117 protein-coding genes, 2 tRNA genes and 1 pseudogene (1 of these 120 running past the window's edge) are annotated in these 111,020 nt (G+C 56.3%); 78 read left to right on the top strand and 42 right to left on the bottom strand.

The annotated features are described in order from the left end of the window. The 4 genes from rpsC to ACR0NF_RS19790 all read left to right on the top strand — a co-directional run. Positions 1-197: the 3' portion of a 30S ribosomal protein S3 gene (rpsC, locus tag ACR0NF_RS19805; protein ID WP_008758042.1), read on the top strand. It extends 514 nt beyond the left edge of the window; the window shows 197 of its 711 coding nt (coding positions 515-711); its start codon lies beyond the left edge, outside the window; the stop codon is at positions 195-197. 12 nt (positions 198-209) lie between these two features. Beyond that, entirely contained in the window at positions 210-623 is a 414-nt protein-coding gene (rplP, locus tag ACR0NF_RS19800; protein WP_480471830.1) for a 50S ribosomal protein L16, read from the top strand. 160 nt (positions 624-783) lie between these two features. After that, positions 784-1,332 (top strand): amino acid synthesis family protein, encoded by a 549-nt coding sequence (locus tag ACR0NF_RS19795; protein WP_480661064.1) that lies wholly within the window; start codon positions 784-786, stop codon positions 1,330-1,332. Between the two features lie 40 nt (positions 1,333-1,372). Further along, positions 1,373-1,993 carry a 2OG-Fe(II) oxygenase family protein gene (locus ACR0NF_RS19790; RefSeq protein WP_480661062.1) on the top strand — a complete coding sequence of 207 codons (621 nt, stop codon included), beginning with the start codon at positions 1,373-1,375 and terminating at the stop codon, positions 1,991-1,993. Between the two features lie 105 nt (positions 1,994-2,098). Here the strand turns inward: ACR0NF_RS19790 and ACR0NF_RS19785 are convergent, their stop codons facing one another. Continuing rightward, a complete protein-coding gene (locus ACR0NF_RS19785) occupies positions 2,099-2,425 on the bottom strand; it encodes a hypothetical protein (protein WP_480778824.1) in 327 nt (108 codons plus the stop codon). A gap of 291 nt (positions 2,426-2,716) precedes the next feature. On the opposite strand from ACR0NF_RS19785, the gene rpmC reads away from it, so the two are divergent. From rpmC to ACR0NF_RS19635, 30 genes are all read left to right on the top strand, one after another. Further along, positions 2,717-2,923 (top strand): 50S ribosomal protein L29, encoded by a 207-nt coding sequence (gene rpmC, locus ACR0NF_RS19780; RefSeq protein ID WP_037311745.1) that lies wholly within the window; start codon positions 2,717-2,719, stop codon positions 2,921-2,923. A gap of 4 nt (positions 2,924-2,927) precedes the next feature. After that, the gene (gene rpsQ / locus ACR0NF_RS19775) at positions 2,928-3,158 is read left to right on the top strand and encodes a 30S ribosomal protein S17 (RefSeq protein ID WP_008757253.1); all 231 of its coding nucleotides are present in this window, start codon (positions 2,928-2,930) and stop codon (positions 3,156-3,158) included. Between the two features lie 76 nt (positions 3,159-3,234). After that, complete coding sequence (rplN, locus tag ACR0NF_RS19770; protein ID WP_008757934.1) at positions 3,235-3,603, top strand: 50S ribosomal protein L14; 369 nt, start codon at positions 3,235-3,237, stop codon at positions 3,601-3,603. 2 nt (positions 3,604-3,605) lie between these two features. Further along, positions 3,606-3,917 (top strand): 50S ribosomal protein L24, encoded by a 312-nt coding sequence (gene rplX / locus ACR0NF_RS19765; RefSeq protein WP_010437096.1) that lies wholly within the window; start codon positions 3,606-3,608, stop codon positions 3,915-3,917. Continuing rightward, complete coding sequence (gene rplE, locus ACR0NF_RS19760; RefSeq protein WP_480471834.1) at positions 3,910-4,470, top strand: 50S ribosomal protein L5; 561 nt, start codon at positions 3,910-3,912, stop codon at positions 4,468-4,470. Before rplX ends, rplE begins: the two co-directional genes overlap by 8 nt. A gap of 19 nt (positions 4,471-4,489) precedes the next feature. Next, entirely contained in the window at positions 4,490-4,795 is a 306-nt protein-coding gene (rpsN, locus tag ACR0NF_RS19755; RefSeq protein ID WP_010437098.1) for a 30S ribosomal protein S14, read from the top strand. Between the two features lie 13 nt (positions 4,796-4,808). Further along, positions 4,809-5,201 (top strand): 30S ribosomal protein S8, encoded by a 393-nt coding sequence (rpsH, locus tag ACR0NF_RS19750; protein WP_010437099.1) that lies wholly within the window; start codon positions 4,809-4,811, stop codon positions 5,199-5,201. A 12-nt stretch (positions 5,202-5,213) separates the two neighbouring features. Beyond that, positions 5,214-5,747 carry a 50S ribosomal protein L6 gene (rplF, locus tag ACR0NF_RS19745; protein WP_010437101.1) on the top strand — a complete coding sequence of 178 codons (534 nt, stop codon included), beginning with the start codon at positions 5,214-5,216 and terminating at the stop codon, positions 5,745-5,747. A gap of 11 nt (positions 5,748-5,758) precedes the next feature. Next, on the top strand, positions 5,759-6,118 hold the full coding sequence (rplR, locus tag ACR0NF_RS19740; RefSeq protein ID WP_039523386.1) for a 50S ribosomal protein L18: 360 nt from the start codon (positions 5,759-5,761) through the stop codon (positions 6,116-6,118). Between the two features lie 116 nt (positions 6,119-6,234). Further along, positions 6,235-6,804, top strand: a complete 570-nt coding sequence (gene rpsE / locus ACR0NF_RS19735; RefSeq protein WP_058283505.1) for a 30S ribosomal protein S5 — start codon at positions 6,235-6,237, stop codon at positions 6,802-6,804. 12 nt (positions 6,805-6,816) lie between these two features. Next, complete coding sequence (rpmD, locus tag ACR0NF_RS19730; RefSeq protein ID WP_170402795.1) at positions 6,817-7,005, top strand: 50S ribosomal protein L30; 189 nt, start codon at positions 6,817-6,819, stop codon at positions 7,003-7,005. A 166-nt stretch (positions 7,006-7,171) separates the two neighbouring features. After that, positions 7,172-8,677: an ArnT family glycosyltransferase gene (locus ACR0NF_RS19725; RefSeq protein ID WP_480778823.1), complete on the top strand. Its 1,506-nt coding sequence runs from the start codon at positions 7,172-7,174 to the stop codon at positions 8,675-8,677. A gap of 150 nt (positions 8,678-8,827) precedes the next feature. Further along, entirely contained in the window at positions 8,828-9,043 is a 216-nt protein-coding gene (locus ACR0NF_RS19720) for a DUF1127 domain-containing protein (protein WP_480471837.1), read from the top strand. A 200-nt stretch (positions 9,044-9,243) separates the two neighbouring features. Next, entirely contained in the window at positions 9,244-9,717 is a 474-nt protein-coding gene (gene rplO, locus ACR0NF_RS19715) for a 50S ribosomal protein L15 (RefSeq protein ID WP_170592313.1), read from the top strand. A 109-nt stretch (positions 9,718-9,826) separates the two neighbouring features. After that, positions 9,827-11,191, top strand: coding sequence for a preprotein translocase subunit SecY (gene secY, locus ACR0NF_RS19710; protein ID WP_480471838.1), 1,365 nt, complete (start codon positions 9,827-9,829; stop codon positions 11,189-11,191). After that, entirely contained in the window at positions 11,188-11,832 is a 645-nt protein-coding gene (locus ACR0NF_RS19705) for an adenylate kinase (RefSeq protein WP_480471839.1), read from the top strand. The genes secY and ACR0NF_RS19705 overlap by 4 nt, the downstream gene beginning before the upstream one ends. Before the next feature lie 200 nt (positions 11,833-12,032). Beyond that, the gene (rpsM, locus tag ACR0NF_RS19700; RefSeq protein WP_008757392.1) at positions 12,033-12,401 is read left to right on the top strand and encodes a 30S ribosomal protein S13; all 369 of its coding nucleotides are present in this window, start codon (positions 12,033-12,035) and stop codon (positions 12,399-12,401) included. 15 nt (positions 12,402-12,416) lie between these two features. Then, positions 12,417-12,806, top strand: a complete 390-nt coding sequence (gene rpsK / locus ACR0NF_RS19695) for a 30S ribosomal protein S11 (protein WP_008757289.1) — start codon at positions 12,417-12,419, stop codon at positions 12,804-12,806. Between the two features lie 114 nt (positions 12,807-12,920). Further along, positions 12,921-13,937 carry a DNA-directed RNA polymerase subunit alpha gene (locus ACR0NF_RS19690; protein WP_010437127.1) on the top strand — a complete coding sequence of 339 codons (1,017 nt, stop codon included), beginning with the start codon at positions 12,921-12,923 and terminating at the stop codon, positions 13,935-13,937. A gap of 163 nt (positions 13,938-14,100) precedes the next feature. Further along, positions 14,101-14,523 (top strand): 50S ribosomal protein L17, encoded by a 423-nt coding sequence (gene rplQ / locus ACR0NF_RS19685; protein ID WP_170613748.1) that lies wholly within the window; start codon positions 14,101-14,103, stop codon positions 14,521-14,523. 158 nt (positions 14,524-14,681) lie between these two features. Continuing rightward, a complete protein-coding gene (locus tag ACR0NF_RS19680) occupies positions 14,682-15,737 on the top strand; it encodes a TauD/TfdA family dioxygenase (protein WP_480471840.1) in 1,056 nt (351 codons plus the stop codon). 79 nt (positions 15,738-15,816) lie between these two features. Continuing rightward, on the top strand, positions 15,817-17,202 hold the full coding sequence (locus ACR0NF_RS19675) for a trypsin-like peptidase domain-containing protein (RefSeq protein ID WP_480471841.1): 1,386 nt from the start codon (positions 15,817-15,819) through the stop codon (positions 17,200-17,202). A 3-nt stretch (positions 17,203-17,205) separates the two neighbouring features. Further along, a complete protein-coding gene (locus ACR0NF_RS19670; RefSeq protein ID WP_480778822.1) occupies positions 17,206-18,519 on the top strand; it encodes a replication-associated recombination protein A in 1,314 nt (437 codons plus the stop codon). A 109-nt stretch (positions 18,520-18,628) separates the two neighbouring features. Then, positions 18,629-19,672, top strand: coding sequence for an RluA family pseudouridine synthase (locus ACR0NF_RS19665; RefSeq protein WP_480778821.1), 1,044 nt, complete (start codon positions 18,629-18,631; stop codon positions 19,670-19,672). Beyond that, positions 19,669-20,343 (top strand): HAD-IA family hydrolase, encoded by a 675-nt coding sequence (locus ACR0NF_RS19660; protein ID WP_480778820.1) that lies wholly within the window; start codon positions 19,669-19,671, stop codon positions 20,341-20,343. The genes ACR0NF_RS19665 and ACR0NF_RS19660 overlap by 4 nt, the downstream gene beginning before the upstream one ends. 1 nt (position 20,344) lies before the next feature. Next, positions 20,345-21,052, top strand: a complete 708-nt coding sequence (locus ACR0NF_RS19655; protein ID WP_480778819.1) for an ATP12 family chaperone protein — start codon at positions 20,345-20,347, stop codon at positions 21,050-21,052. 206 nt (positions 21,053-21,258) lie between these two features. After that, positions 21,259-22,275, top strand: a complete 1,017-nt coding sequence (locus ACR0NF_RS19650) for an amino acid ABC transporter substrate-binding protein (protein ID WP_480471846.1) — start codon at positions 21,259-21,261, stop codon at positions 22,273-22,275. A gap of 125 nt (positions 22,276-22,400) precedes the next feature. Further along, positions 22,401-23,633 carry an amino acid ABC transporter permease gene (locus tag ACR0NF_RS19645; RefSeq protein ID WP_480471847.1) on the top strand — a complete coding sequence of 411 codons (1,233 nt, stop codon included), beginning with the start codon at positions 22,401-22,403 and terminating at the stop codon, positions 23,631-23,633. 3 nt (positions 23,634-23,636) lie between these two features. Beyond that, entirely contained in the window at positions 23,637-24,935 is a 1,299-nt protein-coding gene (locus ACR0NF_RS19640) for an amino acid ABC transporter permease (RefSeq protein WP_480471848.1), read from the top strand. 12 nt (positions 24,936-24,947) lie between these two features. Then, complete coding sequence (locus tag ACR0NF_RS19635; RefSeq protein WP_269149813.1) at positions 24,948-25,739, top strand: amino acid ABC transporter ATP-binding protein; 792 nt, start codon at positions 24,948-24,950, stop codon at positions 25,737-25,739. A gap of 46 nt (positions 25,740-25,785) precedes the next feature. Here ACR0NF_RS19635 and ACR0NF_RS19630 read toward each other — a convergent pair whose 3' ends face one another. The 11 genes from ACR0NF_RS19630 to rpmH form a co-directional block, all read right to left on the bottom strand. Beyond that, positions 25,786-26,283 carry a SixA phosphatase family protein gene (locus ACR0NF_RS19630; RefSeq protein ID WP_480471849.1) on the bottom strand — a complete coding sequence of 166 codons (498 nt, stop codon included), beginning with the start codon at positions 26,281-26,283 and terminating at the stop codon, positions 25,786-25,788. Further along, on the bottom strand, positions 26,280-26,963 hold the full coding sequence (locus ACR0NF_RS19625; protein ID WP_480471850.1) for a ferredoxin: 684 nt from the start codon (positions 26,961-26,963) through the stop codon (positions 26,280-26,282). The genes ACR0NF_RS19630 and ACR0NF_RS19625 overlap by 4 nt, the downstream gene beginning before the upstream one ends. 19 nt (positions 26,964-26,982) lie before the next feature. Beyond that, positions 26,983-27,846: an acetylglutamate kinase gene (gene argB / locus ACR0NF_RS19620; RefSeq protein ID WP_480471851.1), complete on the bottom strand. Its 864-nt coding sequence runs from the start codon at positions 27,844-27,846 to the stop codon at positions 26,983-26,985. Positions 27,847-27,906: 60 nt separating this feature from the next. Then, positions 27,907-28,560 carry a ribosome biogenesis GTP-binding protein YihA/YsxC gene (gene yihA, locus ACR0NF_RS19615; RefSeq protein WP_480471852.1) on the bottom strand — a complete coding sequence of 218 codons (654 nt, stop codon included), beginning with the start codon at positions 28,558-28,560 and terminating at the stop codon, positions 27,907-27,909. Further along, a complete protein-coding gene (locus ACR0NF_RS19610; RefSeq protein WP_480471853.1) occupies positions 28,557-29,294 on the bottom strand; it encodes an MOSC domain-containing protein in 738 nt (245 codons plus the stop codon). Before ACR0NF_RS19610 ends, yihA begins: the two co-directional genes overlap by 4 nt. Beyond that, on the bottom strand, positions 29,291-31,114 hold the full coding sequence (yidC, locus tag ACR0NF_RS19605) for a membrane protein insertase YidC (protein ID WP_480471854.1): 1,824 nt from the start codon (positions 31,112-31,114) through the stop codon (positions 29,291-29,293). The genes ACR0NF_RS19610 and yidC overlap by 4 nt, the downstream gene beginning before the upstream one ends. A gap of 126 nt (positions 31,115-31,240) precedes the next feature. After that, on the bottom strand, positions 31,241-32,779 hold the full coding sequence (locus ACR0NF_RS19600; RefSeq protein ID WP_480778818.1) for a putative bifunctional diguanylate cyclase/phosphodiesterase: 1,539 nt from the start codon (positions 32,777-32,779) through the stop codon (positions 31,241-31,243). A gap of 71 nt (positions 32,780-32,850) precedes the next feature. Then, positions 32,851-33,744 (bottom strand): tRNA 2-thiocytidine(32) synthetase TtcA, encoded by an 894-nt coding sequence (gene ttcA / locus ACR0NF_RS19595; RefSeq protein ID WP_480471856.1) that lies wholly within the window; start codon positions 33,742-33,744, stop codon positions 32,851-32,853. Between the two features lie 38 nt (positions 33,745-33,782). Beyond that, entirely contained in the window at positions 33,783-34,013 is a 231-nt protein-coding gene (yidD, locus tag ACR0NF_RS19590) for a membrane protein insertion efficiency factor YidD (RefSeq protein ID WP_480471857.1), read from the bottom strand. Further along, a complete protein-coding gene (gene rnpA / locus ACR0NF_RS19585; RefSeq protein ID WP_480471858.1) occupies positions 34,010-34,432 on the bottom strand; it encodes a ribonuclease P protein component in 423 nt (140 codons plus the stop codon). Before rnpA ends, yidD begins: the two co-directional genes overlap by 4 nt. 25 nt (positions 34,433-34,457) lie before the next feature. Then, positions 34,458-34,592 (bottom strand): 50S ribosomal protein L34, encoded by a 135-nt coding sequence (rpmH, locus tag ACR0NF_RS19580; protein WP_005980833.1) that lies wholly within the window; start codon positions 34,590-34,592, stop codon positions 34,458-34,460. A gap of 269 nt (positions 34,593-34,861) precedes the next feature. Between rpmH and ACR0NF_RS19575 the strand changes: the two genes are divergently transcribed. The 4 genes from ACR0NF_RS19575 to ACR0NF_RS19560 all read left to right on the top strand — a co-directional run bounded on the left by ACR0NF_RS19575 (position 34,862) and on the right by ACR0NF_RS19560 (position 38,585). Further along, positions 34,862-35,620, top strand: coding sequence for a TVP38/TMEM64 family protein (locus ACR0NF_RS19575; protein ID WP_480471859.1), 759 nt, complete (start codon positions 34,862-34,864; stop codon positions 35,618-35,620). A 3-nt stretch (positions 35,621-35,623) separates the two neighbouring features. Next, positions 35,624-37,042, top strand: coding sequence for a dihydrolipoyl dehydrogenase family protein (locus tag ACR0NF_RS19570; RefSeq protein ID WP_480471860.1), 1,419 nt, complete (start codon positions 35,624-35,626; stop codon positions 37,040-37,042). Between the two features lie 18 nt (positions 37,043-37,060). Continuing rightward, positions 37,061-38,443, top strand: coding sequence for an ATP-binding protein (locus ACR0NF_RS19565; RefSeq protein WP_480471861.1), 1,383 nt, complete (start codon positions 37,061-37,063; stop codon positions 38,441-38,443). A gap of 65 nt (positions 38,444-38,508) precedes the next feature. Continuing rightward, positions 38,509-38,585: transfer RNA gene (locus ACR0NF_RS19560), tRNA-Arg, on the top strand. Positions 38,586-39,143: 558 nt separating this feature from the next. On the opposite strand, the gene ACR0NF_RS19555 is transcribed toward ACR0NF_RS19560, so the two are convergent. From ACR0NF_RS19555 to ACR0NF_RS19540, 4 genes are all read right to left on the bottom strand, one after another. Next, positions 39,144-39,704: a hypothetical protein gene (locus tag ACR0NF_RS19555; protein ID WP_480778817.1), complete on the bottom strand. Its 561-nt coding sequence runs from the start codon at positions 39,702-39,704 to the stop codon at positions 39,144-39,146. Continuing rightward, the gene (locus tag ACR0NF_RS19550) at positions 39,701-40,048 is read right to left on the bottom strand and encodes a hypothetical protein (protein ID WP_480778816.1); all 348 of its coding nucleotides are present in this window, start codon (positions 40,046-40,048) and stop codon (positions 39,701-39,703) included. The genes ACR0NF_RS19555 and ACR0NF_RS19550 overlap by 4 nt, the downstream gene beginning before the upstream one ends. Positions 40,049-40,229: 181 nt before the next feature. Then, a complete protein-coding gene (gene darG, locus ACR0NF_RS19545; RefSeq protein ID WP_480778815.1) occupies positions 40,230-41,267 on the bottom strand; it encodes a type II toxin-antitoxin system antitoxin DNA ADP-ribosyl glycohydrolase DarG in 1,038 nt (345 codons plus the stop codon). After that, positions 41,267-41,980, bottom strand: coding sequence for a DUF4433 domain-containing protein (locus ACR0NF_RS19540; RefSeq protein ID WP_480778814.1), 714 nt, complete (start codon positions 41,978-41,980; stop codon positions 41,267-41,269). The genes darG and ACR0NF_RS19540 overlap by 1 nt, the downstream gene beginning before the upstream one ends. A 376-nt stretch (positions 41,981-42,356) precedes the next feature. Between ACR0NF_RS19540 and ACR0NF_RS19535 the strand changes: the two genes are divergently transcribed. Continuing rightward, the gene (locus ACR0NF_RS19535) at positions 42,357-42,569 is read left to right on the top strand and encodes a hypothetical protein (protein WP_480778813.1); all 213 of its coding nucleotides are present in this window, start codon (positions 42,357-42,359) and stop codon (positions 42,567-42,569) included. A gap of 96 nt (positions 42,570-42,665) precedes the next feature. Then, positions 42,666-42,980: a hypothetical protein gene (locus ACR0NF_RS19530; RefSeq protein ID WP_480778812.1), complete on the top strand. Its 315-nt coding sequence runs from the start codon at positions 42,666-42,668 to the stop codon at positions 42,978-42,980. Here ACR0NF_RS19530 and ACR0NF_RS19525 read toward each other — a convergent pair. Both ACR0NF_RS19525 and ACR0NF_RS19520 read right to left on the bottom strand, forming a co-directional pair. Next, positions 42,894-43,514 carry a helix-turn-helix domain-containing protein gene (locus ACR0NF_RS19525; RefSeq protein WP_480778811.1) on the bottom strand — a complete coding sequence of 207 codons (621 nt, stop codon included), beginning with the start codon at positions 43,512-43,514 and terminating at the stop codon, positions 42,894-42,896. The genes ACR0NF_RS19530 and ACR0NF_RS19525 overlap by 87 nt on opposite strands. Positions 43,515-44,874: 1,360 nt before the next feature. Then, the gene (locus ACR0NF_RS19520; RefSeq protein ID WP_010442296.1) at positions 44,875-45,108 is read right to left on the bottom strand and encodes a hypothetical protein; all 234 of its coding nucleotides are present in this window, start codon (positions 45,106-45,108) and stop codon (positions 44,875-44,877) included. Positions 45,109-45,243: 135 nt separating this feature from the next. Here ACR0NF_RS19520 and ACR0NF_RS19515 point away from each other — a divergent pair, with 135 nt between their 5' ends. The 12 genes from ACR0NF_RS19515 (at position 45,244) to ACR0NF_RS19460 (ending at position 55,156) form a co-directional block, all read left to right on the top strand. Continuing rightward, entirely contained in the window at positions 45,244-45,996 is a 753-nt protein-coding gene (locus tag ACR0NF_RS19515; RefSeq protein WP_170403708.1) for a Crp/Fnr family transcriptional regulator, read from the top strand. 445 nt (positions 45,997-46,441) lie between these two features. Then, positions 46,442-46,750 (top strand): hypothetical protein, encoded by a 309-nt coding sequence (locus ACR0NF_RS19510; protein WP_170329073.1) that lies wholly within the window; start codon positions 46,442-46,444, stop codon positions 46,748-46,750. A 3-nt stretch (positions 46,751-46,753) separates the two neighbouring features. Further along, a complete protein-coding gene (locus ACR0NF_RS19505) occupies positions 46,754-47,107 on the top strand; it encodes a hypothetical protein (protein WP_170329075.1) in 354 nt (117 codons plus the stop codon). 79 nt (positions 47,108-47,186) lie between these two features. Next, positions 47,187-47,951: a hypothetical protein gene (locus ACR0NF_RS19500; RefSeq protein WP_480778810.1), complete on the top strand. Its 765-nt coding sequence runs from the start codon at positions 47,187-47,189 to the stop codon at positions 47,949-47,951. A 93-nt stretch (positions 47,952-48,044) separates the two neighbouring features. Beyond that, a complete protein-coding gene (locus ACR0NF_RS19495; RefSeq protein WP_480778809.1) occupies positions 48,045-49,244 on the top strand; it encodes an N-acetyltransferase DgcN family protein in 1,200 nt (399 codons plus the stop codon). Further along, positions 49,241-50,362 (top strand): alanine/ornithine racemase family PLP-dependent enzyme, encoded by a 1,122-nt coding sequence (locus tag ACR0NF_RS19490; RefSeq protein WP_480778808.1) that lies wholly within the window; start codon positions 49,241-49,243, stop codon positions 50,360-50,362. Before ACR0NF_RS19495 ends, ACR0NF_RS19490 begins: the two co-directional genes overlap by 4 nt. Positions 50,363-50,527: 165 nt before the next feature. Next, the gene (locus tag ACR0NF_RS19485) at positions 50,528-50,662 is read left to right on the top strand and encodes a hypothetical protein (RefSeq protein ID WP_269149748.1); all 135 of its coding nucleotides are present in this window, start codon (positions 50,528-50,530) and stop codon (positions 50,660-50,662) included. Between the two features lie 79 nt (positions 50,663-50,741). After that, entirely contained in the window at positions 50,742-51,314 is a 573-nt protein-coding gene (locus ACR0NF_RS19480; protein WP_170596899.1) for a hypothetical protein, read from the top strand. Between the two features lie 557 nt (positions 51,315-51,871). After that, positions 51,872-52,504 carry a tyrosine-type recombinase/integrase gene (locus ACR0NF_RS19475; RefSeq protein WP_170403722.1) on the top strand — a complete coding sequence of 211 codons (633 nt, stop codon included), beginning with the start codon at positions 51,872-51,874 and terminating at the stop codon, positions 52,502-52,504. A gap of 1,502 nt (positions 52,505-54,006) precedes the next feature. Next, complete coding sequence (locus ACR0NF_RS19470; RefSeq protein WP_170613979.1) at positions 54,007-54,144, top strand: hypothetical protein; 138 nt, start codon at positions 54,007-54,009, stop codon at positions 54,142-54,144. Beyond that, on the top strand, positions 54,144-54,833 hold the full coding sequence (locus tag ACR0NF_RS19465; protein ID WP_480778807.1) for a hypothetical protein: 690 nt from the start codon (positions 54,144-54,146) through the stop codon (positions 54,831-54,833). The genes ACR0NF_RS19470 and ACR0NF_RS19465 overlap by 1 nt, the downstream gene beginning before the upstream one ends. A 74-nt stretch (positions 54,834-54,907) precedes the next feature. Continuing rightward, positions 54,908-55,156, top strand: coding sequence for a ParB N-terminal domain-containing protein (locus tag ACR0NF_RS19460; RefSeq protein ID WP_170447556.1), 249 nt, complete (start codon positions 54,908-54,910; stop codon positions 55,154-55,156). Here the strand turns inward: ACR0NF_RS19460 and ACR0NF_RS19455 are convergent. From ACR0NF_RS19455 to ACR0NF_RS19445, 3 genes and pseudogenes are all read right to left on the bottom strand, one after another. Further along, positions 55,148-56,119: pseudogene (locus tag ACR0NF_RS19455) on the bottom strand (fatty acid desaturase). The gene ACR0NF_RS19460 and the pseudogene ACR0NF_RS19455 overlap by 9 nt on opposite strands. 118 nt (positions 56,120-56,237) lie before the next feature. Beyond that, a complete protein-coding gene (locus tag ACR0NF_RS19450; protein WP_480778806.1) occupies positions 56,238-56,444 on the bottom strand; it encodes a cold-shock protein in 207 nt (68 codons plus the stop codon). 503 nt (positions 56,445-56,947) lie between these two features. Beyond that, positions 56,948-57,337 (bottom strand): MerR family transcriptional regulator, encoded by a 390-nt coding sequence (locus ACR0NF_RS19445; protein WP_480778805.1) that lies wholly within the window; start codon positions 57,335-57,337, stop codon positions 56,948-56,950. Positions 57,338-57,435: 98 nt separating this feature from the next. Between ACR0NF_RS19445 and ACR0NF_RS19440 the strand changes: the two genes are divergently transcribed. From ACR0NF_RS19440 to ACR0NF_RS19430, 3 genes are all read left to right on the top strand, one after another. Further along, on the top strand, positions 57,436-57,759 hold the full coding sequence (locus tag ACR0NF_RS19440) for a hypothetical protein (RefSeq protein ID WP_170499188.1): 324 nt from the start codon (positions 57,436-57,438) through the stop codon (positions 57,757-57,759). A 4-nt stretch (positions 57,760-57,763) separates the two neighbouring features. Then, complete coding sequence (locus ACR0NF_RS19435; RefSeq protein ID WP_237217120.1) at positions 57,764-57,982, top strand: GDCCVxC domain-containing (seleno)protein; 219 nt, start codon at positions 57,764-57,766, stop codon at positions 57,980-57,982. 569 nt (positions 57,983-58,551) lie between these two features. Then, positions 58,552-58,815, top strand: coding sequence for a hypothetical protein (locus ACR0NF_RS19430; RefSeq protein WP_480468815.1), 264 nt, complete (start codon positions 58,552-58,554; stop codon positions 58,813-58,815). A 146-nt stretch (positions 58,816-58,961) separates the two neighbouring features. Here the strand turns inward: ACR0NF_RS19430 and ACR0NF_RS19425 are convergent, their stop codons facing one another. The 3 genes from ACR0NF_RS19425 to ACR0NF_RS19415 form a co-directional block, all read right to left on the bottom strand. After that, positions 58,962-59,219 (bottom strand): hypothetical protein, encoded by a 258-nt coding sequence (locus ACR0NF_RS19425; protein ID WP_480468816.1) that lies wholly within the window; start codon positions 59,217-59,219, stop codon positions 58,962-58,964. Positions 59,220-59,630: 411 nt separating this feature from the next. Beyond that, on the bottom strand, positions 59,631-60,074 hold the full coding sequence (locus ACR0NF_RS19420) for a hypothetical protein (protein ID WP_480468817.1): 444 nt from the start codon (positions 60,072-60,074) through the stop codon (positions 59,631-59,633). 37 nt (positions 60,075-60,111) lie between these two features. Then, positions 60,112-60,480, bottom strand: coding sequence for an antibiotic biosynthesis monooxygenase family protein (locus ACR0NF_RS19415; RefSeq protein WP_480468818.1), 369 nt, complete (start codon positions 60,478-60,480; stop codon positions 60,112-60,114). A gap of 139 nt (positions 60,481-60,619) precedes the next feature. Between ACR0NF_RS19415 and ACR0NF_RS19410 the strand changes: the two genes are divergently transcribed. Continuing rightward, positions 60,620-61,072 carry a MarR family winged helix-turn-helix transcriptional regulator gene (locus ACR0NF_RS19410; protein WP_480778804.1) on the top strand — a complete coding sequence of 151 codons (453 nt, stop codon included), beginning with the start codon at positions 60,620-60,622 and terminating at the stop codon, positions 61,070-61,072. 631 nt (positions 61,073-61,703) lie between these two features. On the opposite strand, the gene ACR0NF_RS19405 is transcribed toward ACR0NF_RS19410, so the two are convergent. Further along, on the bottom strand, positions 61,704-62,477 hold the full coding sequence (locus tag ACR0NF_RS19405) for a DUF4145 domain-containing protein (protein WP_480468820.1): 774 nt from the start codon (positions 62,475-62,477) through the stop codon (positions 61,704-61,706). A 163-nt stretch (positions 62,478-62,640) separates the two neighbouring features. Next, a tRNA-Gln gene (locus tag ACR0NF_RS19400) sits at positions 62,641-62,715 on the bottom strand. Positions 62,716-63,067: 352 nt separating this feature from the next. On the opposite strand from ACR0NF_RS19400, the gene ACR0NF_RS19395 reads away from it, so the two are divergent. Further along, the gene (locus ACR0NF_RS19395; protein WP_480468821.1) at positions 63,068-63,577 is read left to right on the top strand and encodes a ferritin; all 510 of its coding nucleotides are present in this window, start codon (positions 63,068-63,070) and stop codon (positions 63,575-63,577) included. Here ACR0NF_RS19395 and ACR0NF_RS19390 read toward each other — a convergent pair whose 3' ends face one another. Beyond that, a complete protein-coding gene (locus ACR0NF_RS19390; protein WP_480778803.1) occupies positions 63,578-64,081 on the bottom strand; it encodes an SH3 domain-containing protein in 504 nt (167 codons plus the stop codon). Positions 64,082-64,238: 157 nt separating this feature from the next. Here ACR0NF_RS19390 and ACR0NF_RS19385 point away from each other — a divergent pair, with 157 nt between their 5' ends. The 4 genes from ACR0NF_RS19385 (at position 64,239) to ACR0NF_RS19370 (ending at position 70,710) form a co-directional block, all read left to right on the top strand. Then, positions 64,239-65,225: a 2-hydroxyacid dehydrogenase gene (locus ACR0NF_RS19385; RefSeq protein ID WP_480778827.1), complete on the top strand. Its 987-nt coding sequence runs from the start codon at positions 64,239-64,241 to the stop codon at positions 65,223-65,225. Positions 65,226-65,250: 25 nt separating this feature from the next. Further along, positions 65,251-66,648, top strand: a complete 1,398-nt coding sequence (locus tag ACR0NF_RS19380; RefSeq protein ID WP_480778802.1) for an FAD-binding oxidoreductase — start codon at positions 65,251-65,253, stop codon at positions 66,646-66,648. Between the two features lie 86 nt (positions 66,649-66,734). After that, positions 66,735-68,063 carry a hypothetical protein gene (locus tag ACR0NF_RS19375; RefSeq protein ID WP_480778801.1) on the top strand — a complete coding sequence of 443 codons (1,329 nt, stop codon included), beginning with the start codon at positions 66,735-66,737 and terminating at the stop codon, positions 68,061-68,063. A gap of 139 nt (positions 68,064-68,202) precedes the next feature. Next, entirely contained in the window at positions 68,203-70,710 is a 2,508-nt protein-coding gene (locus ACR0NF_RS19370) for a GcvT family protein (protein WP_480468824.1), read from the top strand. 36 nt (positions 70,711-70,746) lie between these two features. Here the strand turns inward: ACR0NF_RS19370 and ACR0NF_RS19365 are convergent, their stop codons facing one another. The 4 genes from ACR0NF_RS19365 to ACR0NF_RS19350 form a co-directional block, all read right to left on the bottom strand. Further along, on the bottom strand, positions 70,747-71,178 hold the full coding sequence (locus ACR0NF_RS19365) for an EF-hand domain-containing protein (protein ID WP_480778800.1): 432 nt from the start codon (positions 71,176-71,178) through the stop codon (positions 70,747-70,749). Between the two features lie 71 nt (positions 71,179-71,249). Further along, on the bottom strand, positions 71,250-71,588 hold the full coding sequence (locus ACR0NF_RS19360) for a carboxymuconolactone decarboxylase family protein (protein WP_480656893.1): 339 nt from the start codon (positions 71,586-71,588) through the stop codon (positions 71,250-71,252). Positions 71,589-71,659: 71 nt separating this feature from the next. Continuing rightward, complete coding sequence (locus ACR0NF_RS19355; protein WP_480778799.1) at positions 71,660-72,313, bottom strand: DUF938 domain-containing protein; 654 nt, start codon at positions 72,311-72,313, stop codon at positions 71,660-71,662. Continuing rightward, positions 72,310-73,377, bottom strand: a complete 1,068-nt coding sequence (locus ACR0NF_RS19350; RefSeq protein ID WP_480778798.1) for an NAD(P)/FAD-dependent oxidoreductase — start codon at positions 73,375-73,377, stop codon at positions 72,310-72,312. The genes ACR0NF_RS19355 and ACR0NF_RS19350 overlap by 4 nt, the downstream gene beginning before the upstream one ends. A 176-nt stretch (positions 73,378-73,553) precedes the next feature. Here ACR0NF_RS19350 and ACR0NF_RS19345 point away from each other — a divergent pair, with 176 nt between their 5' ends. Genes ACR0NF_RS19345 through ACR0NF_RS19330 form a run of 4 tightly spaced genes read left to right on the top strand, consistent with a single transcriptional unit; the run spans position 73,554 to position 75,602 of the window. Further along, entirely contained in the window at positions 73,554-73,952 is a 399-nt protein-coding gene (locus ACR0NF_RS19345; protein WP_480668128.1) for a hypothetical protein, read from the top strand. Positions 73,953-73,955: 3 nt separating this feature from the next. Further along, the gene (locus tag ACR0NF_RS19340; RefSeq protein ID WP_480468830.1) at positions 73,956-75,188 is read left to right on the top strand and encodes an HlyD family secretion protein; all 1,233 of its coding nucleotides are present in this window, start codon (positions 73,956-73,958) and stop codon (positions 75,186-75,188) included. 55 nt (positions 75,189-75,243) lie between these two features. Then, positions 75,244-75,417, top strand: coding sequence for a hypothetical protein (locus ACR0NF_RS19335; protein ID WP_480468831.1), 174 nt, complete (start codon positions 75,244-75,246; stop codon positions 75,415-75,417). Beyond that, on the top strand, positions 75,372-75,602 hold the full coding sequence (locus ACR0NF_RS19330) for an NUDIX hydrolase (protein WP_480485046.1): 231 nt from the start codon (positions 75,372-75,374) through the stop codon (positions 75,600-75,602). The genes ACR0NF_RS19335 and ACR0NF_RS19330 overlap by 46 nt, the downstream gene beginning before the upstream one ends. 156 nt (positions 75,603-75,758) lie before the next feature. Here ACR0NF_RS19330 and ACR0NF_RS19325 read toward each other — a convergent pair whose 3' ends face one another. From ACR0NF_RS19325 to xdhA, 7 genes are read right to left on the bottom strand one after another with little or no spacing between them, the layout of a single operon-like run. Then, the gene (locus ACR0NF_RS19325; protein ID WP_480468832.1) at positions 75,759-76,832 is read right to left on the bottom strand and encodes a BMP family ABC transporter substrate-binding protein; all 1,074 of its coding nucleotides are present in this window, start codon (positions 76,830-76,832) and stop codon (positions 75,759-75,761) included. Between the two features lie 31 nt (positions 76,833-76,863). Continuing rightward, positions 76,864-77,784 carry an ABC transporter permease gene (locus tag ACR0NF_RS19320; protein ID WP_480468833.1) on the bottom strand — a complete coding sequence of 307 codons (921 nt, stop codon included), beginning with the start codon at positions 77,782-77,784 and terminating at the stop codon, positions 76,864-76,866. A gap of 1 nt (position 77,785) precedes the next feature. Then, positions 77,786-78,868, bottom strand: coding sequence for an ABC transporter permease (locus ACR0NF_RS19315; RefSeq protein WP_480468834.1), 1,083 nt, complete (start codon positions 78,866-78,868; stop codon positions 77,786-77,788). 38 nt (positions 78,869-78,906) lie between these two features. After that, the gene (locus ACR0NF_RS19310; protein WP_480668129.1) at positions 78,907-80,424 is read right to left on the bottom strand and encodes an ABC transporter ATP-binding protein; all 1,518 of its coding nucleotides are present in this window, start codon (positions 80,422-80,424) and stop codon (positions 78,907-78,909) included. Next, a complete protein-coding gene (xdhC, locus tag ACR0NF_RS19305) occupies positions 80,421-81,356 on the bottom strand; it encodes a xanthine dehydrogenase accessory protein XdhC (RefSeq protein WP_480668130.1) in 936 nt (311 codons plus the stop codon). The genes ACR0NF_RS19310 and xdhC overlap by 4 nt, the downstream gene beginning before the upstream one ends. After that, a complete protein-coding gene (gene xdhB / locus ACR0NF_RS19300) occupies positions 81,356-83,758 on the bottom strand; it encodes a xanthine dehydrogenase molybdopterin binding subunit (protein WP_480778797.1) in 2,403 nt (800 codons plus the stop codon). Before xdhB ends, xdhC begins: the two co-directional genes overlap by 1 nt. Then, positions 83,755-85,116, bottom strand: coding sequence for a xanthine dehydrogenase small subunit (xdhA, locus tag ACR0NF_RS19295; protein ID WP_480468838.1), 1,362 nt, complete (start codon positions 85,114-85,116; stop codon positions 83,755-83,757). The genes xdhB and xdhA overlap by 4 nt, the downstream gene beginning before the upstream one ends. 342 nt (positions 85,117-85,458) lie before the next feature. On the opposite strand from xdhA, the gene dnaE reads away from it, so the two are divergent. From dnaE to ACR0NF_RS19280, 3 genes are all read left to right on the top strand, one after another. Next, entirely contained in the window at positions 85,459-88,959 is a 3,501-nt protein-coding gene (gene dnaE / locus ACR0NF_RS19290) for a DNA polymerase III subunit alpha (RefSeq protein WP_480468839.1), read from the top strand. A 62-nt stretch (positions 88,960-89,021) separates the two neighbouring features. Then, a complete protein-coding gene (locus tag ACR0NF_RS19285; protein WP_480468840.1) occupies positions 89,022-89,255 on the top strand; it encodes a YMGG-like glycine zipper-containing protein in 234 nt (77 codons plus the stop codon). An 11-nt stretch (positions 89,256-89,266) separates the two neighbouring features. Beyond that, positions 89,267-89,629: a hypothetical protein gene (locus ACR0NF_RS19280; protein WP_480778796.1), complete on the top strand. Its 363-nt coding sequence runs from the start codon at positions 89,267-89,269 to the stop codon at positions 89,627-89,629. Between the two features lie 4 nt (positions 89,630-89,633). Here ACR0NF_RS19280 and ACR0NF_RS19275 read toward each other — a convergent pair whose 3' ends face one another. Next, a complete protein-coding gene (locus tag ACR0NF_RS19275) occupies positions 89,634-89,828 on the bottom strand; it encodes a SlyX family protein (RefSeq protein WP_480468842.1) in 195 nt (64 codons plus the stop codon). A 125-nt stretch (positions 89,829-89,953) separates the two neighbouring features. On the opposite strand from ACR0NF_RS19275, the gene hisS reads away from it, so the two are divergent. The 3 genes from hisS to hisG are packed head-to-tail and all read left to right on the top strand — an operon-like array spanning position 89,954 to position 93,219. Beyond that, a complete protein-coding gene (gene hisS / locus ACR0NF_RS19270; RefSeq protein ID WP_480468843.1) occupies positions 89,954-91,441 on the top strand; it encodes a histidine--tRNA ligase in 1,488 nt (495 codons plus the stop codon). Between the two features lie 3 nt (positions 91,442-91,444). Then, positions 91,445-92,533 (top strand): ATP phosphoribosyltransferase regulatory subunit, encoded by a 1,089-nt coding sequence (locus ACR0NF_RS19265; protein WP_480468844.1) that lies wholly within the window; start codon positions 91,445-91,447, stop codon positions 92,531-92,533. After that, on the top strand, positions 92,530-93,219 hold the full coding sequence (gene hisG / locus ACR0NF_RS19260) for an ATP phosphoribosyltransferase (RefSeq protein WP_480778795.1): 690 nt from the start codon (positions 92,530-92,532) through the stop codon (positions 93,217-93,219). The genes ACR0NF_RS19265 and hisG overlap by 4 nt, the downstream gene beginning before the upstream one ends. On the opposite strand, the gene ACR0NF_RS19255 is transcribed toward hisG, so the two are convergent. Continuing rightward, positions 93,216-93,647 (bottom strand): DUF1489 family protein, encoded by a 432-nt coding sequence (locus tag ACR0NF_RS19255; protein WP_480468846.1) that lies wholly within the window; start codon positions 93,645-93,647, stop codon positions 93,216-93,218. The two genes, hisG and ACR0NF_RS19255, sit on opposite strands and share 4 nt — an antisense overlap. A gap of 129 nt (positions 93,648-93,776) precedes the next feature. Here ACR0NF_RS19255 and ACR0NF_RS19250 point away from each other — a divergent pair, with 129 nt between their 5' ends. Next, positions 93,777-96,059: an adenosylcobalamin-dependent ribonucleoside-diphosphate reductase gene (locus ACR0NF_RS19250; RefSeq protein WP_480468847.1), complete on the top strand. Its 2,283-nt coding sequence runs from the start codon at positions 93,777-93,779 to the stop codon at positions 96,057-96,059. A gap of 419 nt (positions 96,060-96,478) precedes the next feature. Here ACR0NF_RS19250 and ACR0NF_RS19245 read toward each other — a convergent pair whose 3' ends face one another. Further along, a complete protein-coding gene (locus ACR0NF_RS19245) occupies positions 96,479-99,934 on the bottom strand; it encodes an autotransporter domain-containing protein (RefSeq protein ID WP_480778794.1) in 3,456 nt (1,151 codons plus the stop codon). Between the two features lie 755 nt (positions 99,935-100,689). Between ACR0NF_RS19245 and ACR0NF_RS19240 the strand changes: the two genes are divergently transcribed. The 3 genes from ACR0NF_RS19240 (at position 100,690) to ACR0NF_RS19230 (ending at position 104,317) form a co-directional block, all read left to right on the top strand. Continuing rightward, a complete protein-coding gene (locus ACR0NF_RS19240; protein ID WP_480668135.1) occupies positions 100,690-101,085 on the top strand; it encodes a hypothetical protein in 396 nt (131 codons plus the stop codon). A 482-nt stretch (positions 101,086-101,567) separates the two neighbouring features. Then, positions 101,568-102,647 carry a Hint domain-containing protein gene (locus ACR0NF_RS19235; protein ID WP_480778793.1) on the top strand — a complete coding sequence of 360 codons (1,080 nt, stop codon included), beginning with the start codon at positions 101,568-101,570 and terminating at the stop codon, positions 102,645-102,647. Between the two features lie 302 nt (positions 102,648-102,949). Next, positions 102,950-104,317 (top strand): dipeptidase, encoded by a 1,368-nt coding sequence (locus ACR0NF_RS19230; protein ID WP_480468869.1) that lies wholly within the window; start codon positions 102,950-102,952, stop codon positions 104,315-104,317. A 17-nt stretch (positions 104,318-104,334) separates the two neighbouring features. Here ACR0NF_RS19230 and ACR0NF_RS19225 read toward each other — a convergent pair whose 3' ends face one another. Then, on the bottom strand, positions 104,335-105,162 hold the full coding sequence (locus tag ACR0NF_RS19225; protein ID WP_480468870.1) for a LysR family transcriptional regulator: 828 nt from the start codon (positions 105,160-105,162) through the stop codon (positions 104,335-104,337). A gap of 81 nt (positions 105,163-105,243) precedes the next feature. Between ACR0NF_RS19225 and ACR0NF_RS19220 the strand changes: the two genes are divergently transcribed. The 3 genes from ACR0NF_RS19220 (at position 105,244) to ACR0NF_RS19210 (ending at position 110,813) form a co-directional block, all read left to right on the top strand. Then, entirely contained in the window at positions 105,244-106,230 is a 987-nt protein-coding gene (locus tag ACR0NF_RS19220; RefSeq protein ID WP_480778792.1) for an aldo/keto reductase, read from the top strand. Between the two features lie 197 nt (positions 106,231-106,427). Beyond that, complete coding sequence (locus ACR0NF_RS19215; protein ID WP_480778791.1) at positions 106,428-108,665, top strand: tetratricopeptide repeat protein; 2,238 nt, start codon at positions 106,428-106,430, stop codon at positions 108,663-108,665. Positions 108,666-108,917: 252 nt separating this feature from the next. Further along, positions 108,918-110,813: an adenylate/guanylate cyclase domain-containing protein gene (locus tag ACR0NF_RS19210; RefSeq protein WP_480778790.1), complete on the top strand. Its 1,896-nt coding sequence runs from the start codon at positions 108,918-108,920 to the stop codon at positions 110,811-110,813. The last annotated feature ends 207 nt before the right edge of the window (positions 110,814-111,020 follow it).

Genomic DNA, 111,020 nt, shown 5'->3' with positions numbered 1-111,020 from the left:
GCGTGCCTCTGCACACCCTGCGTGCCGACATCGATTACGCACATGCCGAAGCGATGACCCCCTACGGGATCATCGGGATCAAGGTCTGGATCTTCAAAGGTGAGATCATGGAGCACGATCCGCAGGCACGTGACCGTAAAGCACAGGAACTCCAGGACGGCCCTGCACCTCGTGGTGCTGGTGGCGGTCGTCGCTAAGGAGGGAAAGATATGCTTCAACCAAAGCGTACTAAATTCCGCAAGATGCACAAAGGCCGGATCAAGGGTCTCGCCAAAGGCGGCTCTGATCTGAACTTTGGCACCTACGGCCTGAAAGCCATCGAGCCTGAGCGTGTAACTGCACGCCAGATCGAAGCTGCACGTCGTGCCATGACGCGTCACATGAAGCGTCAGGGTCGTGTCTGGATCCGCATCTTCCCCGACACTCCGGTCACTGCAAAGCCGATCGAAGTTCGTATGGGTAAAGGTAAGGGTTCGGTCGACCGCTGGGTTTGCAAGGTCAAGCCCGGTCGCGTGATGTTCGAGATCGACGGCGTCAATGACGACATCGCCCGCGAGGCCCTGCGCCTGGCCGCGATGAAGCTGCCGGTCAAGACACGCGTTGTGATCCGCGAAGACTGGTAAGCGATTGGGGGCAACCCCGTTCGTGACAAGATCGACCCCCCGTCGGGAAACCGGCGGGGGTTTTCTTTTGGCTGGACGGTCTGTGATGTTGTGGGGGGTGAAAACCGTCGACCTGCCCACGTGACGCGCCTAGGCTGCTGGACAGGAATGGGAGGGTCTTATGATTCAGCTGCGCAAGAAGATATTCGTCAAAGAAGTCATAACCACCGACCAGTTGGGCCAGCGTTGCGATCCGATCAGTCGGGTCGCGGCGTTGGCAGTGGTACAGAACCCGTTGGCTGGGCGGTTCGCCGACGACCTTTCAGAGCTGTTCGAAATCGGTGGCTCTTTAGGTGCGGAACTTGCAGCCGAAGCGATCTCGCAACTGGACGGACCGCCGATCTCTTACGGCAAAGCGGCGATCGTTGGCATGAACGGCGATCTTGAGCAGGGCGGGGCAGTGATCCACCCCAAGCTCGGCGCTCCCATGCGGGCGGCGGCCGGTGGGGGTGAGGCGGTGATCCCGTCAAACGCCAAGCTGGGCGCGCCGGGTTGCGCAATTGATCTGCCGCTTGGACACAAGGACAATCCTTGGTCGTTTGACCATTTCGACACGATGACGTTGAACATCCCGGACGCACCAAAACCGGATGAGATCGTGCTATGCCTCGCCTATGCAGATGGCGGTCGCCCTATCCCGCGCTGTGGCAAAGGGCCCGTCAAGACCTAAGCGTCTGGTCTTGCCGAAAGGGCTGGGGTATGCCCGGCCCATGGCACAGATTGAATCACTCTTCGTTACCCGTCTTTATCGCGCAGCTTTGTCCGAGTTCGATCCCAAGATCGACGCGGAAGAGTTGGAAAGCTCCTGCCTTGTCATCGCCGAGGATGATGAGGCCGGGCAGGACTGGTGTGAGGAGAACGGCTATCCGGGCTACACCAGCTATGCCTCGCTGACCGATCTGCCCTGGCGGTTCCCGATCTTCGCCGATCTGGTCAAAGTGCTGGACCAGCACGTGGCGGCCTTCGCCAAGGATCTGGAATTCGATCTGGGCGAGGGCGAACTGAAGCTTGAAGACCTCTGGATCAACATCCTGCCCGAGGGCGGCATGCACTCCAGCCACCTGCACCCGCACAGCGTGATCTCGGGCACGACCTATGTGGCGATGCCCGAAGGGGCGAGTGCGTTGAAACTGGAAGACCCCCGCTCAGGCCGCATGATGGCGGCACCCACGCGCCTGAAAGGCGGGCGGCGGGATTTGCAGCCGTTCATCTATATGAAGCCTCAGGTGGGCGATGTTCTGCTGTGGGAAAGCTGGTTACGTCACGAGGTGCCGATGAACATGGCTGAGGATGAGCGGATCAGTGTCAGCTTTAACTACAAATGGGAATAACCTAGTTCGAGTGACCCAATGCAGTGTTTGGGTCACTCACGCGAGGTGGGGTGTGTAGATTAGTGTGACACACCGATGACTTCCAGGTTGCCTATCGGCGAAAAGCTAATTTAGACCGCACTTCTTTTTGGATAACCGCACCGTCTTTTTCATTTGGTTCACGGTTTTCCTTTGAGATTGCTTTAGGGCAAGCATCTCGTTTTCTCGGGACTCACCTGAGTACATTGCTTCCGTCCATAGAACATAGAGTTCAGGTGACAAGTTTTGCTGAGCAACCGTTGCCATGCAGAGACATTGATCAACAGATGCACCATTCAAGCGGTTGTCTGTGTGGGCCCGGTCGCAGACTTTCTTGCTAGGAATAGCCTGAGCCTGAGCCTGCGCAGAGCCGACAATAAATATCAGTGAAATAGACCAGAGTATTTTCTTCATTATTCTATTCACCTGTGTAGTACATTAGTGATTTCCGGTTACTTTAACCCTGTTTATCGCGCAAGTTATGAGCGAAGATTTGACCGCCCGTTCGCCTTTCCTGTCTGTGTGTCAGTAGTTCTGGGCTCTGTCTGAATCTTTCCCTTGCCACCCACCCCCCAAACCCTTATACGGCGGCATCCTGCGATCTCCCGGCGTTGTCGGGCGATTCGTATGTCTATCATTCATCCACCAGGTCAAAGGTGACCCTGTAAGGGGGCCTTCTGGTGTTTTGAGCAAAGGAAAAAGGCGATGAACGCCCAAGAACTGCGTGACAAGACCCCGGACCAGCTCCGCGAGGAACTGGCCAACCTGAAGAAAGAAAGCTTTAACCTGCGCTTTCAACAGGCAACCGGTCAGCTGGAAAGCACCGCCGGCATCAAAGCGGCCCGCCGCAACGCTGCCCGCGTCAAAACCATCCTGAACGAAAAGGCCGCTGCTGCGGCATCGGAGGAGTAATCCTATGCCCAAGCGTATCCTGTCCGGCACCGTAACCAGCGACGCCAACGAACAGACTGTAACCGTATCCGTCGAGCGCCGCTTTACGCATCCGGTTCTGAAGAAAACCATCCGTAAGTCCAAGAAATACCGGGCTCACGATGAAAAGAACGCCTTCAAGGTCGGCGACACCGTACGCATCATCGAATGCGCGCCGAAATCGAAGACGAAACGTTGGGAGGTTCTGGAGGCGTAAGCCCCCAGGACTTTTCCATTTGTCGAAACCCTGGGGGATTTAACAAGACCAGCCCCCACAGGTCGGGAGAAACCACATGATCCAGATGCAGACCAATCTGGATGTCGCTGACAACTCCGGCGCGCGCCGAGTTCAGTGCATCAAGGTCCTGGGTGGTTCCAAGCGTAAATACGCCTCCGTCGGCGACATCATTGTCGTCTCGGTGAAGGAAGCCATCCCGCGCGGCCGCGTAAAGAAAGGTGACGTCCGTAAGGCCGTCGTCGTACGCACCGCCAAGGAAGTCCGTCGCGAAGACGGCACCGCGATCCGTTTCGATCGCAACGCCGCCGTCATCCTGAACAACAACAACGAGCCCGTAGGTACCCGTATCTTTGGCCCCGTTGTTCGCGAATTGCGCGGCAAGAACTTCATGAAAATCATCTCGCTGGCTCCGGAGGTGCTGTAATCATGGCTGCTAAACTCCGCAAAGGCGACAAGGTCGTCGTGCTGGCCGGCAAGGACAAGGGCAAAGAGGGAACTATCACCTCGGTTGACCCCAAAGCCGGTAAAGCTGTTGTAGACGGCATCAACATCGCCATCCGCCACACCCGTCAGTCGCAAACCTCGCAAGGTGGTCGCCTGCCTCAGGCAAACCCGATCGAGCTGTCGAACCTGGCGCTGCTGGACAAGAACGGCAAAGCAACCCGCGTTGGCTTCCGCATGGAAGGCGACAAGAAGGTCCGCTTCGCCAAGACCACAGGGGACGTGATCGATGCTTGATAACGCAACCTACACCCCGCGTCTGAAAGCTCAGTACGTTGAAACCATCCGTGCCGCTCTGAAAGAAGAGTTCGGCTATAAGAACGACATGCAGCTGCCTAAGCTGGACAAAATCGTTCTGAACATCGGTTGTGGTGCTGAGGCCGTCAAAGACTCGAAGAAAGCGAAAGCTGCTGTCGAGGATCTGACTGCGATTGCTGGTCAAAAGGCCGTTTCGACCAAGGCGAAGAAATCGATCGCGGGTTTCCGCGTCCGTGAAGACATGCCGCTGGGTGCGAAAGTGACCCTGCGCGGTGACCGGATGTACGAATTCCTGGATCGTCTGATCACCATCGCGCTGCCGCGTGTGCGTGACTTCCGCGGTGTTAAGCCTTCTTTCGATGGTCAAGGCAACTTTGCCATGGGCATGAAAGAGCACATCGTGTTCCCGGAAATCGACTTCGACAAAGTCGACGAGGTCTGGGGCCTGGATATCGTAATTGCCACCACAGCGAAAACCGACGCTGAAGCGAAGAGCCTGTTGAAAGCATTCAACATGCCGTTCAACGCGTAAGCGCCGGGAGGATTGAGACATGGCTAAAAAAGCAATGATCGAACGCGAGAAGAAGCGCGAACGCCTGGTGGCCAAATATGCCGCAAAGCGTGCCGAGCTGAAAGAAATCGCGAATGACGAGAGCAAGCCGATGGAAGAGCGTTTCAAAGCGCGTCTGAAACTGGCGAAACTGCCGCGCAACAGCTCGGCTACCCGTCTGCACAACCGTTGTCAGCTGACCGGTCGTCCCCACGCTTACTACCGTAAGCTGAAGGTCAGCCGTATCGCGCTGCGCGAGCTGGGTTCTGCTGGTCAGATCCCCGGCATGGTGAAATCGAGCTGGTAAGGGAGACATAGATATGAATGATCCTATCGGCGATATGCTCACCCGTATCCGCAACGCGCAAATGCGCGGCAAGTCCACCGTTTCCACCCCGGCTTCCAAGCTGCGCGGCTGGGTTCTGGACGTGCTGGCGGACGAAGGTTACATCCGTGGCTACGAAGCGACGACCGGTGAAAACGGTCATCCGGCCATCGAAATCAGCCTGAAATACTACGAAGGCACCCCTGTTATTCGCGAACTGAAGCGGGTCTCGAAGCCCGGTCGCCGCGTATACATGGGCGTCAATGACATCCCGCAGGTCCGTCAGGGTCTGGGTGTGTCGATTGTCAGCACTCCGAAAGGTGTGATGTCGGATGCAAACGCTCGCTCCAACAATGTTGGCGGCGAAGTGCTCTGCACCGTCTTCTAAGGAGGTCTGTCAATGTCTCGTATTGGTAAAAAACCGGTCGAGCTGCCCAGCGGCGTTTCTGCCTCTGTGTCCGGCCAGACCATCGAAGTGAAGGGTCCGAAAGGCACCCGCAGCTTCACCGCAACCGATGACGTAACGCTGTCGGTCGAAGACAACGTTGTGCAGATCAACCCTCGTGGGATGTCCAAGCGCGCGCGCCAGCAGTGGGGCATGAGCCGCACCATGGTTGCCAATCTTGTTGAAGGCGTGACAAACGGCTTCAAAAAAGAGCTGGAGATCCAGGGTGTTGGTTACCGGGCTCAGATGCAGGGCAACACCCTGAAGCTGAACCTGGGTTACAGCCACGATGTTGATTTCACTGCCCCGGAAGGTGTCACAATCACCGCGCCGAAGCAGACCGAGATCGTTGTGGAAGGTATCGACCAGCAGCAGGTGGGCGAAGTCGCGGCGAAAATCCGCGAATGGCGCCGTCCCGAGCCGTACAAAGGCAAGGGCATCCGCTATAAGGGCGAGTTCATCTTCCGCAAAGAAGGCAAGAAGAAGTAAGGACGCAAACAATGGCAAACAGCAAAAGAACCCTGTTTCTGAAGCGCCGCCTGCGCGTTCGGAACAAACTTCGCAAAGTCAACGCCGGCCGTGTACGCCTGTCGGTTCACCGTTCGAACAAGAACATCAGCGTTCAGCTGATCGACGACGTTCGTGGCGTGACCCTGGCATCGGCCTCGACCCTGGAAAAAGATCTGGGTGTTGTTGGCAAGAACAACGTCGAAGCGGCCACCAAAGTGGGCGCGGCCATCGCCGAGCGTGCCAAGAAGGCAGGCGTCGAAGAGGCCTATTTCGATCGCGGTGGCTTCCTGTTCCACGGCAAGGTGAAAGCAGTTGCCGACGCCGCGCGTGAAGGTGGTCTGAAGATCTAAGACTTGCGGGCGGGTTTCGATCCGCCCCGATGATCCGGGGGCCTCGGCCGCAGTCGGGGCTCACTTGGATTGAACAAACGGCGCCGAGAAGCGCCACATGAGAAAAGGGATGCCAAATGGCAGAACGTGAAAACCGCCGGGGCCGTGGTCGTGACCGCGACGAAGCACCGGAATTCGCAGATCGTCTGGTTGCGATCAACCGTGTGTCGAAAACCGTAAAAGGTGGTAAGCGCTTTGGCTTCGCCGCTCTGGTGGTTGTCGGCGATCAGAAAGGCCGCGTCGGCTTTGGCAAAGGTAAAGCGAAAGAAGTACCTGAGGCCATCCGTAAGGCAACTGAGCAAGCCAAGCGTCAGATGATCCGCGTGCAACTGCGCGAAGGTCGTACTCTGCACCACGACATCGAGGGCCGTCACGGCGCCGGTAAAGTGGTTATGCGCACCGCGCCTGAAGGTACTGGTATCATCGCCGGTGGTCCGATGCGTGCTGTGTTCGAAATGCTGGGCGTTAAGGACGTTGTGTCCAAGTCGCTGGGCTCGCAGAACCCGTACAACATGATCCGCGCCACCATCAACGGCCTGCAGAAAGAGCAGAGCCCGCGTTCGGTTGCACAGCGTCGTGGCAAAAAGGTTGCTGACATCCTGCCCAAGCGGGACGAAGCGCCAGCTGCTGCTGAAGCAGAAGCATAAGGAGAGCGACCCATGGCAAAAACCATCGTCGTCAAGCAGATCGGCTCCCCGATCCGCCGCCCCGCCGAACAGCGTGCAACCCTGATCGGTCTGGGCCTGAACAAGATGAACAAAACCCGCGAGCTTGAGGATACCCCTTCGGTCCGCGGCATGGTCAATAAGATCCCGCATCTAGTAGAGATCATCGAAGAACGCGGCTAAGCGCCAGCTTCTAAAAGAACAAACGCCTCCGATATTTTCGGAGGCGTTTTCTATTTTGGCGACAGCTTTTGAACAAGAGCGATACCGCGCACATATCGCCGTAAGTGATTGCGGGCCCGTCCAACCAGATATACTGAACGCATGCAGATATATTTATGTTGGCACTATGGCTCAGATTGAACAAAAGACCTTTGGACCTCACTACGCAAGCATTTACGCGGCGCTGATCTGTGTCACTATCGTCGTCGCCGCTATCTTCTGGCACGCGCAGAATCTGGGGGGCGGCGACCTCTGGCGATATGACGAGTTCTATACCCACGACCGGACCCTGGGCTTTGCCGCGTTTCAGGACTGGTTCACCGTCTACAGCCTTGGCAAGCCCACGCTGGAAAAGCCGCCGCTTCAGTACTGGATTTCGGCCGGTCTGATCGAGGCGGGGGTAACAGACCTTGTCGCGCTGCGCATTCCATCCCTGATCTTTGCTGCCGGTGCGATGATCACCACGGCCGCGCTCGCCTGGGTCATGTTTCCGCGTCAGGTGTGGTTGATGCCCGCCTCGGTGCTGCTGTTGTCGACCTCCGACCAGTTCTGGCAGTATTCGACCTCGGCCATGCTAGATGCAGGTGCTGTGTTCTTCACGACGCTGGGTGTGCTGTCGCTGTTTTTGTCTTTCAGGAATCCGCGCTATTGGCCGACCTTCCCGTTGGCCGTCGTTCTGGCGGGGTTGCAGAAAGGTCCGACACCGCTGGCGTTTCTGCTGATCGCCTTGATTGGGGTGGCGCTCACTTCGCGGATTCACGGTGACCGGGTGCGCGACATCTGCAGTGACCGGCGCTTCGCCTATTCGGTTCTGGCGGCGTTCTTTCTGGGGTTCTTCTGGCAGATTTTCCAGCACGTCAAATACTGGGGGCAGGACCGGCTGAGCGGTTCTATAGAAGGTGAGATGCTAAATCGCTTCATCCCTGAAAACATGGAGTTCGTTTCGCGCCTGATCGCCGGTTTCGATGCGCTGATTCTGTATGACGAACCGGTGATCAGGCTTGCCGGTTTGGCGGGGCTGCTGTTGATACCGTTTGTTGCCAGGCGATCGGCCTATTTTGCCATGTCTTCCATCGCGTTCTTTTTTGTGCTGGTCATGATCCTGGCGCAGGAAAACGTGTATGATCGTTATACCCTTACGATTTTGCCGCTGCTGTGCGTCGCGGCTGCGTGGCTGATCTTTTATGTCTGCCGCAAACCGGTGGTCGGCATCGTCGCAACCATCCTGATCGCGGTCATGCTGGGTGGTCCCTTGCGGCCTGCAGATGTTCTGGCACAGTCCAAATCGCGAAACTACGGGATGCCGATTGGCGAAATCCTTGGGCAGTTGAACGCGACATTCCAACCCGGTGAGACGCCTGTTTTCTGCAGGCTTGAAAACAAGCTGTTTCCCCGGGGCGCGGTTCATGTCCATGCGCCAAAAGCGGGGGCCGGGCAGCATATCTATATCAAAAGTACTGACTCGGTCGAACGAGACATGCGTAAATACAAAGGCGGGCCGATACGCGGGCTATGCCTCAAGACCGAGATTGATGCGCTGCGGCCCTATTTTGCGGACGTGACAACCGAACCTGCGGGTGGCGCGTTTCACATCTGGACGGCTTCGGCATTTCGCCCGGCACCTGCTGATTGACGGGCTGCCCGGGCCATTCCCCAAACGCATACCGGCTAGACCAAAACCTTCGTTGTTAGCGGTACCCAACACTCCTATCTGAGCGTTGTCCACAAAGGAACACATGGAAACGCCCGGGGAATACGCCTCGGTACAGAAAGGATTAGAAACATGGCACATACAGCTACTCTGACACATGGCGGCTTCAATCTGCGGGGCCGTATCGCGGCCTTCGTTGAAGGCATGAAAGAAACCCGCGCGCGCGCGATCGAATACAACCGCACCTATTCCGAGCTTCAGCGCCTCAGCAATCGCGAGCTGGACGATATCGGTATTCGTCGGTGCGACATTGCTGATATCGCGCGTGAACACGCGTACTGCTCGTAAGACACCTACCACTCACGAAGAAAGGGGCGCCGGACCGGCGCCTCTTTTGGTTTTGGCAGTTGTAATACAACAAACCTTGCAACCGAAGGCGCGACGCTGTAGAGCGCTCCGGTGGCATCGCGCCACGAGAATCAAAACCAAGAAACGCCGTGGTTGGCCCATCACGCTTCGGGGGTCACATCCGGCATAGGAGAAGCGATATGAAACTGAACGAATTGCGCGACAATCCCGGCGCCGCACCGAAACGCACTCGCGTTGGCCGTGGTCCCGGTTCCGGCAAAGGTAAAATGGGTGGCCGTGGTATCAAAGGCCAGAAATCCCGTTCGGGTGTGGCCATCAATGGCTACGAAGGCGGCCAGATGCCGCTGTACCAGCGTCTGCCTAAGCGTGGCTTCAACAAGCCGAACCGCAAGGAATTCGCCGTTATCAATCTGGGCCTGATCCAGAAATTCGTCGACGCCGGCAAGCTGGATGCCAAAGCTGCGATCACCGAGGACGCGCTGGTTGCATCCGGTCTGGTCCGTCGCAAGCTGGACGGTGTCCGCGTTCTGGCGAAAGGCGAGATCAGCGCGAAAGTGAACCTGGAAGTCACCGGTGCTTCGAAAGCTGCTGTTGAGGCAGTTGAGAAAGCGGGCGGTTCACTGACGGTCACAAAAGCTGCTGCGGCAGAGTAAGCGCTTGTGAGCGGGCCAAGACCCGCTTACATAGACCTCAGAGTTTTCCAAGACGCCGCCCGAGCCGGAAAACGGTTCCGGGCGGTGTTTTCATAAGAGAGACCGATTTATGGTATCAGCAGCAGAACAAATGGCAGCCAACACAAGCTGGGCTGCTTTGGGCAAAGCTACCGATCTGCGCAACCGCATCCTGTTCACGCTGGCCTTGCTGATCGTCTATCGTCTGGGCACCTTCATTCCGGTTCCGGGCATCGACGGGCAGGCTCTGCGCGAGTTCATGGAGCAGGCAGGGCAGGGCATCGGCGGCATGGTTTCGATGTTCACCGGTGGGGCGCTGGGTCGGATGGGTATCTTTGCCCTCGGCATCATGCCCTATATCTCGGCCTCGATCATCGTGCAGCTGCTGACATCGATGGTCCCCGCGCTCGAACAGCTCAAGAAAGAGGGCGAGCAGGGGCGCAAGAAAATCAACCAATACACCCGTTTTGGTACCGTCGCGCTGGCCACCGTTCAGGCTTATGGTCTGGCCGTATCGTTGGAATCCGGTGATCTCGCGACCGATCCGGGCATGTTCTTCCGGATGTCGACCATGATCACTCTGGTCGGTGGTACCATGTTCCTGATGTGGCTGGGTGAGCAGATCACCGCACGCGGCATCGGCAACGGTATCTCTCTGATCATCTTCGTCGGCATCATCGCCGAAGTTCCCGCCGCTCTGGCGCAGTTCTTCGCAAGCGGACGCAGCGGCGCGATCAGCCCTGCCGTGATCGTGGGTGTGATTGTCATGGTCATCGCCGTGATCACCTTTGTGGTGTTCATGGAACGCGCTCTGCGCAAGATCCATATTCAATACCCGCGCCGTCAGGCCGGTATGAAAGTCTATGAAGGCGGCTCCAGCCACCTGCCGGTCAAAGTGAACCCGGCGGGCGTGATCCCGGCGATCTTTGCCAGCTCGCTGCTGCTGCTGCCGGTGACGATCTCGACCTTCTCTTCGGGGGCGACCAATGGACCGATCATGTCATGGCTGCTGGCCAACTTTGGCCCCGGACAGCCGCTCTATCTGCTGTTCTTCGCCTCGATGATCGTGTTCTTTGCCTATTTCTATACGTTCAACGTGTCGTTCAAACCGGATGATGTGGCGGACAACCTGAAAAAGCAGAACGGATTTGTTCCCGGCATTCGTCCCGGCAAGAAAACGTCTGAGTACCTGGAATACGTGGTCAACCGCGTGTTGGTTCTGGGTTCAGCTTATCTGGCAGCCGTCTGTCTGTTGCCGGAAATCCTGCGGAACCAGTTTGCCATTCCGTTCTATTTCGGTGGCACCTCGGTTCTGATTATCGTCTCTGTGACCATGGACACGATCCAACAGGTCCAGAGCCATCTGCTAGCGCATCAATACGAAGGTCTTATCGAAAAGTCCCAGCTGCGTGGTAAGGGGAAGAAACGTAACAGGAAGGGACCTTCTCGTAGATGAACATCATTCTTCTCGGCCCCCCGGGGGCAGGCAAGGGGACGCAGGCACGTCACCTGGTTGAAACACGCGGCATGGTACAGCTGAGCACAGGCGACATGCTGCGCGAAGCAAAAACCTCGGGCACCGAAATGGGCCAGAAGGTTGCGGCCATCATGGACGCAGGCAAGCTGGTCACCGATGAGATCGTGATCGGCCTGATCGAAGAGAAACTGACCTCGGAAACGGGTGCCGGTTTCATCTTTGACGGCTTCCCCCGCACGCTGGCGCAAGCCGACGCGCTGGCGGCGCTTCTGACCAAGCTGGGGCAATCCCTGCACACCGTGATCGAAATGCGCGTGGATGACGATGCATTGGTAGATCGTATCACCGCACGCTCGACCTGCGGCGGATGTGGTGAAGTCTACAACGACATCACCAAACCGATCCCGGCCGATGGCAAGTGCACCAATTGCGGTAAAGAGAATGACTTCCAGCGTCGTGCAGACGACAACGAAGACAGCCTGCGCACGCGTCTGATGGAATACTACAAGAAGACGTCGCCGCTGATTGGCTATTACTATGCCAAAGGCGATCTGCGTCCGGTGAACGGACTGGCGGATATCAAGGAGGTCACGGCGTCGATCGAAGCCATTCTTGGCTGATTTTGATATGGGCTTGACGCCAACGCCAAAAGCCCATATCGACCCCCATCCCTAAAGGGAATCAAGACCGCATGCGGGATTCGTCCCAACTGCCCCGACCACCTCGAATAATGCTGAACCCTCTGGCCACACTGCCACGGTAAAGCGTTGTGAAAAAAGGTTCTGGAGCTACGGAACCGCAACGAAAAGGAAAGTGACACGTGGCACGTATTGCCGGCGTAAACATCCCGACTGCAAAGCGGGTACCAATCGCCCTCACATATATCACCGGTATCGGAAACACCTCGGCCAAAGCGATCTGCGAAGCCGTAGGTATTGAAGCGCACCGTCGCGTCAACGAACTGTCCGACGCCGAAGTTCTGGCCATCCGCGAGCACATCGATGCAAACTTCACCGTTGAAGGTGACCTGCGTCGTGAAGTTCAGATGAACGTCAAGCGCCTGATGGACCTGGGCTGCTATCGCGGTCTGCGTCACCGCCGCAACCTGCCGGTTCGCGGTCAGCGTACCCACACCAATGCTCGTACCCGCAAAGGCCCCGCAAAGGCCATTGCCGGTAAGAAGAAATAAGGGAGGGTCTGACCGATGGCACGTGACAAGACTCGCGTTAAGCGCAAAGAGCGTAAGAACATCGCATCGGGCGTTGCCCATGTGAACTCGACCTTCAACAACACCAAGATCCTGATCTCGGACGTACAGGGCAACGCCATTTCGTGGTCGTCTGCAGGTACCATGGGCTTTAAGGGATCGCGGAAATCGACACCCTACGCCGCTCAGATGGCTGCAGAAGATGCAGGCAAAAAGGCGCAGGAACACGGCGTCAAGACGCTGGAAGTCGAAGTTCAGGGCCCCGGTTCGGGTCGTGAATCGGCTCTGCGTGCGCTGGCTGCAGTGGGCTTCAACATCACGTCGATCCGCGACGTGACACCGATTGCTCACAACGGCTGCCGTCCGCCGAAGCGTCGTCGCGTCTAAGCGATTTTGAATTAGGCTGGGGCTGTGTTTTTGCACGGCCCCAGCACGTCATTTTGAACCTCGGGCGTCTGCACCTTGTTGGTCATGGGGCGCGGACAGGAATGGAGGGATTACATGATCCACAAGAATTGGGCAGAATTGATCAAGCCGACCCAGCTGGACGGCAAGCCGGGCAACGACCCTGCACGTCAGGCAACCCTGGTTGCCGAGCCGCTTGAGCGTGGCTTTGGTCTGACCCTGGGCAACGCGCTGCGTCGCGTTCTGATGAGCTCGCTGCAAGGTGCGGCCATCACCAGCGTTCAGATCGACAACGTCCTGCACGAGTTCTCCTCGGTTGCAGGCGTTCGTGAAGACGTCACCGACATCATCCTGAACCTCAAAGGCGTGTCGCTGCGCATGGAAGTCGAAGGGCCCAAGCGCCTGTCGATCAATGCCAAAGGCCCCGCCGTTGTCACCGCTGGCGACATCAGCGAAAGCGCTGGCATCGAGGTTCTGAACCGCGATCACGTCATCTGCCACCTGGACGATGGCGCGGACCTGTTCATGGAACTGACCGTCAACACCGGCAAAGGTTACGTCTCGGCTGAGAAGAACAAACCCGAAGATGCACCCATTGGCCTGATCCCGATCGACGCGATCTATTCGCCGGTCAAAAAGGTTGCCTATGACGTTCAGCCGACCCGTGAAGGTCAGGTTCTGGACTATGACAAGCTGACCCTCAAGATCGACACCGATGGTTCGATCACGCCGGAAGACGCGCTGGCCTTTGCCGCTCGGATCCTGCAGGATCAGCTGTCGATCTTCGTCAACTTCGACGAGCCGGAATCGGCTGGCCGTCAGGACGAAGACGATGGTCTGGAGTTCAACCCGCTGCTGCTGAAGAAAGTGGACGAGCTGGAGCTGTCGGTCCGTTCGGCAAACTGCCTGAAGAACGACAACATCGTTTACATCGGCGATCTGATCCAGAAGACCGAAGCCGAGATGCTGCGCACCCCGAACTTCGGCCGCAAGTCGCTGAACGAGATCAAGGAAGTGCTGTCCGGCATGGGTCTGCACCTCGGCATGGATGTCGAGGACTGGCCGCCCGACAACATCGAAGATCTGGCGAAGAAGTTCGAAGACGCCTTTTAAGTCAGTGCCGGGCTGAAGCCCGGCCTGCAAGGTTGTACAACACGGACGCTCCGCCCATTGCGGGGCGTACAACACGAAAGACCCGGGCAATCCTGCCCCAAGGAGAGCCGGTGACACGCATCGCCGGCCAGACAAAGCAAAACGCGAAAGAAGGAATTAGAAAATGCGTCACGCACGTGGTTACCGCCGCCTGAACCGTACTCATGAGCACCGTAAAGCTCTGTTTGCAAACATGGCTGGCTCGCTCATCGAACATGAGCAAATCAAAACAACTCTGCCCAAGGCAAAAGAACTGCGCCCGATCATCGAAAAGCTGGTCACTCTGGGCAAGCGTGGCGACCTGCACGCCCGCCGTCAGGCTGCATCGCAGCTGAAAGAAGACAAAGATGTCGCCAAGCTGTTCGAAGTTCTGGGCCCCCGCTACGCCGAGCGTCAGGGCGGTTACGTCCGCATCCTGAAAGCAGGCTTCCGCTATGGCGACATGGCTCCGATGGCGATCATCGAATTCGTTGATCGTGACGTTGACGCCAAAGGCGCGGCTGACAAGGCCCGCGTTGCCGCCGAAGAGGCAGCAGACGAAGAATAAGAAAGTCATTCTTTCTGACTTGAGCCCCTGCGTTTCAGACGCGGGGGCTTTTCTTTTGCGATCAGCCGGTGTCGCAATCAGGTTATTTTCGACGAATTCTGGTGATGAAACCAAGCCTGCCTTGTTCCACTCTGAAAAACAGCTGAGGAGGTTGGATCATGACAGTGCTTTCCGAGATACCCGCGCAATTAACCGGTCCTTCGGTTTGGACTGGGGCCGAGATGCGCGCGCGTCAGGCAGACTGGATTGTGGACCTGACGCCGGATGATGTTGCCGATCTTGAGCAGGCGGCACACCACTACCTGTCTCTTGGGCGTGACATCGGCCAAATGACGAAGGCTGATTTTCCACTAAAGCACTTCGACCAACATCTGGCTTACCTGCGCGACAAGTTGATCAATGGCATTGGGTTCGAAGTCCTGCGCGGTCTGCCAACCGGGACCTATACGCAGGAAATGGCAGCCGCGATTTTCTGTGGCGTCGGGGCGCATCTGGGGTCGGCCCGTTCTCAGAATGCACAGGGACATATCCTCGGGCATGTCCGCGACATTGGCGCGGATGCAAACGATCCTAATACCCGTATCTACCAGACCCATGAGCGCCAGACCTTCCATACTGACAGCGCCGATATCGTTGGCCTGTTATGCCTGCGTGATGCCAAAGAAGGTGGTGACTCGCTGCTGGTGAGTGCAGAAGCGATCTATAACCGGATGCGGGCTGAATGCCCCAACCTGCTGGAATGCTTGTTCGATCCTGTCGCAACCGATCGGCGCGGAGAAGTCCCTGAAGGGATGGAGCCGTTCATGACCATCCCGCCCTTCACATGGCATAATGGCAAGCTGACGGTGTTTTATCAGAGACAGTATATCGACAGCGCGCAGCGCTTTCCGGAAGCAATGCGGTTGAGCGATGATCACGTTGCGGCCTTGGATACATTTGATGCCCTTGCCAATGACCCCGAGATGCATCTGACCATGCGGTTGCAGCCCGGCGATATGCAATTTGTTTATAACCACTCTCAGCTACATGATCGCACAGGGTTTACGGACTGGCCCGATCCCACTCAGCGCCGCCACTTGTTCCGCCTCTGGCTGTCGCCCGAAGGCGACCGGGAACTGCCCGAAGTGTTCACGCAACGCTACGGCACGATTGAGGTTGGAAATCGGGGTGGGATCATAACCAAAGGAACCCAGCTACACGCGCCGTTGGACTGAGACGACACCTGTCAGGGTATGCTTGCATTATCGCCTGCATAGACGCATATCCAACGCAGTCTTGCAGGTAGAGGTAAAGATGGTTCGTGCGTCCCTTCTGGCTTTTTTCATGATCAGCGCGTCGGTCGCGTCCGCTGAGACACGCGTGCCGACATCGCAGGCGGAAATCTCATTGGGGTTTGCGCCGGTTGTGAAGCAAGCATCGCCCGCTGTGGTTAATATTTACGCCAAGATCGTCAGAGAGGGGCGGGTCAATCCGTTGTTTTCTGACCCGTTCTTTCAGGATTTCTTTGGCCGGGGTTTCAACCAGCCGCAGCAGCGTGTGCAGAATTCATTGGGATCGGGGGTGGTCCTGTCTGAAGACGGTTATGTGGTCTCGAACTACCATGTCGTCGGGACCGCCACTGAAATCCGGGTGGTGACGACGGATCGGCGCGAATACTCGGCAGAGGTCGTGCTGGGCGACAAGGAAAGCGATATTGCGATCCTGAGGCTGGAAGAAGCGCAGGACTTGCCATTTCTGAAGCTGCGCGACTCTGATCATGTAGAAGTGGGCGAGCTTGCCCTGGCCATCGGCAACCCTTTTGGAGTTGGGCAGACAGTGTCGTCGGGCATCATCTCGGGGCTGGCGCGCACCGGGACGGCGACGGGTAATGCGCGGGGATATTTCATTCAGACGGATGCGGCGATCAACCCGGGTAACTCCGGGGGCGCTCTCATCGATGTGAATGGGGATCTGATCGGCATCAATACTTCAATACTGACCCGTTCAGGCGGGTCAAACGGGATCGGCTTCGCAATTCCGGCAAATCTGGTGGCCGAGTTTTTGCGGCAGGCGCAGGGAGGCAATGACAGTTTCATCAGCCCCTGGGCCGGGATTTCCGGCCAGCACATGAGCGCAGATATTGCCGAGTCGCTGGGCCTCACATTCCCCATGGGCGTGGTGGTTTCTGATATTCATCCACTAAGCCCGCTGGGCGAGGCCGGATTGCGTGTGGGTGATGTGGTGACGCATGTGGACGGGGATGAGGTGAACTCACCCGCCGAAATGAAATTCCGCATGTCTGTGGCAGGGGTCGGCGGGACGTCCGTGCTGACCCGTCTGCGCGGCGATCAGAGAGATGACGTCAGCGTGGAGCTGGTCAAGGCGCCGGATACGCCTGCCGCGGACGAAACGACTCTGACCGACCGTACGGTGATGCCGGGTCTGACCGTATCGCGCATCAATCCCGCAGTGATTACGCGGTTGCGGCTGCCCTTGTCTGTGGACGGTGTTGTGGTTGTCGATGCCGGTCGCTATGGCGGACGCTCGGGCCTGCGGGTCGGAGATGTGCTGAGCCGTATCAACGACACCGATATCGCCGCCCCCGATGATGTGATCGAAGCGCTCACCAATCCGGGCCGCCGTCTGCAGTTCGAGCTGCAGCGGGACGGGCGCACCGTGTCCCTGCGGTTCCGGTTGTAAAACTTGGCGGATCTGTTTGATACCGGTTCTTCTGAACCTGCCGCGTCTCCGCACCGTCCGCTGGCCGATCGGTTGCGCCCGCATGCGTTGGCCGAGGTGATCGGGCAGGAACAGGTCCTGGGCCCGGATGCCCCGTTGGGGGTCATGCTGGCTTCGGGCAGTCTTTCCAGCCTGATATTCTGGGGCCCGCCAGGGGTTGGTAAAACCACCATCGCGCGTTTGCTGGCGCAAGAGACAGATCTGCATTTCGTTCAGATCAGTGCCATCTTCACCGGCGTGCCCGATTTGAAGAAGGTCTTTGAGGCCGCGAAAATCCGACGTCAGAACGGGCAGGGTACGCTGCTGTTCGTCGACGAGATCCACCGGTTCAACAAGGCACAACAGGACGGATTCCTGCCGCATATGGAAGACGGCACCATCCTGTTGGTGGGTGCGACGACCGAGAATCCTTCGTTCGAGTTGAATGCCGCTGTGCTTAGCCGGGCGCAGGTGCTGGTGCTGGAGCGGCTCAGCCTTGCCGATCTGGAACGGCTGACCCAACGCGCCGAGAAAGAGCTGGACCGCGCCTTGCCTCTGACCGGACAGGCGCGCGAGGCATTGCAGGAGATGGCGGATGGCGACGGTCGGGCGCTGTTGAACCTGATCGAGCAGGTGGCGGCCTGGACGGTCGATGCGCCTTTGGACCCCGACGCACTGTCGACAAGGCTGATGCGGCGCGCGGCGAAATATGACAAGTCGGGGGATGAGCATTACAACCTGATCTCGGCCCTGCACAAATCGGTGCGCGGTTCGGACCCGGACGCGGCGCTGTACTGGTTCGCGCGGATGCTGACCGGGGGCGAAGACCCGCGCTATCTGGCGCGCCGGATCACCCGTATGGCCGTCGAAGATATCGGGCTGGCTGACCCGCAGGCACAGGCGATCTGCCTGCAATCGTGGGAGACCTACGAACGGCTTGGCAGCCCCGAGGGTGAACTGGCACTGGCACAGGCGCTGGTCTATCTGGCGCTGGCCCCAAAATCGAACGGGACCTATGTGGGTTATAAGGCGGCGATGAATCTGGCCAAGCAATCGGGCAGCGAGCCACCGCCCAAACATATCCTGAACGCGCCGACGTCGTTGATGAAGGATCAGGGCTATGGCGCAGGCTATGCCTATGATCATGATGCCGAGGATGGGTTTTCGGGGCAGAACTATTTCCCCGACGGTATGGAACGACCCGCGCTCTATCAGCCAGTCGAACGCGGGTTCGAGCGTGAGTTGAAAAAGCGGTTGGATTATTTCGCGAAGCTACGGGCGCAGCGGAACGCGCGATAGGCTCGGCTTGACTCTTCGCGCGAGGCGCGCGACAGACGCGCATGTTTTCTAAGACACTGAAACGGGTAAATTCCGAGCGGATCGACCGCGCGTGGCAAGGGGCAATGGCATGAGTGGCGTGCAGATGATCACGGTCGCAGAGGGCGACGGCGACCAGCGGTTGGATCGTTGGTTGCGCCGCCTGTTCCCGCATGTCAGTCAGGGCCGGATCGAGAAGATGTGCCGCAGGGGCGAGCTGCGGGTTGATGGCGGGCGCGTCAAGGCCTCGACCCGGCTTGAGGTTGGGCAGTCGGTGCGTGTGCCACCGCTGCCGGATGCCGATCATAAGCCGGCCGAGGTGCGGCGCAGCATCTCGGATGCGGATGTGAAGATGATCCAGTCCTGCGTGATCTACAAGGACGACCACGTTCTGGCGCTCAACAAGCCGCATGGCCTGCCGGTCCAGGGCGGCAGCGGTCAGATCCGTCATGTCGACAGCCTGTCCGAGGCGCTGCGCTTTGGCTATGATGAGGACCCGCGCCTTGTGCACCGGCTGGACAAGGACACGTCCGGAGTTCTGCTGATGGCCCGCACGCGTGAGGCCGCCAAGGGGCTGACGGCGGCGTTCCGGCATCGCAACACACGCAAGATCTATTGGGCGCTGGTGGCCGGCGTGCCGACGCCTTATCTGGGCGAGATCAAGACCGGATTGGTCAAGGCCCCCGGTCATGGCAAGCAGGGTGAAGGCGAGAAGATGATCGCCGTGCATCCGAGCGAAGTGAACGATACGCCCGGTGCAAAGCGTGCGCATACGCTCTATGCAACGCTTTATCGTGTGGCAGGGCGCGCGGCCTGGGTGGCGATGGAGCCGGTCACAGGCCGTACCCATCAGTTGCGCGCGCATATGGCGGCCATCGGACATCCGATCATCGGCGATGGTAAATATGGCGGCTCGGGGCAGGAGAACCTGGGCGATGGCTGGGGCGCGCAGTTGGGTGGCATCATCAGCAAAAAGCTGCATCTTCACGCCCGCAGCCTGTCCTTTGAACATCCGATGACGCGCAAACCCATCTCGCTTTCGGCGCCGCTGCCTGATCATATGAAGCACAGCTGGGATACGCTGGGCTGGACAGAAGACCTTGCGGCGGATGATCCGTTCGAGGAACTGCGATGAGCGCGCCTCTGCGGCTGGTTCTGTTCGATGTGGATGGCACGCTGGTCGACAGTCAGGGGGCGATCGTTTCGGCGATGACCGCCAGTTTTCAAGCGCTTTCGCTGCCTGTTCCGGATCGGTTGGCAATTCTGTCCATTGTAGGTTTGTCGCTGCCACATGCTATGGCACGCCTTGCACCGGATCAGTCGGTGAATGTGCAAGATCGATTGGTCGAGGGCTACAAGCAAGCCTATCACGCGCAGCGTTTGGAACAGGGTGCTGCCAGCTCACCGCTCTATCCCGGTGCCCGCGAGGTGATCGAGGAACTGCATGAGCGTGACGAAATCCTGCTGGGTGTTGCCACTGGCAAATCCCAACGCGGTCTCGATGCGTTGCTAGAGACGCACGGGCTTGAGCGCTATTTCGTCACGCGGCAGGTGGCAGACCATCACCCTTCAAAGCCGCACCCTTCGATGATTGAAACTGCGCTTGCGGAAACCGGCGTCGCGCAACAACAGGCGGCGATGATTGGGGATACCAGCTTTGATATGGAGATGGCCGCAGCCGCGCAGATCGCGGGTATCGGGGTCAGTTGGGGTTATCACGATCAATCCGCGTTGCGCGCCGCGCACACCGTGATCGACAGTTTTGAGCAATTGCCAGACGCACTGGCCAGAATCTGGGGCATTTAAGATGAGCGACTGGAAACCCAAACGCTTCTGGACTTCAAGCACGGTCGTAGAGGCCGAAGATGGCCATACGGTCGAGTTGGATGGCCGCCGGGTAAAAACACCGGCCAAGGCGGCTCTGGTGCTGCCCACCCGCGCAATGGCTGAGGCCGTTGCCGCCGAATGGGATGCGCAGGAGAAAGAGGTCGATCCGACAACGATGCCGTTCACCCGCTCGGCCAACGCGGCCATTGATAAGGTACGTCATCAGCATGCCGAAGTTGCCGACATGCTTGCGGATTACGGCGATTCGGACTTGCTGTGCTATCGCGCAACCCATCCCGAAACGCTCCAGATGCGGCAGGCCGAGGCATGGGATCCGGCGCTTGACTGGGCGGCTGAGGCGCTGGGGGTGCGGCTGGTTCCACTGGCCGGTGTGGTGCATCAACCGCAGAATACCGCTGCGTTGGAGGCGCTGCGCGCGCGGGTTCACGGTCTCAATCCGTTCCAGTTGGCTGCGTTTCACGATCTCGTGAGTCTGTCGGGTTCATTGATTCTTGGTTTTGCCGCCGCTCAGAATTGGCGCAAACCGGACGAGATATGGCGCATTTCGGGGCTTGATGAACTGTGGCAGATCGAACAGTGGGGGCATGACGAGGAAGCGGACGCCGCCGCCCGGATCAAAGAGGCCGCCTTTTTGCACGCAAAACACTTCTTTGATCTCTCTTCCTGAGACTTGATTGGCAAAAATAGCCTTTTTGAGCGCAATTTCTGCAACATCGACCTATCGATTTCGCTGATCCGGCCCTTGACGTTTGTTGATGAATACGCCCAAACTTGGGCCACTAAAGGGGAGACACCTTTTGGGTAACCTTTCTGGCGCGCCTGCGCCGGATCGAACCGTCCCTGAAAGGGATGGAAAATCAGGAAGAGGTAAAAATGAAAAAATCCGTAATCTTGGGCGTGGCGACTATTGCCGGCCTGGCCGCTGGCGCAGCTGCGGCAGGGACCGTTGACGATGTCAAAGCACGCGGCAAGCTGAACTGCGGTGTGACCACCGGTCTGGTCGGCTTCGCTGCACCCGACGCAAATGGCGAATGGCAGGGTTTTGACGTCTCGCTGTGCCGTGCCGTTGCCGCTGCTGTTCTGGGCGATGCAAACGCTGTTGAATTCGTTCCGACCACCGGTAAGACCCGCTTTACAGCTCTGGCTTCGGGCGAGATCGATATGCTGGCCCGTAACACCACCTGGACCTTCAGCCGCGACGTCGACCTGAAGTTCGAATTCGTTGGTGTGAACTACTATGACGGTCAGGGCTTCATGGTTCCCAAGGCACTGGGCGTGAGCTCGGCCAAGGAACTGGACGGCGCAACCGTCTGCATCCAGACCGGCACCACCACCGAGCTGAACCTGGCGGATTTCTTCCGCTCGAACAACATCAGCTATGAGCCGGTTCCGATCGAAACCAACGCTGAAGCGCAGCAGCAGTACCTGGCTGGCGCATGTGATGTTTACACCACCGACGCATCGGGCCTGGCCGCAACCCGCGCCACGTTCGAAAACCCCGGTGATCACGTCCTTCTGCCCGAAATCATCTCGAAAGAGCCGCTGGGCCCGCTGGTCCGTCACGGCGATCACGAGTGGGGCGACGTTGTCCGTTGGACCCTGAACGCGCTGGTCTCGGCTGAAGAGCTGGGCGTGACCTCGGCCAATATCGATGAGATGAAAGCCGGCACCGACAACCCCGAAGTGAACCGTCTGCTGGGTACCGAAGGCACCCTGGGCGAGATGCTGGGTCTGGACGCCGACTGGGCGGCCAAGGCAATCAAAGCCGGTGGTAACTACGGCGAAGTCTTTGCCAAGAACATCGGTGAAGAAACCCCGATCGGTCTGGCACGCGGCCTGAACGCACAGTGGACCGACGGCGGCCTGCTGTACTCGCCGCCGTTCCGCTAAGACATTCGAAGGAGAGGGCGCGGGGCAACCTGCGCCCTCTTCTCATCAAAATGCTGCGGACAGCTAATGAGCAGGGAAAACCCTGCCGATAAAGAAGAGTCCGCAAGCCACGGGGATCCCAAAATATGTCGACTATGACTGACCCACCGAAAGCTGATTTTCGGTTGTCAATGCTCATAAACGATACCCGCTATCGCTCTCTTACCTTTCAGGTGATCGCGGCCGTCGTTATTGCGCTTTCCATCTGGTATCTTGGCAACAACCTGATCCAGAACCTCCGGGCCGCAGGGCTCAATATTTCCTACTCATTTCTGGGCGACCCTTCGGGGTACGACATCAACCAGCGCCTGATCGAATATGACAGCCAGTCCTCGCATGGACGCGCCGCTGTTGTCGGTATCCTCAACACTCTGCTGGTTGCATTCCTGGCCTGTATCACTGCCACTGTTTTCGGTGTGATCGCGGGCGTGTTGCGTCTGTCGAATAACTGGCTCGTCTCAAAGCTGATGGCGGTCTATGTCGAGATCTTCCGGAACATTCCGGTCCTGATCTGGATCATCATTATCTTCACCATCATGACGGCTGTGCTGCCGGGGCCCAGGGCGTTCCGTGGTGACAACCCGACCTCCAGCATGTTGTTCGATCTGTTCGCCTTTACCAATCGTGGGGTCTATATTCCGCGACCCGAATTCGCGAATGGCTTGTTCAGCGTTAACATTCTGAACTGGCTTCTGGTCATTGCCGTGTTGGTCGGCTCATGGTTTGCAACGCGTGAAATCGAAAAACGCGCGACCCTGAAACAAGAACAGACTGGTGATCGCCCCAAGACCGGCATGGTGAAGCTGGCCGTCTGGCTGGTTCCGTTGGCCATCCTGATGGTGATCATGGGTCTGACTTGGGATGTGCCCGCGCTGAAAGGTTTCAACTTCAGCGGTGGCATCAAGATCGGTGGGCCACTGATTGCCTTGTGGTTCGCGCTTTCGATCTACACCGGCGCGTTTATCGCGGAAAACGTGCGCGCGGGTATTCAGGCGATCAGCAAAGGTCAGACCGAGGCCGCAGCCGCTTTGGGTCTGCGCCCGGGTCGGATCATGAACCTTGTGATCCTGCCGCAGGCGCTGCGGGTAATCATCCCGCCGCTGATTTCGCAATATCTGAACATCACCAAGAACTCCTCTCTGGCGATTGCCGTGGGTTACGCGGATATCACTGCGACTCTTGGCGGTATCACGCTGAACCAGACCGGGCGTGCGATCGAATGTGTTCTGCTGTTGATGCTGTTCTACCTGACAGCCTCGCTGCTGATCTCGATGGCGATGAACATCTACAACGCATCCGTCAAGTTGAAGGAGCGCTGAGCCATGGCTGATCAAACAACAAATCCGATCGCCTTCGTGGCCGAGGGCACCATCCCTCCGTCGCCTCCACCGGCTAACCAGACGGGTATCGTAAAATGGCTGCGCGAGAATCTCTTCTCGGGCGTGTCCAACACGATCCTGACGGTTCTGTCGCTGATGCTGATCTATGTGCTTCTGAAGAATACGTTGCCATGGATTATGAACGGTGTTTGGAACGCGAACTCGCTGGCGGAATGCCGCGAGATCCTTGCTGGTAAAACAGGGGCGTGTTTTGCGGTACTGACCGAACGCTGGCCTCAGCTTATCTATGGGTTCAAGTATCCTGACGATGCGTATTGGCGGCCTAATCTGGCTTTCGTATTGATGCTTGCGGCCGTTGCGCCGGTCCTGTTCTTTGACCTTCCGCGCAAGCTACTGATCTTTACAGCCCTCTATCCCTTTATCGCTTTCTGGCTGATTTGGGGTGGCACGATCTTGGTACCCTTCGTGGCCCTACTTGGCTGCGTTGCGGCGGGTGCGGTCTTTCAGAAGCTCGGGAAGAACAGCTTTGCCGCTGGATTCTTCGGGGCCATTATCGTTGCTTTGGTTGTCTGGAAGCTTGGCGGTGCGTTGATCCCAGAAGATGCGTCCGAGGGGGCATGGCTTTCAGCTGTTCCCAGCCGCGATCTGGGGGGCTTCATGCTCAACATGATGCTGGGCTTGGCCTGCGTTTCGTTGTCTGTCCCGTTGGGGATTGCGCTTGCGCTGGGCCGTCAGTCGAACATGCCGCTGATCAAGTGGGTCTGCGTTATCTTCATCGAATTCATCCGTGGCGTGCCTCTGATCACGCTGCTGTTCGTGGCTTCGGTGATGTTGTCGTATTTCTTCCCGCCTGACAGCACGGTCGACCTGTTCTTGCGCGTTGTGATCATGATCACCATGTTCTCCGCCGCCTATATCGCCGAGGTGATCCGCGGTGGTCTGGCCGCGCTTCCACGTGGACAGTATGAGGCAGCAGACAGTCTGGGTCTGGATTACCCGCAGGCGATGCGTTTGATCATCCTGCCGCAGGCTCTGAAGATCTCGATCCCCGGGATCGTGAACGTGGCCGTTGGGCTGTTCAAGGACACCACACTGGTTTCGGTCATTTCGATGTTCGATCTGGTGGGCATGATCCGGGGCCCGATCCTGGCGTCAACCGAATGGAACGGCGTCTATTGGGAGCTTCTGGGCTTTGCCGCGCTTCTGTTCTTCGTCGTCTGTTACGGCATCTCTCAATATTCCCAGTGGCTCGAGCGTCGCCTTGCCACGGATCATCGTTAAGGAGTTCAACACATGTCTGAACTTGCAGTAGAACGCGAAATCGATCGCTCCAAGATGCAGGTGAGCGACGAGGTCGCCATCGAAATCAACGGCATGAACAAGTGGTACGGGTCCTTCCACGTGCTGCGCGACATCAATCTGACCGTCAATCAGGGCGAGCGGATTGTTATCGCTGGGCCGTCAGGGTCGGGCAAATCCACCCTGATCCGCTGCCTGAACGCGCTGGAAGAACACCAGCAGGGTACGATCGTCGTCGATGGGACCGAGCTGTCGAATGACCTCAAGAACATCGACAAAATCCGGTCCGAGGTTGGCATGGTGTTCCAGCACTTCAACCTTTTCCCGCATCTGACCATTCTGGAAAACTGCACGCTGGCCCCGATCTGGGTGCGCAAGACGCCCAAGAAAGAGGCCGAAGAGCGCGCGATGCATTTTCTTGAAAAGGTGAAGATTCCGGATCAGGCGCTGAAATATCCCGGCCAGCTTTCGGGTGGTCAGCAGCAACGTGTGGCGATCGCGCGCTCGCTCTGCATGATGCCGCGGATCATGTTGTTTGATGAACCGACATCGGCGCTGGACCCGGAGATGATCAAAGAGGTGCTCGACACCATGATCGAACTGGCCGAAGAAGGCATGACCATGCTCTGTGTGACCCACGAGATGGGCTTTGCCCGTCAGGTCGCCAACCGCGTGATCTTTATGGATGCCGGTCAGATCGTGGAACAGAACGAACCCGAAGAGTTCTTCAACAACCCGCAAAGCGAGCGGACCAAGCTGTTCCTCAGCCAGATTCTGGGACACTGATCCAAGCGAAGCGATTGAAAAGGCGGGGTTTTGACCCCGCCTTTTTTCATTCCATCAACTCGCGCGGAATGACAAATCTTTCTACTGCGCCACTGTGCCAAGTCACGTTCGGCCAGCTCTGAGCTTCAAACCGGATCACGGTCGTCGCACAAGTCGGGTAGTCGTAAAATCTGAGATGATCCGGCGCTTGCCGTACAATCCTTTTAGCAAAATCCCCGATACCGGGGTTGTGCCCGATCATCAGAACCGTTCGTCCTCGGGCTCCGTTCAAAACGGAGAGCATATTATCTGACCCCGCATGGTAGAGGCCTTGGGTGAACTCCACACTGGCGGCCTCAAGCCCCATCCTGTCCCAGGTTTCGTGCGTACGCGCAGAACTCGAACTGATCACCTCATCCGGCAACCAGCCATTCTTGCGAAGCCATCCGCCAATTGCTGCCGCTGATTTGCGTCCGCGGTTATTCAGCGGGCGATCATGATCGTTCAGGAACGGGTCGTCCCAACTCGATTTGGCATGGCGGGCTAAGATCAGTGTGCGGGTCATGAGGGATGAAATGCCCTCATATGGTGTGCAGACTGTTCCGGATCGCGCTTTGCGCCCGCGCTGAGCGGGCAAGCCAGTCGTGCAAGGCATCCCCCGGTCATGCAGGTCTGACCTTCGTCTGTGTTCAGATGATCATGGCAGGCCGTAACATCATAGAAACTATGAGGATTGAGCGCGCCAACCGGGCACGTTGTGGTGCAGGGCGCGGAGCAAGTGGTACAGGGCGAGGCGGAAATAACTTCAGGGATCGCGAATTCTTCCGGGAAGTGTAGCGCCCCTCGGTACGAGATCAGCATCCCGACTGTATCGTGCACCAGCGCTCCGACCGGGCTGCTGAAGGTGCGACCGGACTTGAGCGCCCAGTCGATGAAAGGCGCATAAGGCGGGCCGCCGAATGGAAAGTGAGCTTCAGCGCCAAGCTCATGCGCCATCTGGCCAACAACGCGGGTTGACCACCGATCCACCGGATCTGTGTGTTGCCACTCAGGGGCGGCTTTCAATACTGGCCAGAAGGCGCCGGCAGTCCCCAGCAATATCAGTGTGCCGGTCTCCAGCTGTTTGGTTTCAGTCACGCGGGGGTGCAAAGCGCCCATGATGATGAGGCCTGCAGCCTTAGCAGCTTGCGCGACGCGCGTGAATTCTGGGCAGATATCTGAAGAGGTGTCTGATTTGTCAGTCATCGAAACCTCAACGCATCGATCAGTCAGGTCGGATCAGCGAGCCTGCGCCATGTTCCGTGAACAGCTCCAGCAAAACCGCATTGGGCGCGCGCCCGTCAAGGATGACAACGGCTCGAACACCGCTGTGGAGGGCGTCCAGAGCTGTCTCTGTCTTTGGGATCATACCGCCCGCAATCGTGCCTTCCAGCGTCATTTCACGGATTTGCCCGGCTTTGAGTTCGGTCACGACCTCTCCGGCGGCGTTCTTGACGCCCGAGACATCGGTCAGCAGCAGCAGACGATCCGCCTTGAGCGCTGAGGCAATCGCACCCGCTGCTGTGTCGCCGTTGACGTTGAATGTCTCACCCTCGCGGCCAGCACCCAAGGGGGCGATTACCGGGATCACGTCATGTGAGAACAGATCGTGCAAAATTTTGGGGTTCATCTCGGATGGTGAACCGACAAACCCGAGCGAAGGGTCCGTTTGGTTGCAGATCATAAGGTTAGCGTCCTTGCCCGACAGACCAACGGCCGAGCCTCCCTGGCCGTTGATCGCCTGCACAATGCGCTTGTTGACGAGACCCGAAAGCACCATCTCAACCACCTCTACGGTGGCTTTGTCGGTCACGCGCTTGCCGCCCACGAATTCAGACTGGATGTCCAACTTGTCCAGCATTGCATTGATCATCGGGCCACCGCCATGAACGATGACCGGGTTCACCCCGACCTGGCGCATCAGAACCACGTCGCGGGCAAAGCTTTCCATTGCTTCGTCACTGCCCATGGCGTGGCCGCCCAGCTTAATGACGACAATCGCGCCGTCATAACGCTGCAGGTAGGGCAGGGCGCTGTTCAAGGTGGCTGCTGTGGCGATCCAGTCCCGATTCATATCTCGTGTCTTCATGGCTAAAGTCCCTCTGACACACCGTGTTAGGGCCTTTGCCCGGCGCTGCCAAGGGCGAAGCTATTCCAGATGCGCGATGATCGAGCGCAAGGTCGGAATCCCGTCGCCTTTCTCGGACGAGGTCAGCACGATTTCAGGGAATGCCGCAGGGTGTTTCGACAATGCGCTGCGCACCTGTTCCAGAACCTTCTCGCGATCTTTGGCCTTGACCTTGTCGGCCTTGGTCAGCACGCATTGAAAGGTTACGGCGCTGGTGTCCAGCAGCTTCATGATCTCGGCATCGACCGGTTTCACCCCATGGCGCGAGTCGATCAGCACAAAGGCACGGCGCAGGGTTTGACGACCGCTCAGGTATTGCTTCAGCAACCGTTGCCACTTCTCAACCACCTTGACCGGTGCGTTGGCATAGCCATAGCCGGGAAGGTCCACCAGATAGAGCTCTGGGCCTTGGGTAAAAAAGTTGATCTCTTGTGTGCGGCCCGGTGTGTTGGAGGCACGTGCGAGACCTTTGGTGCCGGTCAGTGCGTTGATCAGGCTGGACTTGCCCACATTCGAACGCCCGGCGAAGCAGACTTCCAGCCGGTCAGGGGCAGGCAATCCGTCCATAGCGACGACGCCTTTGACAAACTCTGAAGGTCCGGCAAACAGCTTGCGCCCGATTTCCGCTGCAAACTCGTCGGGCGTCTCGGCCAGTGGGAATGGCAGCGCGGTCATAGCAGTTGAACCTTGTCACCGGCGCGGATGATGCCACCTTCCCGCACCTCTGCGTAGACACCGAAATCCTGATGATCCCAGCTGTTCAACGCACCCAGCGTGTCGGCATCCCGCTCGCCCGTTTCAGGGTTGGCGGTGGTCGCCATGCAGCGTGTAATACGCTCGCGGACGTGAAAGACCACCTCACCAATGCGGATATCGCGGTCAATCCAGTCGAACTCTTCCCACAGCGGGAGCCCATCGAACCAGATATTGCCGCGCCAACGGGTGATGGATAGGTCGCGACCCAGCTTCTGTTCGACTGCTCGATGCGAGGCCATGCTGCACAGGCTGATTGATGGATAATCGCTGTCCGTCATGCCGCGACCGGGAACGCGGATAATACGAGCGGATGCAGCGCGATCGGCAGGCATCAACGGCTTGACCCACTCCAGAAACGCTTGCTGTTGCGTATCAGGCTCAAAGCTCAGGTCGGGCCTGTTTGGATGGCGCAGCGTGACGGTGTTGCCGTGCAATTGCGCCGAGATTGCCATCAATTGAGGTGCCTTCGAACCTCGGCTGAAATTGGTGCAGGGCACCCATTCCGACCCGTCTGCCTTGGAAACCTCATGCGCCACTGCCCAAACACGATCCCCGGGCATGGTCTGCCCGGGGGTCATGGTGACTTGATCAAGGCTTTCACGCCCGTGGCTTTTGATCGGATGCCGCCACAGCGCGGTAACTGCGCCGCTCATTTATCGTCCGTTTTTGGCGTGCGCTTGAAGCCGGATTTGATGTTGCCGAACACATCAGGCGTATAGCCCTGGCTGCGCATGATCAGATATTGTTGGGTAAAGGTGATCGTGTTGTTTGCAATCCAGTAGACAACCAGACCGCTTGCAAAGCCACCCAGCATGAACATGAACACCCACGGCATCCAGGCAAAGATCATCGCCTGCGTCGCGTCGGTTGGTGCCGGGTTCAGCTTCTGCTGCAGCCACATCGAGATACCCAGCAACAGCGGCAGGATACCGATGAAGATCAGCGCCATGAAGCTCTCGGGCTGCGGCGCTGCCCAAGGCAGCCAGCCAAAGAAGTTGTAGATCGAGGTTGGATCCGGCGCGCTGAGATCCTGGAACGGGCCAAACCAGGGCGCTTGACGCAGTTCGATGGTGACGAAGATCACCTTATACAGCGAGAAGAAGATCGGGATCTGCAGCAGGATCGGCAAACAGCCCGCGGCGGGGTTCACCTTTTCCTTCTTGTAGAGCTCCATCATGCCCTGTTGCATCTTCTGGCGGTCATCGCCAGCAGCCTCTTTCAGGGCCTCCATCTGTGGCTGGAGTTCTTTCATCTTCGCCATCGAGACATAGGATTTGAATGCCAGCGGGAACAGGATCGCCTTGATGATCAGCGTCAGACCGATGATCGACCAGCCCATATTGCCGATCAGAAGGTTGATATTATGAAGCAACCAGAAGATCGGTTTGGTCAGGAAGAAGAACCAGCCCCAATCGATGCTGTCGATGAATTTCTGCACGCCTTCGGACTGATACTCGCGAATGGCTTCCCATTCCTTGGCACCCGCGAACAGACGCGTGCTGACCTCTTCGGTCGCGCCAGCGGCAACGGTCAGCGTCGGCAATACGGTTTCCGTCTGATAGATCTTGCGGCGCGAGTCGTATTTGGCCGCGGCTTTGAACGCCGATCCGGGGTCGGGGATCAAGGTGGTCATCCAGTAATGGTCGGTAAAGCCGATCCAGCCGTCCTGTTTGACCTGATACACCTCGGCCTGTGCGCGCTCAGTGGAGTCGATGTCAAAATCGCGCACATCGCCATAATCGACCTCGGACAATGTGCCGTCCGCCATGCCGATCACGCCTTCATGTAGGATGAAGAAGTTCTTGAGACCCGGCAGATCGCCATCTTCGCCGATACCGTGACGCGCCAGAATGCCGTAAGGAGCCATGCTGACCTCGGACGCAGTGGCGTTTTCGACCGACTGGGTCACCGAGAACATGTAGTTTTCATCTACCGAAATGGTGCGTCGGAAGGTTAGGCCGTTGCCATTGTCCCAAGCCAGGGTGATCGGAGTGTCCACACCCAGCGCGTCGCCCTGCTCAAGCGTCCAGAGGGTGTTGGGACCGGGAACATCAGTGCCGGATACGCCAGAACCCGGGGCCCAACCGTAGAGGGCGTAGTAGGCGGATTCAGAGCCTACAGGGGACAGCAGCTCGACAATGGGAGCACCTTCGTCGATGGAAACTTTGTAGTCTTTCAGGAACAGCTCATCAATGCGGCCGCCCGACAGTGACAGGCTGCCTTTCAGACGCGGTGTGTCGATCTCTACGCGCGGGGCTTGTTCTTCGGGCAGTGTTTCGTCAGCGGCGGCGCTTGCCTCACCAACAGTGCCGGAGGCACTGGGCGTTTGAACCTCGTCACCTTCAAGAGCAGCGATCGTGGCCTCTTCCTCTGTCGCCGTCGGTTCCGGAGGTGGGAACAGTACGAACCAGACAAGGATCACCAGAAAGCTGAGCGCGGTTGCGAGGATAAGATTCTTATTCTGATCGTCCATCGGGGACAGCCACCTTAAGCAGTGAAACACACCCGGTGGGTTCAACAGAGTGCAGGCCCAAAGGTCAAGCGGAATCGCCAGCCAATTCGCCGCAATGGCGGATTCAATCCACCAGTTACATCGAATTCATCCCATTTTGCGCCCGATCTTGGGGGTGCCCTTGATCTTGGCCCGGTGCGCGGCGATCCACTCTTGCGTCTGTTCATAAGGCATGGGTTTGGCGATGCCGAACCCCTGTACGTGATCACTGCCCAATTGCGCCATCAATGCGTGCTCACCAGCCGTCTCGATACCTTCAGCAAGGGTTTCCAGGTTCAGCCGCTCTGCCATCGTCAGAATGGCGCTGACCAGTTGTTGTTGACTAGGGTCCTGATCTGCCCTGGTCACGAAAGAACGGTCAATCTTGATGCGTGAAACGTCAAAGCGCTTGATGGATGCGATCGAGGCATGGCCGGTTCCGAAATCATCCAGATCGATGCAGCAACCCAGGGCCGCTAAGGCGGTTACATTTCGGGTGATCACGTCGTCGGGACGGCGGGAAAAGACAGTCTCTAACACTTCGACGGCCAGCCTGTCAGGGGTCAGGTCAAACTGATCCAATTCCCATCTCAGCCGATCAACAAGGCTGGGATTGCGCAGCTCGTCTGACGAGAAATTGATGCCGATCCGAGGCACCACGAGGCCGGCGCGATCCCAGTTTCGCATTGCATCAAAAGCGTGATGCCGCAAGACCTGCCCCAGTTGCTCCATCAGGTCGGCCTGCTCGGCGAAAGGTAGAAAGACCTGAGGACCGAGGACTCCTTTGCTTGGGTGTTCCCATCGGGCAAGCGCTTCGAACCCGGTGATGTTGCCCGTATCCGTGGAGATCTGTGGTTGGAACCAAGGGCGTATCTCACCATGGTCCAGCGCGGCCTCGAAATCCCGCCGCAGGTTGGCGCGAACCAGGGACCGCCGCCGAGTCTCGGTAGAATAAGCGCGGATCGTCGAAGGCCCGCTGCGCTGGGCCTCGGTGAGCGCGGAGCAGGCGGCTTCGATCCATTCCCCGGCATCTGCATCCAGCATATCGGAACGCAGACAAAAACCCACTGAACAGGACAGATAAACGCTGGCACCGTTGAGCAGAACAGGATCTTCGATCGCGGTCTGAAGACGACCTGACATCTGAATACAGGCCTCAAGATCGAGGTGGGGCGAGGGTTGCAGCCCGATCAGATACCGATTCTGGTAAATGTGGGTAAAGACATCGTGGCTTCGGATGATGGCAAGGATGCGATCACTGAATTGCAGTGTGATATGGTTCGCTGCGGCCTGACCATGGGCATCCATCAGATCGGCGAAGTCATCCAATGCCACCGCGATACAGGCAGCATTGTCGCCGCTACCTTTTGCGGTGTCGCTCAGAACCTGCATCTCGGCCTGGAACACGTCGTTCGCAACCAATCCGGAGGGGCGAGCCCCCGGGCTTGTTGCCCGATGCAGCTGGCGACCCCAACCGCTCGCGGCGCTCAGCAGCGGCAAACCAAGCGCCGTGAGCAGCAAAGCGACCTCTCCACCCAGCCAGAAGGCAGCGAGGCAGGCGGCAGGTACAAATGCAAGCGCCTGCGGCCCGCTGAGGCCGGTGCGCAGCAACTCAAGGATTCGGTCAACAGAGACAATATTCCGCATCGGTTTCGACGGCCTTCGGCTTGTGCATGGGTCGCGCAGGCCGAGCGTAGGAAACCAATCTGAGTCAGTCGTTAACGCAGCTGTGGAATTTCGTCCGAATTTTTGTCTTTTTGAATCGGATCAAGCGAAAGATTTGCAAAATCAAAGAGTTTTGGATCCAACAGGTGCGACGGACGCGCGTTGGTCAGCGCCCGGAACATCACCTGCCGCCGTCCAGGGTTGTTCTTTTCCCATTGATCCAGAATCTGTTTGACCTGTTGGCGTTGCAAACCATCCTGACTGCCACACAGGTCACAGGGGATGATGGGATAGTTCATCGCCTTGGCGAATTTCTCGCAATCGGCCTCGGCCACATGGGCGAGGGGGCGATAGACGAACAGGTCGCCCTCTTCATTCACCAGCTTGGGCGGCATGGTTGCCAGACGCCCGCCATGGAACAGGTTCATGAAAAAGGTTTCAAGGATATCGTCACGGTGATGGCCCAGAACAACCGCCGAACAGCCTTCCTCTCGTGCAATCCGGTAGAGGTTGCCTCTGCGCAGGCGTGAACACAGCGCGCAATACGTGCGCCCTTGCGGGACCTTGTCCATCACGATGGAATAGGTGTCCTGGTATTCGATGCGATGGGGTACGCCCATGCGGTCCAGAAACTCGGGCAGCACAGTCGCGGGAAATCCGGGCTGTCCTTGATCGAGGTTGCAGGCCAGCAGATCGACAGGCAGCAAGCCCCGCCATTTCAACTCGTATAGCACCGCCAATAGGGTATAGCTGTCCTTGCCTCCGGACAGACAGACCAGCCAGCGTGGGGGCTTACCGTCTTTGTCATGCGCGGACGGGTCGACCATCCCATAATGTTCGATGGCTTCGCGTGTCTGGCGCACGATGCGTTTGCGCAGTTTCTTGAACTCGGTGGTCGAGGGCGCACCGGCAAAGAGCGGATGGATATCGTCGGCTTCATCAAACATGGGCGGGGCCTATCGCAGATGGGTGAACCGGGCAAGGGTCAGGGTTTTTCGTCTGGCACTGGGTCATAGCCATCGCCGCCCCATGGATGACAGCGCCCGATGCGTCGGGCGGCCAGCAATGTGCCCTTGACGGGGCCGTGCTTCTCCAGCGCCTCCAGCGCGTAGGCTGAACAGGTGGGTTGATAGCGGCAGTTGAAACCGACCCACGGGCTGAAGATCAGCCGATACGCCCGGACGGGCAGGGCGAGGATATGCGCAAGCAGTGTCATTTGCCGCCATGCAATTTGCGCAACGCATAGCGCAGATCGTCTAGCAGCGCGTCGAAGGGGCGGGCAGCTGTGACCTCGGCACGTCCGATGAGAATGTAATCCCAACCCTCGCGACCCTGAACGGGCAGAACGGCACGCGCAACCTCGCGCAGGCGGCGCTTGGCGCGGTTGCGGGCCACCGCATTGCCAACTTTCTTGGAACAGGTGAACCCGACGCGAATGCCGGACGCTTCGTCGGAACTGCGTTTGCGCGCTTGCACCATCATCGAGGCCGTACCCTGACGTTTCGCCCGCGCGGCCTTCAGAAAGTCCGAGCGATTCTGCAATACGGTCAACGTTTCGGGCGCGCAAACGGACGCCGCCGGGGGCTTCACCCTCGGCTGGTTGCTACCATCCTCAGGGGCCTCCGGCGGCGTCATGTTCATAACCTGATCAGTGAGCGGTTTACGCGCTCAGCGACTTGCGGCCACGTGCGCGGCGCGCGTTCAGGATTTTGCGGCCGGCTTTGGTGGCCATGCGCGCGCGGAAACCGTGGCGGCGTTTGCGAACCAGGTTCGAAGGCTGATAGGTGCGTTTCATCGCTCCGTCTCCAATCTATAGCGGTGGGTGCGGCGCGGATTCGCCTGGCCCTAATGTTCGAAGCCCGTCCTCTACTGGGTCACGGGTGCTAAGTCAAACCCCTAGGTGGGGGTTTTGCGGCCTTTTGCAACAATTCTGTAACCGGTACCAGCAAAAGGTTTCAAATCGCGGCTTATAGTGCCTGAATCCCTCACATTCCCTGCCATAAACATCAACGCCGCGTGAGGTCTCTGTTGCGCGACCCGCATGCGTCGCATGTTATAGCCAGAATGAAACGTACAAAACCGGACAACCTGATGAGTGATGCAACTCAGGCCCCGCGCAGCGGGCTTGCGCGCCATATTCCATTGCTGGTGATTCTCGCCGTAGCTGCGGTGGGGTTTTTCACCTTAGGTGATTACCTGACGTTTGAGACCCTGCGCGACAACCGCGAGGCGTTGTTGGAATGGCGTGACGCCAATTACTGGGCCATGGCTGCTGCATTTGTTGCGATCTACATCGTGATCGTCGCCTTTTCGCTGCCCGGAGCGGCAGTGGCCTCGATGACCGGAGGGTTCCTGTTCGGTCTCTTCGCCGGGACCGTATTCAACGTTGTTGCCGCGACCATCGGCGCATCGGCCATCTTCCTGGCAGCACGCTGGGGGTTGGGTGCATCGCTGACAGCGCGGCTGGAATCCTCGGAAGGTGCGGTCAAGAAGCTTAAGGACGGGCTGCGTGAGAACGAAATCTCGGTTCTGTTCTTGCTACGTCTGGTGCCCGTCGTGCCGTTCTTTGTGGCCAATCTGGTGCCTGCGCTGGTGGGGGTGAAGTTTCGTAATTTCCTGATCACGACCGCGCTGGGCATCATCCCGGGCGGCATTGTCTACACCTGGATCGGTGTCGGGCTGGGTGGCGTGTTCGACCGGGGCGAGACGCCGGATGTCTCGCTACTGTGGGAACCGTTTGTCATTGGCCCCATCATTGGCTTGTGTGTTCTGGCCGCTTTGCCGATTGTCATCAAATCCCTCCGTGGCCGAAAGGACGCCTGACCCATGCAAGAGTTGAAGACCGATATCCTGGTGATCGGCGCCGGGTCGGGCGGGCTGTCCGTGGCTGCCGGGGCCAGTCAGATGGGTGCGGATGTCGTCCTTCTGGAAGGGCACAAGATGGGCGGCGATTGTCTGAATTTCGGCTGCGTCCCCTCAAAGGCTCTGATCGCCAGTGGCAAGGTAGCCTATGGTCAGGCGCATGCGTCCGCTTATGGTATCTCGGATGTGGTGCCGCAGATCGACTATGCCGCTGTCAAGGATCACGTTCATGATGTGATCGCTCAGATCGAGCCGATGGACAGTCAGGAACGTTTCGAAGGCTTTGGCGTCAAAGTGATCCGGGAATATGGCAGCTTTGTCTCGCCTACGCAGGTGCAGGCCGGAGACCATCTGATCACCGCCCGCCGTGTCGTGGTGGCCACCGGCTCTGCGCCTTTGGTGCCGCCTCTGCCCGGGTTGGATCAGGTGCCATATTACACCAACGAGACCTTATTCGACCTGCGCGACAAGCCCGAACACCTGCTGATCATCGGCGGCGGCCCCATCGGCATGGAGATGGCGCAGGCGCATATCCGGCTGGGGTGCAAAGTCACAGTCATCGAGGGCATGAAAGCGCTGGGCAAGGACGACCCCGAGGCAGCTTCAGTTGTGTTGGACAGCCTGAAGGCTGAGGGTGTTGCGATCCACGAAAACGCCATGGTCGCTCAGATTCGTGGCAATGCGGATTCTATCGAGGTCGTCACCGAGAACGGAGAAATCTATGCAGGCTCTCACCTGCTGCTGGCGGTTGGGCGTAAGGCCAATATCGACAGGCTGAACCTTGAAGCTGCCGGGATTGATCGGACACGCACAGGCATCAAGGTCAATGAGTCTCTGCGAACATCCAATCGCAAAGTCTACGCAATCGGTGATGTGGCTGGCGGGCTGCAATTCACTCATGTGGCAGGATATCAGGCCGGGGTCATTATCCGCTCGGCCCTATTCGGACTGCCGTCAAAGGCGAAAACGGCGCATATTCCTTGGGCCACATATACCGACCCAGAACTGGCGCAGGTCGGTCTGAGCGAGGCGCAGGCCCGCGCACAGCACGGCGACAGGCTGGAAATCGCGCGCTTTGACTTTCATCACAATGATCGCGCCATTTCCGAGCGGAAGACGAAGGGTTTCATTAAGGTGATGGTCGTAAAAGGCCGACCCGTCGGCGCAACAATCGTAGGGCATCAGGCCGGAGAATTGATCAACTTGTGGTCGCTGGCCTTGGCCAATAACCTCAAGATGGGTCAGATTGCTGCAATGGTCTCACCCTATCCGACGATCGGAGAGCTTAACAAACGGGTGGCGGGCGCTTATTTCTCGCCAAGGCTGTTTGAGAATCAAACGGTTAAAAGAGTGGTCAGATTTATCCAGCGCTGGATTCCCTGACCCGAGGAGGAGCGCAAAGTGAACTCGCTGTCGGGCCGATTTCTGATCCTGACGACGGTCTTCGTCATGTTGGCCGAAATCTTGATCTTTGTGCCCTCAATCGCGCGCTTCCGTGAGGATTTCCTGCTCAACCGATTGGAGCGGGCCCAGATAGCATCGCTCGCACTGCTGGCCGATGATATGCTGGCCGATGATCTTGAGGCTGAATTGCTGGCCAATGCCGGCGTCTACAACGTTGTATTGCGTCGCGATGAGGTGCGCCAATTGATGCTGTCGTCGCCCATACCAGACCGGATCACCAAGACCTATGACCTGCGCGATGCCAGTGCCTGGGTATTGATCCGTGACGCCACTTCGCGGCTCTTTACGCCTGAGAATGAGGTCGTCCGTGTGATTGGCGCCCCGGTGAAAGACGCAGGCCTGCTGATCGAAGTGACCATGGACAGCGATCCCCTGCGCATGGCGATGACGGATTACGGCTTGCGCATTCTCGGGCTATCTTTCGTAATTTCGATTATCACGGCATCGCTCTTGTTTCTCGCCGTGCGCGTGGTGCTGGTTCGTCCGATCAAAGGCGTGGTCGGCTATATGCAGCGCTATGCAACCGCACCAGAGGACGCGCGCGGTATCATCTCCCCCAGCTCCAAAGTGACCGAACTGCGTGAGGCGGAAGAGGCGCTCCAGACGCTTCAAACCGATCTAACGCAGGCCCTGAAGCAACGCGAGCGGTTGGCACAACTGGGCGGGGCGGTCGCCAAGGTCAGCCATGATCTTCGCAACATCCTGACATCGGCACAGCTGTTCACTGACCGGATCGAGACCAGTGACGACCCGCTGGTGCGTCGCTTGGCGCCCAAGCTGGTCAACTCAATTACCCGTGCGGTGTCTTTATGCGAAAGCACGCTGGCTTTCGGTCGCGCCGAAGAGCCGGCCCCGACCCTGACCATGGTGCACCTGCAGGACGTTGCCGCTGATGTTGTTGCCAGCGAACAGCTTGCTATCGCCGATGCCTGTGTCGAAATCGTCAATGACGTCCCCAAGGAGTTGGTGATCCGCGCCGATCCCGAACAGATTTACCGTGTTATTCTGAACCTCGTACGCAATGCCCGTCAGGCTCTTATTGCTGCGGGCAAGCCGGGTCGGATCACCGTCTCCGCTGTGGAACAGGACACCGAGTGGTGTATCGAAATCAGCGATACAGGACCTGGCCTACCACCCAAAGCACGTGAGAATTTGTTCACGCCATTTCAGGGTGGGGTTCGAAAGGGTGGATCCGGTCTTGGCCTTGCAATATCGCAGGAATTGGTGCGTGGCCATGGTGGCGATCTATTCCTGAAGGATACCGGAGCGCAGGGAACTGTCTTTGAAATAAGGCTTCCCCGGGGCGGCGTGACTTTTTGAAGATTTTTTTGCAGAATCCGCTTGCACGCGCTCAGCCCCGGGTCTACATAGCGCCTCACCAACGCGGACCGATAGCTCAGCTGGATAGAGTACTTGACTACGAATCAAGGGGTCGGGGGTTCGAATCCTCCTCGGTCCGCCACTTAAACCCTTGAAAAAATAACTAAAAAACAACAACTTAGATAGAGAATTCGCGATTCTCTGAACGTGTCATTATTGATGACAATGCCAGAATCCCTGACATTTCAGCCTATTTCGGGTTACTTCGAGTGCCAAAAGGGGTGACAGGGGGGTGACAAATTTAAGCTTGAAACTCGAACAGAGCACGCTCGTTGAGAGTGATACGGCTTGAACCGACGCTAGGTTTTATCGGTTGATCGCCAACCATACTCTCATTGTTTGTTAAGCGAAGGTAGTAGCCGCAACAAGCCCAACCAAACCATCCAACCGCATCATTTGGGGTGGAGGCAGCAAAGCAAGCTGTGTGTACTACAGGTAAGTACGGAATTTGATCTAACGCCTCCCGAAGCAAGCCGGATGCTTGATCTTCTTTTGGCTGAACACCCGAAACGTCCTCTTTAGGCAGTAGAAGATATTTTGAGTCCAATCACTTCAAACTCTAGTTGCAAGCGGCAGTATGCCACGGAACAGTCTAAGCTCTGAGCACCAATGCTACGAAGGACCAATCGGGGTTATTCACTTAATTGCTTCGAACTAGCAAAGCAGAGAAATAGGAATGGCCACACATCCCACCCGATAATGTCGCTATTCTTGTCAAACTATATAGTTCAAATCCGTCGAGCGCCTTCTCATCTATCGCCCTCTCAACGGCATCTTCTACCGATGACGCATCCATACAAGTCAAACGGATATCGATCGCATCACTAGGCGGCGAGTCTCCAACGTAAACTGTTAGCTGCTCGAATTGTGCGACGCCGTCGGATGCGGTTTGACTGACCGTCGCTTGAGCGGCGGACAGTTCATCCACTAACAGCTCTAATTCAAAAATGGCTTGTTGTGCGAGGTGGCGTTCCATTTCCGCGTGTGCCTGAGCTTCCAGCGCAATTTCACTTTGCTCCTTGGCTTCCCTCAAAGCAGTTTCTGATTCTAAAAGAGCCATTCGAGACGTATATAGGGCAACCGTTAGACCGAGAAATGAGAGGGTGGCAAAGATAGCAAACCAATAAACTCTATTCAGCGATCGACCTCTTTGAGATTCGATCGCTTCCAAGCGTGCGGCGATATCGTGTTCTTCAGTCAAGGGTCTAACCAATCGAGGATTTTTTCTCGTATATCAGGAACAAGTTCATCGGGTGGAGGACCCAAAGCAGCCTCATATAGCATTAGCCACTCTTGACCCGTCCTGATCTCTTGTCGCAACGAAATAACTCTAGTTACGAATGCTCCACCAACCCCAGCAGTGACAAGAGTAGTGGCCAAGCTTGCGAACTGAGCGATGACTTCGGTCTCATCCGTGCGAAATCTGAGCCAAAGTACTGCAAAAATTGCAGCCCCTAAAATTACCGCAGCGAAACCGAGGGCAACAAACAACGAAAGATCTTTACTATGGCCTTTAAGCCGCCGCTGCACAGCCTCTTCTAGCATTCTTCAATCCTGAAAACCGAAACAGCTCTCCAAAAATATTATTCTAGAGTAGCGAATAACAGCCACATGTGAAGCTGTTTGTCTCAAGTCATGCAAGTACTTGAAAACATAATATCTTTGTGTGAAGGAATTTGACTGCCAACATTCGCGAGCTCTTCTGTCTTTAGGATTGATTGGACAGTCAGTTTAGTAACTTGTCCTCTTGGAGGCGTTCATAGGCAGTGCGTATAGCCCTCTCGCTGAAGGAGTTACGCTTTCCTTCATTCCAGCTCAGCATTTCCTCGACGATTTTCTCTACGGGATAATGCCCTTCGTGATGGCTCAGCCAGTGTACCGAAGACAGAAGTTCCAATCCATAAGGGCTTTCGTATCCCTGAATAAGCTTACTTAACCGGTCAATGATTTGGTCACTTCCGTCGGAAGATATGCTTAGGTATTCGTCAGCAACTGCACAGCCACTGTTGGTTACGTGAGCTTGTCGATCACCGCCTATAAAGCCGCTGATCATCCCGTTCTCCTCGAGGGCAACGTAAGCCTTCTTCAAGGTTTCCGAGTAAGGACCATGCAAATTGCGGGCAAACTTCAGCCTAAAGTCCACACCCAAAGCTTGAAGGAAATAGGCAATCTTCTGCAGAGAGATTCTGTCGAACGAGCCATCAAAGAACCTCTCTAGATCATTCAGGCTTCTCAGAAGAAGGGCACGCGGATAAGTCATTGGGAAACCAGAATGCACATATTCGGGCTCGTCGTCTGCCTCCGTCGGAGTAAAGACAATTATATCCACGGCCTCTACCTCTGAGAGCTTCGAAACAATCAAAGGCTTCACCTCGGCCCAGTCGAGGCCTCCATTGCCGCACCCCAAAGGAGGGATGGCTATGGATTCAATCCCATAGGAGTGAATTGTTTCGGCGAGAGCATCCAGTCCGTCTTCAACGTACGAAATCTTGGATTTTGATCTCCAGTGGGCCTTTGTTGGGAAGTTGATTAGATACCGTGGCCCTTCGGAAGAAAAGAGCTCACTGGTGTCAAAAACGAACATTTGGCCCGGCTTTAAGTCACCAGAGTCACAGAGTTTCTTGTATGCCTTGAAGTTGGCAGGCCACCGGTTCTTAAACTCAAGAGCTACGCCTTTACCCATGACTCCAACGCAATTTACAGTGTTCACAATCGCCTGAACCGGCTCGTCGAACATGTTTCCCTTTTTGAAGACAATTGGCATTAGAAGTAACATCCTGGTTTCGAAAGGATTGGGATATTCCAATTGGAAGCTTCCATCTCCATTTGTAGTTTATCACGCATGTGAACAGATTTGGCAACGATGCAGGAGACATAGTTCAATGGCAGCGCTCCACGAACAAGAAACTCTGCCATCCGCTTCTGACTGCGAAGCTGCCACTCTGGCGGATTATCCCAGTTCTTGAAATATTTACACACGCCCCCATAACCTATCTCCTGAATACTGGCCACTCGCGGACTGTCATCAAAGACGCCCCAATGCACGTGTTGCTCCAACCTATCTAGGCTTTGTTCAATGCAGGGTTGAGGGACTTGAGAGTTCAGCGGGAAATCGCTGAAGCAGAAATCTAACCCGCTGTTACGCAGATGCTCCAAGCTACAAACAAAAAATATACGTTCATCATCTCGAGCGACACCCAAGAAAGCACCATTTGGAGAACGAAGAGGCACGTTGCCTCGATGAATCGTGTAGGTGAAGGACGTCAGAGGTGAAAAGTAGAATGGAACGTAGTCGTTCACGACTCCACCACACGGCATGACAAACTCTGCTGTGCCGCGGCGATCAACAATATCTTGGTACGATGTTTGATGGCAGGGCTGAGGTAGCGCGTAGTTTTTGGCTCGTATCTCACCGTCGACAAGAAATCTACTCAAGTCACCAGCATAGACCTGCCTAAAAATGAACCTGTTTGGCATGAAATTTCCGTTAGTGTCTCAACTCGCCTCAAAGGACATTGTTTTAGCAGGACTTTCAACTAAGAAGAGGAAAACTTCAAGCTTTGGGACTGTCGTAATTATTGATGCTCGTTGTTGGGCCATCAGCTTAGGGAGAGAGCCTAGAACCCGCTCGACATGCAAATCTGTTCTGTTCACGCGGACTGTCCGCAACCTATCAAAATGGTTGCGCAGAAAGGCAACCTCGATCCTTCGATGTGGGAGTGGCTCAAAACAGTGGAGGGCTACAAAGCACTGCGACACTGCGTGAAGTTCTAAACCGAGAAGACAATAATATTGTCATAAGTGGATTTGAGCTGTAGAGATTCAACGTGAAATATTTGAGAGAGGTTAATCAATGAGACGAAAAGCGCCGCTTACAAAGCTACTTACAGCGGATCAAGTTGTTGAAAAGTTTGAAGAAGCAGGTTTGACTGATGTGGGGAAAAGTTGGTTGAAAAATCAAGCAGATAGGGGGGAGTTGCCATACGTGGTGATCGCTAGGAAGCGAAGGTTTAGGCAGGATTTGATAGAAGAAATCATCTACCAATGGTGCGAGGAGGCCAAATAATGCACGAATATGCAATGTAAGGCAAGAATATTGACATCGATGCCATGCTGTGCTGTAAGTGGCTGTGAGCAACTATTAATAGGAGGCAGTGCATCCATGGAGCAAATTGTGGCGCGTTTTCCGGAGTTTATGACGGACGACATTGTGGCCGAACTTTTGAACGAGTTGGGTTTTGTCGACTTGAACGCAAAATGGGTCAAAGGCCAAGCCGATGCCAAGCGGCTTGGCTACGTTGTCGTCGCAAAGAAGCGTCGTTATCGGAAAGATATGGTGCTCGAGATGGTCAATGGTTGGATGAACGTCGCAGAAAGTCCGAATGCGGGACTAACTCTCAGCGGACCTGATGCGGCCAACAACCTTTCCCAAGACGATGACGCTGCCGAGCGGCATATCGATACTTTGGCTGCCTAACACGACGCGAACGGTGACCTCAGTTTCGCTTGGGTTCGCATGGACCCGAGCGACACATGCAGCAACTTTGTTCCAAATCAAAAAGAGACCGCCATCAATAACGGACTGCCCTCTATCAACTATTACTCTATCTCCGGAAGTGAGCTCTGGAGCCATTGCGTTGTTAGATACCCTGAAAATGATCGGGGATGAATCCGATATCATTAGCTCGTGAGCGACAAAACCAAAGGGTAGCTTCCAAACCTGTTTCGGGAACACTTCGTTGTGCGACTGCCCGAACTCTACTTCGTCGACTTCTACAAAATCCGCTTCGCTTGAGTCTGGCGTATCTGAAACGCCGAATGCAACCCACTCCGGCTTGACGTTTAGAATTCGAGAAATTTCATCGAGCCTTTCGAGGCTCGGTTGAACTCCGTTGAGTTCCCACTGTCCAATGGCTGTTCTGCTTACACCAATTGCGGACGCCAGTTCGCCCTGTGAGATTCCTTTTGCCAATCTAGCTAGGCGAAGCCGTTCTCCAAGTGATTGTCTCATAAGTGTTCGATACTCGGGTTCTAACTTACTGCCCTATAAGCGCAAAAACAGCTAAACACCACTATATGCGGCTCTGTATGAATCTGCGATGCCGATCCTACCCTTGATCGCGCATAAGCTTTTGTGACGGGCGCACTCGCGGGGCAAGACTGCATTGCCAGCTTGGAGCGTTGGAGTACTTGACTGTCAACCTGTAATGTCACGCAAAGTGACCTTTGGGGGGTGACGACTTTGACCTCATTCAGCGGGTTCCAGTGTTTTTAAGGGGTTTTGAGCCGTTTTGAGCGGTATTGAGCTACTTAGCTACGAATCAAGGGGTCGGGGGTTCGAATCCTCCTCGGTCCGCCACTTTTACCGTGTGTCAGGCGACACATAGTTCTGCCACCAGCGACAGAACCTTGCCATTTTCGCCACACTTCCTTCATCCAGCACCTAGACCGATTTCAATGATCCTGACTTCCCTTTCGGGAAAATCAGGGCTGATTTGCAGATCAGACGCCGAAGGCGCTTGTTCCTGCTGATCTGCCACGTGGCGAACGCGGATGGGGGCGAGGCAATGCTATTCGACAATAGTGGTGCGGCCCGCAGGCGCAGCCGAGGACACGGTGTTGTCTAATAGGGTTGCCCGAGGGGGAAGGCAGCGTCTTACCCCTGATGGACAGGGGCGTTTGGCTTGTCCAAATCCCACTGTCCCCAAAAGATGTGCGGCGGTGTGGGCTGCGCGAGTACTGTTTGCGCGAGGCAGCCTTTTGTACTCGTTCCACTGAATGGCCACTACTCAACCAGAGATCGCTTCACATAAAACCGCTTCAGTGAGATGCGCGGTTTATTACGACGCTGTCAATCATCCGTTGGTTGCGAAAATCTGCCTTTCGAGGTCCGGATCGACGAAGACTGCAATGCGGACAAACCGGACTTGTGCGATTGCGGCAATTGCTGACGCGGCATTGATTTGCTGTCGCAGCACATTCATCGCTGCGTTGCAGCTGTTGTCGCCAGACCGGTCATTCAAAGCTATGATGATGCGATACTATCAAACTGTAGTTTCGAGGCACATAGGATCAGCAACTTAGACGCCGAACAAAGCCAACGTTTGCGTTGTCGCAGGCAGTGCAGCAGGACAGGCCATGCGGGCCTTCAGCCAGTAAGAAAATTCTCGTTGTGGCTCATGCAGGTGGCGGGGAAGAGGGAGTAATTCGCGGTCGTGGAATTTTTCATTAAGTTGAGATATTGCAGAGATTGGATCTTTGGTTCTTGCTTCGTGTTTGAATTGATCGGGAACGAAGCACCAATAGTGCTTCTATTTGTTGTTATGCTTTTTTGACGAGCGTATTCTTGTTTTTCTGACAGGAAATTAACGTTACTGCCGAACGCGATAGCCGGAAGCAATGATCTTGTTTATCAGAACAGCGGCGGCCTGGTGCATGTCCTTTTCATCGTTATTGCCGACCGCTGTTTCGTGGACAGCAGCTGCGTCATGCAGAACTCCCACAATTTCATGTTCGGGCAGAAGCTCACGATCTTTAATTGCAAGCAAAAGCGCTTCACAAATTGAGAGTGCGGCCATTCCTGAGTGGTCTTGCCGGTCAGCCATGGTAGACGTCCTTTTTTAACAGGCGTCCAAGCAAGGAAGCGCCACAATGAATTGCATCATACTGGCATAGATTGCTGTATACTTAACTGATCGAAAGCAGTCTTGGCGTCGGATAGTTTCGCGGGCTGCTCATCGATGAAGGAAGAACACTTGCGCACTATCAAAAACAGTCCACTCACCCGAAAGCTTTCAAACTTCGTCGCTCTGACTGAGGTTGAACTTGCGGCATTGGCACGCCTGCACAAGCGTCGCAGAACCTTTGAAGCCGGACGTGACCTTGTGCATCAAGGGCAATCAGAGCAGGCTGCCTACATTCTGGCCTCGGGCTGGGTTTGTTCCTACAAAACCCAGACTGACGGGTCGCGTCAGATCGTCGATTTCCAAATACCGGGTGACTTTCTGGGCTTGCGAAGCGTTCTGCTGCACACCTCGGATCACAGCATAGAACCAATCATGGAAATCCAAGCCATTGAAGTAGTAGTGGATGATCTCCTGGAAGCATTTGCGCAGACGCCCCGGCTGGCGACAGCAATTCTTTGGGCGGTCTCCCGAGATGAAGCGATGGTGGTTGAGCACCTGGTCAACATAGGACGGCGCGATGCGGGTGAGCGCATGGCGCATTTTCTTTTGGAACTTGGTGTGAGGCTGACTCAGGTCGGGATGGCAAACAAGACCGGATACACTTGCCCCCTGACACAATACCACCTTGCCGATGCGCTGGGACTGAGTGCCGTGCATGTTAATCGTGTCCTACGGCAACTGCGGGAGAAGGGGTTGGTTACTTTTCAATCCGGGCAAGTGGTATTTGATGATTATGAAGGACTGGTGACGTTGGCCGGTTTTGACCCCACTTATCTGGATCAGGCCGGGCCACTGTTGAAGCAATAAGTTCACCCCTACAGCGATGCCGGGATTTTGATGATCGTTGCCTGTTAGAGACGGAATTCGCTTCGGCAGATTTGGGATTTCACCGAAAAAGAAGCGCAAGATAAATACAGTCCGATTGCGGTACTGGATTTCCTGCGCTTCTTAAATACTCGTTAAGAACACGCTAGCAAATATCCCGCCAACACACATCACGTTGCCGGAATCCAAACATCGTTGCACTGACGCAGGTTAGTTCGTTTTCGGCGTCACCTGATCCTCGGACACCAAATGCATTTGAGATTCCAATAAAATCTCAGGTCATTGGCCGCCGACTAACATCGATCAGCGCGCGCCTGCCATTTGCACATTATTCTAAATTACAACGCCAGTACTACCGCGGCGCTTACGAGCGTGTACCGCGGCAGACTGCGCGGGGAAGATCCAACAAACTAAATGGAGGACAAAGGTGAGCACAAGATCGTCCAGTTCTTTGGTGACGTTTTCAAATCCGTTCTCTTTGTCCGGCTACCCGGATGTACTTCCTGCAGGCGAGTATGAAGTAGTTGTCGAAGAAGAGCTACTGCAGGGCCTGAGTTTCGAAGCATATCGCAGAACCGGAACCTACCTGACAGTTCGGGGCAAAGGCAGCAAGCCAGGTCGCACGGAAATGCGCCCAATTGACCCAGAAGATTTTGAACTGGCGCTCAAGCACGACCAGACCTTGGCCACATCTAACAATGACAGCGATGCGGCGCTTTCCCCGCAGGAGGAATAGATTATGAACACGCCCGAATGGCTTAAACCCGGAATCTACGGTGCTCTGATCGGCGGGGTTTTCGTAGGCGTCGTTGGATTTTCATGGGGTGGATGGATGACCGGCGGTAGCGCGGACAAGATGGCCAACGCCATGTCCCGCGATAATGTAATCGCTGCGTTGGTTCCGGTCTGCGTCGACATGGCGAGAACTGACGCCCAACGCGCCGAAAAAATAACGACGATCAAAGAGGCTTCTTCTTTCAAGCAGAAGGATGCCGTCATGGCGGCTGGCTGGGCAACGGTGCCGGGATCCCAAACTCCTAACAAAGACCTGGCGCAGGCCTGTATCGAGGGGCTGAACCTGGATGGATCGTAACTCAATCACTCAACATTCGGACAACGCCGTTTGCATCAGGGCAAATCGAAAAAATCAGCACCGGTTTTGCGCTCACTTAATGGCTGCGTTGTTTGTTGTCGTCTTCAGCAGTTTGGCGGGCTCCTTTATCTCATCAAGTCCCGCATCGGCCGAAACAAATTCGATCCCGGATAACGCGCATCCCAAAAAGTATGGCGACGGTTGGGAATGCGATTTGTCCTATCGGTTGAAAGGCGAAGAATGCGTGGCCATTGTCGTGCCGGGAAATGCCTACCCCACAAACAGAACCTATGGCTCAGGGTGGGCATGTATGCATGGCTTTGTTGAAGTTGGCGGCACCTCATGCACTGAAGTGATTGTGCCTGAGGGTGGATATCTCGATCCATCAGGTGAGAGGTGGCGGTGCCTGCGTGGATACACAAGAGTAGACGATAGCTGCCAGAAAATCGTGGTGCCGGATAATGCTTACCTAACGAATAGCACTTATGGATCTGCATGGCGTTGCAACCGTGGCTACGAAAAAGACGGAGAAGCATGCGTGGCAGTAGCGGTGCCGGAAAACGCTTTTCTGAACGCATCAACCAGCGGGCGTCCCTGGACGTGCGAGCGTGGGTATTTTGAGCGCGACGGACAGTGCGATGCCGTGTTTGTGCCTGAAAATGCTTTCTACGATGACGCGATCCATGGAGTTGGATGGAAATGCGAACGTGGTTACGAGGCGTCCGGTGATCGCTGCAATGCAATCGAGTTACCAGAAAATGCCCATATCGACCGATCCGGTAATAGGTGGGAATGCCACAGAAATTATCATCAGTCAGAAGGTCAGTGTGTTCTGAACAATTGAGGTTTCAGGCAGAGAGCCCATTTTTCCAAACTTCACAATTTGTGCCCGTTCTTACCAAGGACGGCGCGTTTCACACTCCCAAAAGGAACAGATATGAAACCCCTACCCATTGCGTCGGATGACAGGAAGTTCATTGCCAGCAATGCGCAAAAGCTGCCGCCTGAACAAGCAGTTTTTCCAGAGCTTCACCGCAAGACACTTGTGACAGATACACCGACTGCAATTGTGTATTGCGAAGGAAACTTCGCAAAGATCGATGGCAAGACGGCTAATGGTCTCGTTCGACATTCACAGGCCTATCGCGTTCTTTCGGTGATCGACAGCACGTATGGCGGTTGTGACAGTGGCAAAGTGCTTGATAATGTCGCAAATCAGGTTCCCATCTTCGATGATCTTGATGCCGCCGTCGCTAATGAAGCTACTATCCCCGACACGTTTATTTACGGAATGGCGCCGGCCAGCGGCAGAATGTCCCTTGAAGATCGCGAAGCTGTTGTGGATGCGATAACGCTCGGAATGAACATCGTCAGTGGGCTGCATGAATTTCTTTGCGATGACAAAGAGCTCGCCGGATTTGCCAAAATTCACGATGTCACGATACGCGACATTCGCAAGCCGCGGCCTAATCGCGACCTGCGCCTGTTAGATGGCAGTGTTGGAGACGTCCAGGCGATCCGCATCGCGGTGTTCGGCACCGATTGTGCAATTGGAAAGCGTACAACCGCGACAATCCTGACAAGTGCCCTTAACGCGCATGGGATCAAAACAGTTTTGGTCGGTACCGGCCAGACAGGATTGATGCAGGGCGCCAAGTATGGTGTCGCGATGGATTCGGTGCCGCCGCAATTTTGCTGTGGCGAGCTTGAGCGCGCTGTTGTTGCAGCATCTGAAGATGAACACCCGGATGTCATAGTGATCGAGGGCCAGGGCGCGCTAAGCCATCCGGCCTTTTGCACATCAGCCTTCATTCTGCGAGGCAGTCAGCCACATGCAGTTATTCTTCAACACGCGCCCAAACGAAAACGTCGATGTGATTTCCCCAACATGACAATGCCCGACCCTTGCGATGAAATCACCCTGATCGAGGCTTTTGCGAACACAGAGGTAATTGGCATGACGATCAACCATGAAGGAATGAATGATATTGAGATTTCAAAGGCCATCACAGACTATAACCGCAAATTGTATCTCCCGGTCACTGACGCATTGAACCGTCCTCCAAAAAACTTGGTGAATATGGTTCTATCTGCCTTTCCGCGCTTGCAATCCGTACGTGCTACGACGATTGAATGAGCAAGCTGCGTATTGACGTTGATCTGGACAAAATTCGGTACAACACACGGTTCCTGGTCGACCACCTTAGACCCCGCGGAATTACGGTGACAGGTGTGACAAAAGCCGTTTGCGGTCATCCTGAGATTGCGAATGCTATGCCTGAAGGTGGCGCGACAGGGCTGGCGGACGCGCGGATCAGCAATATCATACGTATGCGCGATGCTGGGATCTCGTGCTCCATATCCTTGATCCGAACGCCCATGCTGAGCCAGGTCGCGCAAGTTGTTGATAACTGCAATGTCAGCTTCAACACAGAAATGGACATTATCGCAAGCCTGGCCGTGAGTGCGCTGGGAAAGAACATTACTCACAGTATTATCCTGATGGTGGAAATGGGGGATATGCGGGATGGCATCTTGCCTGAACACCTTGAGCGCACTGTGTCTCAAATTCTTAGAATGGAAGGGATTTCTCTGAAGGGGATTGGTGCAAATTTTGCCTGTCTGGGTCATGTGGCACCCTCTGCAGGAGCAATGGCATTGCTTTCGTCGCTTGCCGTCGATACCGAACTTGCAAGTGGACCCGCTCTGGAAACAGTGTCAGGCGGCGGTTCTGCCAGTTTGCCATGGGCGCTTGGCAAGGGGGCGACCGGAAAGATCAACAACCTGCGTCTGGGTGAGGCCATCCTGTTAGGTACCGATCCCGTTTCGGGATACGCGATCGACGGGCTTTACACAGATGTTTTTACGCTTTGGGCGGAAGTGATCGAAACGAAGACCAAATCAAATCCAAATCCCTTGCAATTGAATTATCCCATACCTTCAATGCAGTGTGTGACTTTAGACAGTCCTTCGAACACTCGGTCGATCCTTGCCATTGGACTCCAGGACACCGATGCGGCGGGTCTAATTTTCCCTGCTGGCGTCACGTTCGTCGGAGCCACCAGTGATCATATCGTTGTTGAAAACACCAATTGTCTGCTTCGCCCTGGTGGCGAGGTGAAGCTGAAATTGAACTATAGCGCGCTCTCGCGCGGCATGGCTGCATCCGATGTAGCAAAAGTCTTCCATGGTGATGGCGCATTGGTTGACTGCACCGCAGCGAACACTGATCGCCCATATTCGAAGCGAAAGTAGCGCGCCAGGGTTGCCGCCGCCTCGGTTCTGCTTCATCCACCCGTCCTATTCTACGGCTTTACGTAGTAAATTGGGCCACCAATACCTATATTGGTGGTACCCGCATTCACTTTTCACACCCTATCTGGGCTCGTGAGTGTTGCGGACAATCAAAGGATCAAAATGATGTCTTTCAAAGACCTTACGACCAGAGCGGCTGCCGCACTGAAGGAAAACGATGCGGACGCGTCAAAAAAAGAAGTGACGTCGAAAGGGCAGGACGCCGTCCCCGAAAAATCAAAGCCTAAACCTCAAAACTGATAATACCCTGCCGGGAGCGGGTGGCTTGTTCTTGTTTACATCTCCGAGCGAGCGGTATCAGCAAAGGAGAACTACCCAAATGAACCAACTAATCAGCAAGACAATCGCAGTCTTTTCCAGGCCGTTTACTTTCCCTGGCTTTGACGAATTACTCCCGGCGGGCGAATACGACATAGAAACTGAGCTTTCCGCACCACCAGATTATTTGGATCCAGAAGCCTGGAAAGCATCGGTGTTAATCTGTCTGCATCCACGGAAATCTCACCCCGGTCTGGCGCGTACCTTGACCGTTTCTCTTACTGATTTGGAGAGAGCCCGCGCGAAGGATAAACTGTCTTCAAAGCAGTTGTCGCAGTTCTTGCTCGACCAACTTTTGGCCGATCCCATGGTGCAATTGATTATGGAAGCGGATGGTGTGTCTGAGACTCAACTTCGGCACCTCTACTCTGAGTCGCTCATTTCTGAGGCAGACGACGGATCATCAGATCAACGAGCCATACCACGAGGATGCGCAAGCGGTTCTCGGTATGCTTTCGCTGTCCAAGCTGCTGAGAACGAAGGAATGCCAGTTCGTCCTATTAAAACCCCTCGGATTACAGGCCGTCCCATCGGACAGTCTGAACCAGGCAGCTCCTTCAATCTCAAGGCTTAGGGCTCGGAACTTTCTTTTCCAGTCGCTGTCTAAACCAAAACAGAAATCGAGGCTAAGAACTGATGGAAGACTTCGACAACGACGCAGATACGATCATGGCTCGCGCCCACAATGACGTGCCGCAAGAACGCCCGTGTCTTCGTTGCAGAACGCCATTCTGGAGCGAAGGGTTCGGAGAGCGGATTTGTCGACGCTGCAAGGGGTTGAGCGCGTGGCGAAATGGCGTATCAGTAAGCCCTGGGTTAGCTCGGCGTCGCTGATAACCTGACGCCGGTCTTACCAGCTTTTCTGATCATATCTCATTTTATCTTATTGGTGCTGACCCGGGCCTTTTAACGTGGAACCCGATCGGTAATCGGTGCTGAAGACGAAGCGTACGCGCGGTTTGGACTCGAACCGTTCTTATGCGTAGTGATATGGGCTCAAGCCGCCTAATGCACACACTTAAACCATGCCAGTATTCATAATCGGACAGCAGGCATTCACGCCGCTTGTACTACTCGGTGGTCAGCGCGGTGCTGTTGCTTGGGTGCGGAGGGTGGATCGGAGTGCAAAATATGCCAAGAGTCCAACTACCTGCAGTCACCCCAAAACCCAGAGCTTGGAACAAGGGGCGGATCATCGGTCAGAAACGACCGCTACTCCCAAAACAGGTCTGGGCGATCCGTGCCCGGCTCGAACTTTCTGGAAATCTGCGTGATCTCACAATGTTCAACGTCGCGATTGATAGCAAGCTACGCGGCTGCGATCTGGTCAAACTCGCTGTGACCGATCTTGTCAAAGACGATCGCGTCCGTGAGCGTGTTTCGGTGATCCAGAGCAAAACCAAGCGATCTGTTCAATTCGAACTGACGGAAAACACGCGAGAAACTGTATTGGTATGGGTAAAATCACCGGAAATGTTTGCTAGCCGGTTCATGTTTCCAAGCCGATTCCATGATCGACCACACATCTCGACGCGCCAGTATGGCAGGCTGGTTCGAGACTGGGTGACCGCAATCGGATTGGAACCGAGCGGATATGGCACGCATTCGCTTCGCCGAACCAAAGTAGCTGAGATCTACCGCAAGACAGGAAATCTCCGCGCGGTCCAACTTCTGCTTGGGCACACTAAGGTCGATAGCACCGTGCGATACCTGGGCGTTGAATTGGAAGACGCGCTAAGCATTGCAGAGCGCATAGACATCTGAGACAGTTTGGCGAGCGGCGCTGTCGGTCGCCAATCCATAGTGGTTCTAGTTCTTTTACGCAGGAGTGGGACGTAGCGTGCCCTGAGCGGAAGTGTCAAAATCTTGTTGCGTACGCTCGCAGCACAGTTTTCTCGGCTCAGGCGCAATTTACAGGGTGCGGGACCGAGCGGCCATTTGATCACGCCGCGAGTACTTGTGCAGAAGCCGCGCGAAAATCGCTGCGTTGCAGCCAATGTTATCAGGCCAGTCATTCATAGTCACGGGGAAGCCTTGATCACATACTCCTCTTTCGCCGCACTCAGGCCAGACAATTTCTTTCGGTAGTTCACCAAGGATCTTGGTCACCGGCAGTTTCAAAAACTACCTGCCCTGGCGGTACTTGCATTGCGACAAGGGAAACTTCCTTGACTCTATTCTGGCTAAGGACCACAAAAGTGCATTGGTGAAAGTTACTCGTCGCCGCGATGCTGCCGGCTTCGATGATCCAATGGCCTTCAGAATAACTGTAGCATGTGCCCCAGCATAGGAACGGGTTTCGCTGGGGTCTTCGCTATGAGCTCGTTCCTCGCAAGCATTCGCAACTGTCACCTGACAAGCCCCAGTCATCGCGTGAACCATGAAAGAAGGCGCCGTATGAACTGCACATGGCTTATGAATTGCGTGTTTGATGCCCGATAGATCAGGTCTCAGGCTCTTTTTCAATCAGTCATTCATCGTGTTTACGCGCTGCATTCTTTGTTTGATCCCGACACTCTTGGTGTTGCTCTCCGGAACGCAGCTTCCTGCCCAAGTCACAGGCAATGCTGATGGATCGGTCTGTGACGAAGGCTTCGAAAACAAGAACGGATCGTGTCAAAGAACAGACGTACCAAAAAACGCATATTTGACGGGTAGCTCCTATGGCAGCGGCTGGGAATGCAATCATGGTTTTCAAAACGTTGGAGAACTCTGTGAGGAAATAAGAGTTCCGGAAAATGCCTATCTTGCCTCAACCGGAGATCGGTGGGAATGCAACCGGTTGTTCCAGCGTATCGGGGACGAGTGTGAAGAGGTGATTTCACCTCAAAATGGGTACGTCGAAACTAGGTTTGGCGTACAAGAAATACACTGCAACTGGGGATTTCGTAAGGAGGATCAGGATTGTGTTGCGATTAATGTCCCGAGCAACGGCCGCCTGACTGACAAAAACAGCGCGGATGGTTGGGTGTGCCTCAGAGGTTACAGGGCAGCGGAGAGTAGCTGTGAACCTGTGGCAATTCCACAGCATGCATATCTTGCGCCTGAAACCTTTTCTGGATGGAAATGCAAACGAGGTTATCGCGCAAACCGGGACAGATGCATTGCGATCCTTGTCCCTTCAAATGCTCACTTGAATCGGAGAGGTGACGGTTGGGAATGCAATCGGCCGTTTACACGACAGAACGATAAGTGCACCGAAAATGTGCCGCGACAATAGGTTGGTGGGAACCAATACCTCCTTACATATCCGGAAGGACGAATCCGTGAACCATAACTCGATTGACGAAAACCTGGGTAAAATACTCAAAGCCGAAAAGGCGCAACGCTGGTCCTACAGCATAAAGATGTTTGTCGCATCGGCGGTGATTGTTGCGGCCATAATTGTGGTGGTGTTTCTCTGATGCGTAAAAGCACCCCTCAGGTTAGCCTCCGACACCCAAAATCGGCAATTCGCGACCTAGAACAAAGAGCATTTCAGGAACGCAGTGTTCGTAAGTCGCGGAACGCTGACGTAGCCGGTGTGATTGAGGAACAGTTTGGCAAGTACTTGATTAAGGCCGGCATTCTGAGCGGTAACAGCGTTGCGCGCGCATTCCCCAAGCCACCAGCTAAAACGCAGGCAATGATTGCCGATGCAGTTGGTGAAACACCAGAGTTGGCCATTGAAGCCTTAAAAGGAATTCTCGAAGAACGAGACAGGAAACGTAGCGGTCAACGACGTTTGGAAGGAAACTCCGGCACGCTCGTTCCCAGTGCAAGAGAATATGCAGAGGCATTGCGCCAGATCAGGCTCACCCCTGCGCAGGTCACAATGCTCAAAGCACTTACTATCGCAGGTAGGGAAGGTCTGACCATTGGTCACTTGTCTCAGGCAGCCGGTTACAAATCACGCGAGGCCTCCATCAAGGTTTTCAAGAAAATCGGACTATTGATCGCAGAATATCTGGAACTGGACCTACCCGAAGCCGGATCGGTACAGAATGATGGCGCCACTCAGGTCCTGGCATTTTCTCACATCGAAAGTGACGATGAGCCAGCAACTTGGATTATGCATCAGGAACTGCGCGACGCTGTTCGTTCGGTTCTATGACGTACGTTCCAGCCCCCGCTTTTGTAGAGAACTCTGAACCGGAACAAATGCACGAAAGGTTGCACACGTAGCTTATGCTGGAGAAGAAACCATACCCGCTCGACCTGATCTATGTACCTGTGAAGCGTGCAAAAACACTTGATCAGCAAAAAGTCCTGACGCTGGCCGAAGATATCCTGAAGAACGGCCAGAAGACCCCGATTCAGATACGCGCGGACAACAAGAGGTTCGTGCTGATTGAAGGCCTTCACCGACTAGAGGCCATTCGCGCCCTCGGCGGTGATACTGTCGACGCCTTTTTGGTGCGCGCCAGATTACACTAAACTCTTGTTGGGATTGGCGTTCGACAAAGCCTGAGAAAACGTCAGCAGGCGCTGACTTTCTTCATCCCAAAGATGCAATCGTGCGCAATGAAGGCTCTCATATAGAGTAATACGCTGGCAATTTTCCAACTCGGAATGGTCACGCAAAACCTCGTTTAGCCGATAAAACGGTATGCGGCTGGCAAGGTGGTGAACATGGTGCACACCGATATTGGCAGAGAACCACCGCAGGATGCCTGGCAGGGCGTAGTGAGAACTTCCATAGAATGCGGCGTTCTGAAGATTCCACACTTCTTCCCGCTCCCAAGTCGTGTGTTCAAACTGGTGTTGAATATAGAATAGCCAAATACCAATCGATGCGGCGACGATCATGGTTGGAAGGAATACAAAAACCAGTACATCCAGGCCTCCGGTCCAAAAAATCAGAGCCAGGACCACCGCAATCGCGGCGTTTGTTCCCATTGCACTTGCCCAATTCAGCCAGCCTGACCGCATGAAACCAAAGGGCAAGCGATTTTAAAAAAAGAACGTGTAGACCGGTACTATACAGAACAGGAAGAAGGGGTTCCGGATTAACCTGTAAGCGGCACGCCCCAACCAATTCCGTTTCAGGTATTCCTCAATGGTCAATGTAGGAATGTCACCCGTACCACGCCGATCAAGGTTACCGGTTGAGGCATGGTGAATCGCATGGCTTTGCCGCCAGACGTCATAGGGTGTCAGGGCGAGAACACCCAGAACCCGGCGAGTCCAATTGCAAACGGTGCGGCTTCTAAAGAAAGATCCGTGACCACAATCATGCATGATGATGAAGATACGCACCAGAAATGCGGCGTTCAGGATGGCCAGTAGAACAGTGACCCAGATACTAAGGGATAGCGCAAACCACGCAGCGCCCCATAGCGCGAAAAAGGGGATGACAGTGATTGCCAGTTCAAAAACGCTACGCTTCGTATCGGGCACATGGTATTGCGCGAGCGCCCGGGTCAATTCCTGCTGTTGCAACTGACTTGTTCTCCAACGGCTCTTAGGTAGGAGCCCTCTGAGCAAACGGGCACCCCAGAAGGGTGCCCCCAGCAGGCTATGCGAGTGCCAGGTTGGCGGCGTTGTCGCGTCCGTCACGGCCAGCTTCAACGTCGAAGGTAACCTTCTGGCCGTCCTTCAATTCGCTAATGCCGGAACGTTCAAGTGCTGAAATATGCACGAACACGTCGCGCTTGCCATCTTCGGGTTCGATAAAGCCAAAACCTTTGGTCGAGTTGAACCATTTTACTGTGCCATTTGCCATGGTCGAAGTCTCCTAATACTTGCCGCCCGCATTATTGCGGCGACTCGGCGTGGTCGGTCTGAATCGAAAGACTGAACGCCGAATTTGGGAGACAGCAGGTCGAAAAAGAAAAACGTAAGCCGTGTGTATATGGCCTTCGAGTACACACGATACAAGCCTTGATACAATGGAGGACCACAGAATATCTGAATCCGCCTAGCCCAAGTTAGAACAAGGATAAGCAGAACCTTTGCTCTGTAGTTCGGAAATCAGAGGTCGGCTTCCGATAAAACCTGCCGAATACGTATGCAGCAAATTGATTGCTCGGGCACGGCAGGTAGGGCTGTCTGTCCGAATTCACCGCGCGCTACAAGAACACCGTGGCGATGCACAAATGTTCATTGATTGATGGAAACATTGCTAAATCAACGAGTTGACCTCTCTAACGAACGGTAGATTTTGTGCGGCCCGAATCTTGGGTCATGCTGCGTTGGCATAGGGCGACTGCGAGCCTCAAAGTGCCATTAGTAGGTCCGTATCTGCGCAAGCATCGGGCAAGAAACATTTCCGATGTTACAGTTGGCCGTAAGTTCATTCAGAGCGGCCTCCAATCGCTTAAGTTCGATTATCTTCATACGCACATTGGAGATATGAAGCTCGGCCAGTTCCTTAACGGATTGGCAATCCTCGCTATCACCTTCGGACAGGTTGAGAAGCACCTTTGCATCGGCAAGCGCAAAACCCAAGTCTCGGCACTTCCTTAGAAAACAAAGCCGTCCCACATCGTGCGCAGAGTACATGCGTCGATTATTCGATGCCCTTTCTGGTTTCGGCACGATCCCTTCGCGTTCGTAGTAGCGGATAGTTTCAATTCCGACACCGCTTTGCCGGGATGCCTCCCCAATCGCAAACATGTGAGATTTCCTGTCTTGATCCTGTAGTGGCTACAGAAGTTATACGAGAGGTTGTTGTCTCTACAACTCCGCGCGACGTAGTCCATCAGGGAAACAGAATGCAGAAGTACCTTAGCCTCAGCTATTTGGGATCGCTATCAGCGCTTGGCGTCGCGACTTGCTGCGTTTTGCCCATGATGATGATGTTACTGGGGCTGGGCGGCAGTTGGTTGGCAATCTTTGGGAAGGTTGCGGCAGCGAGTTACTATGTGCTGACGATTTCAACGGCACTCGTCGCGATATCATGGCTGGTATCTTATCGGCGCGGTTCCTTACCGACGTTAAAATGGCGGCTTGCAGGAACAACTCTAATCACCGGCGTGGCTTGGGTCGTTGTGTTTAACGAGGCACGGATTAACGATTACCTGATCATGCAGATGTGAGACTATGACAAAACAAACTGTAGTCCTAGAAAGCACCCTGATTTGCCCGAAGTGCGGCCACAGCGAAACCGAGCAAATGCCAACGGATGCTTGCCAGTGGTTCTATGAATGCAAGTCGTGCAAAACAGTTTTGAAGCCGTTGGAAGGCGACTGTTGTGTTTACTGTTCATATGCGACGGTCCCGTGTCCACCAATTCAGCTAGGCGATAGCTGTTGCGGATGAAGTGAAGGACGGCTTTGTTGAGCAAACTGTGAACTGCCGCCGCGAGCATCGCTGCTATTTGCATGAATGACAGTTCTTTCCGCTGCTTGGCCGCACAAGATATTCGGCAGTTGCAATGTTGTTACTGCTACAAGCGCATGCAGCAATAAAATCCAGGGTACAGGTTGGGCTCTTTCTGGGCTTTCTCTGCACCTGAGACGAATGGCTGATATCACTCTGCTCCAACGCAATGGAAAACCTTTGAGTCGCAAAAGGCAAAACTAGTGCATCGAGGAAAATCCAGTTGATTCAAAATCAATGACTTGGCCGCGTGCCAATGGCAAAACTATGAGTCGCCCGACACCGTGTTGAACGTCACACGAACCTGACCCAACCGTCATAGTTGGACCAGAAGCAAGGTGAACGTTCGACATCGGAAGGCGCCCCCGATGTTGGACATCAGTTGAATTGTGACCTTTGAGTCATAAACTGGGTTCGAGGTTTTGAAGAATGGACCGGAAACCCTGAAATCCGAGTTGGAACGTGCAAGGCGTCGGTCTTCCACCAAGCGGTCATATTTCACAACAGATATGGGCGAATTCTATACCTGGCTGAAAGAAACTGAAGAGGACCCGGCAACAGCGGAGCTCAGGGCTTGCGTGCAGGATTTTGTACGGGAGAACTATCCGCTGCAGACCGGCGCGAAAGTTCTGGGTACGGAAATTTCAGCACCCAAACTCATCACGCTTGAACGCGTGCGGGAGCTACATGGGGTTCATACAGGATCAAATGGCGTGGGCATCCGTAGTGAAAAAGAACGAAGATCGCCACGACCTCATGACCGAGGGCAATAACTTGCTGCGGTTCATAGTGAGAAAAGACGCGGGACTCGGTTCGTGATCTAACGATGGCCGCAACGGGCCAAACTGCTTCGGTCGTCTCAACGGCCACCTGAGCCAAAGTGCGCGGCGGAGTTATGGAATGCTTCCGCCGCACATACTCACCAATAATAGTGGTGGGGCTTGCGCCCATCGGGCCAGACTAGGTCGTCAGGATCAGCGCCTTTCAGGATGCCGGACGCAAGAGCCTTGGATTTGCGTCTCGTTGGACGCGTGTGACAGGTGATGTCGTGATAGCGTGGCCAATTGCCAAGCCACCGGACCTCATCCGGGTCTTTTCCGAGACGACGGCTCAGACCTAGGCGTGAGTACCCGTTCCCAAGCACGGTACGGGGACGTTTGCGTTTGTAGTGGGCCATGTCATTGGCCTTTCATGCAGTTTCTGAACTACATGGCACCCTCCATCGGTTGGCTCGTTGGTTCGGGCTGGGCTCGGATAGACGGCCGAAAACGCAGCCCGTCTGAATATCGGACTGGGCGAACAAGATCAATGGGGCGGGAAAAAGCCGCTCAATGTGGTGTTAGGTGATTGGGCCGGTAGGCTGTGGACGGACGGACCACTCAACCAGAGATTGCTTCACATAACACCCGTCACGGATGATTGCGGTTTGTTGCGCTTGGCACTTTCAAGCTTTGGTTGTTCTAAGCGACCAGTAGGCCGACACTGTGTTAGGTGTATCTTGAGATCCGCTTGGCCCAACAATGCACCAATTCGCTGCGTTTGCTCGAATGTCGACAATTTCGCCAGTGCTTGGACTAGAATCGAGCTCTCAGCGAGGCCTCCGAATTTTGCCGGTCATTCGCAAGCCATCGCGAATGTTCAATCCCATCATCGCGAGGTTGGCTGCGCCAGCGATCAACTCAATCACCTGAACTGTGTAAAAGGTGCTGTCGAACTCGCCAGCAGCGGCTTTGCCAGCCAGAAACCAAGCAGCCGGTACGAGGATCAGCAAGCCGTTCAGCGCAATGACAGGCATGCGGCTTTTCTTGGCCTTCGTAAGTGCATCCTTGCGTTTCCGGCCCATTGCCATGCCTGACCCGCCAGCGATGGCCATTGCCGGGATGAGGATGAACATGCCTTTCAAGATCAATGCCTTGACGGTTGCGACTGTTTCATGGCTCGCAAAGAGCTCGCTGGAGGCTGTTGATGTCCAGAAGAGGAGGATCATCACAAAGCCGATGCCGCCCGTGATGGCGTGAATCTTTGTTTTCATAGCGGTCCACTCAAATTGGCTTTTGGAAAAGATTTCGTCAGGCCGTGCAGCAATTTTGCACCGCAACCTTCTCGAACAGATGGGGGGCGGTCACAGCGCTTGAGGGATAGTGGCTGAGCTGCCGCTGAAACTCGGGGTTTGAAAACGCGGCGCGGAAGTCCGCAACAGAGTCCCAGACCGCGTAGTTCAGGTACATGCTGCCGTCACCAATAGCCTTATGCAGTTGAGTGCTGATGTAACCCGGCTGCTTTTTCATCCATTGGGCATCGCTCTTCCAAGCTTCAACCAAGGCGGTTTGGTCACCGGGATCGACTGTGAAGAGATTGACAAGAACGACGGGTCCAGCGTCGATGCCCAATTGCCGCTCAATAGGAAACTCGGGGTCGAGGGGTTTGAAGCTGACCATTTCGGTACTCCTTGAAAGTAGTTTCATTTTGGTGTCATGTTGTCATATTTAGGAAGCTTCAAGCATAATGACAACACGTTGTCAAATAAAATGAGGAATCGACATGCCGGATGCGCGAAGGACCGAAGAAGGAGAAGCCGTGACAGCATTGATACTGGATGTGTTTCGGCTGAACGGTCGATTGCAGCTTGCCGGTGATCGCCTCGTATCAGAACTCGGTCTAACAAGTGCCCGATGGCAGATTCTTGGTGCCATCGCCTATTCTGATCGACCGGAATCCGTTGCCTGGCATGCACGGACGATGGGCGTTCACCGGCAGGGCGTACAACGGATCATCAATGAATTGAGCAAAGAAGGCATGGTGGAGTTTCAGCCGAACCCACACCACAAGCGGGCGCACTTGGTTGTCATGACTCGAAAGGGGCAGGAGTTTTACGAAGCCGCGATTGCGAAGCAAATCCCATGGGTGAATGAACTCTCGAAAGGTCTGTCGCCAGATGATATTGCGACAACGCAAGAAGTTGTGGGCCGTCTCAAAACACGCCTTGAAGAAACCTCAACGCGACAAGATCAGAGTTCGACCCAAAGCTGACATTCGTACAGAGTGCAGCATCGGACGTTCTGGGCTCTATGTTTGAATCCGCCGCGCTTGGAACAAACGGCAGCTCAGCCAAATTTTGCTAGAAAAAGGATTTAGCACTCAGGCGCGCTCGACCCCTAAAACGACTAGGCATAGATGGGTTTTTTGTTTTGCCTATGTCTCTGCAATAGCTTTCTGGCTTTTTTTCCAACAGCAAAGGTTCTGGCATCAGTCATGGCGGAATTTCCAGATGAAGGAAACGCATTCGGGAAAATCATCTCCAACTCCCGGCACTGCTCTTCGCCCAGAATTTTCTCGGCCTGTTCCCGCCCTGGGTGCTGTTTCCAGGACCTCCAGACCTCATGTACCGTGGCAGTTCTTTAAAACTAGGCAACCAGCCAACTGGGCTGAGAGCCAATTGCAAAACCGCCAGTTTTGGTAAAAGTTGCGCTCTTACTCGACAAAAGTTGCGTTTCAAGCCGGACAAGTTCCGATTCATACCGGACGACACAGAGGAAAATCATGGCTGGGGTGGTAGGATTCTGATTTTCTCAAAAAACATTTAATTTCAATAAGTTGCAACTGGTTTGGCGAGAAAATGTTGCGGGATTTGTTGCGGGAATTTCTGCAACGCAGAAACCTGTCATTTCTTATCGCGTCTTTGAATCGCGTCCAATTGGGACTGGGGCAAAGTTGCATAGACTTCGTCGACATGCTTCGGTTCTGAGATCATCTTCTCTGCGACAAGGTTTAACAACCGGAACAGGGTTTCGGCGGTCGCTCGGTCGTCTCGAAGGTCAATTTGGCCCGGGTGGACGGCATTGTTTCCTATGACGCGCACAGCATCCAGCGCCTTTTGAACACGAGTGTCCAAACCATTCTGAACAAGGGACTTAATGTCTTCATTTATGTTCTTGCCCGACTGCCCAAGCTCCACACATAGCTTTTGTATTGCCAGACGGATTAGCGCCGCAGCACCTCGAGGTGACACATCAAGAATCGCACTTGCCTCGTCGTAGTCACGCCTAATTTCGGCTGGTAGATCAGAATTCGCTACTGGGGCACTCCCAACAACAGGATAAACTAAACGATTGTAAATCCAAACCGAAAGCTGATCGCAGTTATAGCAGCGGCTCAACCAGAGGTTCCCAATGTGAGAATTTACGTACTTTTCATCCTTTTCAAAAAAAGGAGCACCGGTTGCGCAACGCTCGACCAATCTTCGCATATCCTCGCGTACTTCGTCCTTAAACTGATCAAAGTCGAAGTTGTCGACTCGTTCGCGCGTCCAGATTTGAGGTGTCGCGTCTTTGTCCATTGGATGCGCGTAGGCTGACCGCCAAAACTGTTTGGCCAGCGCGCCACAATGTGGGCAGTTGAATGCGGTTTCTTCAGTCGACGGTGGAACGTATTTCATCTTGCCTCAAACAAAAAGGGACTCCCCAATTATTTCAAAGCCTTAGTGAAAGCGCCAGATGCAGGCAACTTCAAAAATGTTGCGGGATTTCTCCTCATCCCGCAACATTTACGGAACGAGATTATAAAACCTTGTTCAAAATCAATATGTTACGGGAAAATCATGGCTGGGGTGGTAGGATTCGAACCTACGATACACGGTACCAAAAACCGCTGCCTTACCACTTGGCTACACCCCAACGGTGAGCGGCTATCTACGACTGTTGGTTGCGGGGTTCAAGAGCTTTTTAGGACAAAAGTGTCATCAATCTGGAAATAATTTTGAATGACACTTGCGGTGGATGTGATCCGATAATTCAACACCATATCGGCGTCTTCATTGCTTACCTGTTATGCCCGCGCGCGAAGAGTTTGAGGGGAAGATCAATGCCCGAGATAAGACGGCCGATGCAGTTGCAGGTGAAACTCAGCTACAGAAGGAAAATTGTAAGGTATTGTTTATTATTATAAAATAAGAAGCCTCGCCATTGAGGATATCAATCCCTGATACTATCTTCCAACCACACGCCACTGAGTTGGAAGGAGCACGCGATGAATCTGAACCCAAAAGTCGCCGAGGCGCTGAACAAGCAGATCAATAATGAGTTGAACGCTTCCTACAGCTATCTTGCAATGTCGGCTTATTTCGAGGCTCAGGATTTGCCAGGATTTGCCAGTTGGTTCCGGGGCCATTCGGCCGAAGAGGAAACACACGCGATGCGGATCTTCGATTTTGTCGCCAAGCGAGGCGCGCGAATTGAGTTGGAAGGGATTGCGAAACCGCACTCGGATTATGCGTCGCCGGTCGACGTGCTGGAGCAGGCCTTATCGCAGGAACAGACTGTAACGGGACAGATCAACGCTTTGTTCGAATTGGCTCAGGCTGAAAAGGAATATAGCACGCAAAACATGCTGAACTGGTTTTTGGCCGAACAGATCGAGGAAGAGGACTTGTTTACCTCCATTCTCGATAAGGTGAAGGCGGCAGGTACGGATCGCTGGAATCTGCTGCTTCTGGATCAGGAGCTGGCTCAGCGTGGCGGGGGTGAGGCTGCGGAATAGCTATTCGCGGATTTCGGCAGCATCAACGCCCCAAAGGTTGCTTTTGAGCGTCCACCCACGAAACCCCCCGGCAGAGATACGGCACCAGTCGGGGGTGCAGGTTCCCAGCCGCGCCACTACGCCTGTTTCGAAATGGGCGTTGACCTGTGAATTAGGGTCCGGTGTTGCGTAGACAGGCAGCAAGTCCGCTTCAACCAGGACTGTCCGCACTCCGGACAGAAGGGCATAATGAACCCAGCCTCCAGCACCGTCGCGGTCCTGTACCTTCCGCCAGTTTCCATATTCTGCGGTGATCTGCAGCGGCATGTCGCGGCGTTTGAATACCCAGTCGATTCGGTGGGTCAGGGATGGGCCACGGCGGACATTACCCTCGGCAGCTTTCATCGAGACATAGCGTGGCAGCGGCAGATTCGTGACCGGGCCGCGTTTGTCCTGCGCGGACACAGCGCCGGCGACAAACGCAAAAACAAATGCGGCAATCACCGTTATCACACGGCGTTTCACTGAAAACCTCGCACTCACTGCCTGCCTGCTCTTATTGCCTGTTGACCGTGTTTCGAAAAAAGCTCGGGTCTGTGCCCAAGGGGTTCTTGTGCCCCGTGTCATCCTGCGCCACGATGCCATGGCGCGCGGCGATTTGCAAAGCGGTAGGAGGGCTGAGGTGCCAAGAGAACGTCTGAGTGTTGTCGTTACGCGACGATTGCCCGAAGCAGTGGAAACCCGGTTGAGTGAACTGTTCGATGTGCGGTTGCGCGACGATGACTCGCCGATGACACGCGATCAGCTGGTTGCGGCGGTGAAAGAGGCCGATGTGCTGGTACCGACCATCACCGACACAATCGACGGAGGCATTCTGGGCCAAGCGGGCGAAAATTTGCGCCTGATTGCGAATTATGGAGCCGGTGTCGACAATATCGATGTGGCAACCGCCCGGCAGCGCGGCATTCTGGTCTCGAATACGCCCGGAGTGCTGACTGATGATACAGCGGACATGACGATGACGCTGATCCTTTCTGTAACGCGACGCATCCCGGAGGGGCTGAGCGTGATGCAAAAAGGCGATTGGGAGGGCTGGGCACCAACAGCTTTGCTTGGCGGCCGAGTCGGTGGCCGCCGCCTGGGGATTCTCGGCATGGGTCGGATCGGGCAGGCCGTTGCCCGGCGAGCTAGCGCATTCGGGATGCAGGTGCATTACCATAACCGCCGCCGCCTGCGCCCTGAGATCGAGCAGGAGCTTGAAGCAACCTATTGGGACAGTCTGGATCAGATGGTTGCCCGGATGGACGTCATCTCGATCAACTGCCCATCGACTCCTTCGACTTTCCACCTGATGAACGCGCGGCGGCTGAAGCTGATGAAACCTTCGGCGGTGATCGTGAACACCTCGCGTGGCGAGGTGATCGACGAAAACGCCCTGACCCGCATGATCCGTGCAGGTGAGATCGCTGGCGCCGGATTGGACGTGTATGAGCACGGCACCGATGTGAACCCGCGACTGCGGCAACTGCCCAACGTGGTGTTGCTGCCGCATATGGGCTCGGCAACCCTGGAAGGGCGGATCGAGATGGGCGAGAAGGTGATCATCAACATCAAGACCTTCGAGGATGGTCACCGTCCGCCAGATCAGGTCCTGCCCGCAATGCTGTAAGCGTCAGGCGTAAAAGGGGAACATGATGGTGCAGGCACCCACTCTGCCACGCAACGAGGTCGGGATTGAGACGGCGTTGGGGATATTGAAGCAACGCTTCGGGGATCGATTGCAAACCGGTGCGGCGATCCGAGAACAGCACGGCCACACAACCACATGGATCGAGAACCAGAGCCCCGATGCAGTAGTGTTTCCGCAATCCACCGAAGAAGTGGCCGAGATTGTCCGAACCTGTGCCGCGCATAAGGTGCCGGTGATCCCGTTTGGCACGGGCACCTCTCTTGAAGGGCATGTGAATGCGCCTGCAGGTGGAGTGTCGGTTGATCTGAGCCAGATGAACAGAATTCTGTCGGTCAATGCGGGCGATCTGGATTGCACCGTACAACCCGGCGTGACCCGTGCCGACCTGAACACATATCTGCGTGATCAGGGACTGTTCTTTCCTATCGATCCGGGCGCCAATGCTTCGCTGGGCGGGATGGCGGCCACCCGAGCCTCGGGTACAAACGCGGTGCGTTATGGGACGATGAAGGATAACGTGCTGAGTCTTGAGGCGGTAATGCCCGACGGGCAGGTCATTCGCACAGGCCACAGGGCACGTAAGTCTTCGGCGGGATATGACCTGACGCGCCTGTTGATTGGGGCTGAAGGGACACTGGGGATCATCACCGAGATCACTCTGCGCCTGCAGGGCATTCCCGAGGCAATCAGCTCGGCCCGTTGTTCTTTCCCGACCGTGGATGCGGCTTGTCAGGCGGTGATGATGACCATCCAGTACGGCATACCTGTGGCTCGTATTGAACTACTGGACCAGATGTCTGTACGTGCGGCCAATGGCTATTCCGGGCTAGACCTGCCTGAAACCCCAATGCTGTTGCTTGAGTTCCACGGATCAGACAGTGGTGCCGCGGAACAGGCCGACAGCTTCGGTCAGATCGCTGAGGATTTCGGTGGCACGGATTTCGCCTCGACCTCGACGACCGAAGAACGCAACAAGCTTTGGCAGGCGCGGCACGATATGTACTGGGCCTGCCTGCAACTTCGCCCGGGCGCGAGCGGCATTTCAACCGATGTCTGCGTTCCGATTTCGCGACTGGCCGAATGTGTGACGGCGGCTCAGGACAAGGCGGAGGAACTTGGCTTGCAGGCTCCGATCGTTGGTCATGTCGGTGACGGGAACTTTCACACTTTGGTGCTGCTTGACATGGACAGCCCGAAAGAAGTGTCTGCTGCCGAAGCTTTCGTCGGTTGGCTGAACGATCTGGCGATCTCGATGGACGGCACCTGCACCGGAGAACACGGGATCGGGCAGGGCAAACGCCCCTATCTGGTCAAGGAACTTGGCGCAGCGACGGGCTACATGTCAGCGATCAAATCAGCACTGGATCCCGATAACATCATGAATCCCGGCAAGATTCTCTGACCCCACTTGCGAGGGTTGGTCATAACAACGCCTCAATTTTATGTGAGTGGTTCGGGCAAGAGCAGTATTTGATTCCGAGGTTATTCATGGGTGTATTGCGGTTCATCGGATTCCTGTTGATCGCCGTCATAGTTGTTGCAGGTCTGGACTATTTCCAACAGGACAAGAAAACCGAAGGCAGATTGTCGTTTGGCGGGTATGTGGACACCATCAATCAACGGTTCAACTTGTATCAGGCCGAACTCGCTGCTGAAGAAATTGAGCGTGAGCGGCAGAAACGTTGGAAAGAAGGACCCAGAGGCCATCTCCCCGCATCGGCTGACGGTTGGGTCCGTCGCGCTATCGCCGATGCTGACTATGCTCGTGATGCTCGCGAGGGGGTTCTGCAGGATAACATAAGCGAGGCCGCCCGACCGCTGGCCAAGAAACTCGCGGTTCAAGAAGTCGAACAACTGGCCATCAAGCTTGATCGTACCAGTGCAGTTTACGAAGACGGCGTTCATACCGTTTGGCTTCAGATGCGGTTCAGAGCAAACGCAAAGTCCAACACCTTGGCTGGTAACATCGCCATGTCCATGGAAGGGTTGGGCACGGGTGCGCGGGATTACACGCCGTTCGGCATCATAGGCGGCGTGGCATATTTTCAGTTTGCGCAAAACAGATACAGTGTGATCACCGTAGATGATCGGTCATTCTGGTCGATGGTCACCGCCGGGATCACGGATTTGGAAGCTGACCCCGGGTTTGATATCTATAAGGCGACCATTGGTCTGGGGGAAGAAATCCGTCTGCAAATCTATTCAGATGCGCCCGCGCCGAAGCTGCGCGGGTTTCTGGAGCAGTTGGATTATGACGAATTGAACGCTTTGCTCAGTCAACCGGTGCCCGGTGTCGGCAACGGGTCGAAATCCGATCCGGAACGCGAGGGCGATGTGGCGGCCGAGATGGCTGCATTGCGCAAGGAATTCGTCAAACTGCGCAATGAACTGGCGCGGTTGCGGCTTGAAAACATTGATGAGCTTTCGTTGATGGCCAACACACTGGCCAGCCAATATGGCTTGCCTAACGATGCTTTCGACCTCACGGCAAATAGAATCGAATCGTCAGAAGACCTGGTTCAGGTTGGATACCGCAAGGGGCTGGCGGATATCCTGGATGGCGAAATTCAGAAGGCTGAGACAGGCGGCGGGAATGTCTTTGGAAAGCTGTTTGCCAAATTCAGTGGAGATTCCGCTTCGGAGGAGGCTGAACCCGAGGCCACCGGTGGCGGGTTTCTGAGCGGTTTGATGTCGGCTTTTGGCAAATCCGATTCTGACAAGGAAACTGTGGTCCGTGTAAACAAAGGCGGATCAGGTACAAGCAGCGATTGCCTGACCAAGGGCGCATTCAAGCACTGCACTCTCGGCGGCGGATAGCGACCCTTCATAAGACACAAAAACGACCCGGCTCATCGCGTGGGTCGTTTTTCTTATATCACTGGTCGGATGAATGTCGCGCCGGGGCGCGCAAATGCGCCATATGGTGTCAACTGAATTCAAGGGGAGACACCCGGCTATGAAAACCCAAGTCAAAGCACTGGTCGTTGGCGGCGGCGCCGTCGGGACCTCGATCGCCTATCACCTGGCCAAAGCGGGCTGGGACGATGTGATGTTGATCGAACGGGACGAACTGACGTCCGGATCAACATGGCACGCGGCCGGTCTGCTGCCGCTGTTCAACATGTCCTATGCGACAACCCACATCCACAAATACTCGGTCGACTTTTACAAGACGCTTGAGGAAGAAACCGGCCTGAACGCCGGCTTTGCTGTCGTGGGCAACTTGCGCATGGCACAGACGCAAGAGCGTATGGATGAATACATGCTCTATGCGTCCACCGCCGAGACATGTGACGTTGCTTATGAATGGCTGACGCCCGATCAGATCAAGGAACGCTGGCCGCTGATCGAAACCAGCGATCTGAAGGGCGCGATCTATCACACCGAGGACGGCTACATTAACCCCGCCGACGTCACCCAGGCGATGGCCAAAGGTGCGCGTCAGCGCGGTGTCGACATTGTTCGCAAGATGCAGGCCGATGCGTTCCACTGGAACGGCACCCATTGGGAAGTTACCTGCACCAAGATGGTCGAGAAGGGTGGCAATCTCGTTCCTTCAGATGAGCAGGTTGTGATCACTGCCGAGCATGTCGTGACTGCATCAGGTAACCACGCACAGCGGACCGCCAAGATGCTGGGTATCAAGATGCCTGCGATCCCGGTTGAACACACCTTCATCGTCATGGACAAAGACCCCGAGCTGGTCAAATGGCGCGAAGCGGGCAACCCCGAACACCCCGTTGTGCGCGACGCCGACAACGAATCCTACGCGCGTGAGGAACGCGGTGGCTGGATTCTGGGTATCTACGAACATGGCGCTCCTGCGCAGTTCGAACATGGCGTGCCGGACAGCTTCCGCGCCGACCTGTTCCCGCTGGATCTGGACCGGATCGCGGATCAGTACATGGCGATGGCCGAACGCGTTCCCTCCTGCGCTGAATCCGGCCTGAAGGACGATTTCAACGGCCCAATCTGCTACACTCCTGACGGCAACCCGTTGGTTGGTCCGGCGCCGGGCCTGCGCAACATGTGGCTGGCCGAGGGTTTCTCGTTCGGCATCACCGCTGCTGGCGGCACCGGCTACTATCTGGCGCAGATGATGGTCGACGGCGAAGCCGAGATCGACATGGCCTCGCTAGACCCCAAACGCTACAGCAGCAACTGGATGACCACCGAATTCGCGGCGCGCAAGAACGAAGAGTGCTATGAGCACGTCTACATCCTGCACCACCCCGACGAAGAGCGTGAGGCCTGCCGTCCGCTGCGCACCGTTCCGGCCTATGACAGGCAGAAGGCGCGCGGAGCTCAGTTCGGCTGGGTGAACGGCTGGGAACGTCCGAACTATTTCGGCCCGCTGGACGCGTCGGACAATTTTGACAAGGAAAGCCGCTCGTTCCGTCGTGGTGGCTGGTGGCAGTATGCCGTCGAAGAAGCCAAGGCGATCCGAGAAGGCGTTGGCCTGATCGACGCGTCGGCCTTCACCAAGCATGTCGTCAAAGGCCCCGGTGCGACCCAGTTCCTGGATTGGTTTACGTGCAACAAGCTGCCCAAGGTCGGTCGTATCAACCTGACCTACGCGCTGACCTCGCACGGCACCACCCGCACCGAATACACCATCGTCCGCTATGGCGAGAACAACTACTACATCGTCTCCGCCGGTGCCTGGACCGAATATGACGCCGACTATCTGCGCAAGGCGGCCGAAGAGAAGATGGAGGAGTTCGGTTACATCGAAATCCAGGACGTGACCACGCAGTGGGGCGTCTTCGCCATCGCCGGACCCAAGTCGCGCGACGTTTTGAAAGAGGTCATCAAAGACGCTGACCCGGATACCGCGCTGTCCAACAAGCGCTTCCCGTGGCTATCGGCGCGTCAGATCGAACTGGGCATGTGCCCTGTGAACGCGATCCGCGTGGCCTATACCGGTGAGTTGGGCTGGGAACTTCACCACCCGATCGAGATGCAGAACTACCTGTTCGACCTGCTGGAAAAAGCCGGTGAGAAGCACGGTATGAAGCTGGTCGGTGCGCGCGCCCAGAACTGGCTGCGTCAGGAGAAATCCTATCGCGCCTTCGGTACCGAACTGGGCCGCGACGCGACCCCGCTTGAGGCTGATCTGCCGCGCTTTGTCGATCTGTCCAAGGATTTCCACGGCAAGGCCAAGCTGGAAGAAACCGGCGTGCGCGTGAAGTGCTGCACTCTGCTGATCGACGGACCGGACGATGCTGATCCATGGGGCCGCGAAGTGCTCTATACGCCGGAAGGTGAGCGCGTTGGCCGTTTGACATCGGGCGGTTACTCGGTCGCGTTCGAGAAATCCATCGGTATGGGCTATGTGAAGCCCGAACTGGCGGTCGAAGGCACCAAGCTGCAGGTCAAGATGCAGGACAAGCTGTGGGATGCAGTTGTCACCTGCGACAGCCCTTACGATCCGAAGAATGAGGTCATCCGCAAGGACGGATAAATCAAAAGGCCCCGGTTTTGACCGGGGCCTTTTTTGTTAGGATTGCTGGAAATCGGCCAAGCTGACCTGCCCATCCTTGTTGCGATCCAGCGCTTTCAGCCAGATGTCAGTTCCGGTGATGAACTCGTCATGGCTGATCTGCCCGTCCTGGTTTGAGTCGTTGAATTCACGTTTCAGCGTATCGACTGCCTGCATCGCTTTGCTGCGCTCCGCTCCGGTTTCAGTCGCGGCGGCGCGGGTTGTGTCGAAAAGGTCATATTCTGCAGTGTCGAGAACACCATTCTCGTCAGCATCGAACATGTAGAAAATGCCTTCGCGCTGCTCGGTCGCCTCTGGCAGGCTGATAACCCCGTCACTGTTCAGGTCCCAACTTTCGAAGAAATGTTCCAGCCCCTCATCCGCATGGCTGGCGGCGAATGCGGCACTTGCTGAAAAAGTCGCGATGAGAGCGGCAAAGATTGGTTTCATTTCATTTTCTCCATCGTTGTCTGTGTGAAACGTGCAGCAGATCTCGATCCGTCAGGGACAAGGTGACGCAGTTAGCTGCCGGACAGCTCGTCGAAACAGTCCAAGGCCTTGGCGGCATACATCATCGACGGTCCGCCCCCCATCTGGATGGCCATAGCCAAAACATCCGACACTTCTTCGCGTGAGGCACCAGCTTTGATCAAAGCTTCGGTGTGCAGGGAAATGCAGGGTTCACAGCGTACGGCTATGGACATACCCAAGGCGATGAATTCCTTGGTTTTATAATCCAGCGTACCGCCTTCCTTGACCGATTTCCCCAATGCGCCAAAAGCACGCGCGGTATCAGGGATGGTGCTGTTCAAGTTACGCAAGCCCTTGCGGGTTTCATCCAGCGCGTTTTGCCAGGTCATAGCAAAGCTCCTCTTTATACATATCAAAAATAGCATATGAAGCGGAGCAGCAAACTCGACTTTGATCTTGATCAGTTCGCCGGTTTTTTTGCGACGAAGGCAAGATTGTTCGCTGGCATCTCGGCGATTTCCAGCAACACAAGCCCGTTGGCGCGCAAAAGTTCCTGCATTTGGGTATCGTCCTTATAGCCGATATCCGGGTCTTGCTGGATCAGAGCGTCATGGAATCGTTTGTCGCCGTCACTTGTCAGCGCGCCTGCGCGCATAAATGGCCCATAGAGAACCAGACGCCCTTTGGGTCGCAAGGTCAAAGCCGCTTCGGATACCAAAGCCGTCACCTCGGCCCAGCTGATCAGATGCAGAAGATTGATCAGAACGATAAGGTCTTTCTGGTCGAAACTCTGGCTCCAACCAAGGACAGTCGCGTCCAGATGAACCGGAGGCGCAACATTGGCCAATCCCGCAGAATAGGCGCTTATACTGGCCCGGCGTTCTGCTGAGATTTCACTGGGTTGCCAGTTCAGGCCGGGCAGGCGCTGGGCAAAGGCAAGAACATGCTGACCTGTTCCGCTTGCAAGCTCCAGCGCATCACCCGATTGGGGGGCAACGCGATCTAGCAAATCGCACAGGACGTCTGAATTCCGACTGGCTGCAGGGGCGACCAATCTGCCACCATCCCCTTCGTTGGCGACGCTGGCATTTGAGGGCAACTTACGCTTGCTCATCGGCGGAGCCTTTCGGGTTTCAGCGCCGCAACTGCATCGGGATCAATCGTCGGTGCAGAACCTGACACCAGATCGCTAACCAGTTGTGAAGCCCCCGGCGCTGTCTGAAAGCCATAGCCGCCCTGAGCGGCAGACCAGATGAATGACCGATCCGCAGGGTCCGGCCCCAAAACCAGCGTGCCGTCCGGGGCAAAGCTGCGCAAACCGGCCCAGTTGCTTTCCAGACGTGTGACGGGCTCGGTCACCATTGCTTCATAGCGGGCCAGACCTTCGGCCAATACCATATCGTCTGCATAGGCATCGTGGGGCGTGGTCGGGTCCGCCTCGGCAGGTGAGACCAGCAGCTTTCCTGCATCCGGTTTGGCATACCAGCTTTCCCCGACACCCAGCATCATGGGCCAGTTGCGAACATCGTGACCACCGGGCGCAGGAATACGTGCCATTGATCTGCGGCACGGACTGATCCCGATTGGCTCAATTCCGGCCATCAGCGCGACCTCATCCACCCAGGCGCCAGCAGCGTTTACGATCTGACGTGCCTCGAACGTATCTTGCGCCTCGACGGTCCAGTGTCCGGACTTGCGAATGCGCGTCACCCTCTGACGGGTGAGGACTTTGCCTCCGCCCGCTCGGATTCTGCGCGCGAAATCCTGCAAGACACGATCGGTGTCGACATCCCGAGCGCTGTTACTGAGCGCGGTAAACCCCACCGTCGAAAGATTCAGGATCGGAATGCGCTGCAGTGCATCCTCCAAATCTATCGGCTGAACGCCAAGGTCTGCCACGTCTTTCTCAAATTGATCCTGTTGATGCTTTGCCGCTACCAGCATCAATCCGCGCGGGGTGAGATAATCGTTGTCCTCAAAATAGGCGGCGCTGGCTTTGGACAGCGCCACAACCGAATCCGGCCCATACTCCTGTTCGAACAGGGCGGCAGATCGGCCTGACGTATGGTAGCCCAACGCGTCCTCAGCTTCGAGAACGATTACTTCACCATGTGCGGATAAGCGTGCAGCGGTGCTGAGACCGGCAATACCGCCTCCGATCACTAGAAAATCGATCATTCGCGCCTTTCTGATCCGGATATCCCGAACCGAACGGGTTGTATTTGAGTCTGAGCGGACCATTGCATGGGCGTCGTCGCCCGAAAAGACGCAAGTTCAAGGTATCGGACACTTGATCGCACGCTTCCAGACTGGTTTTAGTGCACATATCAGAAGATTTGGAGACAGACGTGGACATGGCAAACCTTCATCCAATGGCAACGGGCCATATCCCCGCTTATGTCACGCAGGCAGATGGCAGTGATTATCTTTTTACCTTCATGCTGATTTTCACCGTTGCCATGGTTGTTCTGATCGGCGTGGCGTATTTTACCCTGCATTCGATACCGGAAAAGATGGCGCATGAGACAAATCATCCGCAATTCCAACTGGTTGGGATTCTGGCGCTTCTGGCTCTGTTCACGCATAATGGCATCTTCTGGGTTGCTGCGGTACTGGTCGCTGGCTTCCAGTTTCCTGACTTTGCAGCGCCATTGCGCTCAATCGCTGACGCGATCCGGTCGTTGGCACCGGGGCAGACGCCGGCTCCGGAGCCCGAGCCAGAACCAAGCAAACCAGAAGTGCAGGGGCATTGAACCATGATTGAGACGATGCTGTGCGCACTGATTACCGTGCTTCCCGACTATCTGTTCCGTCGTTTTGTGCAAGGCAAGCGGATCGGGCATGAGATCACCCTGTTCACCATGTGGTACGAGCTGCGCTGGGGCCTCACGACCTGTGCCATTCTGGCGCTGACGGTGATTACGACGCTGTTTTACTTCCACCCATCCAGCAAAACTGCGGCGTCCTATTTCCGCACCGTGACGATCCTGCCGCAACTGGGGGGGCGCGTGTCCGAGGTTTATGTGCGCAACAATGAACAGGTCACCGCAGGTCAACCGATCTTCCGGATCGAGGATTTCGCCCAGACCGCTCAGGTTGAGGCCGCCAATGCGCAGATCGCACAGGTTCAAGCCTCGTTGAAAGTGGCCCAGACCGATCTGGCCGAGGCTGAGGCAGGGATCGCGGGCGCGCGTGCCGCCCTTGATCAGGCGCTGGAGGATCTGGAGCGTAACACAACCCTACGCGATGAAGGATCCAGCGCAGTGCGTCTGGCTGAAATCGACCGGCTCGAAAATCTGGTTGCCGAACGCGAGGCCCAGGTCAACGCAGCGGTCTCGCAGCGCGCAGCCGTCGTGCAACAGATCGAAGAGCTGATCCCTGCGCAACTGGCCAGCGCCAACGCGCAGCTGGATGCGGCGCTCACGGAACTCGAAAAAACCGTGGTCAGTGCGGGCGTGAGTGGTCGGGTTGAACAATTCGGTTTGCAGGTTGGCGATTATGTCAGCCCGCTTCTGCGCCCTGCGGGTATTCTTGTGCCATCCAACTCGGGTCACAACCGGTTTCAGGCCGCGTTTAACCAGTTGTCCGCGCAGGTCATCAAACCCGGCATGATCGGAGAGCTGGGCTGCATGACCAAACCTTTCACCGTGATCCCCGTGGTGGTGGTCGAGGTGCAGGATGTGATCCCCTCGGGCCAGATCCGCCCCACGGATGAGCTGCGGGACGTGCAGAACAACACCAACCCAGGCTCGATCCTTGTCTATCTTGAGCCGCTCTATGAGAGCATGGCCGACGATGTACCACCGGGCAGCAATTGTCTGGCGAATGTCTATACCGACAATCACGAACGGTTAGAGCATGAGGATCTGGGTTTCTGGAAAAAGTCATTCCTGCATGTGGTGGATACGATTGGCGTCGTTCATGCAGCGGGCCTGCGGTTGCGCTTGATACTGATGCCAGTGAACACGCTGGTTCTGAGCGGGCATTGAGCGGGAATAAACCGGTTCCAGCTTTTTGCTGAGACAAGGCATTCAGGTAAGCTACATGACCGGTCCCAACCGCTCTTCCGAATATGCGTGCGCCATTATCATGCAGGACGAAAAAGTGCTGCTCGGGCGGCGCGCGCATTTTCGGGCGTCCTATCCGAATTGCTGGGATTTCGTTGGTGAAAAATCGAAATCGGAGAAACGCCTGAGCAGGCTCTTATCCGTGAACTGAACGAGGAAATCGCCATTTCACCCATCGAACCCCGCTATTTCGATCAAATCGTCGATACCGGGGTCAATGCTGAAACGCCGCCGGTTTACCGGTTTTTTCTGGTCCAGAAATGGCAGGGCGGGGCTCCCGTTATCAACAACCATGAACACTCGCATCTTGAGTGGTTCAGCTTGCAGCAAGCCTGAGACTTGTCGAATCTGGCCTTGCCCGAATACCGCCCGCTGCTTCGCGCCGCTTTTGATCACGCAGGGTGATCCGGTAATCTGAATCAAAAAAAGGCCCGCCTGATGTGCGGGCCTTTGGTTAGTCAGCTTGTCTCGATCTTACTGCGGAATTTCATCTTACTGTGGAATTTCGCCTTCCAGCCCTTCGACGTAGAAGTTCATGCCCGCAAGTGTGCCGTCATCGGCCACTTCGCCCTCAGCCAGCCAGTCGCTGCCATCCTGCTTTTTCAGCGGTCCGGTGAAGGGGTGGTACTCACCCGCAGCCATGGAGGCTTTCATCGCCAGCGCTTCTTCCTTGACGTCGGCGGGAACCGCATCTGAAATCTCGCCGATCTCAACCATGCCTTCGCGGATGCCGTCCCATGTGTTCACGGTCTCCCACGAGCCATCCATCACCGCTTGGGTGCGCGCGATGTAGTAAGGCGCCCAGTTGTCGATGATCGAGCTGACGCGCGGGAACGGAGCGTATTCGCTCATGTCCGAGGCCTGACCGAAGGTAACGACGTTGCCCGCCTCTTGCGCAGCCGCCTGTGGCGCGGTCGAGTCGGTGTGTTGCAGGATCACGTCCGCGCCCTGTTCGATCAGAACGGTGGCGGCATCGGCCTCTTTCGCTGGGTCGAACCAGGTGTAGGCCCAGACGATCTTGAACTCGACATCCGGGTTCACCTTCTTGGCGTGGATATAGGCCGAGTTGATGCCGCGGATCACTTCGGGGATCGGGTAGGAACCGATGTAACCGATGATGTTCGACTTGGTCATCTTGCCTGCGATATGGCCCTGAACGGCGCGACCTTCGTAGAAACGGGCCGAGTAGACCGAGACGTTGTCGGCGGTCTTGTAACCGGTCGCGTGCTCGAACTTCACGTTCGGGAATTTCTTGGCCACGTTGATCGTCGGGTCCATGTAACCAAACGATGTGGTGAAGATCAGATCAGCGCCTTCCAGTGCCATCTGGGTCATCACGCGTTCGGCGTCCGGACCTTCGGGAACGGATTCGACGAAGACGGTTTCAACCTTGTCGCCAAACTCTTCCTCTACGGCCAAGCGGCCCTTGTTATGTTCATAGGTCCAACCGCCGTCGCCCACCGGGCCGACATAGACGAAACCGACCTTGGTCTTGTCTTGAGCCATGGCCCCCGAGGCCAGACCCAGCGCCATGGCGGCGCTTGCCAGAAGTGTAGTGAATTTCATGTGTTACTCCCCAAGTTGGTTTAGTTAGCCCCTAGTGTGAGGCATGGAAGGTCCGGCCCAATGCGGCAGGTGCGCTGCTCTTGTCGGCCGAAAGGATCACAAGCACAAGGATCGTGATGATATAGGGCGACATTGCCAGATACTCGACAGGAATGGCAACGCCCGCTGCCTGTAAATTAAGCTGCAACACGGTGATGCCGCCGAACAAATAGGCGCCCAGCAAGGCCCGCCATGGTTTCCAGCTGGCGAAGACCACCAGCGCAAGAGCGATCCAACCAACGCCGGCGGTCATACCTTCGGTCCATTGAGGGACGCGGATCAGGCTGATGTAAGCCCCACCAAGGCCCGCGCAAGCGCCACCGAACAGGATCGCCATGATGCGGATTTTGATGACTTTGTATCCAAGCGCGTGTGCCGCATCGTGGTTTTCACCCACCGCGCGCAGGATCAGACCGACACGGGTGTATTTCAGCGTGGCCCAAACGGCCGCCGTCAACGCGATGCCGACATAGAGGATTGGGTCATGCTGGAACAGGATCGGGCCGATCACCGGGATATCGCTGATCAATGGGATGTGGATATCGGCCATGTCCGGGGGTTTGACGCCCACATAGCTCTGGCCCATCAGGGCGCTGAAGCCGAGGCCGAAGAGGGTCAAGGCAAGGCCACTTGCCACTTGGTTGGCCAATGCCACCTGCGTCAGCAATACGAACAGTAGCGACAGAACCGCACCGCCTATGGCAGCCGCGATAAAGCCCAACCAGGGTGAGCCGGTTTCGACCGAGATCGCAAAGCCGCTGATTGCGCCGACGATCATCATGCCTTCGACGCCGAGGTTCAGGACGCCTGCCTTTTCGACGACCAGCTCTCCGATCGCGGCCAGCAGCAGGGGGGTTGCGGCCACCATCAGCGAGGCGACCAGAAGGACGGGGTTAATTTCACCAAGGTCCATATTACGCTACCTCGCTACGGGCCGCACGGATGCGGTAGTTTGTCAGAAGATCGAAAGCCAGCAGGAAGAACAGAAGCATGCCCTGAAACACCTGAATGGCAGCGGCAGGCAGACCCAGCTGCGACTGCGCGATTTCACCGCCGATATAGGTCAGCGCCATCAGCCCACCAGCCAGCAGGATGCCCACCGGGTGCAGGCGGCCCAGGAAGGCCACGATAATCGCGGTAAAGCCATAGCCGACGTTAAAGTCGATGCTGACCACGCCAGAGGGGCCCGAGACTTCAAACATCCCCGCCAGACCAGCGAGAGCGCCGGACAGACCCAAACAGAACAGGATCAGGCGAGCAGGGTTCACACCGGCAAACTTCGCGGCCCGAGGCGCTTCGCCTGTCAGGCGGATGTGGAAGCCCAGCATGTGTCGGTTCAGCAGCACATAGGCGAAGATCACAGCGATCAAAGCCGTGACGACACCCCAATGCATCCCTGATCCTGCAATCAGCTCGGCATTATGAGCGCTGTCATAGGACTGCAGATTACGCGAGCCCGGAAAACCGAACCCTTCGGGATTTTTCAACAGACCCAGCGAAACCGAGGCCAGCATCTGCTCGGCCACATAGACCAGCATCAGCGACACAAGGATTTCGTTGGTACCAAAGCGCACCTTCAGGAAGGCCGGGATCATCGCCCACAGCCAGCCGCCAAACGCGCCCGCAATCACCATGATCGGAAAGATGTAGAACGCATCCAGAGGGTAGAAGGCCAGACCAGCACCGGCGCCAAAGATGGCACCCATGATGTACTGCCCCTCGGCCCCGATATTCCAAATACCGGCGCGGAAGCCCAGTGACAGACCGATGGCGATCAGCACCAGCGGCGCGCCTTTAACCAGCAATTGCGGGCGGTAATAGAACGCGAACTCACCAAACAGCGGTTCCCAGAAAATGGTGCCGATGGCCTCGACCGGGTTCTTGCCCAGAATGGCGAACAGGATGCCGCCAAAAACCATCGTTGCCAGCACCGCGACCAATGGGGTGGAATAAGACCACGCCTTGGACGGCTGAGGCCGTTTCTCCAACACAATCATCTGCTCATACCCCCGTGTTTCTCTTTTCTTTTAACTGTTTAGACATGGGCCACCTCCATGCCATGCGCACCGCCCATCATCAGCCCGATCTCGTCAACGGTCAGGCCCGTGGTTTCGCGCGGGGCGCTTAGTCGTCCTTCGTTCAGTGCGGCAAAGCTGTCGGAGATTTCCATCAGTTCATCGAGGTCTTGCGAGATGCAGATGACCGCAGTTCCCTTGGCCGCCAGATCCAGAATGGCCTGCCGGATCGAGGCCGCCGCCGCCGCATCCACGCCCCATGTCGGCTGGTTCACCACCAGAACATCCGGGTTCTGCAACACTTCGCGACCGATCACGAACTTCTGCAGGTTCCCTCCCGACAGCGAGCGCGCCGCGTTCTCAGGGCCCGGCGTCCGGACGTCAAAAGCGCTGATGATCTTCTCAGCAAAGCTCTTTGTTTCGGTCCATTTAAGGAAGCCGTTACTCTCAAGCCCTTCGCGGACCGAACCGGTCAGCAGGGCGTTTTCGATCAGGCTCATATCCGGCGCCGCCGCGTGACCCAGCCGTTCTTCGGGCGCGGTCAGCACGCCTAGTTTCCGCCTGGCAGTCGGGCCGAGTTTACCAATACGCTGGCCGTTGAATTTGATCGCGTCGGCGGCCGTCTGAATTTCACCTGACAGCACACCCAGCAGTTCGTCCTGGCCGTTCCCAGCGACGCCACCAATGCCCAGAACCTCGCCCTTGCGGACGGTCATGTGGATATTCTTCAGCGCCGTACCGAACTCTGATGGCGACGGCACCGACAACCCACTGACATCCAGCGCAACATCCCCGAACTCACGCCCCGATCGCTCCGGTGTCTGCAGGGTCGAGCCCACCATCATCTCGGCCATGTCACGCGCCGAGGTCTCAGCCGGGACACACTCGCCCACGTTCTTGCCCAGACGCAGGATCGTGGCGTGATCACACAGAGTGCGGATCTCTTCCAACTTGTGCGAGATATAGAGGATCGAGGTGCCCTCGGACCGCAATTTGTTCAGCGTCTCAAAAAGGATATCAACCTCTTGCGGAGTTAGAACCGAGGTTGGCTCGTCCATGATCAGCAGCTTCGGATCTTGGAGCAGGCAGCGGATGATCTCGACCCGCTGACGCTCGCCGGCGGACAGGTCTCCAACGGTTCGGTAGGGGTCGAGAGGCAAGCCGTAGGTCTCGGATACTTCGCGGATTCGCGAGGCCAGATCACCCATCGGGGGCGGGTTCTCCATCCCCAGCGCGATGTTCTCGGCCACGTTCAGTGCGTCAAACAGCGAGAAGTGCTGGAACACCATCGCGATCCCATCGCCGCGCGCCGCGCGCGGTTCTGGCGGCGCAAAAGGTTGGCCGCGCAGCAGCATCGTACCGCTGTCGGGTTTCACCAATCCGTAGATCATCTTCACCAGCGTGGATTTGCCCGCGCCGTTTTCTCCCAGCAAGGCGTGAACCTCGCCTTCGCCGATGTCAAACGACACCTGATCATTGGCCACGACGCCGGGATAGGCCTTGGTCAGCCCTTGCAAGCTCAAAAGTGGAGTGGTCACGCGCTCAGGTCCTTCTTCAACTCGGTTTGTCGGGCCGGACGCAACAGTTGCGCGGCAACGCCGACGGCGATCATTTGCGGGTGTTTGCCCAAGCCGGGATCGCCGATTGGACAAGTGATCCGGCTGATCCGCTCGGGCGAATGCCCAAGGGCTGCCAACCGCGACCGGAATCGCGCCCATTTCGTAGCCGAGCCGATCAGCCCCGCAAAGCGGAAATCGTGCAAAAGCAGCCGGTTGCACAATTCCAGATCCAGATTGTGTGAATAAGTAAGCACAAGGTGCTCGGCATTGGGTGGTGCATGGCGAACCAGCTCGGTCGGTTTGGCGGCTGGAACTGTAGTGACACCAGCTGGGACCGAGGCCGGGAAGCGCTCGGGTCCGGTGTCGACCCAGGTGATCGCAATGCCGGGCAAGGGGGACAGAACATCCACCAGTGCCCGTCCGACATGGCCTGCGCCCCATATCCATAGGTTCCAGGTCGGCTTGTGCAACGGCTCAACCATCCAGCCGTCGATCAGTTGCGGTTCGGGGGCAATCCCCTGACCGCGCGCAGTTGCCAGCAACCTTTTCACGGACAGAGGCATTTCGCCTTCCGAGGCAGACCGCACTATGATCGTGTCGTCGAGCGCTTCAACCGCCTTTAGATCAAAGACTTCGCTAAAAAGTGAAACTGCACCGCCGCAGCATTGACCCATATCGGGGCCGAGCGCGTGGTGGGTCAGGCGGGATTGGGCTGTTTGTTTCCGCGCGATCTCTGCCGCCTGAAATTCCAGTGCCCCACCACCAATTGTGCCGCTTTGCCCGTGTTCCCAAACCAGCATTGCAGCGCCGACTTCGCGCGGGGATGACCCCTTGATCGCAGCAATGACCACCCGGGTGACTTTCCCGTGGGTTTTGACCGCCTCCCTCAAAGCCTCTCGATCAAATCCCATCAGATGCCTCCCTTCATCCTTTGGACGCCGTGCCAGACTTCCTCTGCCGTGGCAGGAGCATTCAGCGCCGAGTAGCTCTCGCCGCAGGCTGTAACCGCATTCGACAAGGCCAGCCACGCCGATATGCCCAGCATGAACGGCGGCTCTCCGACGGCTTTGGAACGATAGATCGTGTCCTCGCGGTTCTCGCCGTCCCAAAGTGCGACGTTGAAGATGTCAGGTCGGTCCGAGCAGGCCGGGATTTTGTAGGTCGAGGGCGCGTGCGTGCGCAGATTGCCCTTGCCGTCCCAGACCAGTTCCTCGGTCGTCAGCCAGCCGGCACCTTGCACATAACCGCCCTCAACCTGTCCGATATCCAGCGCTGGGTTCAGCGAGGCACCGGCATCATGCAGAATATCGGTGCGCAGGATGCGGTTCTCGCCGGTCAGTGTGTCGACGGCGACCTCGGTGATTGAGGCTCCGTAGGCAAAGTAAAAGAACGGACGACCGCGCCCGGCGATCCGGTCCCATTCGATTTTGGGTGTTTTGTAGAACCCGGTTGCCGACAGGCTGATACGACCCTGATAGGCCAACGCAGCAGCTTCGGCGAAGGTATAGCGTTCTTCGCCGACCGAAACGTGGCCGTCCGAGAAGGTAACAGTTGACGGATCGGCTTGGTGCCGCTCGGCCAGATAGTCAGCCATCCGGTCGCGGATCGTGTCGCAGGCGGCTTTCACTGCCATACCGTTCAGGTCACTGCCCGAAGACGCTGCTGTGGCCGAGGTGTTCGGCACCTTGGCGGTATCTGTGGCAGTAATCTTGACCATCTCCAGCGGAATGCCAAAGCGGGATGCTGCGACTTGAGCGACCTTCTGGAACAGACCCTGCCCCATCTCGGTGCCGCCATGGTTCAGGTGGACCGAGCCGTCCTGATAGACATGCACCAGTGCGCCCGCCTGATTCAGATGAGTCAGCGTGAAGGAAATCCCGAATTTGACCGGAGAGAAGGCGATGCCCTTCTTGATCACGCTGTTCTCGGCATTCCATTTTTCTATCGCTGCCTTGCGCGCGGCATAGTCGCTGGATTTCAGCAGAGCTTCGGTCATGCCGTGCAGTTCGAAATCGCTGACCTCCATCCCGTAGGGCGTGGTGTTGCCGCCTGCGGGCAGGGGGCGCACAGGGGTGTCCCCCATCTCAACTGCGCCCCGGCTTGTCAGGTCTTCATGCGGGTCGGGGTGACCCAGTGGTTTCTCTGCCGGCGCAGCCTCAGCAACCTTGTGCGCTGGTTCATAATAGTTGCGACGGCGTAGTTCGACTGGGTCCAGCCCCAACTCATACGCCGCATGATCCATAACGCGTTCGATGCCGACCATGCCCTGAGGGCCTCCGAACCCGCGATAGGCGGTGGCGGATTGGGTGTTCGTCTTCAGCCGGTGGCTCTCGATCCGGGCATTTGGCAGCAGATAGGCATTGTCTGAATGCAGCATCGCTCGGTCCGCGACGGGCAGAGATAGGTCCTGTGCCCAGCCGCAGATTGCGTGGTGTAGGAACGAGACGCCCTGAATGTGCCCGTTCGCATCGAACCCGGCCTTGTAGGAAATGCGGAATGCGTGGCGCTTGCCGGTGATGATCATGTCGTCATCGCGGTCATAGCGCATCTTGCAGGCTTTGCCGGTTGCACGCGCTGCAACAGCACAAGCCACTGCCAGAGCATTGCCTTGGCTTTCCTTGCCGCCAAAGCCTCCGCCCATCCGGCGGGTTTCAACCCGGACCGCGTGCATGGGAACACCCAAAGCGTCGGCTACTTTGTGCTGAATCTCGGTCGGGTGTTGGGTCGAACTGTGCACCAACATGTCCGCGCCTTCATTCGGCACGGCCAATGCAGCTTGACCTTCGAGGTAGAAGTGCTCTTGTCCGCCAAGTTCGAAAGACCCTTCGATCACGAGGGTCGCGCCAGAGATAGCCGCATCTGCATCACCCTTGGCGTAAATGCGCGGGCCACCTTCGAACCGGCTGTCAGCGGCTAGAGCCTCTTCGACTGTCAGGATCGGGGTTTCTTCCGCGTAGTCGATCTTCCCAAGCCGTGCGGCTTTGCGAGCGGCCAGATGGCTGGTTGCGACAACCAGAAATACAGGCTGGCCGATATAGTGAATGGTGCCGTCTGACAGCAGAGGCTCATCATGGATCGACGGAGAGACATCGTTTGCGAAGGGCAAATCCTCAGCAGTCATCACCATGACAACGCCTTCGGCAGCTTTCACAGCTGACAGGTCGATCGATGTGATCTTGCCCTTGGCGATCGGGCTCAGCCCAAAGGCCAGATGCAGAGAACTCTTTGGCGTCGGTATATCGTCCACATAACGGGCCGAGCCGGACACATGCAAAGGGGCCGCATCGTGGGGGAGGGGTTTGGTCACGCTCATGCCGACACCTCCAATACGTTGGTCACCTCGCCCTGATCTTCGAAGTAATACCTCTCGAGCATCGCTTTGGCGGTTTCCAGACGATAGGTGGCCGAGGCGCGCATGTCCGTGAGTGGTGAGTAATCGTCGGCAAAGGCAGGAAGCGCGGCGCCAATCGTCTCGCGCGACCAGGGTTTGCCGATCAGTGCGGCCTCGACATGGGATGCCCGTTTCGGAGTACCAGCCATGCCACCAAACGCGATGCGCGCTTCGGTGACTGCTCCGTCCGTAACGGTGATATTGAAACACCCGCACACAGCTGAAATGTCCTGATCGAACCGTTTGCTGAGTTTGTAGGCTTTCAGGCGATCTGTCTGACGCGGGAAGCTGACGGCTTCGACAAACTCACCGGGTGCGCGATCTTGCTTGCCGTAGTCGATAAAGAACTCTTCCAAAGGAAGGGACCGGCGGGCTTCGCCTTTGCGAAGGTGTAAAGTTGCGCCCAAAGCAATAAGCGCAGGCGGGTTGTCCCCGATGGGCGAGCCATTGGCGATGTTGCCACCGACGGTCGCGGCGTGGCGCACCTGAACGCTGGCGTAGCGGCGGATCATTTCGGCATAAGAGGGGTGCAGGTCAGCAAGCGCCTCCCCTATACGGTTCATATCGACCATGGCGCCGAAACGGATTTCTTTGTCGGTGATGGTGATCTCTTTCAGATCTTCGCAGCGATTGAGGAAGATCACTGGGTCCAGATCACGCAACTGCTTGGTGACCCACAGACCCACATCGGTCGCTCCGGCCACCAGAGTGGCATCGGGGTTTTCGGCATAGACAGCCGCAAGCTCGTCGGACGATCCCGGCAGCATCGGCGACGCGGCAGGGCTTGCGACGGGTTTGTCTTTGACCCAAACCGGTACAGGTTGCTCCTCGGCGGCTTTCGCTGCTCGGATAATGGGCGCATAGCCGGTGCAGCGACACAGGTTTCCGGCAAGCTGAGTGTCATGATCCGTCGCGCCAGTCGCGTGACCGGCAACCATCGACATGACAAAACCGGGGGTGCAGAAGCCGCATTGCGAGCCATGCAGGTCTACCATCGCCTGTTGCACCGGGTGCGTCTCGCCATTCGGGCCGCTTGCGCCTTCGACGGTGCGCACGGCTTTGCCATGTAGCTGAGGCAGGAACAGGATGCAGGAGTTCAACGCCTTGTGGCCACCGTCATCCGTCACCATGACGGTGCAAGCACCGCAATCGCCCTCGTTGCAGCCTTCCTTGGTGCCGGTCAGGCTGCGATCCTCGCGCAGCCAGTCCAGTAGGGTAGCCGTCGGATCAACGTCGGTCAACTCCACTGTCTCTCCGTTCAGAAGAAACGTGATATTCATTCGAGAAACCCGTCGCGTTACCCGGTTGCGCCCGTTTGGCCCTCCTTCGATGCGACGTAGAAAGAGTGGCGGGCGTTAGCTTGCCATCAGATGTTAGAAACAGCGCACCTTATCTGGCAAGAAAAACTGCCTATATGATACACCATTGGACCCGCGCGGCTTATAAATATCGCGTTTGTTTAAAAGTCAGTCGCTTGTAAATAAAGCGCTTTTTGAACTCGGCCCCAGATCAATCCCGAAGCACCTTCTAGAAAAGCCAAATAATCAACGTCGATTTTTTAAGCATTCAAAAGCGTCGGTTCCCGCTTTTGCAGCGCCGCTGGCTGGGATAGCGTAGGGGTCATGAGCAGTACCCCTCGATTCATTCACCTCCGCGTTCACACCGAATATTCACTGCTGGAAGGCGCCGTGCGACTGAAGAAGTTGCCGGGCTTGTGCGAGCAGATGGACATGCCCGCCGTTGCGGTGACAGACACCAATTCGATGTTCTCAGCCCTCGAGTTCTCGGTAACCGCAAGCGGGGCTGGCATCCAGCCCATCATGGGGTGCCAGATTGATCTCACATACGTTCGGGTGCAGCCGGGTGAAAAGACCAAACCTCCTGCGCCATTGGTTCTGCTGGCACAGTCAGAGGTGGGATATGAGAACCTGATGAAGCTGAGCTCCTGTCTCTATGTAGACAAGGGTGGTCAGTTGCCGCAGGTCACTTTGGATGAGCTGGCGGAGCGATCAGACGGTCTGATCTGTCTGACCGGTGGCCCCGACGGGCCGGTGGGGATGCTGTTGCAGCAAGGGCAACGCCCGGCAGCAGAGGCATTGGTGGATCGGCTGGCAGAGATGTTCCCGGACCGCCTGTATATCGAACTACAGCGGCACCCCGGGGAGGACGGTCAGCCCGAGGCCGAGCGTCTGTCCGAGCGTGGCCATGTCGAGATGGCCTATACCAAGAACCTTCCGCTGGTCGCCACCAACGATGTCTATTTCCCGACCTCGAATATGTATGAGGCGCATGACGCGCTGATCTGTATCGCCGAGGGGGCCTATGTCGACCAGCAGGAAGGCCGCCGCCGCCTGACCGCGCAGCATTATTTTAAGTCGCAGCAAGAGATGGTGACACTGTTCGCCGACCTGCCCGAAGCGATTGAGAACACGGTCGAGATCGCCAGACGCTGCGCCTTCATGGCCTATCGCCGCGATCCGATCCTACCGAAATTCGCGGATGATGAGGTGGCAGAACTGCGCCGCATCGCCAATGAGGGTTTGCAGAAACGTCTGGCCGTTGTTCCGCATGCGGTAACGCCCGAAGAATATCAGGAACGGCTGGATTTCGAACTCGGCATCATCGAAGGTATGGGCTTTCCCGGGTATTTCCTGATCGTTGCGGACTTTATCCAATGGGCAAAGGATCATGACATTCCAGTGGGGCCGGGGCGGGGCTCAGGTGCCGGATCTCTGGTGGCTTACGCGTTGACAATCACCGACCTTGACCCGTTGCGTTACAGCCTGCTGTTCGAGCGGTTCCTGAATCCCGAACGGGTCTCGATGCCCGACTTCGATATCGATTTCTGCATGGATCGCCGCGAAGAGGTGATCCGTTATGTTCAGCAGAAATACGGGCGCGACAAGGTGGGGCAGATCATCACCTTTGGTGCGTTGCTGTCGAAGGCTGCAGTCCGCGATATCGGGCGAGTCTTGCAGATGCCATACGGGCAGGTGGATCGCCTGTCCAAGATGATCCCGGTAGAGGGCGTCAAACCGGTTTCCATCGAAAAGGCGCTAAAAGACGAGCCGCGTCTGCGGGAAGAGGCGCGAAACGAAGAGGTGGTGGAGCGTCTGCTTACCTATGGCCAACAAGTCGAAGGCCTATTGCGGAACGCTTCGACCCACGCGGCGGGGGTTGTGATCGGAGATCGCCCTCTGGATGCGCTGGTGCCGCTCTATCAGGACCCTCGGTCCGACATGCCCGCGACACAGTTCAACATGAAATGGGTGGAGCAGGCCGGGCTGGTCAAGTTCGACTTTCTTGGCCTGAAAACGCTGACTGTGATCCAGAACGCAATGGATCTGATCTTCAAATCCGGGCGTGACCTTCACATAGCGCCCGATGGCACGGAACTCTACGAACCCGCTGACGGAGCTGTGAACCAGATCAACGCCATCCCGCTGGATGATGAAGCGACGTACAGGCTCTATTCAGCGGCCAAAACGGTTGCGGTGTTCCAGGTGGAAAGCTCGGGCATGATGGATGCGCTCAAGCGTATGAAGCCCGACTGCATCGAAGATATCATCGCGCTGGTCGCGCTCTACCGTCCCGGCCCTATGGAGAACATCCCCAAGTTCTGCGAGGTTAAGAACAAGCTGAGCCAGCGGGACACATTACATCCCTCCATCGACCATATTCTGGACGAAACCCAAGGCATTATCGTTTATCAGGAACAGGTGATGCAGATCGCCCAGGAAATGGCGGGCTACAGCCTCGGCGGCGCGGACCTGTTGCGCCGCGCGATGGGTAAGAAAATCCAGGAGGCGATGGATGCTGAACGGCCCAAATTCCTCAAGGGCGCTGCTGAGAACAATGTGGACGAGGCCAAGGCGACCGAGGTCTGGAACCTGCTGGACAAGTTCGCCAACTACGGCTTCAACAAATCTCACGCCGCTGCTTACGCGGTGGTCAGTTATCAGACCGGTTGGCTGAAGGCGAACCATCCGGTCGAGTTCATGGCGGGTGTCATGAACTGCGATATTCATCTGACCGACAAGTTGGCGGTGTACTTTGAGGAGGTCCGCAAAGGATTGGACCTGCCTTATGTGCCGCCCTGCGTAAACCGTTCGCTTGCAACGTTCGACGTGGTGGATGGAGAACTTGTCTACGCGCTGGGCGCGCTCAAGAACGTAGGTGTTGAAGCGATGAATCTCGTGGTTGCGGGGCGAGACGATAAGCCCTTTGTCAACCTGTTCGACTTTGCCCGCCGGGTTGACCTGAAGAAGGTTGGCAAACGTCCGCTTGAGATGATGGCGCGTGCCGGAGCGTTCGATCAACTGGACGGCAATCGACGTCGCGTGTTCGAAAGCCTCGATGCGCTTGTGAGCTATTCGAGTGCGATCCACGAGCAGAGAAACTCCAACCAGGTCTCGCTGTTTGGCGAAGCAGGGGACGACCTGCCCGAGCCGCGCCTTTCGCCCAGCCCCGACTGGCTGCCAGCTGAACGTCTGAGCGAAGAGTTCAAAGCGATCGGGTTCTACCTGTCCGGCCACCCGCTCGACGACTACATGCCAGCGCTCAAGCGCAAACAGGTACTGACGCTGGATGAGGTGATCGAAAAGGCCCGCTCAGGCCCATTGATTGCCAAAATGGCAGGCGTCGTCGCCGGACGGCAAGAGAGGAAATCGGCCCGCGGCAACCGCTTTGCTTTTGCGCAGCTCTCCGATCCGACAGGAGCTTACGAGGTCACGCTGTTCTCGGAGACGCTTGAGAAATCGCGCGAGTTTCTGGAGACCGGCGCGCAGGTGGTTCTGACCGCCGAAGCAACCATGGAGGCCGATCAGCTCAAGCTTCTGGGCCGATCTGTCGGCCCGGTCGATGCGGTCGTGGCCGAGGCCGGAGCAACAGGTTTGCGTATCTATCTGGATCAGCCAGAGGTCTTGCCGACCGTGGCAAAGGTGCTGGAAGATGCGAGCACTGCGGCCAAGGGTGCCAGTAAGGGGCCGATCCAGCTGTGTCTGCTGGACCCCGCCCTGCCGGGGGATGTCGAAATGGACCTGGGCCAGGATTTCCCCATCAACCCGCAGATCAAAGGGGCGATCAAATCGCTGGACGGTGTCATGTCGGTCGAAGAGATTTAGAAGCCGGTTTTATTGCCACAGCGTTTTCGCGCAGATAGGCTGCCTTTGCACACTCTTTACGCGTGAAACAGGAGGGCATTGGTTTGGCATTTTCAGGTATTGGCTCCAGAGCGATGGTTTTGGCGGGTGCAATCTCGCTTACCGTGGCGACCGCGGCATTTGCGGATGATAAAAAGAAGAAAAAGACTATCGAAGGCGCGCTGATTGGTGCCGGTGTTGGTGCGCTGATCGGTGACGGCAAGGGCGCGGCGATCGGTGGTGTAGCCGGGGCGATTATCGGACATAACTGGAAATGACTGCCATGCGTATGACCTCATTCAGAAGTGTTTTTGCAGGGATTTGCGTGTTACTGCCGGGTTGGTCGATAGCTGACGAGGCTGCAGATCAGATGGTGCAGGATGCGTTGCCTGTGATGCACTACACATGCGCCTCGATTGCTCAAGAAGCGGATGGTGACGAAGCCTTTGTTGTGGCCGTTGTTGAAAAGATGACGGCCCTGTCGCTCTACAATCGCCAGATCAATATCGAAGATTATGCGACGACCGACGAAGAAAAAGCCCAACTGCGCGAAACCTTCATCGCTGCATTGTCCGAGGGTTGCGCAGCGGACAAAGATGCCCTGTTGGGAGGAGTGGTCGATAACGCGGTGAAATCTACGCTGGGGTTATGACCGCTTAGTAATGCGGTGGGCGTTCGTCGCCGAACACGACCCCGCCTGATCCTTCCTGTGCCCGTTCGGCCTCGCGCTGTAGCAGCATCTCGATCCGGCGGGTGAGGCGGTCGATTTCGCTCTGTTGTTTGGTCACAACCGCGTTCAACTCGTCCACGGTGCGAGTCAGATGGGCGATCTGTTCTTCCAGATGCTGCATAGAGTTCTCCTTACACGCGTCTCATAGCGACCCTGTGACGCCGTGGCCAGTGAAACCCCGCCTTGCCCCGATGCAGGCCATGGGATAGACCGCGCGCGGAACACTAAGCCCCAAGGACGCCCCATATGGCCAAGCCCAAGAAACAGCCCCGCCCCAAGGCCGTCACGCCAAAAGGGTTCCGCGACTATTTCGGCCAGGAAGTCTCGCAGCGCACCGAGATGCTGCGGACGATTGCGGGCGTCTATCATCGCTATGGGTTCGACGCTTTGGAGAGCAGCGCGGTCGAGACGGTTGAGGCGCTGGGCAAGTTCCTGCCCGACGTGGACCGCCCGAACGAAGGTGTGTTTGCGTGGCAGGAGTTTGACGAAGGCGGCAACGGCGACTGGATGGCCCTGCGCTATGATCTGACCGCGCCTCTGGCCCGCGTCTATGCGCAGCACCGAAACGATCTGCCGACGCCCTATCGTCGCTATGCGATGGGTCCGGTTTGGCGCAACGAAAAGCCGGGGCCGGGGCGGTATCGCCAGTTTTATCAGTGCGATGCGGATACGGTCGGCACGGCCTCGATGGCTGCGGATGCCGAGATCTGTGCCATGCTTTCGGACACCTTGGAGACTGTGGGCATTCCACGCGGCGACTATCTGGTGCGCGTGAACAACCGCAAGGTTCTGAATGGCGTGCTTGAGGCGATGGGACTGGGTGAAGACGCCGCCGCCCGTGACAATGTCCTGCGCACCATCGACAAGTTCGACAAGGTGGGCGAGGCCGGTGTCCGCGAGCTGCTGACCAAGGGCCGACTGGATGCGTCTGGCGCGTTTATCGACGGCGTGGGCCTTAGCGACGATCAGGCCGAGCCTGTGATCGCCTTCCTGACCTCCAAAGCTGCAGATACTGCCGGGACGCTGGCCAATCTGCGCGTTGCCGTAGGCGACAGCAAGATCGGCGCGGATGGTATTGCCGAGCTGGAACAAATTGGTGCTCTGCTGGATGCGGGCGGATATGGCGCGGATCGGATCGAGATTGATCCTTCGGTCGTACGTGGCCTCGGCTACTATACCGGGCCGGTTTATGAGGCCGAACTGACCTTTGAGATATTCGATGAGAAAGGCCGCAAGCGGCAGTTTGGATCGGTGTCAGGCGGCGGGCGTTATGACGATCTGGTCAAACGCTTCACCGGGCAGGAAGTGCCTGCAACTGGTATCTCGATTGGCGTGGACCGCCTGCTGGCCGCTCTGCGCGAGAAGGGCCGGATCACCGCGCAGGCGACAGGCCCCGTGGTTGTCACAGTGATGGACCGCGACCGCATGGCCGACTATCAGGCGATGGTGGCCGAGTTGCGCAATGCCGGTATTCGGGCCGAGGTCTATCTGGGCAACCCCAAGAACTTCGGCAATCAGCTGAAATATGCGGATAAACGGAACTCTCCGGTTGCGGTGATCGAAGGCGGCGATGAGAAGGCGAATGGTATTGTGCAGATCAAGGACCTGATCCTTGGGGCCAAGATCGCCGAGAGCGCCACGCTGGAGGAATGGAAAGAACGCCCCAGCCAGTTCGAAGTGCCACGTGGCGATCTGGTCGCCAAAGTGCGTGAAATTCTGGACAGTCAGGACTAACCCATGGCGAACCGTTCCCAGATACAGGCCCGCGCCTCCATGATGCGTGTCCGGTTCGAGGCGGCGGGCGCGCAGGTGGTGGACACGCCCCTGCTGCAACCGGCCGGGACGCTGTTGGATCTTTACGGGGAAGATATCCGCGCGCGTGCCTACGTGACCTCGGACGCGCTGCGGGGTGAGCAGATGCTGCGCCCGGATTTCACTCTGCCGGTGGTCCAGATGCACATGTCCGAAGGAGCTGAGCCCGCGCGTTATACTTATTCCGGCGAAGTGTTTCGCCGTCAGGAGCACGACCCGGACCGGGCCAACGAGTATATTCAGGTCGGTTACGAAGTCTTTGACCGCGAAGATCCCGCCGGGGCCGATGCCGAAGTGTTCTCGTTGTTTGCCCTGCAGCTGCGTGGGTTGCCGCTGCGGGCAGCGACCGGCGATATCGGCATTCTGACCGCTGCCGTTGCCGGGCTGAAAACAACCGACCGTCGCAAAGCCGCGCTTATGCGGCACCTCTGGCGGCCACGCCGGTTCCGCGTTTTGTTGGACAGATACGCCGGACGCAAATCAGGGCCCGAGGGCCGGGATGCGCTGCTGGACGCTGCCGACCCATTGGTGATGGATACGCCCATGATCGGCAAGCGCCGCGCTCCGGAGATACTTGAACGGATCGAAGCTTTGCGCGAAGACCGAGCCGCGCCGCCGATCTCGGACAATGAACTGGCCGGGCTGGAAACGCTGCTGAACGTGCGCGAGACCATGCCATTCGCGCTGGAACAGTTGCGCGACGTAGCGGTCGACCTGCCTCAGATTACACCCGCTCTGGATCGGCTCGAGGCCCGGATCGCTGCCCTGCAGGCGCGGGGTGTGAATGTTGATCGGCTAGATTTTGAGGCATCCTACGGCCGGACATCGATGGAGTATTACGACGGTTTTGTCTTTGGCTTCTACGCCGAAGGCCGCCCTGATCTGCCGCCGGTCGCAACTGGCGGGCGCTATGACGCGCTGACCCGGCAGTTGGGTGACGGCTCGGAGATCCCTGCCATCGGCGGTGTGATCCGCCCCGATCTGATGCTGGAAGTCGAGGAGGGCGCGCAATGAGCCTGAAACTGGGCGTGCCTTCGAAGGGCCGGTTGATGGATAAAACCTTCGCATGGTTCGAAAAGCGCGGCATCACCCTGTCGCGCAGCGGATCGGATCGCGAATATGCGGGTAAGGTCGAGGGGATCGACGGTGTCTCGCTGATCCTGCTCTCCGCCGGAGAAATCCCCCGTGAACTGGCCGCCGGGCGCATTCATCTGGGCGTCACCGGCGTCGATCTGGTGCAAGAGAAGCTGCCGCGCTGGGAACAGCAGGTCGAAGAGGTCGTGCCGCTGGGCTTTGGCAAGGCGGATCTGATCATTGCGGCGCCTGCCTGCTGGGTCGACGTTGATACTCTGGATGATCTGGACGCGGCAGCGGCGGGTTTCCGTAAAGCCCATGGTCACCGGCTGCGCATCGCCACGAAGTATCATCGCTTGGTTCGGGAATTCCTGACCGACGCAGGCGTCGCAGATTACACGCTGGTCGATAGCCAGGGCGCGACAGAGGGCACTGTGGTCAACGAAACCGCCGAGGCGATTGCGGACATCACCTCGACCGGCGAGACGCTGCGGGCGAACCACCTGAAAATTCTGTCGGACGGGTTGATCCTGCAGTCACAGGCGACGTTGTGGCGCAGCCGGGTTGCGAAATGCGACGCGGACGAAAAAGCAATACTGAACGATCTGCTCGATCGCCTGCGCTAAAGTACGCCGATATCCGCCAGTGCGCGGTTCAGATCGTCGGGTAGGGTGTCGTCCTGCTCGCGAGTTTCCGGCAGGTCGGCAGGCGTATCCTCGGGTTTCAGATACCGCCAGCCTTGGAAAGGACGTTTCAGGGCATTTTGCGTGCGGTGCACCTCGGGGTCCAGTACGATGGCGCAACGGCGGATACCGTCCTCGCCGCGCACCTCATCCAGCCTGAGGATGCGCTGGCGGCATTGCACGACGCCCTTGATCACCCAATAGATTGAACCGCCATTCAGAATCTCAGCCTCGCGCTTGGGCCACATGCGGGTGACGTGGCGCGGGAAACCGTCTTCATAGAGCGGCTTTCGGCTGTCCTGCCACGCCATCAACGTGTCGACGCTTTCCGATCCGACCGAAAGTTTGATGAGGTTTACATACTTATCCACAGCTTTCCCACAGAGTCGTCCCAAGACTAATCCTTATATTGTAGCTCACTGCGCAGTGTCATCAAGGTGTTGTGGTGAAGGTGTGATCTAGGATAGTCTGAATGCCTCTTTCAGCACAGGGAATCACCAATGAGCCGCTTTGCCGCCCCCATCGCCGAGCAGATCTGGGACATGAAATACCGCTTCAAGCAGGCGGATGGTGCACCCATCGATCAGACGGTTGAGGACAGTTGGCGACGCATCGCCCGCGACCTGACGCGGGTGGAAAAGGACCCGGCGCATTGGGAGCAGAAATTCTTTGAGGCGCTGGAGGACTTCAAATACCTCCCCGCTGGCCGTATCACCGCCGGGGCGGGCACCGCGCGGCAGGTGACCCTATTCAACTGCTTTGTCATGGGCACGATCCCCGATAGCATGGGCGGTATCTTCGACATGCTGAAAGAGGCCGCGCTGACAATGCAGCAGGGTGGGGGGATCGGCTATGATTTCTCGACCATCCGCCCGCGTGGCGCGGATGTGAAAGGGGTCGCGGCAGATGCCTCTGGCCCGCTGAGCTTCATGGATGTCTGGGACGCCATGTGCCGTACGATCATGTCCGCAGGCTCGCGCCGCGGGGCGATGATGGCGACTATGCGTTGCGATCACCCGGATATCGAGCAGTTCATTACTGCCAAGTCCGACCCGGCCCGTTTGCGCATGTTTAACATGTCGGTGCTGGTGACCGATCCTTTCATGGAGGCCGTCAAGGCTGATGGCCCGTGGGAGCTGGTGTTCGATGGCAAGATCTATCACACTGTTCAGGCGCGTGATCTGTGGAACAAGATCATGCAGGCCACCTATGACTATGCTGAACCCGGTGTGATCTTCATCGACCGCATCAATCAGGCCAACAACCTCAGCTACGTCGAGACCATCGCCGCGACTAACCCGTGCGGCGAGCAGCCCCTGCCGCCATATGGTGCCTGCCTGCTTGGCTCGATCAACCTGGCACGACTGGTTGCGGAACCTTTCGAGGAGGCCGCCCATCTGGATGAGGACGCGCTAAAGGAACTGGTCGCCACCGCTGTCCGCATGATGGACAATGTGGTTGACGCGTCGAAATTCCCGCTGGCCGAACAAGAGGCCGAAGCGCAGGACAAGCGCCGCATCGGGCTGGGCGTGACGGGTCTGGCCGATGCTCTGTTGATGATGGGCCTGCGTTATGGCTCGGACAAGGCGGCGCGTCAGACCGAGCGCTGGTTGCACGCGATCGCCCGCGCCGCGTATCTGGCGTCGGTCGATTTGGCGAAGGAAAAAGGCGCGTTCCCGTTGTTTGACGCCGAGAAATACCTTGCCAGTGGTACTATGCAGCAGATGGACGAGGATGTGCGTGACGCGATCCGCGAGCATGGCATCCGCAATGCCCTGCTGACTTCTATTGCACCAACGGGGACGATTTCGCTTTATGCAGGCAATGTCTCCTCGGGGATCGAGCCTGTCTTTGCCTATGCCTATACGCGAAAGGTGCTGCAAAAGGATGGTTCGCGCACCGAGGAAGAGGTTGTGGACTACGCCGTGCAGATGTGGCGTGATAAGTTTGGCGACACCGAGCTGCCAGAATATTTCGTGAATGCGCAGACGCTGTCCCCGTCTGACCACGTCAAGATGCAGGCGGCAGCGCAGAAATGGATCGACAGCTCGATTTCGAAGACCATCAACTGCCCCGAAGATATCAGCTTTGATGCCTTCAAGGATGTCTACATGCAGGCCTGGGATCAGGGCTGCAAGGGGTGCACCACCTATCGTCCGAATGATGTTACGGGCTCAGTTCTGACCGTATCCGAAAGCGCTGACAAGGCCCCGGGCGAAAGCGCCGATGCGCCGCATCAGGTCGACGGTGGCGAGGTAGTCTACATGTCCGAACCGTTAGACCGCCCGCAATCGCTGGAGGGCTCAACTTACAAGTTGAAATGGCCTGACAGCGAGCACGCAATCTATCTGACGATCAACGACATCGTTCATGGCGGTCGCCGCCGACCGTTTGAAGTGTTCATTAACTCCAAAAACATGGAGCACTATGCCTGGACGTTGGCCCTGACCCGGATGATCTCGGCGGTGTTCCGGCGCGGAGGCGATGTGTCCTTCGTTGTTGAAGAGTTGAAGGCGGTGTTTGATCCACGCGGCGGGGCTTGGGTCAAAGGTAAGTATATCCCCTCGATTCTGGCTGCGATTGGTGGAGTGATCGAACAGCACATGGTCAATATTGGTTTCCTTGAAGGCGAAGGGATGGGCCTGAAATCCGATCCTCAGGCGCAAGTGGTCAACATGGATGCCCCACGCGGCAAAGCTTGCCCGTCCTGCGGCCAGTTTGACATGGTGATGATCGAAGGATGCATGACGTGCCGCAGCTGCGGTCATTCGAAATGTGGTTAGCAGATCTAGATTGAAGTTTGTGTGGCGTTTCACGTGACATGACCTAAACGTTTCAATAGGTCATTTTAGGCTGGTGATATGAGAAAACGGCCTCGGATTTCTTCCGGGGCCGTTCGCAAGTCTGACAGGGACAAACGATTGAGATTTCGCTGGGCTGAAGACATTATCAGGCGTTGATACGGGTGGAAAGTGGACGTCGCTGCAGTTGCAAACCTATCCGGTAGCGCATGCGAAAGCCGACCTTCGCGGGCGACGTCTACGGCTGGATTCTAAGATACAAAGAATCCTTGTGATTTCGTAAGCGGAGATGGCTTGGACATGCGTGACGAAACTAAACAGGCGCTCCCATGTTCAGGCAGTCAGTTTGAAGAGGCTGTTAAGAACCAACATTTGATTAAGCAATACGGCCATTCGTTGTTTCAGAACCTTATGGAAGCTGTGAGTTCTCCGACAACGCTGGATCCACCACCAAAGGTTGATTGAAACTCGCCGCTGAAGCCTATCGATCGGTTTCCATCTGCAGATGTATGTTCAAGCGTAAAGCCAAGAAACCCTGCAGCTGCATCTTCTGTGGAAGCTACGAAAGAAAAGGGTGTCGCTGCCACGATTGCGTCCACATCGTCGGATCCTGCATCGAAAGATGCATCTACTCCAACGGCCCAGTTCACGTAGGTGCTCGATCCATTTGCGGCCTCGTAGAGGCGGGGCAAGTTCATTTGCACCCTCGTGTTGAAGATCGAAACGTTCCGATCCTCGACCGTCAGCGGATACGCGGTTCCTGTTTCGGTATACTCATCAAGTTTCAGGAAGACATAGCTTGCGCGTGCACTGAAGAAGGCAGGAATTGGCAAGGCGTTGATGGGTGCCGAGATCGAGAGCGATGGCGAAACGAACGTGCCGTCAAAATCGCCTTTCGATTCGCCGCCATCAACGTTTCGGGTCGCTTCATTGTCGGTTACGCCAGCAAGAAGCGCCGCGTTGATGCTGTATCGTCCGTAGTCCCTTTCGAGGTAAACGCCCCCAAAATATGACCTGATATCGGTATCGCCTGCGTCTTGATCGAGCGAGATATGGCTGTTGTCATATCCGACAAGAACACCAAAATCGCTATTATCGATGAGTTCATTCGTTTCGGCTCCAACTACGAAACCGTACATACGATGGCTGAACCCAAGATTTGAACCGTCTTCTTCAACATCGCGATCTCCGCCAAAGGCCGTAGCCCAGACATATGGACCGTTATCCTGTTCGACATACCCGAAAGGACCCAGGTTTCTGCTGACCTGACCGTCCGATGACCCGGACGCATAGGGGCTGGCGGTTTCAATCGTGTTGAATACTGCGTCTGTCAGATCGCTGATGAAGGTACCTTGGGCCGCAAATCCTGTCGTATCTACCGATACCGCCGTGAGGCCGTTGTTGGCCAAAACGCCGGCCCCTCCAAAATTGACGACTTCAGGGGCGGACGCGAGGTCATTGTCGTCACCCGATGCATCAGCAAAATTGACAACCGCATTCATCCCGTGCGCAAAGTTCAACGTGTCGATGTCATTCGGGTTCGTGCCCCCCATGCCATCGTTGCCATTGCCGAAATCGACCGAACCGTTCAGAATCGAGCCGGGCTCGAGATTCAACGTGTCGTTCCCGTCGCCGCCATATACGATGGAAAAGCCTTCGCGACTGGTGATACGGGCCGAGTTTGTGATGGTTGCGGCGGCATTGTTATCACGATCTTCGATCTCGATACCGTATTCGAACGCATCAATACTTCCGGTGTTCACAATGGTGATCGAACCGGCTCCGTCCACGTCCACTTCTATCCCGTTATTGTCCAGCGAACGCAACGCTCCGCTGTTGGTTACACGAGCATCGCCGTCACCGTTTAGTTCGATATCGATCGCGTCGGAATCGGCGGTAAGCCGGGCAGAGTTCACAATGCTGACGTCGCCGCTTCCCTCGACATCCACTTCGATCGCATCGTCTTCGCGAGAGGTTATCCGCCCCGAGTTTCTAATGAAGACATCGCCATCTCCGTAGATTTCGGCGTCAATTCCCTCGTCGTTTCTTGCGGTTATGGATGCAGCGTTTGTTAGGCTTATGTTGCCATTCTCTGTCACATGGGCGAAGATTCCGTCAACTTCGGCATTAATGGTACCGGTTGCCGTAATGGTTATATCACCGTTTCCGTCTATTTCAGCGTTGATGCCATCAATGCTTTCAGCCGCTATGTCACCCGACGCTTCAACCGAGATGTTTCCGTCACCAGCAACAAAGCTGCGGATCCCGTGCTCGCTTGCTTCGATATCACCGTTCATCGTGATCGAGATGTCGCCATCACCGTCAACTTCGGCTTCGATGCCGTCATCCGAACCGGCGCGGATATCACCTGTGACCTGAATGGTGATATCACCGGAATCCTCGGCATCAGCGTCAATTCCGATTGCACCGCCAGTGATATTGCCCACCACAGTGACGTCAATCACGCCTCCGGGGCTGCCGGTTTCCACATCAATCGCATCGCTGTCGCGCGATTGGACGTCGCCCGTCACATTGACGGTCACATTCCCGTCCTCCGCGTCAGCAAAGATCGCATGTTCTTCGTCAGCAGAAATGTTGCCATTGGAATTGATGGTTACGTTGCCTGTTCCATTGGCCGCGCCGTAGATCCCGTATTCTCTGCCAGTAATATCCCCGATGCTGTCGATGACGACATCACCCGCGCCATTCACTATTGCGTTGATACCATCGCCCGCTGCTTCACCGCTGACATCGCCCCGGTTTGTAATGTTAATGTCGCCATCATTGGTCACAAGCGCGCGGATGCTGTCCCTTGCGGACGAAATATTGCCCGACGAAGTGACGCTGATATCTCCGTCTCCGCCCCTTTGGCGGGCAAATATGCCATCAGCGTTGTTGCCTTCTGTCGTGATATTTCCGGTCGAGCGGATCGTGATATCGCCGTCACCGTCGTCTTGCCGGGCAAAGATCCCACGAGCGTTGTTTCCGGTAGTCGAGAGGTTGCCCTCGGATTCAACCGTGATATCCCCATCGCCGCCATTTTGACGCGCCAAGATGGCGTTCGCGTTGTTTCCTTCTGTAGTAATATTTCCGGTCGATTGGATCGCGATATCGCCATCGTCATCGCTTTGCTGTCCAAGTACACCGCCAGAGTTGTTTCCGGCCGTCGAGATATTGCCATCCGAGACCACCGAGACATCCCCTTCGCCGCCACTCTGAAGCGCGGTGATGCCTGTTGATCGATTTCCAGCTGTGCTGATGTCGCCCGCTGAGCTGACCGATACCACGCCGTCTCCACCGTCCTGATTGGCGTAAATTCCGTCTGAACGGCTGCCCGATGTGCTTATACGACCCGCTGAAACCACTGACACATCGCCATCACCACCTTGTTGAGTAGCGCCGATACCGGCGCTTCTGCTGCGTCCGGATGTCGTTATATTGCCCGTCGAGTTAACCGAAATTGCACCGTCACCCTCAAGGTCGGATCGAATTCCAAAGGATCGACGTCCGTCGGTTGCAATGTCGCCCGTCGATGTGATCGAAACATCCCCGTCGCCGTCTGCATCCACAACAAGCCCATCGGCGCCGTTCCCCGTCGTGACAATGCCTCCGGTTCCATTCGTCTGGACGTTAAGGGTTGCGTTACCTGTTGGTGTGCTGAAAGCCACGCCGTCTGTACCACCGCCTGGTGCAATTCCCGGAGCTGTCACGTTATTGATATTGAGCGTTTCGAGCGTTGGCCCGTTTGCCTGAACACCCGTTGAAACATCTCCCGTACAGGTGGCGAGGACACCCGCAACAGTACAAGGACCATTTGGCGGAGGAACAACCGTTTGAGCAACCAAAGGAGTTGCCACTCCAATCGATGCGCCAAGACCTATCGCACCGGCTGTAACTGGAGCGGCGAAAGCGCGATATGCAGCGGATTTTCCTTGATGGTATTTGTTCGTCTGTACTTTAGAAAGTGCTGCTGCACGACGGCGCGCTTTGCGGTTCAAACCGCTTACTCGAAACATCTTGTTCACCCCTTAAGAGTGGTCTGGAAACCACCGCAACTTTTTTTGCGCGGAAACCTCCGCGTATTTGTTAGCAGCAAAAAAATGATGGCTTTTTGATGTTCCGATTAATGATATATTAACGAATTTCTGAGCGGTCTGTTGAATGATGCAAATTGATCACATCCATGCTCTGAAAAAACCGATCGACTGTAGCTCCCTACTTGGATCCCGTGGAAAGATAGAATTGTTCAAATAACATCCATCTGTCTGCATGAATGCCAAACGGTTTCAGAATTCGCGCCCACTCGAATTTCTGCAGAGCGCTCTTAGCACAAAACTTCGGATACGCGCCGAATGTCTGCAACGGGCCGACCACATCTTAGTCTGGGACATTTATGCTTCGGTTGCTGCGCAGAAGTTGAATGTCCGCTCGGTTGTGCAAACTCTTATCGGAATCAGTCAAGTTCCAGCCGGGCGATGCCAATGATTTGGGGCAACGTAGTGGTCTGCGCATGCCAGCGTTTCCGTGCCTTTGACCCGCTTTGAGACATGCTTGTTGAGAACATTGAACCTAAGATATATTTTGACTGGATTGCGAACAAAAGGGAATGTTCATGATCAGGACTATTGCACCAGGGCTCTTTGCGCTCCTCTCGGCAACCTCGGCATTCGCAACTGTTGAGTTGTATTGCGAAGCCCCTGATGGATCGGGCACAGTTGTTGGTGTCGGATTGGGAACTGTCCCTGGTCTCGCAGTCGTGAGTGCGACCATACACGCAGACGGCAAACACTGGAGCCTATCAGAGGTCGAAGGCGCGATACCAATCATCGTGGCGCAGGGGGCCGATGTCGATATGCATACCGTAATCGACTTCGCCGATCCCGAGTACAGCCGGATCGTTGCCTCGGTTCGATTGATAACAGCCGTTGAAGGTGATGATTCCGTCACCGTGGGCACGCTCACGATACCAGATATCGGTGCCTTCCCGCTGGTTTGCGAAGGGTCTTAACCGTCCAATTTTGCGTAGTGCACGGAGGTCACTCGGCGGAAGCAGTCATCTCAAATTTTGTTTTGTTCAAATGGCTGAAATGGACCGCTTTCGAAGGCACCGCAAATCCTTGCGCGCTTGAAAGAGTTGTGCAAAGCCCCGTTGCCGCTTGGTGTCAAATTGTTGGGGCGTGTGCAGAGGTCTCTGGCGATTACCCGCCCTCAGTACTCAAGTTCGGCTTGATCTGACGGGCCTCTGATCTTCCTGATAGCACAGCGTTTTCAGACTGGCTGAGAAATACAGCCGCTGGATAACGACGAACACGCACGGATGTTGATTGCGAATAGAGAGCAGGCTAAAAATTGAATAATTCGCAAATGTTGCGCAAACCGTTACACTATAGATGTCTTCGCGCGGAAATGTGCAGACAGTAAATTGAGGTCAGGCGGGTGGGTTCAAGCTGCTTAGGTAATCGCGGCGAAGAACTGGCCTGAACAAGGGTTATGGCAAATATCTTCGGTGCATTTCGGACGGATACGACGCTGACCACGGCTCAGGCCCAATTCGGCGGTGTTGGTACCACATTTCAGATCTCCTCATACAGTACGATCACCATCACTGATGGCGTTGACCCTAACATCATCGAGGGAGATGGAGTAACCAATGAGGTCCCCGATGACATCACGCAAACCTATCTGGGGAATGCAATTGCTTGGGATTATAATTACGAAGTCACAGATGGCACCAACACCTATACGATTGGCGTTTTCGACTATGATTCCAGCGGCAACAATGCGTTCGGCGGCGGAGCCGAACAAGGGTTCTTCATCGGCTTCATAGGAGATATCCCACCCCTCGACACATTGCTTACGATCACGGCGCTGGGTGAAGGAGCGTTTGCGAGCCCAATCGTGAATTTGCCTGTTCCCGACTTTGTTCCGTGTTTCGTCGGCGGAACGAATGTTCGCTTAAGAGACGGTCAAAAGGTAGTCGAGGATCTAAAAGCCGGCGATCAGGTCGAAGTTTTTGATCCCACGAATGAGGGAGCCGGTTTTGCTACGCTGCTGCGCGTGTTTCGTCGCGGAATTTCTGCTTCGGGACTAGTTGCAAACCCCAAGTTGCGTCCGGTTCGTATCAGTGCTGGAGCCTTGGGTAACGGCTTGCCCCGACGTGATCTTGTTGTGTCTCGACAGCACCGGATGTTGGTGTCTTCAAAGATTGTCGAGCGTATGTTTGGGATTTCCGAGGTTTTGGTGCCTGCGGTCAATTTAACTGCTCTGCCCGGTATTTTCGTCGATCAAGATGTGGATAGCGTCGAGTATTTTCACCTTCTTTTTGATCAACACGAGGTGATCTATGCCGAGGGCGCACCGTCGGAAAGCCTGTTTACCGGACCCGAGGTGCTCAAGGCTATCAGTACGGAGGCACGTTCAGAAATCCTGAGCATCTTTCCTGAACTTGCCGAATTCGAATACGCCCCGAAACCCGCACGCCCAATCCCATCCGCGAAGCTGCAAAAGCAATTGATCGCACGTCACATCAAGAATGAAAAATCGCTTCTTTCCGGCCACCACGCATTCTAGAAGCAGAGGTTCTCGCAGGATAGTTCAGCTTCCAATGTCTCGCAATATCCTTACCTTGATGCCTTTCTGAGAGCATTACCGATGTGCGATGCTAATGCAGCATGTTGTGTCGGTTTGTTCCCACAGCGAACGACAGCTTCGGCGGGCGGTGTCGCAGCGTCACCAACTGGCAGCCAACGGCAGGAATGAGCCGAGTATCGCTCGACCGTGTTTGATTTTTGCAGGTAATTGGTTGTGTTCCGCAGGCTTGCGAGCCACGTGCAGTTTCGTAAGTTAAGTGCCAGCATCAGAGAGGGCATGGAATGAGCTGGACCGAATATCTCGACATACACCAATCGCGCTTTGTCGAAGAGCTATGCGACTTCATCCGTATTCCATCGGTTTCAGCCAAACCCGAAAACGCGGGCGATGTTCGAAAGGCCGGGCAGTGGGTGGTTGATCGGTTGGTCACGGCGGGAATGGAAAACGTTCAGATGATGGAGACAGCAGGCCATCCGGTGGTCTGCGCTGATTGGCTGCACGCCGGACCGGAAGCACCTACAATCCTGATCTATGGCCATTTTGACGTGCAACCTGCCGAACCTTTCGAGCTCTGGTCCTCACCTCCGTTCGAGCCGACGATCCGTGGGGATCGGATCTATGGGCGTGGGGCGACCGACGACAAGGGCGCCATGTTTATCCCGATCCTAGCGGCCGAGGCTTTGCTGGCGGAGACTGGGAAGCTGCCTGTCAACGTCCGGTTTTTCTTTGAAGGCCAGGAAGAAATCGGATCCCCCGACCTTCCCCCCTTTATCGAGGCAAATCTCGACCGGCTTCAGGCCGATATGATCTTTTCCGCCGATGGCAGCCAGTGGGATACCGAGACACCGCAACTGGTGCTGGGTCTGAAAGGGCTCACCTCGCTTGAGATCTCGGTTCAGGGCGCGAAATCGGACTTGCACTCTGGTATGCATGGCGGCGGCGTCGCAAACCCGGCAATGGCCTTGGCCCAGTTGCTGGCCAGCATGAAATCGCCCGATGGTCGGATCACGGTGGATGGCTTCTATGACGATGTCGTCGATTTGACGGACGAAGACCGCGCCGCAATTGCGCGAGTGCCTTGGGATGAGGCGGCCTATCTGGCTCAGACCGGAGCCCCGGCCACGTTGGGCGAACCGGGGTATACGACACGTGAAAATTTGTGGGCACGTCCGACACTTGAGGTCAACGGGCTGACCAGCGGTTGGCAAGGGGAAGGCACAAAGACCGTTTTGCCTGCGTTGGCCTCGGCCAAAATCACTTGCCGACTGGTCGCCAATCAAAATCCCGAAAAGGTCTTTGACCTGATCTCGGCCCATGTCGAAGCTCATTGCCCGCCGGGTGTGACGGCACAGGTATCTCGCAATCCCGGTCGTGCGGACCCTTTCCTCGTACCGGCCGGACACAACGCAACCGCGATCGCGGGACAGGTCCTCGAAGAGGTTTATGGCAAACCCGCGTACAGAACCCGCGTTGGAGGCTCGATCCCTGTGATGTCGACCTTGCTGGACGAACTGGGTTTACATGCGGTCATGTTTGCGTTCGGACATGAGGATGAAAACCAACACGCCCCGGACGAGTTCTTCCGTCTGCCAACATTCCGGCGCGGCCAGACAGCATATGCGAGGTTGATGGAACGGTTGGGTGAATAGGCATCTGCAGCCTCGGTTCACCCGTTTTCACAAGCTTCCGACATCACGGCATGGGTGCGGTCAATGACATGCCGCACCTCTGGAAGAAATCGGTCTTCATGATGTGTGACCAACCACTGATCATGTTCCAGATCATCAATCAGGGGTGAGACTGGTTTCAAACCCGGCTGCGTGTTTCCGATGAAGGTGGGCAGAACTGCCCGGGCCAGCCCTGCATTTGCAAGCTCCAGCGCATTTTGCGGCGCCGTCACTTCGATGGCGTCGTCTTTTTGCGAATGCGCCTTCAACCATTTTGCCGAAGGTGTATTGGACATGACCCGCGCCCAGGTCAAAACGCTTGCGTCCGCGGCATAGACCGCAAACCGAACGCGCCCGATCTTGCGACCCGCCAGGTTGATCTCTTCTGGTCGGTGGTTTCGAATGCCGATCGCGGCCTCCCGGTGTCCGATCTTCAACACCTCTTCTGACGAGATGAAGCGCAGCCGAACCGGCATTGATCCGGTAAGCTTTCCGACTGTGCCGATCAAAACCCGTGTTACCCATGTCCCGGCCGAGATTTTGACCAAAGGTGGTGCGCTGGCGAGGCTGCTGTCAGTGACAGGTATGACGCGCGCCTCGATGCTTTCCACCTTTTTCAACAGCGTTTGACCGTCTTCGGTCAGGTCATACCCTCGCGGTTTGCGGTGAAACAGCTCAGTTCCGAGGTTACGCTCAAGCTCGATCATGCGCCGACCCAGTGTGGGTGCGCTCTTGCCGGTCTGTTCGGCCGCTGGCCCAAGCCCGCCTGCTCTGGCAACCGCAAGGAAAAGCCGCAGGTTGTCCCAGTCAAAGTTGCTTTCATTCATGAAATAAAGCTTACATTCTGTGTTGTTGATGAAAAGACTGTGATGGCTTTTTTTCTGAAGGATCAGTCACGAGGTCCACAGATGAACTTTCTCGAATCCGAAATATCTCCCCTTGGCATGGGATGCTGGCCGATCGGTGGCAAGATGTATTGGGGCGAACAGTCGCTGGGTTATACCCGATCAGACGACGAAACCTCGATTCGTACGATCCACGCCGCATTGGATGGTGGGATCACATTGTTTGACACTGCTGTCGCCTATGGCGCGGGGCATTCGGAACGTTTGTTAGGCAAAGCGTTAAAGCATCGGCCCGACGCCCTGATTGTCACAAAGATCGGGGTTGGGATCGATGAGGCAAGCAGGCAGATTTCGTTTGACCCTTTCACCCCGGATCAAGTTGGCCCTGCCGTTGATGGGTGCCTGTCGCGGCTGGAACGGGATCGGATTGATCTCTTGCTGTTGCATGTGAACGATATGCCAGTTTCCCGGGCCGAGGCAGTGTTTGACGAACTGGACCGGTTGAAAGAGGCCGGCAAGTTGCGTGCCTATGGTTGGAGCACCGACCATTCCGAAAGCGCCCGGGTAGCCTCATCCAGGGATGGATTCAGCGCAGTGGAATACGTGTTGAACGTCTTTTTCGACGCGCCCCGGATGCAACAAGTTGTCCAAGAGGAAGGGCTATTATCGCTAATCCGCTCACCCCTTGCGATGGGGTTGCTATCTGGCAAATACGATCAGAACAGCGTCATGGCGCCGGACGATGTGCGCGCATCCGGTGAAAGCTGGATGGAGTACTACAAGGATGGCAAAGCAAACCCGGATCTCATGCAACAACTTGATGCGGTTCGGGATTTACTGACTTCAAATGACCGAACTCTTGTGCAAGGGGCTCTTGGGTGGATATGGGGCCAATCTGAAACATACGTACCGATTCCGGGCGCTCGGACAGAAGAACAAATTGAGGTTATTTCAGCAGCACTGACCTTCGGTGCCTTGCCGGTTGAAGCAATGAGCGAAATACAAAGCTTGATTACACGCAACCCCAACGAACCAGACCGCCCCCGGTAACTTTAAGAACTGTATCAAAGCTTTGCACACGCAGCGAATGTCTCCTTTGACGGGCTCGCCGCTGCGACGAAGCCCACCGATCAACGGCAGCTAATGGGCCGCCCTAAACTGTTCGGGCAGGCACTGGTGACTGCGAGCACCGGCCTTAAGCACCCAACTCGTCATCTTCCGGAGAACTTCCTATACTGTCCTCAATTATGGTGCGAGGGATCGGTTTGGTTCAGGAGGTGCTTCAACGCCGGTTGGCGGCCATCGTTGCGATTGACATGGTCGGCTACAGCCGCCTCGTTCAATTGGACGAGGCTGGCACCTTAGCGCGCCAAAAGGCGATCCGTACCGATCTGATTGACCCCGCGGTGCGGGGCTTCGGGGGGCGAATTGTCAAGACGACGGGCGACGGTGCGCTGCTTGAGTTCGCAAGTGTGGTCAGCGCCGTCGAATGGGCCGTCGCGGTGCAGCGCGAGATGCCCGACTTCGAAATGGACATCCCCGAAGACCGCCGCATCGCCTACCGGATCGGTATCAACCTCGGCGAGATCGTGCATGATGGCGACGATATCTTCGGTGACGGGGTGAATATCGCGTCCCGCCTGGAAGGTTGCGCTGACCCCGGAGGGATCTGCATATCAGAGCCGGTCTTTCTGAACGTCCACGGTAAGCTCGATCTCGGCTTCGCGGATCTTGGCCCGCAACAGGTCAAGAACATACAAGATCCAATCACTGCCTTTGCGGTGCTTCCAAACCCCGAAGATGCCGGTACCGTCGTCACGGCCCACCGCACTCGCAAGCCGAACATGCGCTTCGGGATTTTTGCGTTTGCCTTGGTGCTTCTTGCTACAGGGTATCTCGCCTGGTTCTGGTTGGCACCGCCCCAGCCGGGGGGCGACTGCCTGCTGATCGTACCGTTTGCCGCTGCTACGGCCGGGGACCGACAGATCGCCGACGCCGCGACCGAGGATTTCATCGCCTCGCTGTCCCGGCTCGAGGGTCTGCAAACCGTCCCCCATGCCGTGTCCCTAGGATACAAGGGGATCGCGCCCGAGCCTGGTGAGATCGACCCAGAGACCGGCATACGCTACGTGCTCGGCGGAACGGCGGGCCGGGCGGGCGACCGGATTGAGCTGGCCGTAAACCTCCGAGATTTCGGCGACGACGGCGCGGTGATCTGGGAGGATAGCGCCCACGGGGCGCCGGCAGACGTCTTCGACTTTCTGGCCGGGCTCAAACAAGGGGCCGCCGCCAAACTCATAGGCCCCCTGTCGGCGCCGGAACGCGCCGTGTTGCGGGCGCCGTCCACAACCGATACCGGCGCGTTCATGGCCTATGCCGAGGCCGAAAGGTTCCTTGCCAGCGGGAACTTCTTCGAGATGGAACAATCTCTCCCTCTCTACGAATACGCGATCGAGCGGGATCCCGAATTTCTGGCCGCGCATGCAGGTTATGCCACCGTAAACTTCATCATCTGGAGCCGCAGCTATAACACCATCCGATATACGCTCGACGCGCTCAAGGAAGCGGAACGGACAGTCCGCTATATCCTCGACGTCGACGACACCCATCCAGATGCCCTCGGGTTTCAGATCGGCATCAAAATCGAGAAACGCCAATGGAATGCTGCCTTGACCGAGGCCCGGGGTGCCGTCTTCCTGCAACCTGATGAACCCCGGCTGCGGTACGTGTTAGGCCAGGCTCTTCTCGCGGCCGGGCTTTATGACGAAGCGCGCACCGAATTCACAGCCTACCAAGACCTTTCGCCCCGGCTCAATGCTTCGGAAATGCGAGAGCTCGCCTTTCATCGATTTCTCCTGGACGAAACCGACCTGGCGCTTGCGCTTCTGAATCGTGTACCGCCCGAAGAAAGCGATCGGATCGACCAGTACATATTGGCAGCGGCGGCACATGCCCGGAAAGGAGACATCGAGATCGGGAAACAGTTCATGGACCTGTTTTTGAAGGAAACAGTCTGGAACAACCTCCTTTGGCAACAGGGTTACTTCGGACGGTACTCGGACCCGGCTCTCTTTGCGTTGTGGGCCGAAGCGCTTTCCGCCGCCGGAATGCCAGCCTCGCCATTTGATTTCGAGAAGGGACGGGAAGCCGACAGATTGAGGCATGACGAATTGGTCGCGCTCTTCTCGGATGAGTACGAGGAAATTGTCGACACCGGCCCCTTCGGTACACCCTACCGGCAGGATCGCCCGTCCAAGGGGGTGACCGTTATGTTTTTCGGCTGGATGGATGGCCAGCCAATCACGTCGCGTTGGGTGATCCGGGACGGTCAGTACTGCCATCGCACGAAGGCGGTCCATGTCGACCGCGAAGAGTGTAACAACGTCTACATCGATCGGGAAAAATCGACTGACGCAGTCAAATACGTCGCAAATGTCTATTCCTTCGGTGTATTCGAGTCCGAATTCCGGCGCCGGGTAGACTAGACGGCGCTAAGCATATGTTGCATGGTCCTGTGCAAAATAGAACTGCTGTGAGTTCATCCAGCTTCTTATTTTGCGTTTGCCGCGAATGTCCGCAAGGCGGGCTGCACTCGCGGCATTCCAAGGCTCCGGCCAAGGTCTGATCTGGGCCGTGATAATGCGTTTTCAAGCCGGGCGCTCATCAGTTTGAACATAATTGAACCATGTGGAAATTCTTATCGTTCTTCCCTAACCTTCCTTAAGGGGGAGTCATTAGTGAAACGTCGACTCACGGTCATTCTTGCTATCGATGTAGTCGGCTATTCCCGCCTCATGAGAGACGACGAGGCGGGAACACTAAGAACTCTCAAAAGGCATCGTTCGGAACTAATTGACCCCAAGGCTATTCAATACGGAGGGCGAACCATCAAACTGATGGGCGACGGGGCGTTGATGGAATTTACCAGCGTTGTGGATGCGGTTCGTTTTGCAGTCGAAATACAGTGCGGCATGCCCGAAAGGAACTCTGGTGTTCCCGCTGGCGACCGAATTGAGTTCCGCATCGGAATCAACGTTGGAGACGTGATTGATGAGGGCGGGGACATTTACGGGGACGGTGTAAACCTTGCTGCAAGGATCGAAAGCCTTGCTCAACCCGGTGGAGTTTGTGTTCACCGCAACGTCTTTAGCCAGGTTCGCGGAAAACTGGATCTGGACTTCGAAGATTTGGGCCGAGTGAAGGTCAAGAATATTGAACTGGCTGTACCGGTCTTTAACGTAGAGCTGAATGAAAAAGCGACGCGGCTGGTATCTTCTGTCAAGATCACTAAGCCAAACCGAATTCCGTCCGCTGCCCGGGCGGCTGGTGTTGTCTTTGTTGCTCTAATCCTTGTTGTCGGACTAGTCGTGTGGCGCTTCAACGCACCTGATTTTCAGCCGGTGAAGATAGCAGAAATGGAACGTCCGCTGCCGGATAAGCCGTCGATTGCCGTGTTGCCATTCAGTGACCTGAGCCAGGGTAGCGACAAGGGCTACCTCAGCGACGCGATCAGTGAAGAGATCATTGCCAAACTTTCCCGCTTTCCTGAGTTTTTCGTAATCGCCCGAAACTCTAGCTTCTTCTACAGAGACAAGTCGGCAGATCTTCGCGATATCGCCAAGGAACTGGGCGTGCGGTATGTATTGGAAGGCAGTCAGCAAAAGTCAGGTGACAAGCTTCGCGTGAATGCGACCCTCATAGACGCGGCGGCCGGGAATGCGATTTGGACTGATACGTATGATCGCGACATGGTGGACATCTTTGCGCTGCAGGATGAAATCACCCGAACGATTGTCGCGACACTGGAACAGAATATCGACCTCGCTGAATACGACCGATTGCTGCGTCAACCCACTCAAAGCCCTGGGGCATATGAGCTTGTTTATCTGAGCCGCGCGGAACGGTTGAAGTTCACACCGGCAGGCAATCAAGAAGCCAAACGGTTGGCTGAAGAGGCTATCGAGCTGGATCCGGCCTATTCGGTTGCCTATTTCAGCCTCGCCTGGGTGCATATCAACTGTGATCGCTGGGGATGGTGTGCCGATCGACCGCGAAAACAAGCCCTCGACCTTGCCTTCGCGGCGGCTCGCAATGCTGTTGAGCTCGATCCTGACAGTTCTTTGGCGCATTGGGTTCTCGCTCACACGTTCATGCAGGCCAATAACCTTGAGCAAGCCGAAAAAGAGTATGACCGCGCCATCGCGCTTAACCCCAACTCGGCAGGTGTATTGGCGGGTTCCGTTGAAACGCTGGTTTACCTTGGCCGCGCGAACGAGGCTGTTGAAAGACTCCAAACCGCGATCCGTCTGAACCCCCATCATCCAGATTGGTACCTTTGGAGCCTCGCCTGGGCGCTGTATTTCACCGGTGAATATGAAGCTGGTCTCGAAGCGATAGACCGGATGACGAAAATACCTAACTTGGCGCGCCGTACGCAGGCGGCACTGTACGTACGATCGGGGCGGCTTGAGGAAGCCAAAGGCTCGATAGACAAATTGCTGGAAAATCAGCCTAACTATACGATTGAGGACCAACGACACAGTCTCAGCGGAAAGTTCTTAGATAAAAGCGTTCCTGACGGCTTTATTGACGATTTACGTGCTGCTGGATTGCCGGATCGGCGCGCTGATTGATGGTTTTGATACGGACTAATTGTAACTTGAATGATTATTATGCATCGCGTGGATTTGCATCACGGTATAATCCGCGACCTCAACGAGACACGCTTATTGAGAACTGTGAACCTAAGATATATTTTGACCGGATTGCGAACGAAGGGAAATGCTCATGATCAGGACTTCTGCGCTGATGCTCTTTGCTCTCTTCTCGGCAACCTCGGC

The organism is Ruegeria sp. CF4 (assembly GCF_056537345.1).
The sequence above is the reverse complement of the archived record's forward strand: the minus strand, read 5'-3'. Positions and strand labels throughout refer to the sequence as shown.

What these genes read in the sequence shown, in the direction of transcription:
- rplP (WP_480471830.1), top strand. Translation starts at nt 210, where the DNA reads ATGCTTCAACCAAAGCGTACTAAATTCCGCAAGATGCACAAAGGCCGG.
- ACR0NF_RS19795 (WP_480661064.1), top strand. Translation starts at nt 784, where the DNA reads ATGATTCAGCTGCGCAAGAAGATATTCGTCAAAGAAGTCATAACCACC.
- ACR0NF_RS19790 (WP_480661062.1), top strand. Translation starts at nt 1,373, where the DNA reads ATGGCACAGATTGAATCACTCTTCGTTACCCGTCTTTATCGCGCAGCT.
- ACR0NF_RS19785 (WP_480778824.1), bottom strand. Translation starts at nt 2,425, where the DNA reads ATGAAGAAAATACTCTGGTCTATTTCACTGATATTTATTGTCGGCTCT.
- rpmC (WP_037311745.1), top strand. Translation starts at nt 2,717, where the DNA reads ATGAACGCCCAAGAACTGCGTGACAAGACCCCGGACCAGCTCCGCGAG.
- rpsQ (WP_008757253.1), top strand. Translation starts at nt 2,928, where the DNA reads ATGCCCAAGCGTATCCTGTCCGGCACCGTAACCAGCGACGCCAACGAA.
- rplN (WP_008757934.1), top strand. Translation starts at nt 3,235, where the DNA reads ATGATCCAGATGCAGACCAATCTGGATGTCGCTGACAACTCCGGCGCG.
- rplX (WP_010437096.1), top strand. Translation starts at nt 3,606, where the DNA reads ATGGCTGCTAAACTCCGCAAAGGCGACAAGGTCGTCGTGCTGGCCGGC.
- rplE (WP_480471834.1), top strand. Translation starts at nt 3,910, where the DNA reads ATGCTTGATAACGCAACCTACACCCCGCGTCTGAAAGCTCAGTACGTT.
- rpsN (WP_010437098.1), top strand. Translation starts at nt 4,490, where the DNA reads ATGGCTAAAAAAGCAATGATCGAACGCGAGAAGAAGCGCGAACGCCTG.
- rpsH (WP_010437099.1), top strand. Translation starts at nt 4,809, where the DNA reads ATGAATGATCCTATCGGCGATATGCTCACCCGTATCCGCAACGCGCAA.
- rplF (WP_010437101.1), top strand. Translation starts at nt 5,214, where the DNA reads ATGTCTCGTATTGGTAAAAAACCGGTCGAGCTGCCCAGCGGCGTTTCT.
- rplR (WP_039523386.1), top strand. Translation starts at nt 5,759, where the DNA reads ATGGCAAACAGCAAAAGAACCCTGTTTCTGAAGCGCCGCCTGCGCGTT.
- rpsE (WP_058283505.1), top strand. Translation starts at nt 6,235, where the DNA reads ATGGCAGAACGTGAAAACCGCCGGGGCCGTGGTCGTGACCGCGACGAA.
- rpmD (WP_170402795.1), top strand. Translation starts at nt 6,817, where the DNA reads ATGGCAAAAACCATCGTCGTCAAGCAGATCGGCTCCCCGATCCGCCGC.
- ACR0NF_RS19725 (WP_480778823.1), top strand. Translation starts at nt 7,172, where the DNA reads ATGGCTCAGATTGAACAAAAGACCTTTGGACCTCACTACGCAAGCATT.
- ACR0NF_RS19720 (WP_480471837.1), top strand. Translation starts at nt 8,828, where the DNA reads ATGGCACATACAGCTACTCTGACACATGGCGGCTTCAATCTGCGGGGC.
- rplO (WP_170592313.1), top strand. Translation starts at nt 9,244, where the DNA reads ATGAAACTGAACGAATTGCGCGACAATCCCGGCGCCGCACCGAAACGC.
- secY (WP_480471838.1), top strand. Translation starts at nt 9,827, where the DNA reads ATGGTATCAGCAGCAGAACAAATGGCAGCCAACACAAGCTGGGCTGCT.
- ACR0NF_RS19705 (WP_480471839.1), top strand. Translation starts at nt 11,188, where the DNA reads ATGAACATCATTCTTCTCGGCCCCCCGGGGGCAGGCAAGGGGACGCAG.
- rpsK (WP_008757289.1), top strand. Translation starts at nt 12,417, where the DNA reads ATGGCACGTGACAAGACTCGCGTTAAGCGCAAAGAGCGTAAGAACATC.
- ACR0NF_RS19690 (WP_010437127.1), top strand. Translation starts at nt 12,921, where the DNA reads ATGATCCACAAGAATTGGGCAGAATTGATCAAGCCGACCCAGCTGGAC.
- rplQ (WP_170613748.1), top strand. Translation starts at nt 14,101, where the DNA reads ATGCGTCACGCACGTGGTTACCGCCGCCTGAACCGTACTCATGAGCAC.
- ACR0NF_RS19680 (WP_480471840.1), top strand. Translation starts at nt 14,682, where the DNA reads ATGACAGTGCTTTCCGAGATACCCGCGCAATTAACCGGTCCTTCGGTT.
- ACR0NF_RS19675 (WP_480471841.1), top strand. Translation starts at nt 15,817, where the DNA reads ATGGTTCGTGCGTCCCTTCTGGCTTTTTTCATGATCAGCGCGTCGGTC.
- ACR0NF_RS19665 (WP_480778821.1), top strand. Translation starts at nt 18,629, where the DNA reads ATGAGTGGCGTGCAGATGATCACGGTCGCAGAGGGCGACGGCGACCAG.
- ACR0NF_RS19660 (WP_480778820.1), top strand. Translation starts at nt 19,669, where the DNA reads ATGAGCGCGCCTCTGCGGCTGGTTCTGTTCGATGTGGATGGCACGCTG.
- ACR0NF_RS19655 (WP_480778819.1), top strand. Translation starts at nt 20,345, where the DNA reads ATGAGCGACTGGAAACCCAAACGCTTCTGGACTTCAAGCACGGTCGTA.
- ACR0NF_RS19650 (WP_480471846.1), top strand. Translation starts at nt 21,259, where the DNA reads ATGAAAAAATCCGTAATCTTGGGCGTGGCGACTATTGCCGGCCTGGCC.
- ACR0NF_RS19645 (WP_480471847.1), top strand. Translation starts at nt 22,401, where the DNA reads ATGTCGACTATGACTGACCCACCGAAAGCTGATTTTCGGTTGTCAATG.
- ACR0NF_RS19640 (WP_480471848.1), top strand. Translation starts at nt 23,637, where the DNA reads ATGGCTGATCAAACAACAAATCCGATCGCCTTCGTGGCCGAGGGCACC.
- ACR0NF_RS19635 (WP_269149813.1), top strand. Translation starts at nt 24,948, where the DNA reads ATGTCTGAACTTGCAGTAGAACGCGAAATCGATCGCTCCAAGATGCAG.
- ACR0NF_RS19630 (WP_480471849.1), bottom strand. Translation starts at nt 26,283, where the DNA reads ATGACCCGCACACTGATCTTAGCCCGCCATGCCAAATCGAGTTGGGAC.
- ACR0NF_RS19625 (WP_480471850.1), bottom strand. Translation starts at nt 26,963, where the DNA reads ATGACTGACAAATCAGACACCTCTTCAGATATCTGCCCAGAATTCACG.
- argB (WP_480471851.1), bottom strand. Translation starts at nt 27,846, where the DNA reads ATGAAGACACGAGATATGAATCGGGACTGGATCGCCACAGCAGCCACC.
- yihA (WP_480471852.1), bottom strand. Translation starts at nt 28,560, where the DNA reads ATGACCGCGCTGCCATTCCCACTGGCCGAGACGCCCGACGAGTTTGCA.
- ACR0NF_RS19610 (WP_480471853.1), bottom strand. Translation starts at nt 29,294, where the DNA reads ATGAGCGGCGCAGTTACCGCGCTGTGGCGGCATCCGATCAAAAGCCAC.
- yidC (WP_480471854.1), bottom strand. Translation starts at nt 31,114, where the DNA reads ATGGACGATCAGAATAAGAATCTTATCCTCGCAACCGCGCTCAGCTTT.
- ACR0NF_RS19600 (WP_480778818.1), bottom strand. Translation starts at nt 32,779, where the DNA reads ATGCGGAATATTGTCTCTGTTGACCGAATCCTTGAGTTGCTGCGCACC.
- ttcA (WP_480471856.1), bottom strand. Translation starts at nt 33,744, where the DNA reads ATGTTTGATGAAGCCGACGATATCCATCCGCTCTTTGCCGGTGCGCCC.
- yidD (WP_480471857.1), bottom strand. Translation starts at nt 34,013, where the DNA reads ATGACACTGCTTGCGCATATCCTCGCCCTGCCCGTCCGGGCGTATCGG.
- rnpA (WP_480471858.1), bottom strand. Translation starts at nt 34,432, where the DNA reads ATGACGCCGCCGGAGGCCCCTGAGGATGGTAGCAACCAGCCGAGGGTG.
- rpmH (WP_005980833.1), bottom strand. Translation starts at nt 34,592, where the DNA reads ATGAAACGCACCTATCAGCCTTCGAACCTGGTTCGCAAACGCCGCCAC.
- ACR0NF_RS19575 (WP_480471859.1), top strand. Translation starts at nt 34,862, where the DNA reads ATGAAACGTACAAAACCGGACAACCTGATGAGTGATGCAACTCAGGCC.
- ACR0NF_RS19570 (WP_480471860.1), top strand. Translation starts at nt 35,624, where the DNA reads ATGCAAGAGTTGAAGACCGATATCCTGGTGATCGGCGCCGGGTCGGGC.
- ACR0NF_RS19550 (WP_480778816.1), bottom strand. Translation starts at nt 40,048, where the DNA reads ATGCTAGAAGAGGCTGTGCAGCGGCGGCTTAAAGGCCATAGTAAAGAT.
- darG (WP_480778815.1), bottom strand. Translation starts at nt 41,267, where the DNA reads ATGCCAATTGTCTTCAAAAAGGGAAACATGTTCGACGAGCCGGTTCAG.
- ACR0NF_RS19540 (WP_480778814.1), bottom strand. Translation starts at nt 41,980, where the DNA reads ATGCCAAACAGGTTCATTTTTAGGCAGGTCTATGCTGGTGACTTGAGT.
- ACR0NF_RS19535 (WP_480778813.1), top strand. Translation starts at nt 42,357, where the DNA reads ATGAGACGAAAAGCGCCGCTTACAAAGCTACTTACAGCGGATCAAGTT.
- ACR0NF_RS19530 (WP_480778812.1), top strand. Translation starts at nt 42,666, where the DNA reads ATGGAGCAAATTGTGGCGCGTTTTCCGGAGTTTATGACGGACGACATT.
- ACR0NF_RS19525 (WP_480778811.1), bottom strand. Translation starts at nt 43,514, where the DNA reads ATGAGACAATCACTTGGAGAACGGCTTCGCCTAGCTAGATTGGCAAAA.
- ACR0NF_RS19520 (WP_010442296.1), bottom strand. Translation starts at nt 45,108, where the DNA reads ATGGCTGACCGGCAAGACCACTCAGGAATGGCCGCACTCTCAATTTGT.
- ACR0NF_RS19515 (WP_170403708.1), top strand. Translation starts at nt 45,244, where the DNA reads ATGAAGGAAGAACACTTGCGCACTATCAAAAACAGTCCACTCACCCGA.
- ACR0NF_RS19505 (WP_170329075.1), top strand. Translation starts at nt 46,754, where the DNA reads ATGAACACGCCCGAATGGCTTAAACCCGGAATCTACGGTGCTCTGATC.
- ACR0NF_RS19500 (WP_480778810.1), top strand. Translation starts at nt 47,187, where the DNA reads ATGGCTGCGTTGTTTGTTGTCGTCTTCAGCAGTTTGGCGGGCTCCTTT.
- ACR0NF_RS19495 (WP_480778809.1), top strand. Translation starts at nt 48,045, where the DNA reads ATGAAACCCCTACCCATTGCGTCGGATGACAGGAAGTTCATTGCCAGC.
- ACR0NF_RS19490 (WP_480778808.1), top strand. Translation starts at nt 49,241, where the DNA reads ATGAGCAAGCTGCGTATTGACGTTGATCTGGACAAAATTCGGTACAAC.
- ACR0NF_RS19485 (WP_269149748.1), top strand. Translation starts at nt 50,528, where the DNA reads ATGTCTTTCAAAGACCTTACGACCAGAGCGGCTGCCGCACTGAAGGAA.
- ACR0NF_RS19480 (WP_170596899.1), top strand. Translation starts at nt 50,742, where the DNA reads ATGAACCAACTAATCAGCAAGACAATCGCAGTCTTTTCCAGGCCGTTT.
- ACR0NF_RS19475 (WP_170403722.1), top strand. Translation starts at nt 51,872, where the DNA reads ATGCCAAGAGTCCAACTACCTGCAGTCACCCCAAAACCCAGAGCTTGG.
- ACR0NF_RS19465 (WP_480778807.1), top strand. Translation starts at nt 54,144, where the DNA reads ATGCGTAAAAGCACCCCTCAGGTTAGCCTCCGACACCCAAAATCGGCA.
- ACR0NF_RS19460 (WP_170447556.1), top strand. Translation starts at nt 54,908, where the DNA reads ATGCTGGAGAAGAAACCATACCCGCTCGACCTGATCTATGTACCTGTG.
- ACR0NF_RS19450 (WP_480778806.1), bottom strand. Translation starts at nt 56,444, where the DNA reads ATGGCAAATGGCACAGTAAAATGGTTCAACTCGACCAAAGGTTTTGGC.
- ACR0NF_RS19445 (WP_480778805.1), bottom strand. Translation starts at nt 57,337, where the DNA reads ATGTTTGCGATTGGGGAGGCATCCCGGCAAAGCGGTGTCGGAATTGAA.
- ACR0NF_RS19440 (WP_170499188.1), top strand. Translation starts at nt 57,436, where the DNA reads ATGCAGAAGTACCTTAGCCTCAGCTATTTGGGATCGCTATCAGCGCTT.
- ACR0NF_RS19435 (WP_237217120.1), top strand. Translation starts at nt 57,764, where the DNA reads ATGACAAAACAAACTGTAGTCCTAGAAAGCACCCTGATTTGCCCGAAG.
- ACR0NF_RS19430 (WP_480468815.1), top strand. Translation starts at nt 58,552, where the DNA reads ATGGGCGAATTCTATACCTGGCTGAAAGAAACTGAAGAGGACCCGGCA.
- ACR0NF_RS19425 (WP_480468816.1), bottom strand. Translation starts at nt 59,219, where the DNA reads ATGGCCCACTACAAACGCAAACGTCCCCGTACCGTGCTTGGGAACGGG.
- ACR0NF_RS19420 (WP_480468817.1), bottom strand. Translation starts at nt 60,074, where the DNA reads ATGAAAACAAAGATTCACGCCATCACGGGCGGCATCGGCTTTGTGATG.
- ACR0NF_RS19415 (WP_480468818.1), bottom strand. Translation starts at nt 60,480, where the DNA reads ATGGTCAGCTTCAAACCCCTCGACCCCGAGTTTCCTATTGAGCGGCAA.
- ACR0NF_RS19405 (WP_480468820.1), bottom strand. Translation starts at nt 62,477, where the DNA reads ATGAAATACGTTCCACCGTCGACTGAAGAAACCGCATTCAACTGCCCA.
- ACR0NF_RS19395 (WP_480468821.1), top strand. Translation starts at nt 63,068, where the DNA reads ATGAATCTGAACCCAAAAGTCGCCGAGGCGCTGAACAAGCAGATCAAT.
- ACR0NF_RS19380 (WP_480778802.1), top strand. Translation starts at nt 65,251, where the DNA reads ATGGTGCAGGCACCCACTCTGCCACGCAACGAGGTCGGGATTGAGACG.
- ACR0NF_RS19375 (WP_480778801.1), top strand. Translation starts at nt 66,735, where the DNA reads ATGGGTGTATTGCGGTTCATCGGATTCCTGTTGATCGCCGTCATAGTT.
- ACR0NF_RS19370 (WP_480468824.1), top strand. Translation starts at nt 68,203, where the DNA reads ATGAAAACCCAAGTCAAAGCACTGGTCGTTGGCGGCGGCGCCGTCGGG.
- ACR0NF_RS19365 (WP_480778800.1), bottom strand. Translation starts at nt 71,178, where the DNA reads ATGAAACCAATCTTTGCCGCTCTCATCGCGACTTTTTCAGCAAGTGCC.
- ACR0NF_RS19360 (WP_480656893.1), bottom strand. Translation starts at nt 71,588, where the DNA reads ATGACCTGGCAAAACGCGCTGGATGAAACCCGCAAGGGCTTGCGTAAC.
- ACR0NF_RS19355 (WP_480778799.1), bottom strand. Translation starts at nt 72,313, where the DNA reads ATGAGCAAGCGTAAGTTGCCCTCAAATGCCAGCGTCGCCAACGAAGGG.
- ACR0NF_RS19350 (WP_480778798.1), bottom strand. Translation starts at nt 73,377, where the DNA reads ATGATCGATTTTCTAGTGATCGGAGGCGGTATTGCCGGTCTCAGCACC.
- ACR0NF_RS19345 (WP_480668128.1), top strand. Translation starts at nt 73,554, where the DNA reads ATGGCAAACCTTCATCCAATGGCAACGGGCCATATCCCCGCTTATGTC.
- ACR0NF_RS19340 (WP_480468830.1), top strand. Translation starts at nt 73,956, where the DNA reads ATGATTGAGACGATGCTGTGCGCACTGATTACCGTGCTTCCCGACTAT.
- ACR0NF_RS19335 (WP_480468831.1), top strand. Translation starts at nt 75,244, where the DNA reads ATGACCGGTCCCAACCGCTCTTCCGAATATGCGTGCGCCATTATCATG.
- ACR0NF_RS19325 (WP_480468832.1), bottom strand. Translation starts at nt 76,832, where the DNA reads ATGAAATTCACTACACTTCTGGCAAGCGCCGCCATGGCGCTGGGTCTG.
- ACR0NF_RS19320 (WP_480468833.1), bottom strand. Translation starts at nt 77,784, where the DNA reads ATGGACCTTGGTGAAATTAACCCCGTCCTTCTGGTCGCCTCGCTGATG.
- ACR0NF_RS19315 (WP_480468834.1), bottom strand. Translation starts at nt 78,868, where the DNA reads ATGATTGTGTTGGAGAAACGGCCTCAGCCGTCCAAGGCGTGGTCTTAT.
- xdhC (WP_480668130.1), bottom strand. Translation starts at nt 81,356, where the DNA reads ATGGGATTTGATCGAGAGGCTTTGAGGGAGGCGGTCAAAACCCACGGG.
- xdhB (WP_480778797.1), bottom strand. Translation starts at nt 83,758, where the DNA reads ATGAGCGTGACCAAACCCCTCCCCCACGATGCGGCCCCTTTGCATGTG.
- xdhA (WP_480468838.1), bottom strand. Translation starts at nt 85,116, where the DNA reads ATGAATATCACGTTTCTTCTGAACGGAGAGACAGTGGAGTTGACCGAC.
- dnaE (WP_480468839.1), top strand. Translation starts at nt 85,459, where the DNA reads ATGAGCAGTACCCCTCGATTCATTCACCTCCGCGTTCACACCGAATAT.
- ACR0NF_RS19280 (WP_480778796.1), top strand. Translation starts at nt 89,267, where the DNA reads ATGACCTCATTCAGAAGTGTTTTTGCAGGGATTTGCGTGTTACTGCCG.
- ACR0NF_RS19275 (WP_480468842.1), bottom strand. Translation starts at nt 89,828, where the DNA reads ATGCAGCATCTGGAAGAACAGATCGCCCATCTGACTCGCACCGTGGAC.
- hisS (WP_480468843.1), top strand. Translation starts at nt 89,954, where the DNA reads ATGGCCAAGCCCAAGAAACAGCCCCGCCCCAAGGCCGTCACGCCAAAA.
- ACR0NF_RS19265 (WP_480468844.1), top strand. Translation starts at nt 91,445, where the DNA reads ATGGCGAACCGTTCCCAGATACAGGCCCGCGCCTCCATGATGCGTGTC.
- hisG (WP_480778795.1), top strand. Translation starts at nt 92,530, where the DNA reads ATGAGCCTGAAACTGGGCGTGCCTTCGAAGGGCCGGTTGATGGATAAA.
- ACR0NF_RS19250 (WP_480468847.1), top strand. Translation starts at nt 93,777, where the DNA reads ATGAGCCGCTTTGCCGCCCCCATCGCCGAGCAGATCTGGGACATGAAA.
- ACR0NF_RS19240 (WP_480668135.1), top strand. Translation starts at nt 100,690, where the DNA reads ATGATCAGGACTATTGCACCAGGGCTCTTTGCGCTCCTCTCGGCAACC.
- ACR0NF_RS19235 (WP_480778793.1), top strand. Translation starts at nt 101,568, where the DNA reads ATGGCAAATATCTTCGGTGCATTTCGGACGGATACGACGCTGACCACG.
- ACR0NF_RS19230 (WP_480468869.1), top strand. Translation starts at nt 102,950, where the DNA reads ATGAGCTGGACCGAATATCTCGACATACACCAATCGCGCTTTGTCGAA.
- ACR0NF_RS19225 (WP_480468870.1), bottom strand. Translation starts at nt 105,162, where the DNA reads ATGAATGAAAGCAACTTTGACTGGGACAACCTGCGGCTTTTCCTTGCG.
- ACR0NF_RS19220 (WP_480778792.1), top strand. Translation starts at nt 105,244, where the DNA reads ATGAACTTTCTCGAATCCGAAATATCTCCCCTTGGCATGGGATGCTGG.
- ACR0NF_RS19215 (WP_480778791.1), top strand. Translation starts at nt 106,428, where the DNA reads ATGGTGCGAGGGATCGGTTTGGTTCAGGAGGTGCTTCAACGCCGGTTG.